Source organism: Marinobacter koreensis (genome assembly GCF_023156285.1).
In the GTDB taxonomy this organism is placed as follows: domain Bacteria; phylum Pseudomonadota; class Gammaproteobacteria; order Pseudomonadales; family Oleiphilaceae; genus Marinobacter; species Marinobacter koreensis.
In genome coordinates, this window is sequence record NZ_JAKZAJ010000005.1 from 227010 (window position 1) to 341105 (window position 114096).

Annotated in this window: 104 protein-coding genes (2 of these 104 running past the window's edge); 76 read left to right on the forward strand and 28 right to left on the reverse strand. The window is 58.1% G+C overall.

Annotated elements, in window-relative coordinates; genetic code table 11:
- The 8 genes from MLD04_RS14880 to pdxJ all read left to right on the forward strand — a co-directional run.
- Positions 1–1343, forward strand: the final stretch of a protein-coding gene (locus tag MLD04_RS14880) for a bifunctional diguanylate cyclase/phosphodiesterase (protein ID WP_248160066.1). It extends 1384 nt beyond the left edge of the window; only the last 1343 of its 2727 coding nucleotides appear in the window; its start codon lies beyond the left edge, outside the window; the stop codon is at positions 1341–1343.
- A 105-nt stretch (positions 1344–1448) separates the two neighbouring features.
- Positions 1449–3251, forward strand: coding sequence for a translation elongation factor 4 (gene lepA, locus MLD04_RS14885; RefSeq protein WP_248160074.1), 1803 nt, complete (start codon positions 1449–1451; stop codon positions 3249–3251).
- Positions 3252–3265: 14 nt separating this feature from the next.
- Positions 3266–4081, forward strand: coding sequence for a signal peptidase I (gene lepB, locus MLD04_RS14890; RefSeq protein WP_248160076.1), 816 nt, complete (start codon positions 3266–3268; stop codon positions 4079–4081).
- Positions 4082–4108: 27 nt separating this feature from the next.
- Positions 4109–4498 carry a DUF4845 domain-containing protein gene (locus MLD04_RS14895; RefSeq protein ID WP_248160077.1) on the forward strand — a complete coding sequence of 130 codons (390 nt, stop codon included), beginning with the start codon at positions 4109–4111 and terminating at the stop codon, positions 4496–4498.
- The gene (rnc, locus tag MLD04_RS14900) at positions 4495–5184 is read left to right on the forward strand and encodes a ribonuclease III (RefSeq protein WP_008937429.1); all 690 of its coding nucleotides are present in this window, start codon (positions 4495–4497) and stop codon (positions 5182–5184) included. Before MLD04_RS14895 ends, rnc begins: the two co-directional genes overlap by 4 nt.
- Entirely contained in the window at positions 5184–6101 is a 918-nt protein-coding gene (gene era / locus MLD04_RS14905; RefSeq protein ID WP_248160079.1) for a GTPase Era, read from the forward strand. The genes rnc and era overlap by 1 nt, the downstream gene beginning before the upstream one ends.
- Before the next feature lie 9 nt (positions 6102–6110).
- Complete coding sequence (gene recO / locus MLD04_RS14910) at positions 6111–6839, forward strand: DNA repair protein RecO (RefSeq protein ID WP_248160081.1); 729 nt, start codon at positions 6111–6113, stop codon at positions 6837–6839.
- On the forward strand, positions 6829–7563 hold the full coding sequence (pdxJ, locus tag MLD04_RS14915) for a pyridoxine 5'-phosphate synthase (RefSeq protein ID WP_248160083.1): 735 nt from the start codon (positions 6829–6831) through the stop codon (positions 7561–7563). Before recO ends, pdxJ begins: the two co-directional genes overlap by 11 nt.
- 16 nt (positions 7564–7579) lie before the next feature.
- Here the strand turns inward: pdxJ and MLD04_RS14920 are convergent, their stop codons facing one another.
- A complete protein-coding gene (locus MLD04_RS14920; RefSeq protein WP_248160085.1) occupies positions 7580–10453 on the reverse strand; it encodes an ATP-binding protein in 2874 nt (957 codons plus the stop codon).
- Between the two features lie 220 nt (positions 10454–10673).
- On the opposite strand from MLD04_RS14920, the gene cysM reads away from it, so the two are divergent.
- The 5 genes from cysM to MLD04_RS14945 all read left to right on the forward strand — a co-directional run bounded on the left by cysM (position 10674) and on the right by MLD04_RS14945 (position 16584).
- Positions 10674–11567: a cysteine synthase CysM gene (cysM, locus tag MLD04_RS14925; RefSeq protein WP_248160087.1), complete on the forward strand. Its 894-nt coding sequence runs from the start codon at positions 10674–10676 to the stop codon at positions 11565–11567.
- A gap of 24 nt (positions 11568–11591) precedes the next feature.
- Positions 11592–12941, forward strand: coding sequence for a 23S rRNA (uracil(1939)-C(5))-methyltransferase RlmD (gene rlmD, locus MLD04_RS14930; protein ID WP_248160112.1), 1350 nt, complete (start codon positions 11592–11594; stop codon positions 12939–12941).
- Between the two features lie 58 nt (positions 12942–12999).
- Positions 13000–15237 carry a GTP diphosphokinase gene (relA, locus tag MLD04_RS14935; protein WP_248160114.1) on the forward strand — a complete coding sequence of 746 codons (2238 nt, stop codon included), beginning with the start codon at positions 13000–13002 and terminating at the stop codon, positions 15235–15237.
- On the forward strand, positions 15234–16103 hold the full coding sequence (gene mazG / locus MLD04_RS14940; RefSeq protein ID WP_248160116.1) for a nucleoside triphosphate pyrophosphohydrolase: 870 nt from the start codon (positions 15234–15236) through the stop codon (positions 16101–16103). Before relA ends, mazG begins: the two co-directional genes overlap by 4 nt.
- Positions 16104–16239: 136 nt before the next feature.
- Entirely contained in the window at positions 16240–16584 is a 345-nt protein-coding gene (locus tag MLD04_RS14945; RefSeq protein WP_248160118.1) for a pilin assembly protein, read from the forward strand.
- Between the two features lie 69 nt (positions 16585–16653).
- On the opposite strand, the gene MLD04_RS14950 is transcribed toward MLD04_RS14945, so the two are convergent.
- Positions 16654–16887 carry a hypothetical protein gene (locus MLD04_RS14950; protein WP_008937439.1) on the reverse strand — a complete coding sequence of 78 codons (234 nt, stop codon included), beginning with the start codon at positions 16885–16887 and terminating at the stop codon, positions 16654–16656.
- 103 nt (positions 16888–16990) lie between these two features.
- Between MLD04_RS14950 and ppc the strand changes: the two genes are divergently transcribed.
- From ppc to MLD04_RS14980, 6 genes are all read left to right on the forward strand, one after another.
- The gene (gene ppc / locus MLD04_RS14955; RefSeq protein ID WP_248160127.1) at positions 16991–19636 is read left to right on the forward strand and encodes a phosphoenolpyruvate carboxylase; all 2646 of its coding nucleotides are present in this window, start codon (positions 16991–16993) and stop codon (positions 19634–19636) included.
- Positions 19637–19684: 48 nt separating this feature from the next.
- Entirely contained in the window at positions 19685–21055 is a 1371-nt protein-coding gene (locus tag MLD04_RS14960; RefSeq protein WP_248160129.1) for an HDOD domain-containing protein, read from the forward strand.
- 204 nt (positions 21056–21259) lie between these two features.
- Positions 21260–21913 carry an adenylate kinase gene (adk, locus tag MLD04_RS14965; protein ID WP_008937442.1) on the forward strand — a complete coding sequence of 218 codons (654 nt, stop codon included), beginning with the start codon at positions 21260–21262 and terminating at the stop codon, positions 21911–21913.
- Between the two features lie 28 nt (positions 21914–21941).
- Entirely contained in the window at positions 21942–22640 is a 699-nt protein-coding gene (gene tsaB / locus MLD04_RS14970) for a tRNA (adenosine(37)-N6)-threonylcarbamoyltransferase complex dimerization subunit type 1 TsaB (protein ID WP_248160144.1), read from the forward strand.
- Between the two features lie 89 nt (positions 22641–22729).
- Positions 22730–23098: a hypothetical protein gene (locus MLD04_RS14975; RefSeq protein WP_008937444.1), complete on the forward strand. Its 369-nt coding sequence runs from the start codon at positions 22730–22732 to the stop codon at positions 23096–23098.
- A complete protein-coding gene (locus MLD04_RS14980; protein WP_248160147.1) occupies positions 23098–23922 on the forward strand; it encodes a class I SAM-dependent methyltransferase in 825 nt (274 codons plus the stop codon). The genes MLD04_RS14975 and MLD04_RS14980 overlap by 1 nt, the downstream gene beginning before the upstream one ends.
- Before the next feature lie 5 nt (positions 23923–23927).
- Here MLD04_RS14980 and plsB read toward each other — a convergent pair whose 3' ends face one another.
- A complete protein-coding gene (gene plsB, locus MLD04_RS14985; RefSeq protein WP_248160149.1) occupies positions 23928–26399 on the reverse strand; it encodes a glycerol-3-phosphate 1-O-acyltransferase PlsB in 2472 nt (823 codons plus the stop codon).
- A gap of 141 nt (positions 26400–26540) precedes the next feature.
- Between plsB and nudC the strand changes: the two genes are divergently transcribed.
- Together nudC and murI are read left to right on the forward strand one after the other, a co-directional pair.
- Positions 26541–27359, forward strand: coding sequence for an NAD(+) diphosphatase (gene nudC / locus MLD04_RS14990; protein WP_248160151.1), 819 nt, complete (start codon positions 26541–26543; stop codon positions 27357–27359).
- A 5-nt stretch (positions 27360–27364) separates the two neighbouring features.
- Positions 27365–28207, forward strand: coding sequence for a glutamate racemase (gene murI, locus MLD04_RS14995; RefSeq protein ID WP_248160159.1), 843 nt, complete (start codon positions 27365–27367; stop codon positions 28205–28207).
- On the opposite strand, the gene MLD04_RS15000 is transcribed toward murI, so the two are convergent.
- The 4 genes from MLD04_RS15000 to MLD04_RS15015 form a co-directional block, all read right to left on the reverse strand.
- A complete protein-coding gene (locus MLD04_RS15000; protein WP_248160161.1) occupies positions 28185–29192 on the reverse strand; it encodes a DUF2156 domain-containing protein in 1008 nt (335 codons plus the stop codon). The genes murI and MLD04_RS15000 overlap by 23 nt on opposite strands.
- A gap of 42 nt (positions 29193–29234) precedes the next feature.
- A complete protein-coding gene (locus tag MLD04_RS15005) occupies positions 29235–29888 on the reverse strand; it encodes a class I SAM-dependent methyltransferase (protein WP_008937450.1) in 654 nt (217 codons plus the stop codon).
- A 247-nt stretch (positions 29889–30135) separates the two neighbouring features.
- Positions 30136–32310 carry an EAL domain-containing response regulator gene (locus MLD04_RS15010; RefSeq protein ID WP_248160163.1) on the reverse strand — a complete coding sequence of 725 codons (2175 nt, stop codon included), beginning with the start codon at positions 32308–32310 and terminating at the stop codon, positions 30136–30138.
- 24 nt (positions 32311–32334) lie between these two features.
- Complete coding sequence (locus tag MLD04_RS15015; RefSeq protein ID WP_248160171.1) at positions 32335–34314, reverse strand: HDOD domain-containing protein; 1980 nt, start codon at positions 34312–34314, stop codon at positions 32335–32337.
- Positions 34315–34512: 198 nt separating this feature from the next.
- On the opposite strand from MLD04_RS15015, the gene MLD04_RS15020 reads away from it, so the two are divergent.
- From MLD04_RS15020 to MLD04_RS15085, 14 genes are all read left to right on the forward strand, one after another.
- Complete coding sequence (locus MLD04_RS15020; RefSeq protein WP_008937453.1) at positions 34513–35820, forward strand: AAA family ATPase; 1308 nt, start codon at positions 34513–34515, stop codon at positions 35818–35820.
- Between the two features lie 179 nt (positions 35821–35999).
- Positions 36000–37538, forward strand: coding sequence for a fatty acyl-CoA reductase (locus tag MLD04_RS15025; protein WP_248160178.1), 1539 nt, complete (start codon positions 36000–36002; stop codon positions 37536–37538).
- A 285-nt stretch (positions 37539–37823) separates the two neighbouring features.
- Positions 37824–39773: an acetate--CoA ligase gene (gene acs / locus MLD04_RS15030; RefSeq protein WP_248160180.1), complete on the forward strand. Its 1950-nt coding sequence runs from the start codon at positions 37824–37826 to the stop codon at positions 39771–39773.
- A gap of 40 nt (positions 39774–39813) precedes the next feature.
- A complete protein-coding gene (locus MLD04_RS15035) occupies positions 39814–40479 on the forward strand; it encodes a response regulator transcription factor (RefSeq protein ID WP_008937456.1) in 666 nt (221 codons plus the stop codon).
- Between the two features lie 176 nt (positions 40480–40655).
- Complete coding sequence (locus MLD04_RS15040; RefSeq protein ID WP_248160182.1) at positions 40656–43496, forward strand: SNF2-related protein; 2841 nt, start codon at positions 40656–40658, stop codon at positions 43494–43496.
- Positions 43497–43514: 18 nt separating this feature from the next.
- Entirely contained in the window at positions 43515–44765 is a 1251-nt protein-coding gene (locus tag MLD04_RS15045; RefSeq protein ID WP_248160183.1) for an ATP-binding protein, read from the forward strand.
- Positions 44762–46174, forward strand: coding sequence for a DUF6880 family protein (locus tag MLD04_RS15050; RefSeq protein WP_248160185.1), 1413 nt, complete (start codon positions 44762–44764; stop codon positions 46172–46174). The genes MLD04_RS15045 and MLD04_RS15050 overlap by 4 nt, the downstream gene beginning before the upstream one ends.
- Before the next feature lie 60 nt (positions 46175–46234).
- Positions 46235–48337, forward strand: coding sequence for a site-specific DNA-methyltransferase (locus MLD04_RS15055; RefSeq protein WP_248160187.1), 2103 nt, complete (start codon positions 46235–46237; stop codon positions 48335–48337).
- Between the two features lie 11 nt (positions 48338–48348).
- On the forward strand, positions 48349–51312 hold the full coding sequence (locus MLD04_RS15060; RefSeq protein ID WP_248160189.1) for a restriction endonuclease: 2964 nt from the start codon (positions 48349–48351) through the stop codon (positions 51310–51312).
- Positions 51313–51328: 16 nt separating this feature from the next.
- Complete coding sequence (locus MLD04_RS15065; protein WP_248160190.1) at positions 51329–52789, forward strand: DUF3375 domain-containing protein; 1461 nt, start codon at positions 51329–51331, stop codon at positions 52787–52789.
- A gap of 8 nt (positions 52790–52797) precedes the next feature.
- The gene (locus tag MLD04_RS15070) at positions 52798–53628 is read left to right on the forward strand and encodes a DUF4194 domain-containing protein (protein WP_248160192.1); all 831 of its coding nucleotides are present in this window, start codon (positions 52798–52800) and stop codon (positions 53626–53628) included.
- A gap of 3 nt (positions 53629–53631) precedes the next feature.
- The gene (locus MLD04_RS15075; RefSeq protein WP_248160195.1) at positions 53632–57009 is read left to right on the forward strand and encodes an ATP-binding protein; all 3378 of its coding nucleotides are present in this window, start codon (positions 53632–53634) and stop codon (positions 57007–57009) included.
- On the forward strand, positions 57002–58225 hold the full coding sequence (locus MLD04_RS15080) for a Wadjet anti-phage system protein JetD domain-containing protein (RefSeq protein WP_248160197.1): 1224 nt from the start codon (positions 57002–57004) through the stop codon (positions 58223–58225). Before MLD04_RS15075 ends, MLD04_RS15080 begins: the two co-directional genes overlap by 8 nt.
- Before the next feature lie 266 nt (positions 58226–58491).
- Positions 58492–59577 (forward strand): fatty acid desaturase family protein, encoded by a 1086-nt coding sequence (locus MLD04_RS15085; RefSeq protein ID WP_248160200.1) that lies wholly within the window; start codon positions 58492–58494, stop codon positions 59575–59577.
- A gap of 17 nt (positions 59578–59594) precedes the next feature.
- Here MLD04_RS15085 and MLD04_RS15090 read toward each other — a convergent pair whose 3' ends face one another.
- The gene (locus MLD04_RS15090) at positions 59595–60575 is read right to left on the reverse strand and encodes a D-2-hydroxyacid dehydrogenase (RefSeq protein WP_248160202.1); all 981 of its coding nucleotides are present in this window, start codon (positions 60573–60575) and stop codon (positions 59595–59597) included.
- 243 nt (positions 60576–60818) lie between these two features.
- Between MLD04_RS15090 and MLD04_RS15095 the strand changes: the two genes are divergently transcribed.
- The 3 genes from MLD04_RS15095 to MLD04_RS15105 all read left to right on the forward strand — a co-directional run bounded on the left by MLD04_RS15095 (position 60819) and on the right by MLD04_RS15105 (position 62910).
- Positions 60819–62045 carry a pyridoxal phosphate-dependent aminotransferase gene (locus tag MLD04_RS15095; RefSeq protein ID WP_248160205.1) on the forward strand — a complete coding sequence of 409 codons (1227 nt, stop codon included), beginning with the start codon at positions 60819–60821 and terminating at the stop codon, positions 62043–62045.
- A 5-nt stretch (positions 62046–62050) separates the two neighbouring features.
- A complete protein-coding gene (locus tag MLD04_RS15100) occupies positions 62051–62245 on the forward strand; it encodes a CPXCG motif-containing cysteine-rich protein (RefSeq protein ID WP_248160207.1) in 195 nt (64 codons plus the stop codon).
- 92 nt (positions 62246–62337) lie between these two features.
- A complete protein-coding gene (locus MLD04_RS15105) occupies positions 62338–62910 on the forward strand; it encodes a YceB family lipoprotein (protein ID WP_008937461.1) in 573 nt (190 codons plus the stop codon).
- A 50-nt stretch (positions 62911–62960) separates the two neighbouring features.
- On the opposite strand, the gene MLD04_RS15110 is transcribed toward MLD04_RS15105, so the two are convergent.
- On the reverse strand, positions 62961–64115 hold the full coding sequence (locus MLD04_RS15110) for an isocitrate/isopropylmalate dehydrogenase family protein (RefSeq protein ID WP_248160208.1): 1155 nt from the start codon (positions 64113–64115) through the stop codon (positions 62961–62963).
- A gap of 192 nt (positions 64116–64307) precedes the next feature.
- On the opposite strand from MLD04_RS15110, the gene MLD04_RS15115 reads away from it, so the two are divergent.
- Positions 64308–65072, forward strand: coding sequence for an EAL domain-containing protein (locus MLD04_RS15115; RefSeq protein ID WP_248160210.1), 765 nt, complete (start codon positions 64308–64310; stop codon positions 65070–65072).
- Positions 65073–65105: 33 nt separating this feature from the next.
- Positions 65106–65462, forward strand: a complete 357-nt coding sequence (locus MLD04_RS15120) for a hypothetical protein (RefSeq protein WP_248160218.1) — start codon at positions 65106–65108, stop codon at positions 65460–65462.
- On the opposite strand, the gene MLD04_RS15125 is transcribed toward MLD04_RS15120, so the two are convergent.
- Positions 65459–66352: a LysR family transcriptional regulator gene (locus MLD04_RS15125; RefSeq protein ID WP_248160220.1), complete on the reverse strand. Its 894-nt coding sequence runs from the start codon at positions 66350–66352 to the stop codon at positions 65459–65461. The two genes, MLD04_RS15120 and MLD04_RS15125, sit on opposite strands and share 4 nt — an antisense overlap.
- 143 nt (positions 66353–66495) lie before the next feature.
- On the opposite strand from MLD04_RS15125, the gene MLD04_RS15130 reads away from it, so the two are divergent.
- The 6 genes from MLD04_RS15130 (at position 66496) to MLD04_RS15155 (ending at position 73076) form a co-directional block, all read left to right on the forward strand.
- Positions 66496–67707, forward strand: a complete 1212-nt coding sequence (locus MLD04_RS15130) for an acyl-CoA dehydrogenase family protein (protein ID WP_008937466.1) — start codon at positions 66496–66498, stop codon at positions 67705–67707.
- A gap of 373 nt (positions 67708–68080) precedes the next feature.
- Positions 68081–68902, forward strand: a complete 822-nt coding sequence (locus MLD04_RS15135) for an SDR family oxidoreductase (protein ID WP_008937467.1) — start codon at positions 68081–68083, stop codon at positions 68900–68902.
- A 30-nt stretch (positions 68903–68932) separates the two neighbouring features.
- On the forward strand, positions 68933–69997 hold the full coding sequence (locus MLD04_RS15140; RefSeq protein WP_248160222.1) for a phosphotransferase family protein: 1065 nt from the start codon (positions 68933–68935) through the stop codon (positions 69995–69997).
- Entirely contained in the window at positions 69997–70686 is a 690-nt protein-coding gene (locus MLD04_RS15145; protein WP_248160225.1) for a histidine phosphatase family protein, read from the forward strand. The genes MLD04_RS15140 and MLD04_RS15145 overlap by 1 nt, the downstream gene beginning before the upstream one ends.
- A gap of 17 nt (positions 70687–70703) precedes the next feature.
- Positions 70704–71474, forward strand: a complete 771-nt coding sequence (locus MLD04_RS15150; RefSeq protein ID WP_248160227.1) for an SDR family oxidoreductase — start codon at positions 70704–70706, stop codon at positions 71472–71474.
- 201 nt (positions 71475–71675) lie between these two features.
- Complete coding sequence (locus tag MLD04_RS15155; protein WP_248160235.1) at positions 71676–73076, forward strand: DUF4397 domain-containing protein; 1401 nt, start codon at positions 71676–71678, stop codon at positions 73074–73076.
- Between the two features lie 46 nt (positions 73077–73122).
- Here the strand turns inward: MLD04_RS15155 and dacB are convergent, their stop codons facing one another.
- On the reverse strand, positions 73123–74691 hold the full coding sequence (gene dacB / locus MLD04_RS15160) for a D-alanyl-D-alanine carboxypeptidase/D-alanyl-D-alanine endopeptidase (protein WP_379883498.1): 1569 nt from the start codon (positions 74689–74691) through the stop codon (positions 73123–73125).
- A gap of 307 nt (positions 74692–74998) precedes the next feature.
- On the opposite strand from dacB, the gene MLD04_RS15165 reads away from it, so the two are divergent.
- Genes MLD04_RS15165 through MLD04_RS15180 form a run of 4 tightly spaced genes read left to right on the forward strand, consistent with a single transcriptional unit; the run spans position 74999 to position 77955 of the window.
- Positions 74999–75478, forward strand: coding sequence for a sterol desaturase family protein (locus tag MLD04_RS15165; protein WP_248160239.1), 480 nt, complete (start codon positions 74999–75001; stop codon positions 75476–75478).
- Positions 75479–75510: 32 nt separating this feature from the next.
- Positions 75511–76281, forward strand: a complete 771-nt coding sequence (locus MLD04_RS15170) for a glutathione S-transferase N-terminal domain-containing protein (protein WP_248160247.1) — start codon at positions 75511–75513, stop codon at positions 76279–76281.
- A gap of 37 nt (positions 76282–76318) precedes the next feature.
- Positions 76319–77251 carry an aldo/keto reductase gene (locus tag MLD04_RS15175; protein WP_248160249.1) on the forward strand — a complete coding sequence of 311 codons (933 nt, stop codon included), beginning with the start codon at positions 76319–76321 and terminating at the stop codon, positions 77249–77251.
- A gap of 41 nt (positions 77252–77292) precedes the next feature.
- The gene (locus MLD04_RS15180; RefSeq protein ID WP_248160251.1) at positions 77293–77955 is read left to right on the forward strand and encodes a hypothetical protein; all 663 of its coding nucleotides are present in this window, start codon (positions 77293–77295) and stop codon (positions 77953–77955) included.
- Here the strand turns inward: MLD04_RS15180 and dkgB are convergent.
- On the reverse strand, positions 77885–78694 hold the full coding sequence (gene dkgB / locus MLD04_RS15185) for a 2,5-didehydrogluconate reductase DkgB (RefSeq protein ID WP_248160253.1): 810 nt from the start codon (positions 78692–78694) through the stop codon (positions 77885–77887). The two genes, MLD04_RS15180 and dkgB, sit on opposite strands and share 71 nt — an antisense overlap.
- A 125-nt stretch (positions 78695–78819) precedes the next feature.
- Here dkgB and MLD04_RS15190 point away from each other — a divergent pair, with 125 nt between their 5' ends.
- A complete protein-coding gene (locus MLD04_RS15190; protein ID WP_248160255.1) occupies positions 78820–79233 on the forward strand; it encodes a GFA family protein in 414 nt (137 codons plus the stop codon).
- Positions 79234–79235: 2 nt separating this feature from the next.
- Here the strand turns inward: MLD04_RS15190 and MLD04_RS15195 are convergent, their stop codons facing one another.
- Positions 79236–80351: a PQQ-dependent sugar dehydrogenase gene (locus MLD04_RS15195; RefSeq protein ID WP_248160354.1), complete on the reverse strand. Its 1116-nt coding sequence runs from the start codon at positions 80349–80351 to the stop codon at positions 79236–79238.
- Positions 80352–80470: 119 nt separating this feature from the next.
- Positions 80471–80929: a YaiI/YqxD family protein gene (locus MLD04_RS15200; protein ID WP_248160257.1), complete on the reverse strand. Its 459-nt coding sequence runs from the start codon at positions 80927–80929 to the stop codon at positions 80471–80473.
- A 178-nt stretch (positions 80930–81107) separates the two neighbouring features.
- Between MLD04_RS15200 and MLD04_RS15205 the strand changes: the two genes are divergently transcribed.
- The 3 genes from MLD04_RS15205 (at position 81108) to MLD04_RS15215 (ending at position 82644) form a co-directional block, all read left to right on the forward strand.
- Complete coding sequence (locus tag MLD04_RS15205; RefSeq protein ID WP_248160259.1) at positions 81108–81689, forward strand: histidine phosphatase family protein; 582 nt, start codon at positions 81108–81110, stop codon at positions 81687–81689.
- A 62-nt stretch (positions 81690–81751) separates the two neighbouring features.
- Positions 81752–82090 carry a zinc ribbon domain-containing protein YjdM gene (locus MLD04_RS15210; protein WP_248160268.1) on the forward strand — a complete coding sequence of 113 codons (339 nt, stop codon included), beginning with the start codon at positions 81752–81754 and terminating at the stop codon, positions 82088–82090.
- 38 nt (positions 82091–82128) lie between these two features.
- Complete coding sequence (locus MLD04_RS15215; RefSeq protein WP_248160270.1) at positions 82129–82644, forward strand: phosphate-starvation-inducible PsiE family protein; 516 nt, start codon at positions 82129–82131, stop codon at positions 82642–82644.
- Here MLD04_RS15215 and MLD04_RS15220 read toward each other — a convergent pair.
- Entirely contained in the window at positions 82626–83600 is a 975-nt protein-coding gene (locus MLD04_RS15220; RefSeq protein ID WP_248160272.1) for a DMT family transporter, read from the reverse strand. The genes MLD04_RS15215 and MLD04_RS15220 overlap by 19 nt on opposite strands.
- Before the next feature lie 126 nt (positions 83601–83726).
- Here MLD04_RS15220 and MLD04_RS15225 point away from each other — a divergent pair, with 126 nt between their 5' ends.
- The 3 genes from MLD04_RS15225 to MLD04_RS15235 all read left to right on the forward strand — a co-directional run bounded on the left by MLD04_RS15225 (position 83727) and on the right by MLD04_RS15235 (position 85764).
- Positions 83727–84623 (forward strand): LysR family transcriptional regulator, encoded by an 897-nt coding sequence (locus MLD04_RS15225; RefSeq protein ID WP_248160274.1) that lies wholly within the window; start codon positions 83727–83729, stop codon positions 84621–84623.
- Positions 84624–84749: 126 nt separating this feature from the next.
- On the forward strand, positions 84750–85376 hold the full coding sequence (locus MLD04_RS15230; RefSeq protein WP_248160276.1) for an NAD(P)H-dependent oxidoreductase: 627 nt from the start codon (positions 84750–84752) through the stop codon (positions 85374–85376).
- Positions 85377–85530: 154 nt separating this feature from the next.
- A complete protein-coding gene (locus tag MLD04_RS15235; protein WP_248160278.1) occupies positions 85531–85764 on the forward strand; it encodes a hypothetical protein in 234 nt (77 codons plus the stop codon).
- On the opposite strand, the gene MLD04_RS15240 is transcribed toward MLD04_RS15235, so the two are convergent.
- Positions 85761–86582 (reverse strand): M90 family metallopeptidase, encoded by an 822-nt coding sequence (locus tag MLD04_RS15240; RefSeq protein ID WP_248160279.1) that lies wholly within the window; start codon positions 86580–86582, stop codon positions 85761–85763. The genes MLD04_RS15235 and MLD04_RS15240 overlap by 4 nt on opposite strands.
- Before the next feature lie 123 nt (positions 86583–86705).
- Between MLD04_RS15240 and MLD04_RS15245 the strand changes: the two genes are divergently transcribed.
- Positions 86706–87161, forward strand: coding sequence for a CopD family protein (locus MLD04_RS15245; protein ID WP_248160281.1), 456 nt, complete (start codon positions 86706–86708; stop codon positions 87159–87161).
- Between the two features lie 36 nt (positions 87162–87197).
- A complete protein-coding gene (locus MLD04_RS15250) occupies positions 87198–88064 on the forward strand; it encodes a DUF6544 family protein (protein WP_248160283.1) in 867 nt (288 codons plus the stop codon).
- Here the strand turns inward: MLD04_RS15250 and norR are convergent.
- On the reverse strand, positions 88036–89598 hold the full coding sequence (gene norR, locus MLD04_RS15255; RefSeq protein WP_248160290.1) for a nitric oxide reductase transcriptional regulator NorR: 1563 nt from the start codon (positions 89596–89598) through the stop codon (positions 88036–88038). The genes MLD04_RS15250 and norR overlap by 29 nt on opposite strands.
- 151 nt (positions 89599–89749) lie before the next feature.
- Here norR and hmpA point away from each other — a divergent pair, with 151 nt between their 5' ends.
- A complete protein-coding gene (hmpA, locus tag MLD04_RS15260; protein WP_248160292.1) occupies positions 89750–90925 on the forward strand; it encodes an NO-inducible flavohemoprotein in 1176 nt (391 codons plus the stop codon).
- Between the two features lie 54 nt (positions 90926–90979).
- Here the strand turns inward: hmpA and MLD04_RS15265 are convergent, their stop codons facing one another.
- Together MLD04_RS15265 and MLD04_RS15270 are read right to left on the reverse strand one after the other, a co-directional pair.
- The gene (locus MLD04_RS15265; protein WP_248160294.1) at positions 90980–91399 is read right to left on the reverse strand and encodes a universal stress protein; all 420 of its coding nucleotides are present in this window, start codon (positions 91397–91399) and stop codon (positions 90980–90982) included.
- A gap of 123 nt (positions 91400–91522) precedes the next feature.
- A complete protein-coding gene (locus MLD04_RS15270; protein WP_248160296.1) occupies positions 91523–95221 on the reverse strand; it encodes a DUF1631 family protein in 3699 nt (1232 codons plus the stop codon).
- A gap of 121 nt (positions 95222–95342) precedes the next feature.
- Here MLD04_RS15270 and MLD04_RS15275 point away from each other — a divergent pair, with 121 nt between their 5' ends.
- Complete coding sequence (locus MLD04_RS15275; RefSeq protein WP_248160298.1) at positions 95343–95672, forward strand: antibiotic biosynthesis monooxygenase family protein; 330 nt, start codon at positions 95343–95345, stop codon at positions 95670–95672.
- On the opposite strand, the gene MLD04_RS15280 is transcribed toward MLD04_RS15275, so the two are convergent.
- A complete protein-coding gene (locus MLD04_RS15280) occupies positions 95599–96603 on the reverse strand; it encodes a ribonuclease Z (RefSeq protein WP_248160300.1) in 1005 nt (334 codons plus the stop codon). The genes MLD04_RS15275 and MLD04_RS15280 overlap by 74 nt on opposite strands.
- A 59-nt stretch (positions 96604–96662) precedes the next feature.
- Here MLD04_RS15280 and MLD04_RS15285 point away from each other — a divergent pair, with 59 nt between their 5' ends.
- Positions 96663–97517, forward strand: coding sequence for a crotonase/enoyl-CoA hydratase family protein (locus MLD04_RS15285; protein WP_248160301.1), 855 nt, complete (start codon positions 96663–96665; stop codon positions 97515–97517).
- Positions 97518–97520: 3 nt separating this feature from the next.
- Complete coding sequence (locus tag MLD04_RS15290) at positions 97521–98117, forward strand: CPBP family intramembrane glutamic endopeptidase (protein WP_248160303.1); 597 nt, start codon at positions 97521–97523, stop codon at positions 98115–98117.
- A 5-nt stretch (positions 98118–98122) separates the two neighbouring features.
- Here MLD04_RS15290 and MLD04_RS15295 read toward each other — a convergent pair whose 3' ends face one another.
- The gene (locus MLD04_RS15295) at positions 98123–98527 is read right to left on the reverse strand and encodes a DUF2721 domain-containing protein (protein WP_248160305.1); all 405 of its coding nucleotides are present in this window, start codon (positions 98525–98527) and stop codon (positions 98123–98125) included.
- 61 nt (positions 98528–98588) lie between these two features.
- Positions 98589–99467, reverse strand: a complete 879-nt coding sequence (locus tag MLD04_RS15300; protein WP_248160307.1) for a LysR family transcriptional regulator ArgP — start codon at positions 99465–99467, stop codon at positions 98589–98591.
- 88 nt (positions 99468–99555) lie between these two features.
- Between MLD04_RS15300 and MLD04_RS15305 the strand changes: the two genes are divergently transcribed.
- The gene (locus MLD04_RS15305; RefSeq protein ID WP_248160309.1) at positions 99556–100161 is read left to right on the forward strand and encodes a LysE/ArgO family amino acid transporter; all 606 of its coding nucleotides are present in this window, start codon (positions 99556–99558) and stop codon (positions 100159–100161) included.
- Positions 100162–100173: 12 nt separating this feature from the next.
- On the opposite strand, the gene MLD04_RS15310 is transcribed toward MLD04_RS15305, so the two are convergent.
- From MLD04_RS15310 to MLD04_RS15325, 4 genes are all read right to left on the reverse strand, one after another.
- On the reverse strand, positions 100174–100554 hold the full coding sequence (locus MLD04_RS15310) for a ribbon-helix-helix domain-containing protein (RefSeq protein WP_248160311.1): 381 nt from the start codon (positions 100552–100554) through the stop codon (positions 100174–100176).
- 41 nt (positions 100555–100595) lie between these two features.
- A complete protein-coding gene (locus MLD04_RS15315; protein ID WP_008937505.1) occupies positions 100596–101165 on the reverse strand; it encodes a DJ-1/PfpI family protein in 570 nt (189 codons plus the stop codon).
- A gap of 99 nt (positions 101166–101264) precedes the next feature.
- The gene (locus MLD04_RS15320) at positions 101265–101936 is read right to left on the reverse strand and encodes an SOS response-associated peptidase (RefSeq protein ID WP_008937506.1); all 672 of its coding nucleotides are present in this window, start codon (positions 101934–101936) and stop codon (positions 101265–101267) included.
- Positions 101894–103012: an alpha/beta hydrolase gene (locus MLD04_RS15325; RefSeq protein ID WP_248160355.1), complete on the reverse strand. Its 1119-nt coding sequence runs from the start codon at positions 103010–103012 to the stop codon at positions 101894–101896. Before MLD04_RS15325 ends, MLD04_RS15320 begins: the two co-directional genes overlap by 43 nt.
- A 94-nt stretch (positions 103013–103106) precedes the next feature.
- Here MLD04_RS15325 and MLD04_RS15330 point away from each other — a divergent pair, with 94 nt between their 5' ends.
- The 10 genes from MLD04_RS15330 to MLD04_RS15375 all read left to right on the forward strand — a co-directional run bounded on the left by MLD04_RS15330 (position 103107) and on the right by MLD04_RS15375 (position 110627).
- Positions 103107–103424 (forward strand): putative signal transducing protein, encoded by a 318-nt coding sequence (locus MLD04_RS15330; RefSeq protein ID WP_008937508.1) that lies wholly within the window; start codon positions 103107–103109, stop codon positions 103422–103424.
- Between the two features lie 42 nt (positions 103425–103466).
- Positions 103467–104138: an SDR family oxidoreductase gene (locus tag MLD04_RS15335; RefSeq protein ID WP_248160319.1), complete on the forward strand. Its 672-nt coding sequence runs from the start codon at positions 103467–103469 to the stop codon at positions 104136–104138.
- The gene (locus MLD04_RS15340) at positions 104135–104893 is read left to right on the forward strand and encodes an SDR family oxidoreductase (RefSeq protein WP_248160356.1); all 759 of its coding nucleotides are present in this window, start codon (positions 104135–104137) and stop codon (positions 104891–104893) included. Before MLD04_RS15335 ends, MLD04_RS15340 begins: the two co-directional genes overlap by 4 nt.
- A gap of 5 nt (positions 104894–104898) precedes the next feature.
- Complete coding sequence (thpR, locus tag MLD04_RS15345) at positions 104899–105465, forward strand: RNA 2',3'-cyclic phosphodiesterase (protein ID WP_248160320.1); 567 nt, start codon at positions 104899–104901, stop codon at positions 105463–105465.
- A 45-nt stretch (positions 105466–105510) separates the two neighbouring features.
- The gene (locus tag MLD04_RS15350) at positions 105511–107079 is read left to right on the forward strand and encodes a carbon-nitrogen hydrolase family protein (RefSeq protein ID WP_248160321.1); all 1569 of its coding nucleotides are present in this window, start codon (positions 105511–105513) and stop codon (positions 107077–107079) included.
- Between the two features lie 96 nt (positions 107080–107175).
- The gene (locus MLD04_RS15355; protein ID WP_248160322.1) at positions 107176–107568 is read left to right on the forward strand and encodes a hypothetical protein; all 393 of its coding nucleotides are present in this window, start codon (positions 107176–107178) and stop codon (positions 107566–107568) included.
- 17 nt (positions 107569–107585) lie between these two features.
- The gene (locus MLD04_RS15360) at positions 107586–108194 is read left to right on the forward strand and encodes an ABC transporter ATP-binding protein (protein WP_248160323.1); all 609 of its coding nucleotides are present in this window, start codon (positions 107586–107588) and stop codon (positions 108192–108194) included.
- Positions 108181–108984, forward strand: coding sequence for an ABC transporter permease (locus tag MLD04_RS15365; RefSeq protein ID WP_248160324.1), 804 nt, complete (start codon positions 108181–108183; stop codon positions 108982–108984). Before MLD04_RS15360 ends, MLD04_RS15365 begins: the two co-directional genes overlap by 14 nt.
- Positions 108985–108990: 6 nt before the next feature.
- The gene (locus tag MLD04_RS15370) at positions 108991–109986 is read left to right on the forward strand and encodes a CobW family GTP-binding protein (RefSeq protein WP_379883494.1); all 996 of its coding nucleotides are present in this window, start codon (positions 108991–108993) and stop codon (positions 109984–109986) included.
- Positions 109986–110627 carry a class I SAM-dependent methyltransferase gene (locus MLD04_RS15375; RefSeq protein WP_248160325.1) on the forward strand — a complete coding sequence of 214 codons (642 nt, stop codon included), beginning with the start codon at positions 109986–109988 and terminating at the stop codon, positions 110625–110627. Before MLD04_RS15370 ends, MLD04_RS15375 begins: the two co-directional genes overlap by 1 nt.
- 22 nt (positions 110628–110649) lie before the next feature.
- Here the strand turns inward: MLD04_RS15375 and MLD04_RS15380 are convergent, their stop codons facing one another.
- A complete protein-coding gene (locus MLD04_RS15380) occupies positions 110650–111636 on the reverse strand; it encodes a PA2778 family cysteine peptidase (RefSeq protein WP_248160326.1) in 987 nt (328 codons plus the stop codon).
- 12 nt (positions 111637–111648) lie between these two features.
- Positions 111649–112050: a PA2779 family protein gene (locus MLD04_RS15385; protein ID WP_008937519.1), complete on the reverse strand. Its 402-nt coding sequence runs from the start codon at positions 112048–112050 to the stop codon at positions 111649–111651.
- Positions 112051–112274: 224 nt separating this feature from the next.
- Here MLD04_RS15385 and MLD04_RS15390 point away from each other — a divergent pair, with 224 nt between their 5' ends.
- Positions 112275–113921: a serine/threonine-protein kinase gene (locus MLD04_RS15390; protein WP_248160327.1), complete on the forward strand. Its 1647-nt coding sequence runs from the start codon at positions 112275–112277 to the stop codon at positions 113919–113921.
- Positions 113918–114096, forward strand: partial view of a PP2C family protein-serine/threonine phosphatase gene (locus tag MLD04_RS15395; RefSeq protein WP_248160328.1) — the start only. 580 nt of this gene lie beyond the right edge of the window; the window shows 179 of its 759 coding nt (coding positions 1–179); its start codon is at positions 113918–113920; the stop codon falls past the right edge of the window. The genes MLD04_RS15390 and MLD04_RS15395 overlap by 4 nt, the downstream gene beginning before the upstream one ends.

Below are 114096 nucleotides of genomic sequence, written 5' to 3' on the forward strand. Positions count from 1 at the left end.
TGACCCAGCTCAAGGCCGCCCAGTCCGAACTGCATCGTCTTGCCTTTTACGATCCGTTGACCGGTCTGGCCAACCGCCAGCTGTTCCGTGACCGTCTCAATCACGTCGTTCGTCGGGCCCGACGCAGTGGCGAATCGGCGGCCCTGATGTTTCTGGATCTTGACGGCTTCAAACGGATCAACGACACCCTGGGGCACGATGCCGGAGACGCACTGCTGAGACAGGTTGCCCAGTGGCTGGAAGGGTGTGTGCGTGAAGAGGATTCGGTGGCCCGGCTGGGGGGCGATGAATTCGTGGTCCTGCTGTCGCGGATCAGTGGGCCCGACGCTGCTGGCAAGGTTGCGGAAACCATTCTGAATCGTCTTTGTCAGCGGATTCGGCTGAACGACCACGAAGTCGGCGTGACAGTCAGCATCGGCATTACCATGGTGCCTCACGACAGTGAGGACTCTGGCGCCCTGATGAAATATGCGGACCTTGCCATGTATCGCGCCAAGGAAGTGGGCCGAAACACCTACCAGTTCTTCACGCCGGCCATGAACATCAAGGCCGCCCGTCGCCTTTTGCAGCAGGAAGAGCTGTCTACCGCGTTGGCCGATGACCGGTTCGTCCTTCACTACCAGCCCAAGATCGATCTCTCCACCGAGCGGGTGATTGGCGTCGAGGCGTTCCTGCGATGGCATCATCCCGAAAAGGGGCTGGTCTCTGCCCAGCAGTTCATTGGTCTTGCCGAAGAAACGGGGCTGATTGTGCGCCTTGGCGAGGTGGCTCTCCGGCAGGCCTGTATTCAGGTCCAGGCCCTGGAGCGGGCCGGCTTTGAGTCCCTGAAAATGGCTGTTAACCTGTCTGTTCGGCAGCTGATCGATCCGGGATTTCTGGATATGATCCGGCAGGTCATCACCGAAACCGGTGTCTCTCCGGAACGGCTGGAACTGGAAATGCCGGCCGAACTCCTGAACGAAGATCCCAGGATGCTCCGGGAACTTCTGGTTTCCCTGAACGATCTGGGCGTCTGTCTGATCCTCGATGACTTCGGGACCGGCGCCTGTTCCCTGGTGGCTTTGCAACAGTTGCCACTGGACGTGATCAAGATTGATCATGGCTTTATCCGGGACATTCCCTACAACGTCAGTGCGACCGACGTGGCCTCCGCGGTGATTGCCCTGGCCCGGAAACTTCACCTGACCGTGGTGGCGGAAGGAGTCGAAACTCCCCAGCAGCTCCATTTCCTGAAATCCGCCGGTTGCGCCCAGTGTCAGGGCAATCTGTTCAGCTACCCGTTGGATGAGGATGCGCTGATCGGCTTCCTGATTCGTCAGTATGAGCGACCGCTGATCTCCTGATCATGGCAATGGCGGTCGGTAACCGGTAAAATCACGCCGTTCCCGGATCCCGGTAGCGGCCCCTCCGGGCTCAATCCTTCGTCAATTTATGAGTAATCATCGTCTGTGACTGAACTGAGCCGAATCCGTAACTTTTCCATTATTGCCCACATCGACCATGGTAAATCCACGCTGGCAGATCGATTCATTCAGCTCTGCGGCGGACTTACCGATCGGGAGATGGCCGAGCAGGTCCTGGATTCCATGGACCTCGAGCGGGAACGCGGGATTACCATCAAGGCCCAGAGCGTCACGCTCAATTACAAGGCCCGGGATGGTGAAGTTTACAAACTGAACTTCATCGATACTCCCGGTCACGTCGATTTTTCCTACGAGGTATCGCGCTCGCTGTATGCCTGCGAGGGCGCTCTCCTTGTGGTTGATGCCGGGCAGGGCGTTGAAGCCCAGTCGGTCGCCAACTGCTACACCGCCATCGAACAGGGGCTGGAGGTGGTTCCTGTCCTGAACAAGATGGACCTGCCGCAGGCGGAGCCTGATCGGGTAGCGGCGGAAATCGAGGACATCATCGGGATCGAGGCATCGGATGCCGTCCGCTGCAGCGCCAAGAGTGGTATGGGGGTCGAGGATGTTCTCGAGGATCTGATCCGCAAGATTCCGCCGCCCAAGGGAGACCGCAGCGCTCCGTTGCAGGCGCTGATCATCGACTCCTGGTTCGACAACTATCTTGGCGTCGTATCGCTGGTGCGAGTGATGGAAGGAACGCTTCGCAAAGGTGACAAGATCGTCATGAAGTCGACCGGCAAGGTATGGAACGCTGACAAGGTCGGGATCTTCAACCCCAAGCCGAAAGACACCGATGTTCTCGAGTCGGGTGATGTCGGGTTTGTGGTGGCCGGTATCAAGGACATCCACGGCGCACCGGTGGGCGACACCATTGTGCACCAGAAGTTTGCCGAACAGACACCGATGCTGCCGGGGTTCAAGAAAGTGAAACCGCAGGTCTATGCCGGTCTGTTCCCGGTGAGCGCCGATGACTATGACGATTTCCGGGATGCCCTTGAGAAGCTGACGCTGAATGATGCGTCGCTGTTCTTTGAGCCGGAGAATTCCGACGCCCTTGGTTTCGGTTTCCGGTGCGGTTTCCTGGGCATGTTGCATATGGAGATCATCCAGGAGCGTCTGGAGCGAGAGTACGACCTGGACCTGATCACCACAGCACCGACGGTAATCTACGAGGTGGTGACCAAACAGGGTGAGACCCTGTCGGTGGACAACCCGTCGAGGCTTCCGGATATTGGGTCCATCGAGGAGATGCGCGAGCCCATTGTGGAAGCGAACATTCTGGTGCCCCAGGAACATCTTGGTAACGTGATTGCCCTGTGCGAAGAGAAGCGTGGCGTGCAGAAAAACATGCACTTCATGTCCACCCAGGTTCAGCTCACCTACGAGTTGCCGATGGCCGAAGTGGTGATGGATTTCTTCGATCGGGTCAAATCCGCGAGCCGCGGTTTTGCGTCACTGGACTACCATTTCGTGCGTTTCCAGCCGGCGAACCTGGTACGGCTGGACGTGTTGATCAATGGTGACAGGGTCGATGCCCTGGCGCTGATCGTTCATAAGGAACAGGCGCACTACAAGGGTCGCCAGCTGATCGACAAGATGAAAGAGCTGATTCCCCGGCAAATGTTCGATATCGCGATTCAGGCCGCGATTGGTAATCAGGTTGTGGCCCGGGTCACCGTGAAGGCGCTTCGCAAGAACGTCACGGCAAAGTGTTACGGCGGCGATGTCAGCCGTAAGAAAAAACTCCTGCAGAAGCAGAAGGAAGGTAAAAAGCGCATGAAGCAGCTCGGAAATGTCGAAGTGCCTCAGGAAGCGTTTCTTGCCGTGTTACAAGTTGATAAATAACAGAAGGCTTCCGGATGGATATTGATTTTCCCCTGGTTCTGGTAGTTCTGACCTTTGCGACAGGTCTGATATGGCTGGCGGACAGGCTGTTCCTCCGGGAGCGTCGACTGGCAGCGGCAAGGGCGGAAAGCGGCCAGACTGCCAATGTGTCTGCCGATACGGCGGGCGCCGAGGAGGTAGAGGAACCGAAGGAACCCTACCTGGTCGATCTCAGCCGCTCCTTTTTCCCGGTATTGCTGATCGTGTTGGTGCTGCGCTCATTCCTGGTGGAGCCTTTCCAGATTCCGTCAGGCTCCATGTTGCCGACGCTGGAGGTGGGTGATTTCATCCTGGTCAACAAATACGCGTATGGCCTTCGTTTGCCGGTTATCGGCACCAAGATCATCCCGGTGGGTGAGCCCCAGCGCGGCGATATCATGGTCTTCCATTACCCCAAAGATGGCGAAACCAACTACATCAAGCGGGTGATTGGTCTTCCAGGAGATCATATCCGGTACAAGGACAAGCAGTTGTACATTAACGGGAAAAAGATCGAGCACACCTCCGTGGCGAGGTTGCCGCCGGTGGAGCTGTTGCGGGAGGATCTTGACGGTGTCGAACACGATATCTTCCACAGCCTGGGATGGACTGGCGACCGGGGTGAGGGTGAGTGGACGGTTCCCGAAGGCCAGTATTTCATGATGGGCGACAACCGTGACAACAGTAACGACAGTCGATACTGGGGATTCGTCCCGGAAGACATGATTGTTGGTAAGGCCTTTGCCATCTGGATGCACTGGAAATCATTCACCACGCTGCCATCCTTTGATCGAGTGGGCGGCATCGAGTAACTCGGACTATCCTGGAGTTAAATGATAATGACGAAAAACAATCTCTCCGCACTGGGGCGTCAGGGCGGTGCCTCGGCAATCACGGTTCTGGTTATGGTGCTGTTCTTTGGCAGCCTTCTGACCCTCGTAATCAAGCTCGGCCCGGTGTATCTGGACGACCTGACCATTCAGGAAGCTCTGGAAAGCCTCGACGGTACCGAGGGGCTGTCGAACATGGGGCCGGCACAGGTCAGAACCCTGATCAACAAGCGCCTGAGCGTGAACAGTATTCGGGGATTCGACGCCAAACAGATCTCGGTTGAGAAGAATGGAGAGTTTGTCGTTATCAAGGTCGATTACGAAGTCCGGAACAACATATTCAGCAACGTGGATACCGTGGTCCACTTCAAACACGAATACGAGATGAAGGGCAAGTGAGTTCTCAACCCGATCTGGATCAATTACAGCGGCGTATCGGTTACCAGTTCAAATCACCGGAACGCCTGCTGCTGGCACTGACCCACCGGAGTTTCGGCAACCAGAATAACGAGCGACTGGAGTTTCTGGGAGACTCCATCGTCAACATGGTGATTGCCGAGTACCTCTACCTGAACTTCGAGAAGGCACGGGAAGGCCAGCTCAGCCGGCTGAGGGCCCGTATGGTCAAAGGGGTGACGCTGGCGGAAATCGGACGGGAGTTCGATCTCGGACGGTACCTGCGGCTGGGATCGGGAGAACTCAAAAGCGGCGGCTTCCGGCGAGAGTCGATTCTGGCCGATGCCGTGGAGTCGATCATCGGTGCCATCTATCTCGACAGTGATTTCCACACCTGCCGTGCTCAGGTCCTGCGCTGGTTTGAACAACGTCTGAAGAACCTGGATTTACAGGATACCCAGAAAGATCCGAAAACCCGGCTTCAGGAATACCTTCAGTCCCGACAATTTCCCCTGCCGCGCTACGATGTGATCTCCGTAGACGGTGAGGCCCACAATCAAACATTCCATGTTTCCTGCGCGTTACCGTCCCTGGATCGCAAGACCACCGGTACCGGAAGCAGTCGTCGTATTGCCGAACAGCAGGCGGCACGCAATGCGCTCAAGGAACTGGGTGTGGAGAATTCCTGATGAATGACATTACCCGCCCGGAAAACCCGGACAGTCGATGCGGCTTCGTTGCGATTGTCGGTCGCCCGAATGTGGGCAAGTCGACGTTGCTCAACCACATCCTTGGCCAGAAGCTCAGCATTACCTCGAGGAAGCCCCAGACAACCCGCCATCAGGTTCTGGGCATCAAGACCGACGGTCCGGTCCAGGCGATCTATGTGGATACGCCGGGGATGCATGAGGATGAACCACGGGCGCTGAACCGCTACATGAACAAGGCGGCGTCTTCGGCGCTGATTGACGTCGATGTGGTGGTTTTTGTGGTCGACCAGATGGCCTGGACCACCGCCGATGAACTGGTTCTGGATAAACTTTCCCGCCTTAAGTGTCCGGTGATCCTGGCGGTGAACAAGGTCGACAAGATCGATAACCGGGATGCGCTTCTGCCGCATCTCGATATGCTCTCGAAGAAGCGGGACTTTGCCGAGATCATTCCTCTGTCGGCACTCCGGGAAACCAATCTGGAACCGCTGGAACAGGCCGTCGGGCGTTATCTGCCGCAGAGCGTTCACTTTTATCCGGACGATCAGATCACCGATCGCAGCGAGCGGTTCATGGCTTCCGAAATTGTCCGGGAAAAGATCACCCGACAACTGGGCGCAGAGCTGCCGTATTCGGTCGCGGTTGAAATCGAGGAGTTCAAGCAGGAAGGCAAGACGCTGCATATCTCGGCGCTGATTCTGGTTGAACGGGAAGGCCAGAAGAAAATCATTATCGGCGACAAGGGCGAGCGCATGCGGCGGATAGGCCAGGAAGCCCGGACCGATATGGAGCGCCTGTTCGATAACAAGGTCATGCTCAAGCTCTGGGTCAAGGTCAAACGGGGTTGGGCCGATAGTGATCGAGCGCTCAAGAGCCTTGGTATGAGTGATTTCTGAGGCGTGACCATGAGGGAGCCTGAACAGCAGGAGCCCGCCTACGTCCTCCATCGCCGCGCCTGGCGGGAAACCAGCCTTCTGGTGGATGTTTTCACCCTGAATCGGGGCCGCATGACACTGATTGCCCGCGGCGCGAACAGTGCCAAAAGCCCGCTGAAGGCGCAGCTTCAACCGTTTCAGCCACTGCTGGTGGACTGGACCGGCCGGGGAGATCTGAAAACCCTGACCCAGGTTGACGTTCGCCCGGGCCCCGAGCTCCGGCGGACCCAGGCTCTATACAGCGGCCTTTACCTGAACGAACTCCTGCAGAAAGTCCTGCCGCCGGCAGATCCGCACCCCGCGTTGTTTGCCGCGTATATCGATGCAATTGCCCGTTTGTCAGACGGCGGAGCCATCGAGCCCGTCCTCAGGGAGTTCGAGCAAACCTTTGCCAGTGCGCTTGGCTATGATTTTGCCTGGGATCAGACGACGGACACCCGTGCACCGGTCGAGCCTGGCAAAACCTATTGTTATGATCCGGAACAGGGTATTGTCTGCGAGCCCTGTTCCACCGTCCGGTTGCAAGGCCTTCCCGGCGAGACATTGCTCGCCATTGGGGCAGGTGACCTTGAGACACCGGAGGCCCGGCGAGTGGCCAAAAAGGTCATGCGGGTTCTGATGGACTACCTGCTTCAGGGCAAACCGCTGAACAGTCGGGCCCTATTCATGCATCTTCGGGGAGAAAACCATGAATCCTAGAGTACTGCTTGGGGTCAATATTGACCATGTCGCCACCCTTCGCCAGGCGCGCGGAACCCGTTACCCGGATCCGGTGCAGGCCGCCATCCTGGCAGAAGAAGCGGGTGCTGACGGCATCACGATTCATCCCCGGGAAGACCGGCGCCATATTCAGGATCGGGATGTGCTGCTGCTGAGAGAAGTCCTGCAGACCAAGATGAATCTGGAAATGGCGGTTACCGACGCCATGCTGGCTTTTGCCGAGCAGGTTCGTCCCGAGTGCGTGTGCCTGGTACCGGAAAAACGGGAAGAGCTCACGACCGAAGGCGGACTCGATGTCGACGGTCAGGAAACGCGGATTGCCAAGGCCTGTGAACGACTGAGAGCGATCGGGGCGGAGGTATCCCTGTTCATTGATCCGGATCCGGTCCAGATTGATGCGGCGGTGCGTTGTGGGGCGCCGGTGGTTGAATTGCATACTGGCGAGTATGCCGAAGCGAGAACCCCGGAGCAGGAAGACGCTGCCTTCGATACGTTGCTCAAGGCCGTGGCACATGCCCGGAAGAAAGGGCTGGTGGTCAATGCCGGGCATGGATTGCATTATCACAACACCGAACGCGTTGCGGCCATCGAAGGCATCAACGAACTGAATATCGGCCATGCCATTATTGCGCGTGCCGTCTTCACGGGGTTGAAGGAGGCTGTGTCCGATATGAAAGCGATTCTGGAGCGGGCGCGACGCTGACGTCCCCAGGTCCGCCTCAGGAGGTGGTTTCCTCCGGGTGCGGTTGCCCACGGAAGAGCTGTTGCCAGTCGGTCTGTTCGCTCCAGATCTGCAGGCGCTCGATGGCAGAGACGAGCTGGTTCTTGTGGGCCTCAATGTCAGCCGAGCCGCGTTTCAGTGCGGTTTCCAGCTGATTGGCCGCGCCCCTGAGCTCGGGTACGCCACAGTACCGGGTGGCGCCGTGGAGTTTGTGAACACACTCCAGGAGTTCCTCCATCTGCTTGTCGTCCCAGAGCGCCTCGATCCTCTCCAGATCGGTAGGGAGCTGCTCCAGCAACATGCTGAACAGCTCTTCGGCAAGATCGGTTTTTCCCGCCGCTAGCTGAATACTTTCTTCAACACTGACGCAATCCTTTTGCATCTTTCGGGTAGACGGACGTAAAACCCGCCTGGTATCCCTGACCTCGGCAATCCGCTCTCCGGCCCCGGTTTCTCCCGGCTCGTAGCCGGTATATTCTCGGATGATTGCCGTCAGTTGACTGCTGCTGATCGGTTTTGCCATGTAGCCGTCAAAACCCTGCTGGGCCAGCCGGTCCTGCTCGTCGGCAAGAGCGTGAGCAGTCAGGGCGATAATGTGGGTCCGGTGGTTGCCGGAGTCCAGCTCGCGGATACGGGCAGTCGTCTCTACGCCATCCATGCCAGGCATCTGAAGATCCATGAAAACCAGGTCAAAGGGAGCCTGGCGGGCTTTGCTCAGGGCCTCGAAGCCGTTGCAGGCGCCTTCCGCATCAATCTGGTAGTCACGCAGAAGTGTCATGATCAGCTTGAGATTGGCCTCGTTGTCGTCGACCGCCAGAACTCTCGGAACATTGTGTCGGAGCGCCTGGATGGTCGAGGGTTCCGGTCTGCCTGCAGCGCGTCCGCCCGCGTGAATGCCGTGGACGAGGAGCAGTAGCTCGTCGTAAAGAGGGGCACGGCAGACCGGCTTGGTCAGGTGACCACTGGCCTGGCCGGACATTGTTGCATCGTGGGTTTCCAGTGTGGGTGTGAGCAACAGGGTTCGGCAGTCCCGGTCGACTTCCAGGGTTCGGATAAGGTTTCCGTATTGGCTGGAGCTGAGCAGGTGGCGTGTGATGCCGATGATTGCAACGGCGTAGCCAGCCTGGCTTTTCTGGGCCTCTTCAATCTGCTCCTGCATGGTCGCCGGCGAGGAGGCCCGGTCGACTTCCATGCCCCAGTCCCGCAGCATGTGTTCTACGGCCAGCCCCGTTGTTTTCTGTTGCTCAAGGTAAATGACCCGTTCACCCCGGAGCGCATCCCGTGGCGTAACGGCCTCGTTACTGGTCGACAGCTCGGAGTTGAGTGTGAACCAGAACGTGGACCCTTTGCCCAGTTCGCTTTCAAGGCCAATCTTGCCACCCATTTCCTCGACCAGTCGCTTGGAAATCGCCAGTCCAAGCCCGGTTCCACCATACTGTCGGGCCGTCGAGGCATCCGCCTGGCTGAAGGCGTTGAACAGGGATTGCTGCTGCGCCCGTGACAGGCCGACACCGGAATCGGTGATGCTGATGCGAAGGGTGACGTGATTGTTCTCGGTGTCCTCCTCCTCGAGACTGACGCGCAGGACAACCTCGCCGGTCTGGGTAAATTTGATGGCATTGTTGACCAGATTGGTGATCACCTGCTTGACCCTGAGAGGGTCGCCCATCACGTTGTCGGGGACATCGTTGTAAACCAGAGGGGCCAGGTCCAGATTCTTGGCATGTGCCGCTGGTGCCAGCATCACCATGACTTCCTCGATGATATCGCGGAGCTGGAATGGCACCCGGTCGAGAATGAGTTTGCCGGCCTCGATCTTGGAGAAATCGAGAATGTCGTTGATGATCGTCAGGAGAATCTCCGACGATTTCCGGATGGTGTTCAGGTGATCACGCTGCTGCCTTGGCAGCGGGCTCTTCAGGAGCAGTTCGGTGAAGCCGATGATGCCGTTGAGAGGTGTGCGGATTTCATGGGACATATTGGCCAGGAACTCAGACTTGATCCGGCTTGCCTCCAGTGCCTCTTTGCGCGCGAAATCCAGCTCGATATTCTGGATCTCGATGGTTTCCAGCGTTTCACGCAGGTCTTCCGTGGCCTGATCAATGTTCTGCTGCATCTCGGCCTGGGCTTTGCTCAGCTCGGAGGCCATGTCGTTCAGGCCCGATTCCAGCTGCTCGAATTCAGGCCCGGCGCCCGTATAGACCCGGGTATCGAGTTTGCCTTCCTTGAGTTTCGCCACCGCTTCGTTGAGTTCGAAGACGGGATCGGTGAATGCCCGGCTCAGGCGCAACGCGATGGCGAGACTGACCAGAACGCCGCCAAGCACGAGCAGCAGCGATATCAGCATCGCCTTGTAGGTCTCCTTTTCCGTCCGGACATGGGACATTTCCACGGAGACCCAGCCCAGGGGATCTTTCTGATTGGCCATGGACTGGCGGATATCCGGGTCCAGCATGGTTTCGATCATGAGATCCTGCAGGTAGACCGGGGTGATGAAGCGGGTGCTGGTGCCGTCGGTGATCCGGGTGGCCTTGCCCGAAGGCAGGTCAGCGCCATCGGGAGACTCGGAGCTGCCGGGGCCGGTATGCAGGAGGCGTTTGTTGTCGCTGCCGTAAAAGGTAATAGAGCGAACATCCTGCTCTTCCAGCAGGGCGTTGGAGAGACTGCTGAGCAGGCCGCGGTTCGCAGTGAACAGGCCATATTCCGAGGCTGAGGCCAGCTGACGGGACAGCGACTCACCGCGATCACGGAGCAGGTGTTCAATATTGTTGACCCAGCTGTAGGTGAAGAACAGACCGAGCACGACGGTTGTCAGAAGGGTGGGGACCAGGGTCACCACCAGAACTTTCTTGCGAATGCCCCAGCGCCGCATACCATTTTCCTGAAAATTGCCTGGCCCGCGACTGATCGCGGGAAAACTTCCCTGTCAGAATAGTTGATCCGGAACGCGTCGGCTGTGGTACCTGTCCCAGCGGGTCCGGAAATTTCAGCGTTTATAGCCCGCGGTCATGGATATAGCGAGAAGCCGTATTGGGATGACAGGACCATAACGCGTATGATTCGGACCCAAAAGTGTACCACAGGGTTTTGTTATGAATTTTCCCACCATTGAAGATTATGTTGGTCATACGCCGCTGGTCCGCCTGCAACGCCTGCCGGGAAACACCAGCAATGTGATTCTGGCCAAGCTGGAAGGCAACAACCCGGCGGGGTCGGTCAAGGATCGCCCTGCCATCAGCATGATCCAGGAAGCGGAAAAGCGTGGGGATATCAAACCGGGCGACACCCTGATTGAGGCGACCAGCGGCAATACCGGTATTGCACTGGCGATGGCCGCTGCCATCAAGGGGTATCGGATGGTCCTGATCATGCCGGAAAACATGAGTGAGGAACGTCGGGCCTCGATGCGCGCCTACGGTGCAGAAATCGTCACTGTGACCCGGGAAGAAGGCATGGAAGCGGCGCGGGACCTCGCTCAGACGATGGAGGCCGAGGGCAAGGGCAAGGTTCTGGACCAGTTCAGCAACCCGGATAACCCGTTGGCCCATTACCGGACGACTGGCCCGGAGATCTGGGAGCAAACCGATGGGCGTGTGACCCACTTTGTCAGTTCCATGGGGACGACCGGCACGATCATGGGTGTTTCCCGGTACCTGAAGGAACGCAATCCCGACATCCGGATCATAGGTCTTCAACCGAAAGAGGGCGCCTCGATTCCGGGTATCCGTCGGTGGCCTGAGGCCTATCTGCCGAAGATTTTCGATGCCACTCGTGTGGATCAGGTGCTCGATATTGGCCAGGAAGAGGCCGAGGACACCATGCGGGCGCTGGCCGCTCGCGAAGGCATTTTTTGTGGCGTGTCTTCCGGTGGGTCCATTGCAGCGGCACTGAAACTGTCCGAACAGGTTGAAAACGCAGTGATCGTGGCCATTATTTGTGATCGCGGCGACCGCTATCTGTCCACCGGTGTATTTCCCGGCGCCTGAATCCCGTCATCGAGAGATTGCAGTATGAGTAGAAGACGCAGGAAGGTCCTGCCGAAAGAGCCCGTTCGTTGTGTCATTGAGACCCTGAGCCACGATGGACGCGGTATCGCCCGTAGTGACGGCAAGACCCAGTTCGTGGACGGCGCTCTGCCCGGTGAGACGGTCATGGCGAAAATGGTGTCCACCCGTAGCCGGTTCGACGAGCTTCGTGCGCTGGAGGTGCTGGAATCTGCACCGGAACGGCAAACGCCGCCCTGTGAATTTGCGGATCTGTGCGGTGGCTGCAGTCTGCAACACATGAGCGCAGACGCCCAGATAGGGTTCAAGGAAAATACCCTGAGAGAGCATTTTGCCCATTTCGGGGGCATTGAACCCGAAGAGTGGGTGCCACCGATGCGTTCGGAAGCCAGTGTCGGTTATCGCCGCAAGGCCCGGCTGGGCGTTCGTTACGTCAAGGCTCGCGAGTCGGTACTGGTCGGGTTCCGTGAAAAGCGTAACAGTTTCCTGACGGACATCGATCACTGCGTGGTGATGGATCCCCGGATCGGGGAACGAATACTGCCACTGCGGGAACTCCTCCACGGCATGGATGCGTTCGATCGTATCGCCCAGGTAGAAGTGGCTTGCGGGGATGACGTCGCCGCCATGGTGTTCCGGAACATGGATGATCTCAGTGATCGGGATCGCCAGGCCCTGATCGACTTTGGCAAGGCCCACGAATTGCATATCTACCTGCAGCCGAAAGGGCCGGATACCGTTCACCGGATCTGGCCGGAGTCATCAGGTCCTTCGGATGAGCGCCTGCACTATCGGCTGGAAGAATTCGACCTCACCATGGCATTTCATCCGATGGACTTTACCCAGGTCAATGCGGGAATCAATCGCAGCATGGTACACCGGGCCGTGGAATGGCTGGATGTTCAGCCCGGGGAAAGAGTGCTGGATCTGTTTTGCGGCCTGGGTAATTTCACGCTGCCCCTGGCGCGCTGCAGTGCCCAGGTGGTCGGAGTGGAAGGCGATGACGCCATGGTTGTCCGGGGCCGGGAAAACGCGCGTGCAAATGGTCTGGAGAATGTGACTTTCCATGGTGCAGATCTCCATGGCGATTTTACCGGGCAGAGCTGGGCGCGTGAGGGTTTTGACAAGGTGTTGATTGATCCGCCCCGATCCGGTGCGGAACAGATCTGTGAGCATCTGACGGCCTTCGGGGCCAGCCGGATTGTCTATGTGTCCTGCAACCCGGCGACCCTGGCGCGGGATGCGGGTGTACTGGTGCGCAATGGTTATCGTCTGGTACGCGCCGGTGTGATGGACATGTTCCCTCATACCACGCATGTAGAGTCCATTGCCCTGTTTGAGCGGATCGAGCGCTGAACGGGGATCGGCGCGGCCAGGGATGGTCGCGGTAAAGAACGGGAACCAGAAGACCGCTATGGTAAAAGTTCGCGAAGATTATGCTGTAACCGGGGACGGCGAGGTCGACATCGAAAAGTGTGTCAGCCATATCGCCTCCCAAACCCATCTTGAAGACATTGATCAATTTCGCCGGGCCTGCGAAAAGGCTGCCGAGATTGATCTCCAGGCGTTCCGGGAGGACCGCCTGTGGGCCCCCGGTTCTAGCAGTTTCCGGATTGGTCTGGAAATGGCCCAGGTACTGGCCGAGCTGCATCTGGATCAGGCCAGTCTGGTGGCTGCGATGCTCTATCGAGCCGTCCGGGAAGAGCGTGTCCCTCTGGAAGACATCCGCAAGGAATTCGGCGATGAGGTCGCGGGCCTGATCAATGGTGTCCAGCAGATGGCTGCGATCTCGTCTATCCATCACCCGCTCAAGGGCAATGTACTGGGTCAGAGTGAGGGCCAGCTGGATAACGTCCGCAAGATGCTGGTGACCATGATCGACGACGTTCGCGTAGCCCTGATCAAGCTGGCAGAACGGACCTGCGCTATCCGGGCGGTCAAGAACGCGCCGGAAGAGAAGCGCATGAGGGTGGCCCGGGAAGTCTTCGATATCTATGCACCGCTTGCCCACCGGTTGGGAATCGGGCATATCAAGTGGGAACTCGAGGATCTGTCGTTCCGCTACCTGCACGAATCCGCCTACAAGAAAATCGCCAAGCTGCTGGATGAAAAGCGCCTCGACCGCGAAGGCTATATCAAACGTGTGATCGATACGCTCCAGAAGGAGTTGTCCGAAGCGGGCATTGCTGGTGATCTTTCCGGCCGGGCGAAGCATATCTACAGCATCTGGCGGAAAATGCGGCGGAAAGGCATCGACTTCTCACAGGTCTACGATGTCAGGGCGGTCCGCATTCTGGTACCGGAGGTCAGGGACTGCTATGCCGCATTGGGGATTGTCCACACGCTCTGGCGTCATATTCCCAACGAGTTTGATGATTACATCGCCAACCCCAAGGAAAACGGTTACCAGTCCCTTCATACTGCCGTGATCGGGCCGGAAGGCAAGGTCATGGAAGTCCAGATCCGTACCCACAAGATGCATGAGGAAGCGGAGCTGGGTGTGTGTGCCCACTGGTTGTACAAGGGAACCGACAAGCACAACAAATCGACCGGTTACGATGCCAAGATCAACTGGCTTCGCCAGGTGCTGGACTGGCAGGAAGAGCTGGGAGATTTGTCCGGGCTGGCAGACCATCTCAAATCCGACGTGGCCTCTGACCGGGTCTACGTCTTCACGCCGGAAGGGCATGTCGTAGACCTGCCTCAGGGCGCTACCCCGGTGGATTTCGCCTATCGGGTACACACTGAAATTGGGCATGCCTGCCGGGGCGCGCGGGTCAACAGCCGCATTGTGCCGCTGACGTATCCCCTGAAGACTGGCGACCAGGTATTTATCCTCACGTCCAACAATCAGGCACCCAGCCGTGACTGGCTGAATCCGAGCCTGGGCTACATACAGACGTCGCGGGCCCGGGCCAAGGTCACCCACTGGTTCAAGCAACAGGACCGCGGCCGGAACGTCATCGATGGCCGGGCGATTCTCGAGGACGAGTTCAGGCGGTTGTCGTTGTACGAGGTGGACCTGGAAGAGCTGGCCCGCCGGGTCAATTACCACGGTTCGGAAGACATGTTTGCGGCAGTTGGTGCAGGAGACCTGCGCCCGACCCACGTCGCCAATGTGGCCCAGCAGATGCTGGAACCGAAGACCGAACAGCTCGACCTGAAACTGACCAGCCATCGCAAGAAACCCTACGACACCGAGTCGGATATCCAGATACTCGGGGTGGGCAAGCTCAAGACCCAGGTCGCGAAGTGCTGCAAGCCTCTGCCGGGGGATCCCATTGGCGGTTACATTACTGTCGGCCGCGGTGTCACCGTGCACCGGTTGGATTGCCTGACGTTTCTGAATCTTCGCGAGTTCGAACCGAACCGTATCATCGAGGTGAGCTGGGGCGGCGCGCCTGCGGCCGTCTATCCCGTGGACATCGAAATCGAGGCGTATGACCGCTCCGGGCTTCTGCGGGATATCACGCAGGTTCTATCCGCGTCGAAAAGCGATGTCCTTTCCCTCAACACGCTCAGTAATCGGAATGAGAACACGGCGACCATGAATGTCACCGTGGAAATTTCCAGCCTGGAGCAGCTCGCCCGGTTGCTGGCACAGATCCGGAATCTGCCGAATATCATTGACGTGAGGCGCAAACGCGGATGAGTTACTCGATCGACGACCTGAAGGTTCTGATGGCCCGCCTTCGCGAGCCGGAGAGCGGCTGCCCCTGGGATACGAAGCAGACCTACGCCACCATTGTGCCCCATACGATCGAGGAGGCCTACGAGGTTGCCGATGCCATTGACCGAGAGGACTATCCACACCTGAAGGACGAACTGGGTGACCTGCTGTTCCAGGTCATCTTCTATTCGCAGATGGGTCGTGAGGATGGCCATTTTGATTTTGACGGGGTGGTCGATCATCTGGTTCGGAAGCTGATCCGCCGGCATCCTCACGTCTTCCCGGAGGGCACTCTGGACAGTCGTATTGATCCGGACAACCGGCCTGATGAAGCCTGGATCAAGGAGAGCTGGGAACGCATCAAGGCCGAGGAGCGGGCTGAGAAAGAGCAGGGCGACAGTGGCCAGCGAGCCGAACGGCCCGCGAGCCGCCTCGATGGTATTGCACGCACCCTGCCTGCCATGGCCCGCGCTGAAAAACTGCAGCGACGGGCGGCCCTCCATGGTTTTGACTGGCCGGATATCGCGCCGGTGTTCGACAAACTCCACGAGGAAATCGACGAATTGAAAGAGGCCTGGCAGGCCGCCCAGGAGGGACACGGCGATGCCGATGATGTCGAGGACGAACTGGGCGACCTGCTGTTTGTCTGCGTCAACCTGGCACGTTTCATGAAGGTAAATCCGGAGCAGGCCCTCAAACGCACCAACCACAAATTCGACGCCCGCTTCCGGGCCATCGAATCGGTACTGGAGCAAGAGGGCCGAAACATGGACGAAGAGTCCCTGGAGGCGCTGGATGCCGTGTGGCAAGCGGTGAAAGGGGTGGAAAAGGCGGACCGCGAAAAATGAGACCTGCCCTGCGGTAAGTACAATCCGTTACCAATTTTCCGGCCCCCGAAGAGGAGGCTTCGTCTACACTTCCGGTATCGGACGCACTGCGGTTGTGCGCCGGACGCCATCAAGAAGATGCAGGAGTGAAGGCACTATGAAAATCAAAGATCTGGTCAATTACTGGGACAAGCATGCGCGGGGACGTCTGACCCGTGATGCCTATTTCATGGCGCTGTCTGACCAGCATCACAAACGACTGGAAAAGCTGGCGGCACTGTATCCGATGAAATCGCCGCAGGATCTCATGCGCGACCTTATTTCGGCCGCCCTCGACGAGCTCGAAACCAGTTTCCCGTATGTGCAGGGCACGAAAGTGGTAGCGTACGACGAGGATGGGTTTGAGATTTACGAAGATCAGGGACTCACTCCCCGTTTCGTCAGCCTGAGTCAGAAGCACATCCAGCGTCTGAAGGCGCGCCAGATCGAATCGGTCGCCTGACCCCTTCCTTACTCCTGATTCTGCACCGGTGTGGCCATCCGCCACGCCGGTTGTCAGGCTCAGAGCATATTACTTCTCTTTGTTCTCCAGCCGGTCCTTGATCGGGCTCTGACGAACCAGATCGTCCAGGGCGGCACCGATCATGTCATTCAGAATATCCGCTTCCGAACGGTCGGGATAGAGTTCCGCCAACGCCGCAACCCGGGCCGCGTCTTCCAGCGGCAAGCGCAGATTGTAGTCGTGGGTACGCTCTACGGCTTCTTTCTTCTGCTCCCAGTGTTTGGGCAAATCGGTGACCTTCATGAATACTCCTCGCTGCCATGGGCGGTTACGCCGATAGACTTCTTCAACTGATTCTTAGTATCGTAAGTTTACTTCGCCTCCGTCAATTCAAAAGGACGTTAATGTGACTGAGCTACATCCCGATCTGCGCGAAAACGTACGTATGCTGGGCGAGCTGCTGGGGCAGAATATCCAGCATTATCCCGGCCAGGACTGTTACGATCTGATCGAGGAGATCCGGGCCGCTGCCAAGTCCGATCGCCGTCAGGAAAGCGGTTCGGGGCAACGACTGGTCAGCCTGCTCGGGAAGCTCTCCGACGACGAACTCCTCCCGGTAACGCGTGCCTTCAACCAGTTTCTCAATCTGGCCAACCTGGCCGAGCAGTACCACGGTATCCGTCGGAAGCGGGGACACCAGTCTGATCTGATGGTGGAGTCGTTCTCCGAAGTTTTCGACCGCCTGAAGACGGGCAAGGTGACTCCCGAAGAGCTGCATCGCCGGGTTGCTGAACTTCGCATTGAATTCGTGTTGACGGCCCACCCGACGGAGGTGACCCGCCGGACGCTGATCATGAAGTACGATGAAATGTCGGACTGTCTGGCGCAACTGGACCACGACGACCTCATGCCAGCGGAACGGGACGAGATCGTCGAGCGGCTGTCGCGTCTGATTGCCGAAGCCTGGCGCACCGACGAGATTCGTCATGAGCGACCGACGGCAGTGGATGAGGCCAAGTGGGGCTTTGCCGTCATCGAGAACAGTCTCTGGCAGGCCCTTCCCGATTTCCTGCGAAGCCTGGATCTGTCGTTGTCGGAAGCGACGGGGAAAGGTTTGCCGCTACAGGCCTCACCGGTCCGTATTGCCTCCTGGATGGGCGGCGATCGCGACGGCAACCCGAATGTCACCCACGACGTGACCCGCAAGGTGTTCCTGCTCGGGCGCTGGATGGCCGCGGACCTCTTCCTGCGGGATATCCAGTCACTGCGGGCAGAGTTGTCGATGTGGCAGGCGAATGAGGAGCTTCGGGCCAGAGTGGGCGAGTCCCGGGAACCCTATCGACAGGTGCTGGCGGAACTCCGCGACCGACTGATACGTACCCGTGACTGGGCGGAGGCCAGCGTCAATGGCGAGCCGGCGGACGCTTCCGGGATTCTTTTCGAGAATGGCGATCTGACCGAACCACTCGAACTTTGCTATCGCTCGCTGATGGACTGTGGCCTCGAGACCATCGCCAATGGTCCGCTGCTGGATACCATCCGTCGCGCCCACACCTTCGGATTGCCACTGATTCGTCTGGATATCCGCCAGGAGGCGTCGAGACATGCCGAAGCGGTGGCGGAAATGGTGGATTACCTCGGAATGGGAGATTACCTGAGCTGGTCCGAGAAGGAACGGCAGGCCTTTCTGGTCCGGGAGCTCCAGGGGCGGCGACCACTGGTGCCGCGTAACTGGGAACCGTCGGACCCGGTGCGGGAGGTTCTGGCCACCTGTGAAGTGGTGGCGGGGCAGACGCCGGAAGCCCTGGGATCCTATGTCATCTCGATGGCGAGTACGCCATCGGATGTTCTCAACGTGATTCTGTTGCTGCGCGAGGCGGGGATGAAATTCCCCATGCGTGTGGTGCCTTTGTTCGAGACACTGGACGATCTGACCGGGGCGCCCGATGCGATGGCGGCTCTTTATGAAGTGGAGTGGTATCGCGAGTACTGCCAGGGGCGCCAGGAAGTAATGATCGGTTACTCGGATTCCTCCAAGGATGCCGGCCAGTTGATGGCGGCCTGGGCCCAGTATCAGGCCCAGGAAAAGCTGACGCATGTTGCCAATCAATACGGCGTTCACCTGACCCTGTTCCATGGCCGCGGCGGAACGGTTGGCCGCGGTGGTGGGCCCGCCAACCGGGCGATCCTTTCTCAGCCTCCGGGATCGGTGAACGGCAGTTTCCGGATTACCGAACAGGGTGAGATGATCCGGTTCAAGTTCGGATTGCCCCGATTGGCGGTGCAGAGTCTTACGCTCTATACCACGGCGGTGATTGAGGCGACGCTGGCACCACCTCCACAGCCGAATGACAGCTGGCGGGAAACCATGGACTGGCTGACCGAACGGTCACTCAAGGCCTATCGGGACGTGGTGCGTGATAATCCCGATTTCGTCCCCTATTTCCGCCAGGTGACGCCCGAACAGGCGCTTGGCAAGCTCGCTCTGGGGAGCCGGCCCGCCCGACGCAAACCCTCGGGCGGTGTGGAGAGCCTGCGGGCCATACCGTGGATTTTTGCCTGGACCCAGATGCGACTGATGCTGCCCAGCTGGCTTGGCAGTGACGTTGCGCTGGAGGACGCCGCGCGGGATAACCGCCTCCCGCTGATGCGTGAAATGATGCAGGGCTGGCCTTTCTTCCGCACCTATGTGGATATGCTCGAGATGGTTCTCGCCAAATCGGATCTGAGAATTGCCTCTTATTATGAGAAAATCCTTCTGGACGATGACCGTTTGCGAACCCTGGGAGAGAGCCTGAGGGAGAGACTTCAGGGCTGTATCCAGCGTCTCCTGGAGCTGAAAGAGCAAAAAGAATTGTTGGAGCAGGAACCGGTATTCGCCCATTCGATGCGGGTTCGCAATCCGTACACCGACCCTTTGCACTATCTTCAGGCGGAATTGCTCAAGCGAGACCGGGAGAGTGAGGGTAAAGGCGAGGTTCCGGAGATGGTCGAGCGTGCTCTGAAGGTAACCATGGCTGGCATTGCCGCCGGTATGCGAAACACTGGCTGACGGATTTATCGGCGTCTCGGACGCTCATTGAGGAAAAGGAGTATCAATTTGGCACTGGCGGCACGACTGGCGAATTTTTTCCAGAAAAAGGGCATCGATTACCGGGAATTGCCCATTGATCAGGTCCTCAACCTGGATGCCGCAGTGATGGCCTCCGGTCGTCCGCAGAATGAGTTCGTTCAGGCCACGCTGCTCATCGACATTGAGGGGGTCATGATGGCCATCCACCGGTTCGACAGCGCGCTTGATCTGGATGCAGTCCGGCAGTTGACCGGGCGGCGCCTCCAGCCACTGACAGCACGTCAGACCACGAGACTGTTTTCAGACTGCGACCCCGGGTTCGCTCCGCCGATCGGTTCGGCCTACGGGCTGAAGATGCTGATCGATGAGGATGTCCTGAACCTTGATCGTGCGGTATTCACCGCCGGCACGGACAACTCACTTGTCGAAGTGGACGGCCGAAGTCTTCGCCTGGCCCTTGCGGGCGCTCGCAAGGCCCAGCTTGTGATCCGGGGGCAGGGTAATGGCGACCGCAAGGCGCTCAGCCTCGACGAAGTGGCTGATAAGCTCCAGAAGTTATACCGTTTGCCTCCGATGCCGGCGCTGGCGCTGAGAATCCTGCGTCTGACCGCCAATACCGAGGCGACGGCCCGGGAGCTGGCCGAACTGATCGAATTCGATCCGAGCCTGACGGCCCAGATCATGCGCTACGCCCGCTCGGCATTGTTCAATTACCCGGGGCAGGTCAATTCAGTTCAGGAAGCGGTTACCCGTGTACTGGGTTTTGACAGGGTCGCTCATATCGCTCTGGGCATTGCGTCCGTGCGCGCCTTTGAGGTCCCGCGGCAGGGCATGCTGGGGATGGATGCATTCTGGCGTCATTCCCTTTACTGCGCGTTTGTCTGCCAGAGTCTCGCTGTCCGGTGCGATCTGGACAAAGGGCTCGCGTATCTGTGTGGCCTGTTGCACAACTTCGGCCTTCTGCTGGTCGGTCATCTGTTTCCGGCCGAGTTCGACGAACTCAATCAGTTACGTGAGGCCAATCCGGAGGCCAGTATGCATTCGCTGGAGCAACAGGTCTTCGGCCGGGCTGACAGTCAGGAGATTCTTGCGGTCGGCCATGGTGCGATTGGCGGAATCCTCCATCGACTCTGGCAGCTTCCGGATCCGGTCATCAAGTCCGCCGGAATGCACCAGCACCCCGGCTATCACGGTGAGCACGAACGTTACGTGCTGGTCGTGCAACTGGCCAATGCCCTTCTCAAACCCCGTGGGATCGGTGATGAATTCAACCCGGACGACGTTCCGTCCCTGCTTGAGGCGCTTGGATTCGATGCCGGAATCCTGGACGGGCTTGAACAGGAAGTTGACCGGGTCGCTCCTGAGCTGGACGCCCTCGCAACCTCTCTTTCCGCCTGACGCCCATCCTGCTGCGACGCCCTCGGGCCGTTCCGTTCTTGCTCCATGATACGGAGGTCGACTTTCTATGGGGCGACTGAGTTCGTATAATGCGGCCTCGTCGCGTTTCCCCGGCAACCGCCCAGGGCGTGAGAGGCTGTCGCAAAGGCACGGGTTTTTGCCGCAGCTTTTCAAATGATAAAGAAGACAATGGGAGCACAACGTATGCGAATCATCATGTTAGGCGCGCCGGGCGCGGGCAAGGGGACTCAGGCCCAGTTCATCACCGAACGGTTTGATATTCCCCAGATCTCCACCGGTGACATGTTGCGGGCCGCGGTGAAATCCGGTTCCGAACTGGGTAACCAGGTGAAAGAAGTCATGGCGTCCGGTGGTCTGGTGTCAGACGACATCATCATTGCCCTGATCGAGGAGCGTATCCAGCAGCCTGACTGTAAGAACGGTTTCCTGCTCGACGGCTTCCCGCGCACCATTCCCCAGGCTGAAGCACTGAAAGACCAGGGCATCGCCATCGATTATGTCGTCGAGATCGCGGTCGATGACGAGGAGATCGTCAGCCGCCTGTCTGGTCGTCGCGTGCATGAGGGCAGTGGCCGGATCTACCACGTCAAATACGATCCTCCCAAGGTTGAAGGCAAGGACGATGAAACCGGCGAGCCTCTGGTTCAGCGCGAAGACGACCAGGAAGAGACGGTTCGCAAGCGCCTGAAAATTTACCATGAGCAGACCGCTCCCCTGGTCGGTTTTTACCAGCAGTGGGCGGAGAAAGATGCCGCTGCGGCGCCCAAGTATGTTCGCGTCGAGGGTGTTGGCAGTCTGGACAGCATCCGGGACGAAATTCTGTCCCGTCTGAAGTAATCGGATACGGCGATCGGGCTGGGCTCTTGTGAAACTTCTCGCACTGGATACCTCATCGGAGGGCTGCTCTGCAGCCCTGTTGGTTGACGGAGAATTGACCGAGCGTTTCGAGGTTGCGTCCCGTGGGCACACCCGTCTGCTCATGCCAATGGTGCGGTCGTTACTGTCCGGGCAAGGCCTGGCGCCAGTCGATCTGGACGCTCTGGCATTTGCCTGTGGTCCGGGCTCCTTCACCGGGCTGCGGATTGCCACCGGCGTGGTCCAGGGGATGGCCTGGGGTCTCGAGCTACCGGTGGTTCCGGTCTCTTCCCTGGAAGCGGTGGCATTTGGCGCCATTGAGGCATTTGATGCCCGGGAAGGCGACGCGATTGCGGTGGCGTTCGATGCGCGTATGGGGGAAGTGTACTGGGGCTGTTACGAGATCCGGCGAGGCTTCCCGAGACTTATGGGTAAAGAACGCGTCTGCCCCCCGTCGGCGGTTCGCCTTGAAGGTGATTCCGGGCGGTGGCTGGGTGCCGGACCGGGCTGGCAATTCCGCAGTGATATGCCCTCCGATGTGACGGAGCAGATGGCGATGGTCGAACCGGATTTGCTGCTCCGGGCGAGTTGGGTGGCCCGTCTGGCCGAAAGCGCCCTGGCGGATGGCCGAACCGTACCGGCCAGTCAGGCCCAGCCCGTTTACATCCGGGACGAGGTAGCCTGGAAAAAACTTCCCGGCCGGGCCTGAGTACCCGGGTTGGTCAACACGCTTTCAATCCTGCCCGCTTTCTTTCATACTCGGCTAATCTTTGATCATTCGTTGAGCGGTGTCTTTCAATGATTGGCGGTATCAGCCCCGGTAATCAATCTCTCTACCAGAACGGTAACAATAGCCCCGTCCGGGAACGGACCGAGGGTGCCCGTGCACCGGCGGCCTCGCCGGATGCCAACTCGCAAGCCGTTCGTCAGAACCTGGCCGACAACGGGCGACGGTCCACGTCAGAACCCACGGCTCCGGGCAGTGATAATCTGGCCCGTCGGGTAGAGGCCCGGCGGGCTGCCGAAGACACTCGTCTGGAGCGCTTTCAGGCCAACGAACTGCCACTTCCAACCGCGAAGGCTCTCTCCACATTTGCCGGTGTCGCTGCAGCTGGCCAGGATTCGGGTGCTGCGAGCTCACTCGCCGGCATTGATATTATCGTCTGATGACCTCCGGATCCGTATCTTCGCACCGGACGATTCCGTCCCTGATCGTCGGTCGCAGCCCCCTTGGTGATGCCCTGAAAGCCCGGGGTTTAAGTGAACGTCTTGGCATCCCGGATCGTGGCGTACTTCGACCGAAGGATGTTACCGACGTCCCCCTTGTTCTTTACCTGGATGAGGCGGGCGTCTGTCTGCAGGTGACGGGTAAAGGGGCGCCAGGGCCGGTCCGTGCCGAGTTTGTGTCGGGCAAAATGGGGTATCGACGGGAACACGGTGGCGGTGCAGGGCAGTTGGTTGCCCGCGCGGTTGGTTTGCAGAAAAGCCGCGCCCGCCCGGCGGTGCTGGATGCCACGGCGGGCCTTGGCCAGGATGCTTTCGTGTTGGCCGGGCTTGGCTGTGACGTCACTCTGTTCGAACGCAATCCGGTTATTCACGCCCTGTTGGAGGATGGCCTGGATCGCGCCCGGCTGAATACCGATTGCGCGCCCATCGTTGCGCGGATGCATCTGGCGGAAGGGAGCAGTAGCGACTGGATGCGGCAGAGGGAACCCGGGTCCGTGGACATCGTCTATCTGGACCCCATGTTCCCGCACCGAGACAAGTCGGCCCGCGTCAAAAAAGAAATGGAAGTCTTTCGCCAGGTGGTGGGCGAGGATCCGGATGCTGAAGAATTGTTGTCGGCTGCCCTCGCGGTTGCCACTTATCGAGTCGTAGTGAAGCGCCCGCGCAAGGCTCCGCCCATTCCGGGACCGGAGCCCAGTACCCGGATTGAAGGCAAGAGCAGCCGTTACGACATTTACGCCATCAAGGCCCTTCCTGACGCCTGAGCCGTTCAGGCGCCCATCATGGTGACCTGCTGGATGGCCTGGCGCTTTTCCACGCTCAGGACCAGTCTTGCGTCCTCAGCCACCTCTTCCAGCCCCTCACCGTAGCTGATCAGGCCGTTTTCGTCGGTGGTGATAACACCGTTCTTCTGCATGTTCGCGATGAAATTGCGGAACAGGCTCTTGTCGAAAAATTCCGGGGCATTCAGCCCGAACAGGATCGACATACGCTCTGCCAGCAGTGTGCTCTGCTCTTCCAGTTCGCTCGCGCTGATCTTGCCCGAGCCGTATTTTCTCAGTATCCCTAGGGCAATGTGATAGCGCTCCAGCGTCTGGATGATGAAGCGGGACAGGATGCGCAGGCGGAGCATGGCTTCGGTCCCTTCCTCCGGTCGGCCAATCCGGTCGTCTTCCAGGATTGTCAGGAGACCAAGGTCGACCAATACATCGATCCACTGGTTAATGATCCCGTCAATTTCCTCCATGGAGTATTTCAGGAACAGCTCCGATTGCAGGTAGGGATAAGCGACACTGGTCAGGAACACGATCTTGTCCCGGCGCAGCGAATCCTTGTTCTCGAACAGGCTCGCGATCAGTGAGGGCAGGGCAAACAGATGCTGGATGTTGTTCCGGTAGTAGGTCATCAGGATGGCATTGCTGCCCTCCAGGGCAATGATGTCCCCCAGCTTCTGCGGCTGGCGAGTGATCAGTCCCATGGATTCACAGTAGGCAATCCAGTCTTTGCCCGAGCCCTCCGGAAGGGTCACTGTCTCGGCGTAGGGGAAGGTGGTGAGCAGCCGGGCGTACTGGTCCATCAGTCGGATCAATTGCCCTTCGTCCATGGCGAGGCGCTCTGTACCCAGAAGCACCGTGGCGGTCATGCCGATCGGATTCACGGCCACGGAGGCGTTGATGTTGGCTGCGACCCGCTGCGCGAGCACGTCCACCGCATCTGTGAGCCAGGCGGGCCGGTATTCCGCGTCGTACGCCTCATCACGCCAGCTGTCATGAACGGTGTCCAGGACCTGGGCCAGCGGGATTGCATCGCCGAAGTTGACAGCCACCCGACCGAATGAATTGGTCAGCTTGCGAACGGTCTTGGCCAGTCCGAACACGCTCTCTTTCTGTTTCTTCTTGCCCCGGAGCTCGCCCAGGTAGGAGCGACCTTCCATGACTTTCTCATAGCCGAAATAAACCGGCACAAAAACGATGGGTTTGCGATGATCACGAAGGAAACTCCGGACCGTCATCGACAGCATTCCCGGCCGGGGTTGCAGCATGCGTCCGGTGCGGCTGCGCCCACCTTCTATGAAGTATTCCACTGAATAGCCCCGGGAAAACATCACGTGCATGTATTCGTTGAAGACGGTCGCATAGAGGGGGTTGTCCCGGAACGAGCGACGCATGAAAAACGCGCCGCCGCGTCGCAGGATCGGCCCGACGATCGGCATGTTCAGGTTGATGCCTGCGGCAATGTGTGGCGGCATCAGTCCGTTCTTGTAGAGCACGTAGGACAACAGCAGATAGTCGATGTGCGAACGGTGACAGGGCACATAGACCACCGCGTTATCCTGCGCGACCTCCTTCACTTCCTGGATGTTGTTCACCGCGATACCGTTGTAGATCCGGTTCCAGAGCCAGGAGAGCACCACTTCCAGAAAACGGATGGTCACGATGGACATGCTGGCGGCGATTTCGTCCGCGTATTTATAGGCTTTGCCGCGTACCTTCTCGGGCGGAATGTCGTCTTTTGCCGCGGTTTCCCGGATGGCTTCTTTCACCGCCTGGGTCCTGACCAGCCCCTCCACCAATGTTCGCCGGTGGGACAGATCCGGGCCGAGCACCGCCTGCCGAACGCGGCGGAAATGGGTTCGCAACAGGCGAGCCAGCTTCCGGTTGGCTCGCTCCTCGCTGTGCCGGTACTCATCAATGACCTGCTTCAGGGACAGCGGCTGGTTGAACTGAACGTAGGTATTCCGTCCATGCACCATGATGATCAGAAACTTCTGCAGGCGCCCGGCCACAGACCAGGTGTCGGATAACAGCAGCTTCACCAGGGATTTTTCCTTGTCCGGGGACCGCCCCCAGAACAGGGATACCGGCACGATCTGCACATCCTGTTCCGGATGCTCCAGTCCATAGCGCACGAGGGCCTGGAATTCGTTGGTGGGAACCGGTGTCTGCCGGCCGCCGCTGAACAGACCGCCAATCCGGCGATAGAGAAAAAAGAACGAATGAGCGGGACCGTTCTTGACCGGCAGTGCTTCGCTGGCACCGGGCAAATGGGCTCGAATTACCTCCTGCTCCAAAACCAGGCGGCTGGAGAGGGAACTGTACTGGAGCACGTAGCAGACCGGCTTTTCCGGATCGAGGCCCAGGGTCTCGGCGCTGTTACCACTGACATCCGTCCGGACCCACAAGAACAGAATCTTGCGAAAAATGGTCAGGATCAGGCTGCGAAAGCCCTGGTAAAGTCGCATAAGGTGTCGCTCCGGTGACTGAAAACAGGCGCTAAGTTTACTTGGTTGGGCTTTGGGCGGAAAGTCGCCGGATCATTCTTGGCACTCCCTGCAATGTGGTACATTGCCGTTCTGTTTCAACGAAAAAGACGTTCACCGCCGATGAGCACTTCAGACTGGAATCCGGGCTGGACCACCGAACCGCCCGACCACACTGCGCGTTTTCTGCTGGTTTCCGGCTCGGATATCGTCAAGCCCCGGAATGGCTGGCTCCATGCCGGAGAACAGACCCGACTTCAGGACCTGTCTACCGGCCCGGTATCGCTGGGAACGTCGGGCGAGCGACCGCTTTATGTAGCAGAGATTTCAGAGTTGCCGCCGGAGGCTGAGCCGGTCAGTCTGAGGGAAGCCCTGCTGGCGGGCGAGGAGGCTCCAGCTGCCCTTTTGAGTACCGGGCTCCAGGTGCTTCAGTGGTGGCGGGATCACCGCTACTGTGGGCGTTGCGGTCAGGAAACCGGGCTTCACGCACGGGAGCGGGCAAAATGGTGTGACGCCTGCGGTATCCCATGGTACCCGAGAATTGCACCCTGTGTGATCGTTGTGATCCGCAAGCAGGATCGATTCCTGCTGGCGAAGAACGCGCGGGTGAAGCGACACTTCTACAGCCTGATTGCGGGATTCGTGGAAGCGGGAGAAACCCTTGAAGAAGCGGTCGCCAGGGAGGTGTTGGAGGAGACAGGCCTGACGGTGAACAACATCCGGTATCAGGGATCCCAGCCCTGGCCTTTTCCTCATCAGCTCATGGTCGGTTTCTTTGCGGATTACGTCGATGGCAGCTTGGTGCTTCAGGAGGACGAGCTGTCGGACGCAGGCTGGTTTGCGCCCGGTGATACGCCGCCCATACCGCCGGAGACCACCATTGCCGGCCGCCTGATTCAGGCAATGGAGCGCGAAATCGCTGGTGACGTGAGCGGCGGGTGACGTCCATGTCCAGAATCCTGGTATTTGACTCCGGCGTGGGTGGGTTGAGCGTTGCCGACTGTATCCACCGCGAGCTCCCCGCAGCCCGGCTCGTCTATCTGGCCGACACGGCCGGTTTCCCCTATGGCAGCCAGCCCGAGGCCGTGGTTATCGAGCGTTGCACATCGCTGATTCTCAAGGCCCTGGCCGAGACGCCCTGCGATGTCGTGGTGGTGGCCTGCAATACCGCGAGTACGGTGGTGTTGCCTCGTCTGCGGGAGTTGGTGCGGGTGCCGGTGGTGGGTGTTGTGCCCGCAATCAAGCCTGCCTCAAAATTGACCGTCAATGGCCGAGTGGGCGTGCTGGCAACACCGGCGACCATTCGACGACTCTATCTGGCCCGCCTGATCGACAGTTTTGCACCGCACTGTCAGGTGGAGCTGCTAGGCCATCCCGGTCTGGTCCGCTGGGCAGAGGATCTGGTGCGAGGCCAGCCGGTGCCTCGGGATGAACTCGCGGAGGCCATTGAGCCTCTGCTTCTGACCGGTGTTGATACGGTGGTTCTGGGCTGCACTCACTATCCGCTTCTGCGTTCGGACCTGGAGGCTGTGATGCCCGGGGTTCGATACTGGGTGGACTCGGGGGACGCCATTGCCCGACGGGTTCACTATCTGCTGAAAGAATCGGGGATAGAAACCGGACCGGGTTCCCCCGGTTCCGATGAGCCACCGGTCTCACGCGTGTTGCTTTCCGGCGCGTTGCCCGACGGTTTGCTGACTTTCATGGCGTCGATCGACCTGGTTGCAAGCCAGGCCGATCAACATTGGGGGGGACTGGCAGACCCGGTCAGAGCAGCCGGGTCAGCTTGAACATGGCGAGGAATTCCAGCGCGGGAATGGCCCGCCGGTGGCAGCAGTAGGTCTTGAAGGCCTCGCCACGGAACCGGGACTTGGTGAATTCCAGCCCCTTGAAGTTATAAAGAAAGTTGCCTTTCTCGTAGATCAGGTGGAGAAGGCGTTTCAGCAGGCCGCTTTCCTGATGTTCTGTTGTTCGATCCAGCGACAGTGGAATGAGTCCAAGATCGAGATAGGGCACGCCTTCGGCCTTGAACACGTCCATGGCGTGGGCCATGAGCGTGTAGAAGATGCCCTGACGGAACTCGGCATTGGCCCTGGAAATATTCGGAACATAACTGATGATCTCATTGTTCCGGTAGATCGGGTCGAAGTAGATGAAACCCACCGCCTTGCCGTTTTCATAGGCATAGAAATGGCGCTCGTTCTCCCGATACTCCATCTCCATGGGCCGGATCAGAAAGCGGATCTCATTGCTCTTGCATTTTCTCGTCCGGATCCAGGCCTCGGAGATCTCCCGGGTGTGGTCATCGCTGAAGCGCTCCTTGACGGTAATCCCTTTTTTCTCGGCCTGGTTCAGTGCGGTCCGGAGGATCTGTTTTTTCTTGCCCGAGAGATTCCATTTTCCCAGATCGATCCGCGACTCACTGCCAAACTGCGTGCCGTACATGCCGAACCTGAGATGCAGGAAATCCACCACTGAACGGGATACCTGGATATAACTGGCGTTGGGGAAGCGCTGGTGGAACCGTTCAAGCATGACGGCAAAGTTCTCGGGGGCACACACCGGATCTGAAAGCACAAAGGTGCCGCCCCATTTGCGCATGTAGGCGATGTAACCGATGCCGGGCAAATCGAAATATTGCATGCCCGGCTGCAGGGTGGAGAAGGACTGCGAGTGGGTTCCGTGCTTTTTAAGGAACGCGACGCGCTCGGCAAAGCTGAAGTTGCCGCTCTCCAGGACCCTGAGGCTGTCCAGTGCAAGAATCTGATCCGTCATATCTATGCTCCCGGTTTCTTTTTGTTGGCGGAGAACGCTGGGTTAGGCCTGCTTGCGCCCGAGGATGGACCAATAGCAATCCATGTTGAGCAGCTTGAAGTGCTTCTTGTCGGTCACCTTCAGTCCCAGACGCTGCATGTGTTCGGGGTAGTTATAGATCTTGTGGAATGCGTTATTGGCGAACAGCCAGAACACGAAGACCGCCATGTACCAGTACAGTTTCTTGAACAGGCGGGAGAGCAGGTTGCCCGTCGGGTAGCAGAAATCGCCGACGACAACTCGGGCGTCGGCCTTGCCGAGGCGGATCAGGTGTTCCAGGACCCGGACCATCATGTCCTCGTCGAAGACGTTCAGGAAAAAGTTGGCAATGACCATGTCGTACTGCTCGAACTCGTCGACTTTCATGATGTCGCTGTGAATACGGCGGATGGTCAGGTGGGGAGCTTCCTTCTCCTGAGCTTCCCCAAATTTCCGCAGCATGGTTTCTGACAGATCGACGACAGTCACGTCGGCGCCCAGTTCGGCCGCACGGATGGCATCACGACCGTGTCCGACGCCGGCGAACAGGATTCGGTCACCGGGTTGCACTGTCTCCACATCCAGCATTGCGGTCTTGCACCGGTGAATGTTCTTTCCGCTGTAGAGGTTGCTCAGGAGGTCGTAGACCGGGCCAATGTATTTGTACTTGTCGCGCATGATCACTGCTGCCTGTTCCTAGTCCTTTGTTGCCGAACCCTTGTTGTCGTTCTGAGCTGCCTCTGATCGATGAGAGCAGGGACGGCCGGTTGGGTTTCGACGCCTTGTGGTTAGGAGATTAAGAGACAGGTGGGGGGAATTATGTGCAGTACTGCGCATTTCCGGATACACAGCGTAACGTAACGCTACACTTTGCAAACCGGGTCATGCTTTTAATTCTGACTGTCAGACAATCGAAAATGGAGTATCAGAAGGACACGGCTTCTGCGTTTGGATTGCAGAGTGTCTGACTGATTTCGTTGGCCGGCCGTGCGGGTCCGTAGAAAAAGCCCTGCACCTGGTGGCAGCCGAGGCTTCGCAGGTATTCCAGCTGCTCGTCGGTTTCCACGCCCTCAGCCACGATCTCCAGCTTCAGTCCGTGGGCCATCGCCACAATGGCGTTAACGATACAGGCGCCGTCCTCTCCGCCTCGGATGGCCTTGACGAAGGACTGGTCCACCTTGAGGGTGTGGATAGGCAGCCGGTGCAGGTAGTTCAGGGAGGAATATCCAGTGCCGAAATCGTCAATGGCGATGCGTACACCGAGGGTGGCAAGTTCACGCAGCTTCTGGCTGATCTGCTCCAGGTCGTTCATGATCACGTTTTCCGTGATCTCGATTTCGAGGTTCTTCGCCGGGAAGCCGTGTGCCGTGACCCGTTGCATCAGGGTTTCCACGAAGCGGGGATGCTCCACCTGGACCGGGGAAAGGTTGACGGCCAGCCGCAGATCCGGATTGCCATCGCGTATCCATTGGCCGACATCCTTGCAGGCCTGATCCATGACATGCTCACTGACCTGGCTGATCAGCCGGGTTTCTTCTGCCAGAGGCAGGAAATCCCGTGGATAGAGAAGACCGCGCTCCGGGTGCTGCCAGCGTACCAGCGCTTCGAGTCCGACAACCCGGTTGGTGGTCGAGCAGACCTGGGGCTGGTAGAACACCTTCAGTTCATTGCGTTCCAGGGCCAGTCGCAGATCCCGCTCGAGGTTGAGCCTGTGAACGCTGTCAATGCTCATGCTTTCGGAGAAGAAACGGTAACCGTCCTTGCCACGTGCCTTGACATGGTACATCGCGATGTCGGCATTCTGGATCAGCTGATCCATGCTTTCACCCGCTTCCGGGTAAATGGCAATGCCAATGCTGACACCCACGAAGACTTCGTGTTCACCCAGTTGGAACGGCGCGCGCAGAGCCTTGATCAGCTTCTTGGATATCTGCCGGGCGTCATCGTGGCTGTGGATCGAGGGCAGCAACAGCGTGAATTCATCCCCACCAAACCGGGAAAGGGTATCGCCTTTGCGTATGCATTTTTCGAGACGCTGGGTGACCGCCTGCAGCAGGCGATCGCCCATCGCATGGCCGAGGGTGTCGTTGATGACCTTGAAGCGGTCAAGGTCCAGAAACATGACGGCGAGTTTCTGGTGGTTTCGGCGAGCATGGGTGATCGCCAGTTCCAGCCGGTCCTTGAACAGGGCCCGGTTTGGGAGCCTCGTCAGCAGGTCGTGGTAGGCCTGGAAGTTGATAAAGGCTTCCGCTTCTTTCCGCTCGGTTACGTCTCTGGCAGTACCGTAATAGCGCGCAGCCTTGCCATTCGTTCGTCCCCGGGTGTCCTGGCTTTGAGGCCAGGTCTGGGGATCGATTGGGAACGCGGTGATTTCAAAGTGCCGGGTCGCTCGACGGCTGCCACGGGTTTTCAGGCGGACTTCCAGTGTTCGCGGGTTGTCTGCCGTAATATTCGGGCCTTTCAGGGCATAGGTACCCCTTGCTACGTCCCGATCGTCCAGTATGTGCCGGAAATGATGCCCGCACAGTTCCGAGGGCTGGTAGCCAAGAAGGGCCTCCACTTTGCTGTTGACGAAACAGAAGTGGCCATCCTCGTCGAGCATGAAGACAATGTCCGGAGAGCTGTTGACGATATATCGGTGCAGGGCCTCGGACTTTTCGAGGCGCATCTGTACGTGTTCGTGGGCCTTCAGCAGTGACTGTTTGCCAATCACACTGCTGACGGTCGTCAGGAGTTCATCCGGATCAAAGGGCTTCCGGATATAGTCCAGTGCCCCTCGCCGCAATGCCCGGCTGACGGCGGCAAAGGAACTTTCGCCACTGACAACGATGGTACCGCAATCCGGCTGTTTGTCGCTGAGGTAGGCCATCACGTCGAAGCCGTCCACTTCCGGCATTCGAAGGTCCAGCAGGGCGAGATCAAAAGACATCTGATCGATGATTGAGCAGGCGTGCCGCCCGCCGGCCGCTTCGGTCACTTCGTAGCCCTCGCCACGGAGCAGGGTGGCCAGGCTGTTGAGCAGGCGAGGTTCGTCATCGACAACGAGTAACCTTGCCGGAAATCCGTGACTGCTTGTAAGACCAGTATGTTCAGGTGTCATCGGTCTGCGTCCATTGTTTCGTCGTCAGCCTTCTTCGTTCTTATTGTCACTCGCGGCCGGGAACAGTATTCGGAACGTCGTGCCATCCGCCCCTGTCCGACAAGCGATGATGCCCTCCATGTCATCAACGAGTTGCTTCACAATGCTCAGGCCCAAACCGCTGTGGCCCTCTCCCTTTGTGGTTTTTACCGGTGAAAACAGTTGTTTCCCCACTGCTTCCGGGATGCCGGGACCGGTATCCGAAATTTCCAGCTCTACCCAGGTACGATGATTCTGCCATACCGGGGCCGAGGTGCCGATTGTCACCTTGCCCCCTGATTCCGGCAAGGCTTCCACGGCGTTGCGGACCAGATTGATGACGACCTGCCTCACCGCCGAAGCATGCCCGGCAATCTGTGTCGCGTTTCTGGCCAGCCGTAGCTCCAGTTGTCGATCCTCCAAGCTGAACAGCGTATCACCCAGAATCCGGTCCAGACTCTCGATTTCACTGTTCAGTGAGACGGGTTCGGCCGAGTCTTGAAGGGATCCGGACTGGCTCATCTGAACCAACAGATCACCGGCGCGATCCAGCTCTTCCCGAATGATATCCAGCTCCTGCTGAACGTCCGAGTCGGCGAGGCGGTTGCGAAGCTGGTGTATGTACTGGCGAATGATGGTCAGCGGATTGCTGACCTCGTGTACCTGTTTACGAAGTTGGTCGCGATGAATCTGATCCCGCAGGGTCTCCTCCAGCGTTGGACCGGTCAGGGAGAGTCGGCTCTCCAGCGTCTGGCCGACCTGTCGGGTAAACAGCCGGGCAAGCTCCAAAGTGGTCGCCTGATGCGATTCGTCAGTGCCAAGTGCGAAAATGCCCGGACACTCTTTGCCGGCGTTGACGGGGATGGCCAGCAACGAAGGCGCGTGCAGAAGGGACATGAGCTGGCGGTCCAGCACCGTAGGCGTACGCCCCTCCAGACTGACAGGCTCGCCCAGATGAAACGCCTCGGTCAGAACGCTGCCGCCGGGCTTGGCGGAGATGGCCAGTTCAGGCAGTTCGCCGATGGTACCGGATAACAGCACCAGCAGCTCTTCCGAATGACCAAAACAGAGTGCCGGGCAGCCTGTTACCAGAGTCAGGCTGTTGACCGTTTCGGCGAGCACGTCGTCTGGCTCGGCGCTGAGATCGGCCATACTGAGGGCCTGGCTGGCGATTGCTTCGCGCAAAATGGTCTGTTTAAGCTTGAGCGTTGCACTGTCACCGTTGTAACTTGCATCCGTGGGAATGCCGAGCGAAGCTGCAACTCCGGAGACTTCGTGACCAATGCGCCGGCTGATTTCGCGGGTCAGTTCTTCGTTCAGTCCCAGAATGGTACTGGCGGCGGATACCCCGCTGGCATCGGAGAGCGCCAGCCGGGTCGAGAGACTGATAATCTTTACAAGGTGGCCGGCGTCACGCAGTTCCGAGGGTAGCGCCTGCTGATAGCGCATGGCGTCGGCGGCCATTGGGCCCAGCCCCCAGGCGGTCGCAAGATCGGCAGCGATGTCCGCCTGGTGGGTAAAATAATGCTGCTTGGCTTCAGCAGTGGGCGTTTTGATGGCAATCAGCTCGCCGATGTTGTGGATCATTCCCAGCAGAAAGGCTTCATCAGGGTCTGGGTAGCTGGTGAGTGTCGCGAGGGCCCGTGCCGTAAGTGCCGTTGTCAGGGAGTGGCGCCAGAAATCCCGAAGCTGTTGCCACTCATCGGCACCGAGCTCGAAGAGCAGTTGCCGCAGGGCTGCGGTCAGGACCAGTGTGTGGAAGCGGCGGGTTCCCAATCGGAGCAGCGCCTGGTCAACGGAGCGAATGTGAGTGGCGGGCCCGTAAAGCGCGGAGTTTGCGAGTGCAAGGATGCGGGCAACGAGTGCCGTATCTGAAGAAACAATATCGCTGATGGTTCGATAATTGGCGTCGTCATGGCAGGCCTCAAGCGCCCGCAGGGTAACCTCCGGGAGACTCGGTAGCTGTAGATCGGTTGCTATATTCATAGACCCGCCAAACCCTGAACGTCGAATCCTGACGCTTTGTTCATTCTTATAGTCCAATGGAGCTTAGACAATAATCGCAGATTATTAAACGGTTATTGATGCTTTTTTAAGCAGTGTATTATCTGTTCTGTGATATGTGTAGAATTTTTACAGGTTAAGCTTATATGCTTCGTTTATCCAGGGATGTGACCTGCTCAGATGACACTCGGTAAGCACAATTCGCACCAGACCCGCACCATCGTGATCACCGGTGGCAAAGGCGGAGTCGGCAAAACATCGGTGGCTTTGAATCTTGCGCTGACACTGGCGCGTCAGGGTAAACGTGTTTTGTTACTGGATGGCGACACCGATCTGGCCAACGTCAGTATCATGATCGGCCTGTACCCGAGGCAAACGCTCGCGAATGTGATCACCGGTGAATGTCGCCTGGAAGACACCCTGCTGGAAGCGGATCACGGTCTGCATATTGTGCCGGGCGCGTCCGGGGTCCAGGAGTGCCTGGATATGACCCCCCAGGACAGCATGCGTCTGCTTCGTGGGCTGGGGCAGCTCGAAAAGCGTTACGATTATGTCATAACAGACACTCCGGCAGGGTTGCAGGCAGCGTCGTTACATATGATTGCGGCCGCAGAACTGGCCTGCGTGGTGGTGACGCCGGATCCGGCGTCACTCACCGATGCGTTTTCTCTGATCAAGGTGCTCAAGAGGCGCGGCTACCGGCGGCGACCAAGCATCCTGGTGAATATGGCCCAGGGGGCAAGCCAGGCCCGATCGGTATTCCAGCGTCTGGATTCTGCGGCCCAGAGACACCTCGGGGACGGGCTTCATTATCTCGGAGCGGTCTGGCGCGATGAAACGCTCAGGCAGTCCGTACTCAACCAGCATCCGGTTGCATTGCTTCCGGCCTCCGATCCCTCGTGCCGACAATTCCATACCCTCGTGGACATGCTCGATGTGAGGCTGGCCCAGTTGCCGCCCAGAAAGGCCGGCCTGGCCGCCTACTGGCATTCGGTCAGTCGGCGCCAGAGCGCCGGGAAAACGGGTGAAAAAGCGGCTGAGGCCCCTTCGGCGGCGCCGGTGCCTGCCCGCGATCGGTGTCAAAAGGCGATTACTGAACTCGAATCGGCGTTGAACGAATCAGCCGGCGATCCGATGCTTCGTTATGACGCATTCAACCGCCTGTTTGCACTGCTGGGGCGCACGCTCGACGCCGATGCCATCGAAATCATCCAGACCGGTCTGGCGGCGATGCCCTGGGAAACACTTGAGCCTGAGCGGCGTCTTCAGCTGGCTGAGCATTTGCGACATCTTGCCGAGCAGGTGGTACCGCGGGCCGATCGCAGCCTGCGTCCGGTAGACAGCGTGGCTAATGATGAGCCGGTTTACGATCGGGTCAGTTTTGGCGAGCAGGACCGTCTGGTGAGAGTCCTGAAAGAGCAGCCTGCTGACATTTCCCTGGATCAGCTGCTGCGCTCGCTCTCCCTCAAGGATCGGAACGGCTCCTGAGAGTCGAAGGGTTAATTTTCTGTATTTGCAGTTTTGTATCGTAATTTTGCAGTGTGTCACCACTCTGTCACGAGAATTGTGCAAGTATTGAGCACATCCAAGTTCATCGTGGCCCGCAATATGCAATGTCTCTGGTGACACCCGGATGCCCCCGGTTCTGACAGAGAAGGAGTTCTCCCATGGCAACATCGCAAGATACCCCCGCCGCACCAGCTTCTCAGGTGCTTGAAACACTTCGCGGCAAACAGGTCCTGGTGACCGGGACGACCGGCTTCCTTGGCAAAGTTGTGCTTGAGAAGCTGATGCGCGCAGTGCCGGACATTGGCGGTATTCATCTGCTGATACGCGGGAACAAGCGGCATCCGGACGCCCGCACGCGTTTCATGAACGAAATCGTAACCTCATCCGTGTTCGAGCGTATGCGGGAGGAGGACCTCGAGGGTTTCGAAGCGTTTGTTGAGGAGAAAGTGCATTGTGTCACCGGTGAAGTGACCGAGCCGGCATTCGGTCTGACCGAAAAGGCATTTGGCGCCCTGGCGGGTCAGCTCGATGCTGTCGTTAACTCAGCGGCGAGTGTCAACTTCCGGGAAGAGCTGGACAAGGCCCTGGCCATTAACACCCTGTGTCTCGATAACATCGCTGAGCTGGCGCGTCAGAATGACCGGTTGGCGGTTGTCCAGGTCTCCACCTGCTATGTAAACGGGATGAACTCCGGCCAGGTATCGGAATCGATCATCAAGCCGGCCGGTGAATCGATACCTCGGAATGCGGAAGGCTTTTACGAAACCTCGGACCTGATCCGATTGTTGCAGGACAAGATTGCCGATGTTCGGGCCCGATACTCCGGCAAGGTTCTGGAGAAAAAGCTGGTAGAGCTCGGTATTCGGGAGGCCAACCGCTATGGGTGGAGCGATACCTACACGTTCACCAAGTGGTTGGGCGAGCAGCTTCTGATGGAGGCCTTGAGCGGTCGTGCACTGACGATTCTGCGTCCTTCCATCATTGAAAGCGCCCTTGAGGAGCCGGCGCCCGGCTGGATCGAGGGCGTAAAGGTGGCGGATGCCATCATTCTCGCCTATGCGCGCGAGAAAGTGACCATCTTCCCGGGCAAGCGCTCGGGAATCATCGATGTCATTCCTGTCGATCTGGTTGCCAACTCGATCATTCTGTCGGTTTCTGAAGCGCTCCGTGAGGCGCCGGCACACCGGATCTATCAATGCTGCAGCGGGAGTTCCAACCCTGTCTCGCTCGGGGAGTTCATTGATCATCTGCTGGCCGAGGCGAAAGCCAATTACGCCAGCTATGATCAGCTGTTCTACCGTCAGCCGAGCAAACCGTTCGTGGCCGTCAACCGGAAGCTCTTTGATGCGTTGGTAAGTGGTGTCCGGATTCCCCTGAGTGTCACTGATCGTGTGCTTAAAATGCTCGGGCACAGCCGGGAACTGAAGATGCTCAGAAATCTCGACACCACCCGGTCACTGGCAACCATCTTCGGCTTTTACACGGCGCCGGACTACATTTTCCGGAACGATGGGCTTATGGCTCTTTCTGCCCGCATGGGTGAACTGGATCAGATGCTTTTCCCGGTGGACGCCCGGCAGGTTGACTGGTCTACCTACCTGCGCAAGATCCACCTTGCGGGTCTGAACCGGTACGCTCTGAAGGAGCGAAAACTCCATAGCCTCCGTGGTCGTCGGGCGCAGAAAAAAGCCGCCTGAATCCTTCCGGGCTGGCCCTTGTGGCCAGCCCCTTCCTCCTTGCGAATCCCCGTGTCCAAACTATGCTTGTTTAAGCGTTAGTTGTCTGATTTTTACGTCTGTTTCTTGCAGTTTGTCGTCTGTTTGCGGTCAAAAGTGCTGGCACATTAGGACGTTAGTCTAATTCAATGAGTGGTGACACACGTGTTGAACTACCACTATCCGTCGTCAGGGCCGGAGAGGCCCGATCGCTCTGTTTCCAAATACCGACAATGACAACAGACTCTAACTGAAAAGGGGAGCACAATGACGCATAAGCAGGTATATCCGGTAGCACCGGACGTCGCCAAACGGGCACTGGTCACTCGGGAACAATACGAGGAAATGTACCGGCAATCCGTGGATGACCCGGATACCTTCTGGGGTGAGCACGGCAAGCGGATTGACTGGATCAAGCCGTTCACCAAGGTCAAGAACACGACGTACGACTACAACAATCTTTCCATCAAGTGGTTCGAAGATGGTGTGCTGAACGCTTCAGCCAACTGTCTTGATCGTCACCTGAAGGATCGCGGTGACCAGACCGCAATCATCTTCGAAGGTGACGAGCCCTCGGAATCCCGGACTGTCACCTATCGCGAGCTCTACGAAGAAACCTGTAAGTTCGCCAACGTCCTGAAGGGATTGGGTGTCAAAAAGGGTGATGTCGTCACCATCTACATGCCGATGATCGTTGAGACCGCCGTTGCCATGCTGGCGTGTGCGCGGATCGGCGCGATCCATTCGGTTGTGTTCGGTGGCTTTTCTCCGGAAGCGCTGGCCGCGAGGATCGTCAACGGCAAATCACGTTATGTGGTTACGGCGGATGAGGGTGTTCGTGGTGGTCGCACCATTCCCCTCAAGAAGAACGTGGATTCAGCGCTCAAGCACGAAGACTCCGCCAACGTCGACAAGGTTGTGGTGGTTACCCGCACAGGTAATGACCAGGTACCCTGGAACGACGGCCGGGACGAGCGTTACGAAGATCTGATGAAGTCTGCCTCTGCCGAGTGCGAACCCGAGCCGATGAACGCGGAAGATCCGCTGTTCATGCTGTACACCTCCGGCTCTACCGGTACTCCCAAAGGTGTGCTTCACACCACCGGTGGGTATATGGTCTATACCTCGATGACCCACCAGTACGTGTTTGATTATCATGATGGCGATGTCTACTGGTGTACCGCCGACTTCGGCTGGGTAACGGGCCACAGCTACATCCTTTACGGTCCGCTGGCCAATGGTGCGGTCACGCTGCTGTTCGAAGGTGTGCCCAACTATCCGGACAGCTCCCGCATGGGACAGGTTGTCGATAAGCATAACGTGAACATTCTGTATACTGCGCCGACCGCCATCCGCGCCCTGATGGCTCAGGGTGACCACGTTATGGACGGCACTACCCGTGAGAGCCTGCGGGTTCTTGGCTCCGTGGGTGAGCCCATCAACCCGGAAGCATGGGAGTGGTACCACCGGGTGATCGGCAACAGCAAGTGTCCCATTGTGGACACCTGGTGGCAGACCGAGACCGGTGGCATCCTGATTTCTCCGTTGCCCGGTGCGGTGGACTTGAAGCCGGGTTCGGCCACTCTGCCGTTCTTCGGTGTCCAGCCGGCGCTGGTGGATAACGATGGCAACATCCTGGAAGGCAAGACCGAGGGTAACCTGGTTATCCTGGACAGCTGGCCTGGCCAGATGCGCACCATCTACGGCGACCATGAGCGTTTCGCGCAGACCTACTTCAGCACTTACAAGGGCATGTACTTTACCGGCGACGGGGCCCGTCGGGACGAGGACGGCTATTACTGGATTACCGGCCGGGTCGACGACGTACTGAACGTGTCCGGCCACCGTCTGGGTACGGCCGAGGTCGAGAGTGCCCTGGTCGCGCACGACAAGGTGGCTGAAGCCGCGGTTGTGGGTTATCCGCACGATATCAAGGGGCAGGGCATCTATGTCTATGTCACCCTGGTACAGGGCGAGGAGCCCAGTGATGAGCTCAAGAAAGAGTTGGTTCAGTGGGTCCGTAAGGAGATTGGCCCGATTGCCTCGCCGGACGTGATCCAGTGGGCGCCTGGACTGCCGAAGACCCGTTCTGGCAAGATTATGCGCCGGATTTTGCGTAAGATTGCTGCCAACGAGCACGATCAGCTGGGAGATACGTCCACTCTGGCTGATCCGGGAGTTGTCGATGAGCTGATCAGCAGTCGGGTGTTCAAGTAACGCCGGCTGGTCAGCCAGTAACCTGTGAGGAATCTGTTGAATGACACAAACAATTATCGTCGCTGATGATCACCCGCTGTTTCGTGCAGCATTGAAGCAGGCGGTCAGTCAGGCGGTGCCGGATGCTGAAACGGTCGAAGTTGACAGCATCAAATCACTGCAAGCGGCGGTGGAGTCCCATCCGGATGCAGATCTGGTTCTCCTGGATCTCAATATGCCGGGTGCCCACGGCTTCTCCGGGCTCGTGTTCATGCGCGGGCAATATCCCGGGCTGCCCGTTGTGGTTGTGTCAGGTTCCGAGGAATTGCAGGTGATGCGTCGCTCGATCGACTACGGCGCATCCGGCTTTATTCCCAAGTCGGCGCCACTGCCCACCATTACCGAGGCTATTCAGGCAGTCCTGGAAGGGGATGTCTGGCTGCCGGATGGGGTGGCTGAGAAGATCGAGCGAATGCAATCCGAAGCGACGGATTTCTCTGAACGGCTGGCGTCCCTGACGCCGCAGCAGTTCCGGGTGCTCGGCATGCTGGCCGAGGGGCTTCTGAACAAACAGATCGCCTATGATCTGGACGTGTCGGAAGCAACCATCAAGGCGCACATCACAGCCGTGTTCCGAAAGCTTGGAGTTCGCAATCGGACCCAGGCGGTGATTGCGATTCAGCAGATGGAGATTGACCCGTCGGATCAGTCGTTGTCTGGTAGCTGATTGAAGTTGGGGTCAGATGAAAATTTCATCTGACCCCGGGTTTGATCTGAAAACGGGAGCCTGAGGGCTCCCGTTTTTGTTCGGGAATCTGCGGCTTATTGATTACAGGGTGATAAACCTTGAGAGTAAGTAGGGTGGGAACTATATTGGCGTTCTGTTTATAAGGAAAACCGGAGATGTTCACCCCTCACCAAAGCACCTACTTTGCTCACTGGTTGACCCAATCCGGCAAAATCGAGAACCAGGTCTCCCGGGCCATGGCTTCTGCCCGTGTGGATATGAACCCGCACCAAATCGACGCTGCCTGTTTTGCCCTGAAATCGCCTCTGGAGCAGGGTGTGCTCCTGGCTGACGAAGTGGGTCTCGGTAAGACCATTGAAGCCAGTTTGGTGATGGCGCAGAAGTGGGCAGAAAACAAACGAAACATTCTCCTCGTCGTGCCAGCCTCATTACGGAAGCAGTGGAGCCAGGAACTCAGAGACAAGTTTGAACTGCCGTCAATCATCATTGATGGCAAAGTCGCCACAAGCCTCAAAAAAGAGGGACAGACAAATCCCTTCGATCAGGACGAACAGATTGTTATCTGTTCGTATGAGTACGCGGCTCGCCAGCGGGATTATGTGCGATTGGTTAGCTGGAATCTTGTTGTCTTCGACGAAGCCCACAAATTACGGAACCTCTATCAGACCAACAGCAGCAAACGGGCAAAAGCGCTCGTCGAGGCCACGGAACTCGCTGACAGCCGCGTGCTGTTATCCGCGACACCGATTCAGAACAACCTGATGGAACTGTATGGCCTGAGCCAGGCTATTGATCCCCATTTCTTTGGTGATGAAAAATCCTTTCGCGCTCTATACGTGAACCGACAAAGGGATCAGAAGTCGCTGGAGGATCTGAAACGCCGGATTCGTCCTCTATGCCACAGGACTCTGCGGCGACAGGTGCAAGAAGAAGGCGGTATCAACTTTACCAACCGCTACTCCATCACCCAGGACTTCACGCCGTTGCCTGAAGAATGGGAGCTGTACCGGAGGCTCTCTCATTACCTCCAACGCCCGGATAATGAGGCGATCAACCCGCGTGCTCGCCATTTGGTGAGTATGGGCTTACGTAAAATTCTGGCGTCTTCTTCCTTTGCCGTTGCCGATACCCTTAAAGGTATGATCGATCGTCTTGAACAACAACAGCGGCTTGATGAGGAGAGTCTTTCTGATATTGAGGAAATTGACGATTGGGCAGAGTCCGAAAACGAAGACGGTAATGGCGAGGGTGGCAACGTCGAGTCTCCTGCATCGTCTAGCAAGCTGAGCCAGGAAATCGCCCAACTTGCTGAGTTTCGGGACCTCGCCCAGAGCATCACCAGCAACGCCAAGGGGCTGGCTCTGCTAACGGTGCTGGAAAAAGCCCTCACCATGACGGAACGCCTTGGCGGACAACGTAAAGCGGTGGTTTTTACCGAGTCGTGCAGAACCCAGCAATACCTTCACGATCTTTTGGAAAGTCGTGGCTATGCTGGGCGAACCGTATTGCTGAATGGCTCCAACAACGACGCTCGCTCCAAAGCCATCTACCGGGCGTGGCTGGAAGAGCACAGGGGTTCTGCTCGAATAAGCGGTTCGAAACCCGCCGATATGAAAGCCGCGTTGGTGGACCGGTTCCGCAGTGACAAAGCCGACATTCTGATTTCCACAGAGGCCGGAGGCGAAGGTATCAACCTGCAGTTCTGCTCCGTGCTGATCAACTATGACCTGCCCTGGAACCCTCAGAAGGTAGAGCAGCGCATCGGTAGGGTCCATCGTTATGGGCAGAAGAACGATGTGGTGGTGGTCAATTTTGTAAACCGCAAGAATCCGGCTGATCGCAGGGTGTTCCAGCTTCTGGACGAGAAGCTGAAGCTGTTTGAAGGCGTGTTTGGTGCCTCGGATGAAGTGCTCGGTGCGATCGAAGGTAGCATCGATATCGAGCGTCGTATTTACGAAATCTACCAGAAGTGCCGAACCGATCAGGAAATCGAGTACGAGTTCGATCAACTGCAGACATCACTCGAGGAGACCCTTTCCGCAAGGGAGACAGCGGCCCGGGAAGCATTGCTGAACAATTTCGACCGGGATGTAGTGTCAGCCCTTAAGACTCGCCGCGATCAAAGCAACGATTTCCTGCAGGAATTCGAGCAGGTCCTTCTGGATCTTGCTCGAGCCGAACTGCCAGAGGCAAAGTTCAACGCCAATCATTTCTACCTTGATGGCCAGCGATATGATTTGAGTTGGCCTCTTGCAGAACAGAATGACTCCGAATTTTTCCGTTTACAGGCCACCGAGCATTATCTGGCTTGGGACCTGGTGCGCAGGGCCAAGGCCCGTGATCCGGAGCCCGCGCATTTAGTGTTCCATTATGATCAGCTTCACGGTCAGTATGCTGCTCTCAAAGAATACATCGGTAAGTCGGGCGTTCTCATCGCGTTTGAAATACGGTTCACCTACAACAAGGGAAGAACACGGAACACCCGCCTGGTGGTGCTGGCCCAAACGGATGACGGCCAGAAACTGACTTTGGAGAATGCCGATCATATGATGTGCGTGCCGGCCACCAGCGAACCCCTGACAGATGCCATTCCGGCGGAACTCTTCAAAAGCTGGCAATCGCAGGTGGTAGAAGAAACCGAAGCCGAAACCGAAGCAGAACTGGATCAGTACCTGGAACAGGAATCCGAAAAGCTTGAACGTTGGGCGCAGGATCGCCGCAAAGCGCTTATGGCCACTGTTGAGGAGCTGGACGAACAGATCCGCGCCTATAAAAAAGAAGCGCGACAACTGGCTTCCACGGCGGAAAAGATTCAGGCGAAGAAGGAACTTCGCAAACTGGAGCGCAAGCGGGACGACGCTTTGGCAGAATACCATCACTCCAAAAAAGCCATTGAGCAAGAGGAAGACCGCCTGTTGGATGAAGTGAGCGAAAAGCTGGAACTGACGTTCGAGATCAAAGAGCTGTTTACCGCCCGCTGGACACTCACCCACTAATACAGGCCAGAGAACATCATGGACAGAGAAAAACTGGTTAAAGATCTGCTGTACCAGATTCGCCTGGGGGAAGACTCCGGCTATGAGTTCAAACGTGTTGAAATCCGGGGCACCAAGATCAAAGGCCCGGACCAGAAAGACCTGGCGGACGAAATGGCCGCTTTCGCCAACCAGAAAGGCGGCTATCTGATTTTGGGTGTCGATGACAAAACCCGGGAAATCACCGGTATCCCCGCTGACATGCTCGAGGCGGTACAACAAAGGGTAAAGGACGCCGCCACCGACAATGTAGAACCGCCGTTGCCCATCGCCACCCGACTGCTTGAGCTGCCCGACGAACACGGCGACATGAAAAACGTACTGCACGTGGATATCGAGAAAAGCCTGTTCGTTCACAGTAGCAACGGCCGCTATTTCCACCGTGTAGCCGAGTCCAAACATCCCATGAAACAGGAATATCTGGCACGGCTGATGATGCAACGCAGCCAGTCCCGGCTGATCTGGCTGGACGAACGCCCCGTGCCCGGTACCCGTTACGAAGACTTGGACCCGAGCCTGTACCGCAAATTCCTGCGCGAGGAAAGCCAGCCGGAACGAACCCAGCTGCGCAAACTCCGTATGCTGGTAGATGATGATGAGGGTAACGAAAAACTGAGTGTTTCCGGCGTTCTGTTAGGCACACCAAGCCCGGTCAACTGGCTCCCCAACGCTTACATCCAGGCCGTCTGTTACGCAGGCGAGGACCGCGATGCGGACCAACAAGTTGACGCCATGGATCTCACCGGGCCTCTGGACCAGCAGATCAGCGGCGCCCTGGCCTTCGTTGAGAAAAACCAGCGGGTGGCCGCTCGCAAGCTGCTGGGCCGGGAGGACATCCCCCAGTACAGCCTGACCGCGATCTTTGAAGCACTGGTCAACGCGGTCGCTCACCGGGATTACGACATCTATGGTGCCCACATCCGCTTACACATGTTTGCGGGCCGGCTGGTGCTGTGTTCCCCGGGGGCTCTGGTCAACACCATGGAAGTGGACGAACTCATGGCTCGGCAGGCCTCCCGCAACCAACTCATCACCAGCCTGCTGGCTCGCTGCCCCTATGAACACCCCACCATTAACCGCTCCCGGATGATGGACAAGCGGGGAGAAGGCGTGCCGGTTATTCTCAACGAATCCGAAAAGCTTTCTGGCAAACGGCCGGAATACAGGATGGTCGGGGAGGAGCTTCAGCTTACGATTTATGCAGCGAAGAAGGGGCCATACCGCCCATGACGCTGGGAGATCGAGCCGCCAGACTGTCAAAGTCAGACCTGATCCGGCTACTCAGCGCCATATACGGGGTGGAGACCCATGTCGATGACATCATTGACCGGTATCTGGCCGCCGGTGAGGGGCCCGGCAGCGAGGCCACCGCACTGGCGGAAACACTGTCAGCCCAGTTGCAACAGATTGCTGACGAAGACGAATTTTATGGCTACCGGGGCAGCTATGATTTCAGCGAGCGTCTGTCTTCAATATTGTCTGCCATCGACAATTTGTTACGCCCGCAAGATCCGCAGGCTGCACTGAAGCTGACCGAGACCTTTCTTGATCTGGCGGATGAAGCGTTCCAGCGCGTGGACGATTCCGACGGCTACGTGGGTGGTATTTTCAGGGACGCCACCAGGCAGTGGCTGGCCATCGCGGTCGAGTTGCGCCACCAACAACCGAATGCTGAAAACTGGCCGCAAAAAGTACGGACGTTTTTTGATAACAATGATTACGGCGTTCTCGATGACATTATCACCAACAGCACTCCGTTACTGACCGAACAGGAGCTTCGCGGATTGGCTGCTCACTTTGAGGGGAATGCGAAGGCCGCGTTGGCATCACCCAAAGAACCGGGCCGCTATAATTTCGAAGCGGCCCATGCCTGTATCGGCATCAAATCCGTGGCTGAAGCTTTGCAAGACATGGCCTTGTATGAGCAGGCAACATTGCTCACCAGCCCGCAGCCGAATACCCTGCAACTGGCCAGCATCGTCGAGTTTGCGCTGGCCATCGGCGATTTGGGCCGGGCAGGGTACTGGCTGGAGCAGCCCCAGTGGCAAGGCGACCAGAGCCGTTATCGGGCCCTGCGCCACCTTTGGCTCAAGCGCAAAGGCGACACCGAGCTGCTAAAAAGCGAGCTTTGGGACGATTTCACCCAGCGCCCTCATCGATACACCTTGGAGCCGCTGTGGCTGATGGCCAGCGATTCGGAGAAACTCCAACTCCAGCAGCAGGTCGAGAACCTCTCAAGCGATGACGTGGACTCCGAAGAGCGGGTCGCCATGTTGTTGCTGGTGGGTAGCCTGGAACGGGCGGAAGCTGCCTTGCTGGAACAACCGGATCATTTTGCCTCGGTGCATTACGGCACCCTGCTGAACTGGGTAAGGATGTTTGCTGAAGAGCACCTGCCTCTGGCGCAAGTCGTGTGCTACCGTGCGCTGCTGAGCGACCTGCTGGAGCGCGGTTACACCCGTGCATATCGCCACGGAGCCGGCTATTTCCATAAATTATTGGCGCTGGACAAGGCGATTGACGATTACCTCGGGCTGGCGGATGCCCTGGCCTTTATCCGCAGCCTGCAAGCCCGGCACTGGCGCAAGCGCTCCTTCTGGGAGTTGGCGGATTATCCCAACAAACCGCCGAAAGACTGATACCAGCGTTGCCACCGTAAGCACGCCAATTTTCGCAATGATCAAGGACACCGCAGTACCATGACCAACCCAGATACGCCTTCCACCGACACCCAGATGAACGGCAAGTCCCTGGACATTGCCGAGCAGCGTCGCAAGGAGCTCGAGCAACTGTTCCCGGGCATCTTCACCGAAACCCGCAACGACCAGGGGGAGCTGAAGGTGACCATTGATCTGGAGCGCCTGAAAGCGGAACTGGGTGAGTTCACCGACCTCTTCGACAGTCGCCGGGAACGTTACGGCATGGACTGGCCCGGCAAGCGGGACTGCCTGCGGCTGATCCAGCAGCCCTCCACCGCCACCCTCAAACCCTGCCGGGAGGAGTCGGTGGAGTTCGACACCACCGAAAACCTGTTTATCGAGGGCGACAACCTGGAAGTGCTCAAGCTGCTGCAGAAGAGCTACTACGGCAAGGTCAAGATGATCTACATCGACCCGCCCTACAACACCGGCAAGGAATTCATCTACCCGGACAACTTCAGCGAAAGCCTGGACACCTACCTGCAATACGCCGGCCTGAAAGACAGCGAAGGCCGCACCTTTTCCACCAACACCGCCAACGAAGGCCGCTTTCACACCAAGTGGCTGAACATGATGTACCCCCGCCTGTATCTGGCCCGCAACCTGCTGCGGGAGGATGGGGTGATCTTTATTTCCATCGACGACAATGAGGTGGAAAACCTGCGGCGGATGTGTGATGAGATTTTTGGGGAGGAGAATCGAATAGCGTGTCTTGTTTGGGAGAAGGGAAGAAAAAATGACGCGAAATTGTTCTCTACAGGTCATGAATACATGCTCGTTTACGCAAAGAGCGCTAGCGTTCTCAAAGAACAAAACATTATCTGGCGAGAAGAAAAGCCCGGAGCAAAGGAAATTTGGGAGCAATATTTGTTATTGCGGGAGCAGCATGGTGGAAATGATGCGGCTATCGAAAGCGACTTGCAGGCTTGGTTTGCCGAATTACCTAAGTCTCATCCTTCAAAAAAATGGAGTCGGTATAAGCGAATAGACAAAAACGGGCCCTGGCGGGACAGGGATATATCCTGGCCGGGTGGTGGAGGGCCTGAGTACGATGTTATCCATCCGGTGACTAAGAAGCCTTGTGTAGTCCCAGAAGCTGGCTGGAGATTCGCTAATCCTGATGAAATGAAACGGCAAATTGAAGCAGGGCTCGTTGAGTTTCGAGAAGACCATACGAAACCCCCGTTTCGTAAAACCCACCTCAAGCCAATTGCGGAAGAGCTAGATGATAACTCTGAAGATTCTGACGATGATGATGGGCTGGCAACACAAGTACGAGGCAGCTGTATCTACAAACAGAGTCAAGTGGCTGTCAAATACTTAAAAGGGCTAATGGGGGCAAAGCTATTCAACAATCCCAAAGACCATGTTGAAATCAAGCGCCTCATTGAGTATGTGTGCGGTGATGAAGGCATAATTCTGGACTTTTTCTCTGGATCTGGCACAACGGGGGAATCCGTAGCTGAGCTTGCAATGAGGGATTGCTTAGATCTCAAGTATATCTTAGTTCAGTTGCCTGAACCGAACTCTGAAAAGGAGAAAACCGGAAAGGCCGCGCTTAAAGCTGGATACGCTACGATTTCGGATATATCCAAGGATAGGTTACGCAAAGTTTACTCTGGACTTGAAGCTACAGGTGAATACCGAGAGCAAAATGAATACAAATGGGGCTTCAAAGTCCTAAAACTCAACCAAAGCAACTTCAAACTCTGGCAAGCCCCGGCCAAAGACATTTCCGACGAAGAACTCCTCCAGCAAATGGAGCTCAATGTTGACCACATTGATCCCAACGCCAGCCAGGAAGACCTGCTCTATGAGCTGCTGATCAAGGCCGGCGTGATGCCCACTGAGAGAGTGGAGCAAATTGAGCTCGCGGGCCACACCGTATTTTCTGTAGCTGAGGGTATTCTTCTGGTGCATCTGGGGGATGATATTGATCAAGCACTTATCGATGCCGTGCTAAATCATGCCCCCGGCCAGTTTATCTGCCTGGACAAAGCCTTCCACGGCAACGACCAACTCAAGACCAATGCCGTGAAAACCTTCGAGGCCTTTAACCAGGGCAAGGAAAAAATCGACCAGATCGATTTCAAAACGGTGTAAGGGGCGTTGGCATGAAACTGAAGTTCAACCCCAACCTGGACTACCAGCAGGACGCCATCGAATCCACTCTGTCTGTGTTCGAGGGCTTGTCCACCGCTGGTGAACCCTATCGCAAGCTGGGCATCGCCAACACCCTGGCACTGGACCCGGACAAACTGCTGGATAACCTGCACCGGGTGCAGGAGCAGAATTTTATCGAGAAATCCCGGCATTTGTTCGAGGCTGGAGACGACTATCCGTTTCCCAACTTCTCGGTGGAGATGGAAACCGGTACCGGTAAAACCTACGTTTACCTGCGCAGCATTTTCGAGCTGCACAAACGGCTGGGGCTGCGCAAGTTCATCATTGTGGTGCCGTCGGTGGCCATACGGGAAGGCGTGCTGTCGTCTCTGGCCATGATGAAGGAGCATTTCCGCAGCCTGTATAACAACGCGCCTTTTGATCACTACGTCTACAGCGCCAAGGATCTGTCCAAGGTTCGCCAGTTCGCCACGGCCAACACCCTGCAGATTATGGTGATCAATATCCAGGCATTTCAACGGGATGCCGGGGATGTGGACAGCTACGACAGCCTGACGCCGGAACAGATCAAGAAGCTCTCGGTGATTCACCGGGAACAGGACCGGATGTCGGGCGTCAAACCCATCGAGTTTATCCAGGATGTGCGGCCGGCGCTGATCATCGACGAACCGCAATCCGTGGATAACACCGCCAAGGCCCGCCGGGCGGTGAACCACCTGAAGCCGCTGTTTGCCCTGCGCTATTCCGCCACTCACCGCAATCCCTACAACGTGGTGTACCAGCTTGGCCCGGTGAAGGCTTACGACATGAAGCTGGTGAAGCAGATCTCTGTGGCGTCTATCCAGTCCCAGAGCAATGTGAACCAGACCTACCTGAAGCTGAGCCAGATTGGCTACAGCGGCAAAGCCAAGACGCCCTCGGCCTCGGTGGTGCTTTTTGAGGACACGCCCAACGGCACCAAGGAAAAGACCGTCAAGCTCAAGCAAGGCACGGACCTGTCTGACCACACCAACCGCCCAGGTTATCAGGGCTATGTGGTGGATGAGATTTACGCGGAGCCCGGTGCGGAATACGTGCGCTTCGCCAATAACGTGATTCTGGAGCCGGAGCAGGAGCAAGACGGCATCCACGACGATGTGCTCAAAGAGCAGATCCGCCAGACGGTGGAAGAGCACTTCAAGAAAGAGCGGAACCTGCAGAAGCAGGGGCTGGACGTGAAGGTGCTGTCGCTGTTCTTTATCGACAAGGTGGCCAACTACCGCTATTACGACGAACACGGGCACACCCGGAATGGCAAAATTGCCCGCTGGTTCGAAGAGGCCTACGAAGAACTCGCCGCAAGCCCGCTGTTCGGCGACTTGCCCAAACGCAACGTGGCGCAGGTCCATAATGGCTATTTCGCCGAGGTCAAAAAGCGCGGCAAGGTGGTGGACCTGAAGGACACCAGCGGCACCACCGCCAGCGATGCCGAAGTCTACGAACTGATCATGAAAGACAAGGAACGGCTGCTGGACGACGCCGAACCGCTGCGCTTTATCTTCAGCCATTCAGCCCTGAAAGAAGGCTGGGACAACCCCAATGTGTTCCAGATTTGCACGTTGCGGGAATTCGGCAGCGAGAAAGAGCGCCGTCAGACCCTGGGTCGGGGGCTTCGCCTTTGTGTGGATGCCCATGGCAACCGGGTTTACGACCCACAGGTGAACCGCCTGACCGTGGTGGCCAGCGAATCCTTCGAGGACTATGCCAAAAACCTGCAAACGGAAATGGAGAAGGACATCGGCGGTGGCTTCAAGTTTGGCCGGGTACCGGCCATCGCGTTTGCGCCGCTGGCAATCAACGACACCGAAACCCTGGGCCAGGAAAAATCCCGCCATCTTTGGCAGGCCTTGAAGGCAGAGGGCTATCTGGATGCCAAGGGCGACCTCACCGCCCGATTCCAGCCGGATGATATGTACTTCCAGTTGCAGGTGCCACAGGAATACCAACCGCTGGAGAACGAGATCATCGACCGCCTGCGCAGCTTTATGTTCGCAGGCCGGGTGCAGGATGCCCGCAAGCGCACAATGGTTACCTATAACAAGCGGGTGGAGCTGAACCCGGACTTCAAGGCGCTGTGGGACAAGATCAGCCAGAAAACCCGGTATTCCATCCGGTTTGATACCCAGCAACTGATCGATCTGGCCAGCCACAAGCTCCAGAGTATGCCGGTGATCAAGCCGGTGACGCTCACCATTGACCATACCCAGGCCAAACTGACGGATGCCGGCTTTGGCAGTGACCGGCAGATCTCCACTACTAAAGAACGTTATGTCAGCTCCCACGAAGTCCTGCCTGACCTGATTGGCGCTTTACAGGAGCGGACGCAGCTGACCCGGGGCACGCTTCTGACGATCATCCGGAACTGCAAACGCCTGAGTGAATTCAAGGCCAATCCCCAAGGGTTTATTACGGAAGCAGCGCGTCAAATCGATAAAGCGCTGGATGAATTGCTGGTGGATGGTATCCGCTATGAAAAGCTGGCTGGCGACCACTACAAGATGGAGTTGTTCAATGAGCCGGAACTGGAAGCCTATCTGGACCGCTCCTACCAGGTCCAATATGGGAACCAGGGTGATCAGGTGCAGACGCCGTATGATTACATCGAGTGCGATTCCCATATCGAACGGATGACAGCTCAGGCGCTCGACGGTGCGGAGAACATCAAGTTCTTCTGCAAGTTACCCCGCTGGTTCACCATCCCCACCCCGGTAGGTGATTACAATCCGGATTGGGCGGTAGTGATGGAAGAGGATCGAAAGGTGTATCTGATTCGTGAGACCAAAACCACCCACGACAGCGACAAACGCCGGCTGGAGGAGAATCTGAAGATTCTATGTGGCGAAGCGCATTTCGAGGCGTTGGGGGATGTAGACTACAAAGTGGCAACGACGGTGGCTGAGGTGACGGCCGTTTAGTTAAAAGGAATGCCCAATGAGCTTTCAGGGATTGCAGGCAAAATACAACCGCCTTCATGGTGAAAATGCAGCATGGAAGCTGCTGCGCGCGGATAATGCCCCATACATTCTCGCCTTCATCTCGGATTTGTTTGCGGAGGAAAGTGAAGTCCCCTTCGGGCGTGCACGTATCCGTCTCGATGCAGAAATTGATCGTCTGCGCGAACTCGGTATCTGGCAAACTGAGACTGCAGCCAATACTTACCTGAACCAGTGGATTGCTTCGGGATGGTTGCGTGAGCTGGACGACAGTCTTACCAAGACAGATGCCAGCGAAACCGCCCTGCGCTTCTGCCGATCCCTTGATGAACGAACCGCAGGCACCACCGCGTCCCATCTGAGAATTGTGCAGGAAGCCGTCCGGGATCTTGCCGTCGCCATCAGCCCGAATGTTGACGAGCGCATCACGCTGCTGGAACACAAGAAAGCAGAACTTGAGCGGGAAATCACCGACCTCAGAGCGGGGATCGTTAAGGAGCTCAGTGAACAGCAGCAACGGGAACGCATCCGCGAGGTGTATCAGCTTGCCTCGGTACTGACCGGTGATTTCCGCCGCGTGGAAGACGAAATCCGGCAGTTGGACAAAGCGTTGCGGATCCAGTTGATTGAAGGGGGGGCCACCCGGGGTGAGGTGTTGCTTTCGGTTATGGAAAAGGAAGCGCTATTGTCCTCGACCGATGCGGGCAGTGCTTTCGAAGGTTTCTTCCAGTTGTTGTGCGACCAGAATCGGCAAACCGAATTGCGCGACCAGCTTAACGGTATTCTGAATCAACCCATTGCACAGCAGCTATCTCAGTCCCAGCAGCAGTTTCTCGCCCATCTGATGAGGGAATTGGGCCGTGAGAGCGATCGTGTCTTCCAGGTGCGCCGGAGAACCGAAGAAAGTCTGAGGGCATACGTCGAGAGCGGTGCGGCCAGTGAAAATCGTGCGGTTGACCAGCTTCTGTCGAGGCTGGAGAAGGTTGCGGTTGCCTTGCGGGATGGGGGCACGAATTTGAGAACGGAAACCACGTTATCCCTGCCCGTTGGACCGCTTGAACTAACCTCTCCCGAAACCATGCGCCTCCGTAGCCCGGATGAGAAGCTCGATACCCGTGGTGTGAAAGCTCGGGAAAATGCACGAGAACCCAGCAAACACATCCTCGACAGCCTTGAAACGGTGCGGGTTCGGGAAGTCGCTGAAAAAACCTTTCGAGCTCTGGCCGCGAACGGACCTATGACCATCGCGGGTCTTTTGAGACATCACCCCGTAAACGCAGGACTTGAGGAACTCGTCGCCTACGTGAGGGTGGCAAAGTCCGTCAAAGCTGCGCAATTGGAAGATATGGAACGGGTTGAGCTTGCAGACAAGAGCGGAGCACGGTTTCGCGCGACTGTGCCGACCTTTGTACTGAGCGCAGAATTGTTTCCCCCGAACCTGAATGAGCTGTTGCTGTAGGAGCTGATATGACTGATAACAACGATAATTCTGCGAGCACGAGCTTTTTTGACAAAGTGCGCGGCCAACGGGACGCACCTGCCCGTTCTGAGTATTCTCCGGACCTGGAAAACGATGCCTTTGAGGAAGTAGAGGCTATTGACGCGCTGGAAGATGACTTCGCGAATTCTTCAGAGTTGCCTCATGAAGCGAGGCGGGTGTTGGTCTATCTGATGCGGCAGGGTGCGGTCATTGGAACCCAGAAACCCGGGGTGTTTGCGACCCTGTGCAGGTATGAGTCACAGATTCGTCGCCACCTGGCTGAGGTGTATCTGCGGCTGGTTCTGGACGAGAAGGCTGGAGTTGCGTTTGTCGGCCTGAATGAGACTGAAACCGATGAGGATGATAATCCGATCGACGGCGAGTCGGTTTCACTGATTTCAAAACGCACATTGTCGCTCTATGACACACTTTTGCTTTTAGTGCTCCGTCGTCATTATCAGGAGCGGGAATCGGCCGGTGAGCAGAAGATTGCTGTAGATCTTGAACGGCTGGAGTCCTATCTGACCCCTTTTTTACCGTTGACCAATCATGCCAAAGCAGATCGTAAGAAACTCAACGGGGCGGTTCAGAAGCTTATTCAGAAAAAAATACTCGCCGCCGCGCGAGGTGCAGAGGATCGTTATGAGATTACGCCCATCATTCGTTATGTGGTGGATGCTGCATTTCTTGAGTCAATGTTAGATGAGTACCTTCGAATGGCTGAAGAGGCAAATGTTGAGATTGATGTGCCGCGCCAACCTGATCCGATATCGGATCAGCCTCAATCACGCCAGGATGATTTGCTGGGAGGGCTTTAAGGTATGACCAGCATGGAGCGGTATGGCGATACGTTTTTCCAGCAAGGGCAGATTCGCCTGGCGGAGCTGAGTGTCTTCAACTGGGGCTCTTTTGAAGGTTTGCACACGGCAAGGATCGATCCGGAAGGTACGTTGATTACAGGCGACAACGGTTCCGGTAAATCGACGTTTGTGGACGGCCTGATGGCCCTGTTACTTCCCGCTGGACGGGCGACTTTTAATGTCGCAGCAGCGCAAGGCGACCGAACGGATCGCTCTTTACTTTCTTACATGCGGGGTAGTTTCGGGGCGGCACACGAAGGCTCGGGTACCAGGGTCAAAAGCAAACGGGAAAAATCCGTTGTCACCGGATTGAGGGCACTCTATCGCGCTGATGATGGCTCGGAGATCACGCTGGCAGCATTGTTCTGGACGGCTCAGGCTTCTAATTCTCTGGGGGAAGTCCGGCGTGTTTATGTGGTCGCCAGGCGCAATCTTGAGTTAAAGGAGATGCTGGATGCGTTTGGCGAGGGAAGTGCCACCGCATTGAAGCAATGGTTGCGTAATGACCCGCTTATCACCTGCTGTGACGATCGGTTTTCGGATTACCAGGAGCTGTACCGAAAGCTCTTGTTTATGGAAAACAAGAATGCCTCGGCTCTGTTGTCACGGGCCCTCGGGCTCAAAAAGATTGATGACCTGACCAAACTAATACGCGAGTTGGTTCTGGAACCAAGCACCATCCGGGAGGATACCAAAAAAGTTGTTGAGGAGTTTGGCGATCTGGTGGCAACACACGACAGACTGGTGGATACGCGGGCACAGGTAGAGCACTTGAGTCCGTTGCCAGGTCTGTCACAAGTAATCCGGCAGGCAGAGCAGGCGTTGCAGGGGCTTCGTCTGGAAAAAGAGCACTTGGGCATCTACTTCGGAGAGGTGCTGGCGAAGCTGTGGTCGGTGCGGGTAGACGAACTTGAGGCCGAAATCAAAAGGCTTCGTGACACACATGAGGAGCTGACTCGTAACGAGCGAGACGCAGAGGCCCTGGTTGAGCGCCGTTATGGGGAATATCTGCAGCATGGCGGTGATAAGGTCGAGTCTCTTAAAAAAGACATCGGCCAGTCATCGGACAAGCTTGCCGAAGTGAGCCAGAAGGCCTCCGCCTACCAGCGGGATATGCGAGAACTTGGGCTTTCTGATTCGTTATCGGAAGAGGCCTTCTGTGACAATAAAAAGGCAGTGGCAACGCTCCTCGACACGATCGCTCAGACAACCAAAGCCAGCCAGGATCATTTTGCAGATACCAGCGCTGAGTTTGGTAAATCGCAAGAGGCGATCACGACTCTTGAATCAGACATCCGGGAAATCGAAGCACGGCCGGATTCCAATATCGATCATCCCTTTCAACGCCTCCGTGAAGAATTGGTGCAATCGCTGGGCTTGCCGGCAGACGGGTTGGTTTTCGTCGGTGAGTTAATTGATGTGCTGGAAGACGAACGTTCTTGGCAGGGTGCCATCGAGCGAGCGCTGGGCGGATTGCGGACAACGCTTTTGGTCCCGGGCGAAAGCTACTCCATGGTGACTCGCTGGCTTAACGCCCGGCATACCGGCCTTCACGTCCGGGCCCAAGTTGTGCACGACAACTCGGGTAACCGGAGACCTCCAGAGTTCAAAGAAAACGGTTTTCTGAAAAAACTGGACTGGCGCCAACACCCATACCGAGACTGGCTCAAACATCATCTGAGTAAGTTTGATCTCGCCTGCGTGGATACCACCGAGGATCTGGATGTAACGCCGTTTTCAATGACCCGCGGAGGGTTGATCCATAAGGAACAAGGGCGGTTCGAGAAGAAAGACCAGTTCAGGATTGATGATCGCCGCCGTTGGCAACTGGGTTTTTCCAATAAGAGTCGTCTGGCCATTTTACGTCATGATCGAAGTCAGTTGGAGCAGCAGGTCAAACAGCTTGATAGGGCTGTTGCTGAGGCCAGGCAGGCGATGGATGAGGTTGGCGGACGCAAAGCAGTCCTGGAACGTGTCGATGCGGTTCGCTGGGAAGAAATCGATGCGCCCTACTGGAACGGCAAACTAGAGCAGTTGAAGGCGGATCTGCAAGCGATTGAGGCTTCGCAAGCGGATTTGGCCGAGGCGAAACGCCGGTGGGAAGACGCCAAGCTGGCAAGGCAGAATATTCAGCACGAAGTGAGTGAAATAAATAATGAATTGGGAAGAGTCGACAGCCGGTTGGAGGTTTCACGAGAAGAGCTGGAGCGAGCTCGTGAAGCCGCATCTCCCGGTCTGACGGATGAGTGTCGGAGATTGCTGGATCAACGTGTGGGGCCGATCACGCTAGACCAGACTCAGCGACAGGGCGACGTTGAGAAAGAGCTGGATTCACTGGTCGATAAGGAGCATACCCGGCACAGTAACGCCGCGAACAGGGCCAACAGTATTATGGGGGCCTTTCGGGGCAAGGATCAGTGGTCGCCCGTTGTTGTCGATTGGCCGACAGGCCTGGATGCTTTGGATGACTTTCTCGAATACCTGAATCAATTGGAGACCGAGGGCCTTCCTGTTTTGGTGGATCAGTTCCGGGAACGTCTGAACAAGCATGCCACCCAGTCACTGGCAAACATCAACAACAAACTGAGTGCCGAACGTGAGGATATTCTGGAGCGTATCAGTATCATCAATGACGTTCTTCGCCGAACCGAATTTCGTGTAGGTAGTTATCTGAAGTTAGGTACACGCAAGGAAAGATATCCTCATGTTCTGGATTTTGAGCGTAAGCTTCGCAATGTTCTGGGCCAGGTAACCAGTGACGACCACGAGAGTCGGTTCAATGCGCTGTCAGATGTGGTTTCCGTCCTTGATAAGGCCAGTTCATCGGGAACGTCAGGTTCGCTGGAGAGCTTGCGCTTGCTGGACCCGCGCTACCAGATGACGTTTTTCGCGGAGGAAGTGGACGCCACTACGCTGGAAATTCGCGACGTACTCAATTCCTCCAGCGGGAAATCCGGCGGCGAAAAAGAGTCTTTTGCCGGAATGGTTGTGGCGGCAAGCCTGGCCTATGTCCTGACTCCAGATGGGTATGACCGGCCTGTTTACAGCACGGTGTTTCTTGACGAAGCATTCTCGAACACCGCTGAGTCCGTGAGCCGTCGCGTGCTGAAGGTTTTCAAGGAGCTTCATATCCATGTCAATCTGATCACTCCCTACAAGAATCTTAACCTGGCCCGAGAGTCTGCCCGTTCACTGTTAATCGCTGAACGCGATGCTGAAAATCATGAGAGCCAACTTTGCGAGCTGACCTGGGAGGAGATTGATCAAAAGCTTGCAGAGGCAAAGCGTTTGTCGATCGTGAGTGATGCGGAGTCATTGGGAATTGGTGTTGATGAGTGATCGTGGTTGGGGGCTGATGCCTGAAGAGGTCATCGAACGCCTCCGTGAGAGAGAGTGGGGCAACCGCCGAACATTAAAGGCGCGGCTTAAAGAGGAAAAGCCATTCCCGGTTAGTATTAGCCTCAAGCCGCCACGCGGAAAAGAAGCAGTTTCAGACCTGAAACGATTTCATCGTTTTGTTTCTGCATGGAGGGCTTTCCCGGAACAGAGCTGCGTTCATTGGGAAAACCGGAGTTTCCGGCAGCTCTCTTCCCAGAATATTCCTGTTCGTTTTCTGGTCAGCGACATTGAGCTTCTGGCTGGATTGCTCGGAAAGGCAGAGCGAGCAGCATTGGCTGACTGGGAAGAAAGGATCTCGCGCATTCTTGCGGAACCATTCGCGCGGGGTGACGGTGTTCAGCACGAGCTCTTTGTTGCGCTGGTAGAAAACCTGGAAGTCCTGGAGACGTTTTCCGACGATGATCTGACGCTATTCGTCCGATTGATTCCGCAACTGCGTCCCGGCCTGGGAGGTGGTACGTACCTTCGTGCGTTGCCAGTTGTTCACGTGGATACCAAGTTTATTGAGCAGAACTACCAACTTATTGAGCGCTTGACCGACGTTGTGTATTTCGGAGATGTCAGCGCTTCTGGCGGCCTTATGGAATGGCTGAATTGCAGGGAAAACCCTAAAGGCTGGCTCTTTGTTCGCCCTTTGTGTGGCGAGAGCCGGTCTGCACTCGGCGGTCTTCCGATTCTGCAGATGGATACGGATACCTTGCTGAACTTCGAGCTTCCTGCCAGAAACATTCTGGTTGTAGAGAATGTCCAATCCGGTTTGGCTTTGCCGTCTCTAGAGAACACCATCGCGGTTTTTGGCGGTGGAAAGAACGTTTCATGGCTATCTGCGTCCTGGCTTGAGTCGAAGAGGGTGGCCTATTGGGGGGATATAGATTCCGAGGGTTTCCGAATTCTGGGTGATGCGCGAAGCCGCTGTCTTACGGTTCGATCCATTATGATGGATGAGGCAACCGTTAACGCATTCAATAATCGAATGGTGGGCGAGCCAGAATCTGCGAGATTACGCCCGAGGTGCCTGGAAAGGCAAGAGGCCGTTCTCTTACAAAAGCTGAGGGAGGGGCATTTCGGAAAACGTCGTCTTGAGCAAGAGAGGCTTTCTTCCAATTACATTGCGCGTGCTTTAACCGATTGGGCCGTTGAAATTTTCCCTGGTTAGCGTTCACATTCGGTTCTTCTGTATTGCTCCCGCCCACCCGCTTTCTTTCGCTTTATTCCAGCTGGTCCCCGGTTGATTGGTGTTAGGAGTCGTGTGCCTTTTTTGAGTTCTCCCTGATCGAGGAAGAGCATGTGTACCGATAAAAAATTTTCAGATTGTTGAAAAGTAAGCTTTCTTTGTTTATTCGAGTGGTTTACGCTATTTTCAGCGTACAAGTGTACGCAAAATAGGTGAGTTGAGATCTGTCGGTTAAGCAAAGGTGAGAAATGAACGCAATCGCAAGGCCGGACTCGGCAAGCGACCCGGTATTTGGTAAACCGGACGAACGGGAACTCAGGGATCGTATGAAGCGGGATTTGCCTGCGGATACGTTCAAGGCGCAGACCTGGCGTGTGGTCTGGTTTCTTCCCATGCAGTTGATTATCTGGGGAGGCATCGCGGCCATTCTGGTTCTGGATTTGCCCTGGTATGCGAATATGGGGCTGGCGCTGTTAGTTGGGCATACCCTCGGTTGCCAGGGATTACTGGCTCACGAAGTGCTGCACGGCGCACTCGGCATGAGCCGTCGATGGCAGAACCTGTTTGGTTGGCTGGGATTCGGTCCGTTTCTCGTGCCGCCCGAGTTCTGGCGGAAGTGGCACAACGTGGTACACCACGGCAACACCAATGCCGGGGACGTGGATCCTGACAGCTTCGGGACATTGCGTCGCTACCGGACGGATCCGAAGCAGAAGAAATTCACCCGGCTCGCGCCGGGAGGTGGCACCTGGTTCAGCTATCTGTTCCTGACCTATTCGTTTACTTTCCACGCACAGCTGGTGCTGTGGTTTCAGGCGAGGCGCCGGAAACAGTTCAAAGGGTTTGATCGCAGGAAGGCTATCCGTCAGTCGGTTATCTGTCTTGGCCTGTGGGTGGCCCTGGCGGTGATTTCAGGCCCGCTGGCCGTGTTCACGGTGCTCGTTCCGTTCATGGCAGCCAATGCGCTGGCGCAGGCCTATATCCTGACCAATCACTTTCTCCGGCCTCAGACACCAACCAACAATCCCCTGGACAATTCCATGAGTCTGCGAACGCTTCCGGTTCTGGACCGGCTGCATTTCCGCTTCAGCCATCATGTGGAGCATCACTTCTTTCCCAAGATGCCTTCGACCATGGCGCCCCGGGTGAGGCAGTGGCTGGAAACCCACGAAGGGGACCGTTACATGGCGATGCCTCACGGCAGGGCGCTCGCCATGCTCTATTCCACGCCCAGGGTCTACAAGACGCCAACACAACTGGTGGATCCCAACAATCCGCAGCGGGTTTTTGACCTCCTGCCACTGCAGGCTGAGTACGCTGCTTCCAATCGGTGAGCCCTTGCCGGCAGCGACTAGCTGCCGGCGTAGCCCAGCTTCTTGTTCACCAGGTTGAACAGGTCCCGACCGGAGTGCCAGAGGTCGAAGTTCTCGAGGAACTGATCGGTCAGGGCCCGTTTCCAGCCGATGAAATCACCGGCCATGTGCGCGGTCATGATCACGTTGTCCCTGTCCCAGAGCGGATGATCTTCCGGCAGTGGCTCTTCCTCGAACACATCAAGGGCGGCGCCGGCAATTTCTTTCGCATCGAGGGCGGCGATCAGGTCGTCGGTTTTGACGATGGGGCCGCGGCCGATATTAATCAGGCGCGCGCTGGTTCGCATGGCCTTGAAGGCCCGCTGGTCGAACAGGCCCTCGGTCTGCGGGGTCAAGGGGGCGGCGATGACGACGTAATCGAAGTGTTCCAGTTGCTGGAACAGCTGGTCGTTGCCATGAACCGCCACGAAATCCGGGTCATCGTGCCGGGGCGTCCTGGCGATGCCGTGGGGATGGAGCCCGATAGCGCTGGTCAGGCGGGCAATCTGACGGCCGATGGAGCCGGCGCCGACCACCAGCACCTGTTTTCCTTCCGCGCGCTCGGTGTCCCTGTGTTTCCATTCGTGCCGCTCCTGCAGTCGGACGGAATTAGGAAAGTCCTTGGCGAACATCAGGATGGTACAGAGTACATACTCGGCGATGGTCCGGTCGAAGATGCCGCGCGCATTGGTGACGACCACATCACTGTCGATCAGTGCCGGAAACATAAGTGCATCCACCCCTGCGCTGGTGGCATGAATCCACTGCAACCGATCGGCAGCCGGCCAGGCAGCCTCGAACGCCTCGGTCCGAAAGTCGGTCACCATCATTACGTCGGTTCCGGGCAGTGTCTGCCGAAGCGTTTCTTCGTCGCACGCAAACCGGACTTCCGCCCTTGCCCTGACTGCATCCATGCCGGGGGGTTCCTGTTCGCCGGGTGCAGTCAAAACCGTGATCACTGGTTGGTTCTGCTGAGTCATTGGGCCTCCGCCTGGTTATCCGTGAGTGAAGCGCGTCCTGATGGATGCAACATTTATGTTTACCAGTCTGGTTGCCGCCGGTGAGTCGGTCAACCTGGGCAAATTTCGGGCCCGCCATGGCGGGGATTGAGGCCGTACTTCTACCTACCAGATGTTTGGGGTGTTTTGCCTTGTATGGCCTGTTGTTCCTGACTAACCTGCATGAGTAGACATTTTTTCATATCCCGTTGCCAGGAGGTGGTTATGGCAGAAGCGCCCAACAGAGAAACCGGTCAGGCCAAGCCGCGCAAGGTGAAGTATCGTAAGGCAAAGGCCAGTTTTAACCCTGCCATGCAGGCGATTCCGGTTTCGGGAATCCGTCGACTCGTGAATATGGCGTCGTCGATGAAAGACGTCATCCACCTGTCCATTGGTCAACCGGATCTGCCAACGCCCAAGCACATCATCGACGCTTACGTGGATGCTTTGAATGCGGGGCAGACGGGATACACGATGGATGCGGGTCTGCCGGAACTGTTGGTTGCTCTGCGGGACTATTACGGGCGCCGCTACAACCGAAAGCTCACCCGTGACAACATCCTCATCACCAGTGGTGCCACCGAGGCGATGTATCTGGCGCTGTCTGCCACTGCGGCGCCCGGCAGGCAGTTCATCGTGACCGACCCCTCTTTCCTTCTTTATGCGCCGCTGATACGGATGAACGGCGGCGAAGTGAAATACGTGCCCACTCGTGCGGAGAACAACCACCAGCTGGATCCGGACGAGGTAATCCAGGCCATGGGGTCCCGTACTTTCGCGCTGGTTCTTAACAATCCCAATAACCCTACCGGGGCTGTGTATCCGCGAAGCACCGTCGAAACGATCCTGTCCGAGTGCGCCTATCGCGGGATTCAGGTCTACGCCGATGAAGTCTACGACCATCTGATCTTTGACGACGATGACTTCGCCAGCGTCCTGAACTGTTCCATGGACCTGGACAACATCATGTGCATCAGCAGCTTCTCCAAGACCTACAGCATGGCCGGTCTCCGTGTCGGATGGGTGATTTCAAGCCAGGCGGCGATCAAATCCCTTCGCCGTTACCATATGTTCACCACGTCCGTTGCCAATACGCCCGCGCAGTTTGCCGGTGTTGCGGCGCTGACCGGCGACCAGCAGTGCGTCACCGACATGGTGGATATCTATCGCGAGCGTCGGGACAAGACGGTCGAGTTGATCGAACAGACGCCCTACATGACCGGGTACAAGCCGGGCGGTGCGTTTTTCGCGTTCCCGGACCTGCCGCCCCATGTGGATGGGTCGGATCTGGCGTTGCGGATGCTCAAGGAGACAGGGGTCTGCGTGGTTCCCGGAGATGCCTTCGGTGAAGCCTGCACCAATGCGCTGCGCATCAGCTTTTCCACAACCTGTGAAAAGCTCGATCAGGCATTCGACCGGATTATCCCCTGGATGGCCAAACAACAGTTCTGAGGTGCATGGTGTCGGCGCTGGAATCCGTACTTGTCCAATGTCCCTACTGCTGGGAAACCCTGGATATCAGTGTCGACCCTTCCGTTGCGGATCAGGAGTATGTCGAGGACTGTCAGGTGTGTTGTCAACCGATCGTGATTCACGTGACCTTTGATGAGACACTGACTCCCCATGTGGAAGCCCGGGCTGAAAACGAGTGATTTCGGGCCTTCTCTCAGTCTTTTAATCTCAACGCAGTTGCCCCGGCCATGGCAGAGGCGCAGGATATAGGCATCCCAGGAAGGAGCTTCTGATGAAAATCCAATGCCGGCCAGTGTTCTGGCTGATGATCACGGCCGTGGCGTTGCTGGCCTCCGGTTGTGCCAGCATGTCACCTTATTCGATCTCCGAAGCGGAGTTGGAGCAGCATCTCAAGGGCGTTGTGGCCGACTATGACCGGGAGCAACTGCAAAGCGGTTCTCCGCTGAGCCTGAGCCTTGATGACGCCGATATCACCCTTGGCCCGGACGGGCGCAACGTGGCGGTGATCGACGTGCGAGGCCAGATTGCACTCAATGCCCTCATGGCGAAACTGCCAGTGGATATTGCCCTGAAAGTGGAGGGCGCTCCCTATTACGACAGCAAGGAAAAGGCGATCTATATCCGTCGGCTCCAGTTGTTGGAGAGCAGTATCGATTCGCCGTTCTTCAAGGGTGATCTGGCGCCAGTCACCGACACGGTTATGAGGGTTGTGGCGCAGATGCTCGAAACCATGCCGGTCTATCGTCTTGACGAGACCAAGCTGGCGCAACGAATGTTCGGTATGGTCCCGATGGATGTTCGTGTGGCTCCCGGGCGGCTGGAATTTGTCATGGCGGACAAGTAACGGCGAAGCCGTTCAAGGATTAAAAAAGGCGGCCTCTCAGGCCGCCTTTGTCAGTCTCCCAGACGTTTACAGATGGCATCGCCAATCTCGCGGGTCCCCCGCTGAGTGCCGGCATTTTCCGCAAGATCCGCGGCCACGGCATTGAATAACTCCTTGGCGGCAGAGGCGAGGGTCGGATCTTTACGACTCAGCCAGTCCAGCATCCGCGCGGTGGTGAACAGCATGGCGGTCGGGTCAGCAAGACCCTGGCCGGCGATGTCCGGAGCGCTGCCATGGGTTGGTTCGAACATGGACGGCATATCCGGATCGGTCGGGTTCAGATTGCACGAAGGTGCCACCCCCATTCCACCTGAAAGCACCGCGGCCAGATCGGTGAGAATGTCGCCCTGGAGGTTGCTGGCCACCACGACATCGAACGCCCAGGGACTCTGGACGAATTTCATGCACGCTGCATCCACGAGTTCATGATGGGTGGCCACATCCGGATACTCTTCCGCGATTTCCTCGAAGACCTCGGTATACATATCGCCCCAGTAGCGCAGGGCGTTGCGCTTGGTAATGACACAGACCTGGCTCTCCCGGGTGCTGCCGTCCAGGGTCCGGAAACTGCGTGTGTTACCTTCCTTGGCCCGTTGTTCCGCCCGGCGGCGGGCCTGCTCGAAACCGTAACGAATGATGCGATCCGTTGCCTTGCGGGTAAAAACCTCCATTTGTGTTGCCACTTCATCGGGGGTTCCTTTCCGCAGTCGACCGCCCTGACTGACATACTCGCCTTCGCTGTTTTCGCGGATCACCAGCATGTCGATGTCTTTGGCGCGTTCATCCGCCAGATACTGCCGGGCGCCGGGAAGGAGTCGGGCCGGGCGCTCACACACCCACTGGTCGAAGTTCTTGCGCATGTCGAGCAGCGGTGCCAGCGAGATGCTGTCCGGTAACAGGTAGCGGCCAGGGTCGTCCACCGGTCCCGGATCGCCCAGCGCACCGAGCAGGATGGCATCGTACTGCTGCAATTGCTCAAGCGCGTCTGCCGGCCAGGATTCACCATGCTCCTCATGCCAGGCGTGAGAGGGCCACGGGAAGCGTTTCCATTCCAGTGCCAGTCCGTGCTTTGATCGCAGAACTTCAAGGCAACGCACAGACTCCGCCACCACTTCCGGGCCGATACCGTCGCCGGGGGTCACGGCAATGCGGGTTGGTTGCACCATTCCGGAGACTCCTTTTTAGATTGGGTGCGTATAAACAACAAAATCAGTGTAGTCACGTGGCGCGGGGTTGCCACCGTTTGACATCGTTTGACGCATACGTGGTTTTACCAAGGAGGGGGCTGCCGTTATAGTGGGGTAAAAATGAATGCCAGATGCCATAATTTCGTCTCGCGAGAGACTGCTGGAGTTGAAGTGAACCAACCTGCTGTATTGTTTGACGAATCCCACTGTGATCAATGTGCCTGCGGGGAAGGGTTGGATTTTTCCTTCAGCTTTGCCTTCCAGCCGATCGTCGATGCGGTCAACAAAACCGTGTTTGCCCATGAGGCGCTGGTTCGTGGGCCTGAAGGCGAGGGGGCCATGTCGGTTCTTTCCCGGGTCAACGAGAAAAACCGGTATTCCTTCGATCAGATCTGCCGGGTGAAGGCCGTCAAGCTGGCATCGCGGCTCGGGATGGAGTCGATGCTGAGTATCAACTTCATGCCCAATGCGGTCTATCAGGCCGAGTATTGCATCCGGACGACGCTGGCCGCCGCCAAGACCTACAATTTTGATACCCGTAAAATCATCTTTGAACTCACAGAGAATGAGAATCTGTCCTCCGTCGAACACCTCGTGTCGATTATCGAGGCCTATCAGGAGATGGGTTTCAGCACTGCCATTGACGACTTTGGTGCGGGCTATTCCCGCTATAACATCATGATGGCCAGTCCTCCGGACTTGCTGAAACTTGATATGGGACTTGTCCGCAATGTCCACGAAGAGCCGAATAAGCAGGCGGTAGTCGCCGGCATCATCAGCATGATGGAACGGCTGGGCGGTCGAATCATCGCCGAGGGCGTGGAAACCAAGGAAGAGTATTTCTGGCTGCGCTCACAGGGAATCGATCTCTATCAGGGGTTCCTGTTCGCCAAACCGGGCTTTGAAACACTGCCCGACGTGAACTTTCCAGACTGAATGACCTAACCATCACCAATTTCGGGGCCTCACGTGTTATACCGGATTATTACAGTCATCGGAGCACTGGTCTTTGTGGTGGCGCTGTTCGCGCTGATCTGGTTTTTCTGTCGGAAATTCCTGGAACACCACGGCGTGACGGATCAGGTGTCTGACCGGGCCACGGTTCTGGCCACATGGACGTTTGCGGGTGTGAGCGTGGGCCTTATATTCGTCGTGGTCGGCGCATTTGTGCTTGGCCCCTGGGCGTTCTACCGCACGCTCCGGGGGCATGGCGTGAATATTTCCGACGCCGCCGCCATCTGGTGGGGCTTCGGGATCGTACTCGCCTCCCTGAGCCTAACTGCCGCCGGCTTCTTCGGTTTTCTGGTTGCTGTCGGAGCCTACTAGCTCACCGCCTTGAGCTGATCCCGGAACCACACCAGCGCCGGTTCCTTCTCATAGGGTTTGTGCCAGTAGAGATGCACATCCAGTGCAGGCAGGTCTGCAGGTGGGTCCATGATCTCGATACCAGACCGTTCCGCAATAATACGGGCATAGGTTTCCGGCATGGTCAGCAGCAGGTTGGTGTCCTCGACCACCCTGCACGCCGCGAAGTAATGCTGACACCGGAGGCGGATGTTGCGGCGAACCCCCAGCCGGGACAGCTCGAAATCCTCGATGCCCGGTCCTTCCGTGCGCGACGACACCAATACGTGCTTTGCTGCCAGATAATCCGCCATGTTGAGGCCATTCCGGATCAGGGGGTGCTCCCGTCTTGCCAGAACCACCAGGCGATCCCGGCGCAGGAGTTCATGACTGGTCTGGTTACTGACCGGCAGCAGCACATCGACCGCAAAATCGAGCTTGCCGGCCGCCAGTTGGGTTTCCATATCCCGACGGGGAATGCGCTGGGAGACAATTTCGAGTTCGGGATAGCCGTCCAGTCTTTCCATCAGGCGTGGCAGGAACGTCGATTCGAGGACATCTCGCAAACCCAGGGAATAGGTTTTCCGGTGAGTGGCAGGATCAAAGGCATGAAACTGATTCACGGCGCTTTGTATCTGCGTCAGCCCCGGCCGCATCGATTCCAGGAACCGGCGTGCCAGGGGCGTGGGCACCATCTGATTGCCCTGCCGGGTGAACAGCGGGTCGTTAAAGTGTTCCCGGAGCCTGGAGAGCGAGTGGCTCACGGCCGGTTGGGTGAGATGCAATGCCTTTGCCGCACGGGTCAGACTGCCCTCCCGGTAAATGGTGTCGAACACGTGCAGAAGATTCAGGTCCAGGCGATTCAGAGCCATAATCGAGATCCGTTTACCAAATAAGCCGACGTAATGATAAAGGATAAGAATAATTCAGTCGCGTAATAGTTTGCTCAACCCTAGACTGAAATCATCGCGCGAACGAACGCGCTGGTGATTTCCGAGTGAACGAGGATCAGTCAATGGATTTCAACATTTCCGACAAGGGTCAGGATTACCTCAACCGTGTTAAGCAGTTCATGAAGGAGGAGATTTATCCTGTCGAAGAGCAGTACCACAAAGAACTGGCTGCTCAGGACGACCGATGGGTAGTACTGCCGATCATCCGGGAACTGAAAGAAAAGGCGAAGGCCCAGGGCCTCTGGAACATGTTCTTTCCCGACGACAAGTACGGATGCGGCCTGCTCAACTCCGACTATGCCCTGATTGCTGAAGAAACCGGTCGCAGTTTCATTGCCCCGGAAATCTTCAACTGCAATGCCCCGGACACCGGCAATATGGAAGTGTTGATCCACTATGGCTCAGAGGAGCAGAAGGCAGAATGGCTTCCCCGACTGCTCAGTGGTGAGATCCGCTCGGCTTTCTGCATGACCGAACCGGGCGTTGCGTCCTCCGACGCGACGAACATGGAAGCGACGGCTGTCGTTGACGGTGACGAAGTGGTCCTGAACGGGCGCAAATGGTGGAGCACCGGCATCGGTCATCCCGATTGCAAGGTCGGTATCTTCATGGGCCTGACAGATCCGGATGCCCACAAACATCGCCGCCATTCCATGGTGTTGGTGCCGCTGGACAGCCCGGGTGTGAAAATCGAACGGATGCTGCCGGTATTTGGTGCCTACGATGAGCCGTACGGTCACGGTGAGGTGGTCTTCGATAATGTCCGGCTCCCCAAGAGTGCGTTCATCGCAGGCCCTGGCCGAGGGTTTGAAATTGCCCAGGGACGCCTGGGCCCGGGACGTGTTCACCACTGCATGCGAGCCATTGGCGCCGCCGAGCGTACCCTGGAGTTGCTGATCAATCGTGCAACCACGCGGGAAGCGTTTGGTCGTCCTATCGCCAAGCTGGGCGGCAACCCGGACATCATCGCCAATGCCCGGATGGCCATTGAGCAGGCGCGGCTTCTGACTCTCAAGTGTGCCTGGGCGCTGGATACCAAAGGCATTATGGGGGCCTTGCAGGAGGTGTCGATGATCAAGGCGGTGGTGCCGTCGATGTTGCAGAAGATCGTCGATGATGCAATCCAGATCCACGGCGGCGCCGGTGTCAGCGATGATGACTTCGCACTGACCCAGTTGTTTGCCTATGCTCGGGTGTTGCGACTGGCGGATGGACCGGACGAAGTTCATCGGGCTATGGTGGCTCGGCTGGAGCTTCGGAAGTATAAATCCTGAGCCGAGTTACAGGCAGGTAGTCTGGTGCCGGGGAGTAGGTGGGATACAGGATCTGAAACACGCTCCTTCGGCACGTCCGTGTGACGCTTGGGCTCCGCCATCCATGGCTCCGCACAGTTTCATATCCTGTATCCCACCTACTCCCTCAAGCGCAGGATGTGAAGCCCACCGTGCTTGAGGTCAGCTTTGAAGCATACTGGAATGTTGGGGAGCCGCTGGCGGGTAACCCTTCCAAAACTGTGCGGAGCCATGGATGGCGGAGCTCAAGCGCCCATGGATGGCCGTAAGGAGCGGGTTTTGGAAGGGTTACCCGCCAGCGGCTCATGCTCCAAACGAAAATGACAAACTCCAAACTTAATGGAGAGGAACAACGATGACACAGAGAATTTTTATCACGGGCGGCGCCTCTGGCCTCGGCCGGGCCATTGCATTGCGTTACGCCAAAGAGGGCGCGCGGGTCTGTATCGGGGATATCAGCCCGGAGCAGGGCGTTGCTGTTGAACAGGAGATCAACAACGCCGGTGGTGAAGGCTATTTTGTCGAATGCGACGTACGCCGTCTGACCGACTTCGAGAAGGTCCGGGACGACCTGGCCCAGAAGTGGGGCGGTGTGGACGTGGTTGTGAACAACGCTGGCGTGGCGTCGGCAGGCTCCATCGAAGATACCACCATGGCCGACTGGGAATGGATTCTGGATATTAACGTGCTGGGCGTCGTGCGTGGCTGTAAGGCCTTTACGCCACTGTTCAAGCAGCAGGGCGCCGGTGCCTTCGTGAACATTGCTTCCATGGCCGGCCTGATGCTGGCACCGTTGATGGACAGCTACAACGTATCCAAGGCAGGTGTGATTGCGCTGTCCGAAACCATCAGCCAGGAACTCAGGGACTCCGGCATCCACGTCAGCTGCGTATGCCCAGCCTTCTTCCAGACCAACCTGACAAGTACCATGCGGTCGGATATTCCCGGTATCCAGCAGAACGTCAACAAACTCATGAAACGTTCCAGCATCACCGCTGACGACGTTGCCGAGGACATTTTCCGCAGCGTGAAAGACAAGAGCTTCTGGGTACTGCCGCACGCCAAAGAACGACGCATGTGGGTTCTCAAACGCCATGCACCCTGGGCGTTTGACTGGCTGATGCATCAGGAAAGCAAGCGCTGGATGAGCAAGATGGGTGGCAAGGCCAACGCCTGACTGGCCCTGACAGACCACAGGAGAGAGTGAATGACACAGATCGATCAGGCCGTGGACATCCGCGAAGGTGAGGAGCTGGATGTTGCTGCGGTAGACCGTTTCATGAAACAGGCCATTCCCGACCTTGAGGGTTCGCCTTCTATCAAGCAGTACCCGGGCGGGGCTTCCAACCTGACGTATCAGGTGGATTACGGGGAGCGCTCCTACGTTCTCCGGCGACCGCCCTTCGGCAAGATTGCCAAGTCTGCCCACGACATGTTGCGCGAAGCCCGCGTGATGCAGGCACTGAAGCCGGTCTATCCCTATGTGCCGAACATCGTTGCCACCTGTGATGACCATGACGTCCTGGGCTGCGATTTCTACGTCATGGAGCGCCTCAAAGGCATCATTCTTCGACAGGACTTCCCCAGGGATTTCGAGCTGAGCGAGGCGGACACCCGCAAGCTCTGTCTGAACGTGATCGACAAGCTGGTGGACCTGCATCGGGTGGATGCGCCCGCAGCGGGACTCGACAAGCTCGGCAAGGGCGCGGGCTACGTGCAGCGCCAGATCGGTGGCTGGAGCGACCGCTTCCGGAAAGCACGTACCGACGATGTCGGCGATTTCGAGGAAGTCATGGGATGGCTCCATGACAAGATGCCGGACGACATTGCCCAGGTTGTCATCCATAACGATTTCCGCTTCGACAATGTGGTCCTGAACCCGGACAACCCGTTTGAGGTGATAGGTGTCCTGGACTGGGAAATGGCCACTATCGGTGATCCGCTGATGGATCTGGGCAACAGTCTTGCGTACTGGATTGAAGCCGACGATGAGGGGCCGTTCCAGATGCTTCGGCGCCAGCCTACTCATCGTCCCGGCATGCTGACCCGGAGGGAAGTGGTCGACTATTACATGGAACGATCGGGCTTCCGGGCGGATAACTTCGATTTCTATGAAATCTATGGCCTGTTCCGACTTGCGGTCATCGTTCAGCAAATCTACTACCGCTACTACCACGGCCAGACCCAGGACAAACGGTTTGCGGCCTTTGGCCATGCAGCCAATTACCTGGAGAAGCGGTGCCAGCGGCTGATCAGTGAGAGCACTCTGTAATGGCGACGGTGTATCTCGTCCGGCACGGACAGGCCAGCTTTGGCAAGGACAATTACGATCAGCTGTCACCAAGAGGCTGGGAGCAGGGGCAGGTGCTGGGGCGCTGGTTGGCGGGCAAAGTGGAGCCGTCAGCCGTGTTTGGCGGCAATATGGAGCGTCATCGGGAGACCGTCGAGGCCATTGCGTCGGGGTTCGGTCAGAGCCTCCCGGACATGCAGGTGGTGGAAGGACTGAACGAATTTGACCACATGCAGGTCGTTGAACGCCTGAAACCCGAGTGGGCGGACCGCCAGGTCATGGCCCGCGATATGGCTGCATTCCCGAAACCCGCACGGGCGTTCCAGCAGGTGTTCGAGAAAGCGATGGCGCGCTGGATCGGTGGTGACTATGACAGCGACTATTCGGAAACCTGGAATGCGTTCCAGCATCGTGTCGTCGCGGCGCTGGAGGAACTGATTCACTACGCCGAGGGCGGCGATGTTCTGGTTTCGACCTCTGGAGGGCCCATCGCTGTTATCGCCCAGCATGTACTTGGGCTGTCTGATGAAAAGGCGCTGGCGGTGAACAATGTCATCGCCAACACCAGCGTCTCGCGTCTGCTGTACTCCGGCAGCCGTCGAAGCCTTGCCGTATTCAATAATTACAGCCACCTGGAAGCGGAAGATCCCGCCCTGGTGACATTTCGATAGAAGCTTGAGAGGAATCCATGACGACCAAGAACCTGTTTGATCTTTCCGGAAAAGTGGCTCTGGTAACGGGCGCAAGCCGTGGTATTGGTGAAAGCATCGCACGTACGCTGGCCCATTACGGTGCCCACGTTATTGTCAGCAGCCGCAAGATCGACGGTTGCGAAAAAGTGGCATCCGGAATTCGGGACGAGGGCGGCAGTGCAGAGGCCTACGCCTGCCATATCGGCGAGATGGACCAGATTGAAGCGATCTGGGAGCACATTGGAAAGGAGCACGGCAAGCTGGACATCCTGGTCAACAACGCCGCGGCGAACCCGTATTTCGGGCCGATCGAGGATACCGATGTGGCCGCCTACCAGAAGACCGTCGATGTGAATATTCGCGGCTACTTTTTCATGTGTGCCCGTGGTGCCCAGATAATGAAGAAGAACGGCGGTGGGTCCATTGTTAACGTGGCCTCAGTCAACGGTGTCAATCCCGGCCATTTCCAGGGCATCTACTCCGTGACCAAGGCGGCGGTTATCTCCATGACCAAGTCCTTCGCCATGGAGTTGGGCCAGCAGAATGTGCGCGTGAACGCCTTGCTGCCCGGGTTGACCGACACCAAATTCGCGAGCGCCCTCACCACCAACGATGCGATCAAGAAGCAGGCGATGGCCCACATCCCGATGAAGCGGGTGGCGGATCCGGACGAGATGGCCGGGACGGTGCTTTACCTCGTCTCGAACGCGTCCAGTTACACCACCGGGGCCTGTATCAATGTGGACGGCGGTTATCTGACGGTCTGATCGGCCGGTAGATCCCTGAAAGCACCCTCCCAAAGCCCTGTGGCTTTGTCTCCCGGCGCGTCACTTGTGGTGGCGCGCCAGCCTCAATCCATCTCTTCCAGTCATCCGTAGATAGTCTTGTGCATAGTTCAGGGTTCGAATATATGCACCATGAAACCAAATAGCCTGATCTACAACCTCTGCTATCGAGGATGAATGACAATGAAGACTAACTTTATTTTGCCTATTGTGGCGGCCAGTAGTGTGTTGTTGGCTGGTTGTTTTGGTGGTGACAGCAGTTCGAAGACAAGCGTTCGTGTCGTCCATGCGTCTTCGGATGCGCCGGCGGTGAACGTTCGGGTCGACGGTGACACGGTCGTTTCCGGGGCGGACTACAAGCAGGCAGCGGTTTTGAAACCGGATGCCGGAACGACGTCTATCGCGGTTGACGGAATTCTTCCGGGGGGAGCGACAACCACGGTGATCGATACCGACGCCTCACTGCGATTTGATACGAAGTACGACGTGATTGCTGTCGGCAAGGTCGGAGACCAGACGATAGAACCTCTGATCCTGACAGACGATGGTGCCCGTGACAGCGAAGACAGCGTGCGTTTGCGCGTTGCCCACCTGTCGCCTGACGCCCAGGATACCGTCGGAGGCCCGGTGGAGGTCTATCTGACCGCGGCCGGCGATCCGCTTCCGGCCGAGGCCTCATTCAGTTTCTCGTTCAAGGAAAGCGTCGGCCCCATTGAAGTACCTGCCGGTGATTATCAGGTTCGGGTCGCGATTCCCGGAAACCCGCCGACCGTGGTATTCGACAGTGGTACGTTGTCCCTGTCTGCGGGCAGTGATTTGCTCATCGGAGCGGTTGATAACACCGTGTTCGGGTCTGCTCCGATCAGTCTGCTGGTCGTTAACGGCAGTAACACAACGGAAGTTCTCGACGTGGACACCAATGCCGGCGTGCGAGCGGTTCACAATTCTGCCAGTCCGACACCGGCAGTGGATATCTACCTGAATGAGGATCCCGACGGCACTCCCGCCGCCACCAATGTCGCGTTCGGCGAGACTGTGCCGGCTGCTGCAACCACGGGCGCCTATGTCCCCCTGACCAGCGGCGACAACCGGATTGTTGTAACCGCCACCACGGTAACCAGCTCCTCGGTGATCGATGCCACCCTGGCTTTTGCGAACGGTGATATCAGAACGGTGGTTGCTGCCGGCACGTTGGCTGACGGAATCGACGCATTGGTATTCAGTGATAAAAACCGGCGGGTTGCGACGGAGGCCCGCCTGCGGGTTATCCATGGCGCAGTGGAGGCACCCAGCGTCGATGTGTTCCTGGTCCCCACGGCGTCAGGCGGTGCGGGGGCGACCCTGATTGGAAATTCGGCGCCGGTATTGGACAACTTCGCCTATGGAACCGACTCTGGTTACCTGGGCGTCGCTGAAGGCGACTATGTGGTCTTTATCACGTCGGACGATGGTGCGACTGAACTCTACAAGTCGCCGAATCTTAGCCTGGACGCAGGTGGTGTCTATACCGCGGTTGCCCGTAAGAACGACGCCGGGGGCAGTGTTGCGACAGTCACCCTTCTGGATGACTTTGTCGCGCCATAACGGGGAATGGACCCGAAGGAGAGAGCCCCGGCAATGCCGGGGCTTTTTATTGAATGGCCGTATTGACGTTGTCTGAACTTGCCTGGGAAATCGCTGTGCCCGTCGGTGGGCGGTAATGGAGTGAGTAGAGCACACGATCCAGAACGGCCTGACCGTTCCAGGCCGGATCGTTATTGACCATGCCTACGATGGCCCAGGTGGTGTTGTTCTCATCCCGGGCAAAGCCGGCAATGGAACGTACATTTTCCAGAAAGCCTGTCTTTATGCGGCCTTCGCCAACCAGACCGGTATTTCGCAGGCGCCGAGCCATGGTGCCGTCCATAGCGATAATGGGCATGGACGTCATGAGGTCGGCTGCGTAGGGGCTGTTCCAGGCATGCTGGAGGATCTGAACCTCCTGGCGGGCCGTGATGCGGCCATGGCGACTCAGGCCGGCCCCGTTATCGATGACCAGACCCTGGGTCTTGATGCCTTTATCCTCCAGCCAGTCGTGAATCACCCGGATGCCGGCGACGCGATCGTCCTGTTCGTCGTCCTTCCGGTTCTCCGCCCCGATGGTCAGCAGCATCTGCCTTGCCATGACGTTGCTGCTCCACTTGTTGATGTCACGTACCATCGTCACCAGATCCGGGGAACTGGTTTTGAGAATCAGACGGGCGTCCTCTGGCGTCATTCCTGTCATGCTGGCGCCGGTAATGGTGACGCCGGTATCCGCCAGAACCGAACGGATCAGCGAGGCGGTGTACTGCTCGTGGGGCAGCAGTGACAGATAGGTGGTCGTCCGGCATCCGCTGGGCAAACTGCCGGTCACACGCACCGTGACCTGCATGTTATCGCCGAACACCGGAGTCCAGTCGAATTGGTGGCGTCCGGGGCAAGGACCTTCCGGAGCAGAGGTGACGCGGTTGTCGATGCGAACATCCTCAAGCTTGGGAGTGCTCCACGCCTGAGTGCCCCGTTCATCCGCCCGCACCTGAAAGTGCAGAAGATTCAGGTTGGTGAGATAGGCCGAGGGCTCAACCAGGAACGGTGCATAGGGGTTGTCGCCGTTGTCATCGAACTGGGGGCCATTGTCACTCAGGCGGAAGTAGCTGCCATCAAGCACCAGGTGGCCGTCGATTTTGGTGATGCCCATATCGTGCAGTTCGTGGAGCGTGGACCATAGCCGCTCAATCGTCAGCTTGGGATCACCACCGAAGCGGACATACAGATTACCGGTCAGGGTATCGCCAACCATCTTGCCATCGGTCAGGAAATCGGTATCCCATCGGTGTGTCGGGCCCAGGATTTCGAGCGCGGCGTAGGTTGTAACCAGCTTCATGATGGAGCCGGGGCTCCTGGGTTCGTCAGCGTTCACGTACTGCTCGATGCCCGGGCCATTCAACGGAACGGCAGCGACACTCAGTGCCTCGTCACTGTGGAGGGATTTGGTCGCGTAGTCCCGTACTTCCTTGCTCCATAAGCGAGTGGGAATGGCATCGCTTCCCGGTGCCGCCAGGGCCGTGGTTGCGAATGCGGCAACCAGGGCGGCAGTGCCCGTTGACCGGATAAAACGGCGAATCGATTGCGGCACACGTGTTTGCCCGTATCTGCGTCGCGGAAGCCTGGAATCCATGATGCCCGTCCTTTGCGTTCTTATCCTTCAACAATAGCTGATACCGACGAAATCTACTATGCAGAAAAGCTCTACATGACGTTAAAAAATGCCAGTAGGGTCGTTGTTTGTATTGGGTTTTTGTGACAGCTTGTAAGTGGTCTTTGGAAAACAGTGGGTTAGGTGGGGTAAGCCGGGGTGGTTAATGTCAATGGCCCGATGTGCAAATCTGACGACGCTTGCGCCGGCATTTGAGTCATGGAATTCCGAACGGAATCGTCGTCTCCTGTAGAGGTCTCCACGTCGAGAACAAAAACAGGAGGACACCATGATCGGTATTCCCATAGGCCTGCTGACTGCCAACGCAGTGGAATGGGTCTTTCACAAGCATATACTCCACAACCGGGGTCGTAATCGGGACAGTTTCTGGTCGTTCCACTGGCACGATCACCACCGCAACGTCCGAAAGAATGGCTTTGTCGACGAAGACTACCGGAATCCGCCGCTGACCTGGAACGCACAGACCAAGGAGGTGGCCGCGTTGGTTGCCGGCGCTGCCGCTGTGACGCCGCTGTTACCGGTGGCCCCCTTTTTCGTGGGCACCCTGTATTACAGTGCCTGGAATTATTACCGGGTACACAAGCGGTCCCACCTGGATCCCGACTGGGCCCGGGAAAACCTGCCGTGGCACTACGATCATCATATGGGGCCGAACCCCAACGCCAACTGGTGCGTAACCCGGCCCTGGTTTGACCAGATCATGGGGACCCGGGAGCCAATGAATGATCGGACGTTGTTGGCACAATAGACATGATTCGATCCAACCAACAAGGAAACCCTATGCTGAATGCGTTAAGGCACAACCTGAATGTGCTTGAGTCGGTTGCAACGTCCTCTTTTGCCGCGTGGCGCGGTTGCCTGGTGGTCTCGGCGGCAGAACAGCCGGAAAAGCCAATCATCCTGTATGACATGGAAGCCTGCCCCTATTGCCGCAGGGTGCGGGAAGTGCTGACGGCATTGCATCTGGATGTCGAGATCCGTCCATGCCCCAAGGATGGTCGGGTTTACCGGCCCGAAGCCGAGTCGATTGGAGGGAAGCAGCAGTTTCCGCTGTTGGTGGACGAGAATACCGGAACGGTCCTTTATGAGTCCGGCGATATCGTCGAGTACCTTTTCCGTCAGTATGCCCACCGGCCTGTGCCGGGCTATTACGCCGGCAAGGTATGGCAGCCGGCCCTGAGCTCCCTTGGCTCTGCCGCCAGTGAGCTACGCGGCCTGCACGCCACACCCGGGAAACGGCCTGCACAGGGATTGCATTTGTGGAGTTTCGAGGGGAGCCCCTTCTCACGGCTGGTGCGGGAAAAGCTCTGCGAACTGGAGATTCCTTATACCCTGCACAACATCGGCAAGGAACACTGGACTGAAATCGGGCCTGCAAAACAGCGCATCAAGCCCGGGCAATACAGGCCGATACCGGGCGGTAAGCGGGATGCCTTCTTTGAGCAGCACGGCCGGGTCCAGGTTCCCTATCTGGAAGACCCCAACACCGGCACGTCCATGTTTGAATCTGCACGTATATTGAAGTATCTGGAGGAACAATACGGCAGCTGATGCTGTCATTAACCGCAGGCGCGCGGGAGGAAGCACAATGGCTGGGGTGTCAAGGCGAAGATTCCTGATTGGAGCCGGCCTGGGCAGCCTGGCGCTGGCGTCTTCCCCATTGCTGGCAGGGAAGATGGCGACTCCCGGCGACGCGCCTCAGCTCCGCCCGATTCCTTCGACGGGCGAACCTCTCCCCGCCATCGGCATGGGCACCTGGATAACCTTCAATGTTGGCAGTGACCAGCGGCTGATCGAGCAGCGCACTCGCGTTCTGGAGACGTTCCTGGAACTTGGAGGCGCGGTCATTGACTGCTCGCCCATGTATGGCAGTTCGGCAGATGTTGTCGGTGCCGCTCTGGAAACACTCGATGCGCACGACCGGGTCTTCGCCGCTTCCAAGATATGGACGGGCGACGGTTCAAAGACCCGCGAGCAGGCGGCGAGCTCTGCGGGGCGCTGGGGAATTCCGCGATTTGATCTGCTACAGGTCCATAATCTGCTTTCCTGGCAGGACCATCTGGCTACGCTGAAAGACATGAAGGCCAGAGGCGAGGTCCGTTATCTGGGGATCACCACCTCACACGGTCGGCGGCATGACGAACTCGCCCGGGTGATCGAGACGGAAGACCTCGACTTTGTTCAGCTCACCTACAACGTCCTGGATCGTGAAGCCGATAAGCGCCTGTTGCCGCTGGCCCAGGAGCGGGGCGTTGCGGTCATCGTGAACCGGCCATTCCAGGGCGGCTCCCTGTTTCGACGTTTCCAGACCGAGCCTTTGCCTGGCTGGGCTGCCGAGGCCGGTATAGGAACCTGGGCGGCGTTCTTCCTGAAATTCATCATCTCTCATCCGGCCGTGACCTGCGCGATACCGGCGACGACGCGAATAGAGCATATGCGGGAAAACATGGGCGCCATGTATGGCCCGCTTCCGGACGCCGGCCAGCGCAGGAGGATGGCCGAGTATGTGAGGCAGCTGTGAGTGGGGCGAGCTGGCTGAGCTACTCACTCCAGGACTTTGTCATGTTCGGCCCTGAGGTATTGCTCAGGCTGTTCATCCGGATCAACGAAGCGGTCTGGCCGTGGCAGTCATTGTGGTTGGTGGCCGGGCTATTGCTGCCGTGGCTGGGCTGTAAAGTCGCCGAATGGCCAAGACGGCTGGCCATGGCGCTGGCGGGCCTGGCCTGGATTGGCTGCGGTTATCTGTTCATGGTGCGCTATTACGGCCCTGTGAACACGCCTGCGACCTGGTTTGGCTGGGCCTTTGTGATCGAGGGATTGCTGCTGTTGATGCTCCGGGGAAGGGCGCTTCCCATTCCGCTGGGTTTACCGCTGGCGGTGGCCGGATGGTTGGTCATCCTGGTGTTGCCCTGGCTGGCTGTGCTGCAATCGGGGGACGTCAGGGCGCTGGCGCTGTTCGGCATGGCGCCAGGAGTAACGGTTGCGGCTACGGTGCTGCTGTTTGCCCGTCAACCGTTACTGCTGCGCTGGTTTCTGTTGCTGGTGCCTCTTGCCTGGAGCCTGTTCAGTGCCCTCACATACTGGTCTCTGGGCACCTACTGGCTCCTGGGTTTTCCATTGGCGACGCTGTTTCTTCTCGTCGTAGCGTTGCGAGTCAGTCCCAGTCCGGTGCAAAGCCGGGGTCTGCAATCCGTTCGCCCCGATCCAGAGCGTCGATTGCCTTGATGTCTTCGCCGCTCAACTCGATCTCCAGTGCGTCCAGATTTGCCTTCTGGTGGGCCGGACGAGTGGACGACGGTATTGGCACAATACCCCGCGAGGCAACCCAGGCAATGGCAATCTGGGCGGGGGTGGCATTGTGGTTCTCCGCAATGCGTTGCAGGGTTTCGTCTTCCATGACCTTGCCGACCGCCAGGGGCATGTAGCCGGTCACCGTGATGCCCAGTTTCCGGGCGTGGTCCACAACCTTCCGGTTGGCGAGGAACGGGTGAACCTCCACCTGGTTGGTGAAGATGCTGGCGTCACCGAGTATGCGTTTTGCCTCGTCCATCTGGGCGCAAGTGAAGTTCGAGATGCCGATGTGCTCCGCGAGCCCTTCCCGCTGGGCGTCTTTCAACGCGCCCAGGTATTCTTCCATGGGCACTTCATCGCCTGGCGAAGGCCAGTGAATCAGAGCCAGGTCCACATGATCGGTTTTTAGGCGGTCAAGACTGCCCTGGAGGCTGTTGATCAGATCGCTGGCATGGAGCTTGTCGTGCCAGATCTTGGTGGTCAGAAAAATCTCCCGGCGCGGAATGCCGCTGGATGTGATGCCATCACCGACGGCGGCCTCGTTGTCGTACATCTGTGCGGTATCAATATGGCGATAGCCCAGCGACAGGGCACTCTTGACGGCATCGCGGGCATCATTGCCCTTGAGCCGGAACGTGCCCATACCGATTTTCGGAAGCGTGGTGAACGACATGCTCTCCTCCTGCAATCAATGTGTAGATAAGAACGTGATGGTGTGGCACTGGTTCTTCAAGGGCCCCGCCGGTATCATCGCGCCTGAATGATTATGATGAATCCAGAAATTCGGGGCTGAAACCCATGCTGACCGGCCAGTGCCTCTGTGGCGATGTCTCCTTTGAATACGATGGTCCGCTGGGACCGATTGCTCTGTGTCACTGCAGCCAGTGTCGACGGGCACATGGCAGCGCCTTTTCCGCCAGTGCGCCGGTCCAGCGCATCCGTCTCCGGTTTCTCTCTGGCGAGGAACGGATCACCGAATTCGAATCACGTCCCGGCAAATACCGTGCATTCTGCTCCCGCTGTGGCAGCCAACTCTATAGCCGGGTGGACGCGATCCCGGGCATTCTCCGGTTACGGGTCGGTGTGATTAACGAGCCGCTGGGTAAAGCGCCGGCGCAACATGCCTTCGTCGGGTCCAAGTCGGACTGGTTCGAGATCACCGATAGCATACCCCAATACGAGAAGACGGACAGAACCAACGATCCGCACTGAAATCAGCCCTCCGGCAGGATGCGATATACCTTGCCGTCGGGTGAATCGGTCAGTAGCCAGAGTCCACCGTCCGGCCCCATTCGCACGTCCCGGATGCGCTCCCCGAGTTCTGTCAGCAGGTCTTCCTCTTCGGTGACACGGCCTTGCGCCAACTCGAGCCTGACCAGCTTGCGCGCTTTGAGCGCTCCCACGAACAGATCCCCCTGCCATTGCGGAAACGACGTTCCGGTATAGAACGCCATGCCCGAGGGTGCAATGGAAGGTACCCAGTAATGCAGTGGCTGGGCCATGCCTTCCTTGTGGGTATAGGGCGTGATGGGTACGCCGGAATAGTCGATGCCGTAGGTGATTTCAGGCCAGCCATAGTTGGTGCCGGCACGGAGTATGTTGATCTCGTCGCCACCCCTCGGACCATGTTCGTGGGTCCAGATGTCGCCTGTGGCCGGGTGAATCGTCATACCCTGGATATTGCGGTTGCCATAGGTAAACAGAGTCGGCCTGGCGTCGTCGCGAGCCAGGAATGGATTCCCGGGCGCGGGTTGGCCGTTAATGGTTATTCGGTGGACACCGCCGGCGTCGTCAGCGAGGTCCTGGGCCCGGTCACGGGTTCCCCGGTCGCCAACCGCGATGTATAGAAGGCCCTTCCGATCAAACGCCATCCTCCCGGCAAAGTGGTGGGAAGTGCCTGCGCGGGGCAGGGCTTCGAAAATGACCGTTACGTTGGTCAGGCCACGATCACCGAGCCTGGCACGGGCTACCCATGTGGTCATGCCTTCCCCCGATCGGTGGGCGTAACTCAGAAACAGGGTCTGATTGTTGGCGAACTCCGGGTGCAACACGATGTCCAGCAGACCTCCCTGGCCTGAGACCACCAGATCCGGCAGGCCCGTCAGCGGTGCCGGATCCAGCACACCATCGCGAATCCGCCGAAGCCGGCCCGCTCGTTCCGTGACCAGTATGTCGCCATTGGGCAGAAAGGCCAGGCTCCAGGGGTGAGCGAGACCTGTCGCCACGGTTTCAAGCTGAAAATCCGCCTCGTCCGACGAAAACGACTGATCGGCTTGCGCCCCGAAAGATATGAGCAGGGCACCGCTGTACATTGCCAGCTTTCGAAACATATTCATGGAAACCTCCCGCCGGGGATCTACCCCGATAATCAGCATAGCAGCCGGAAGCTCTCATGGTTGTGTCGCGCTGATGCGCGAGGACGATTTTCGATCAGTGCCGGATCCCCGGGTCACCGGCCGGGCCGGGTGTTTCGCTGTAGCCAGCGGTCGAGCTGGTCGGCGAACTCCTTTCGATCTCCCTGGCTGAAGGGGGCCGGCCCACCGGTGACCTGCCCCGCGCTGCGCATTTCTTCCATGAAGTTGCGCATTGCCAGACGCTGGCGAATATTTTCTTTTGTGAAGGCCTGGCCCCGGGGGTTGAAGACGTCGGCGCCTTTTTCAATGGCTTCGGCGGCCAGTGGAATGTCCTGGGTAATCACAAGATCACCTTTGCTCATCTGGTCCATGATTTCGTTGTCGGCGACATCGAAACCGTGGGGGACCTGCCAGCGGCTGATGTAGGGGCTGGGTGGGAGGTTAATGGCGTGGTTGGCGATGAAGGTGGTCTGGATTTGCCAGCGGGTGGCGGCGCGGCAGAGGATTTCCCGGATGGGGACGGGGCAGGCATCGGCGTCGACCCAGATAGGCATTTGGTGTTCCTTCAGTTTTGATTTCAGCTACCTAGAGTTTAACCGTTCTCCGATTGAGCCTGTTAGTCGTCAGCCGCGTATTTCTCTGTAGCCTGCGATGGTCGGAGCAGGGAGGCTCACCCCAGAGCCGCCTTAAACCTCAAGATAACTCCGCAACTGAAGGAGGGGGCACATTATAATGATCAGGAAACTGGTTCTTGGCCTTACTCTCAGCATTATTGGCGTCGCGATTGCCGTGAAGGTCGCGGCCAGCGATGGTAATGCTGTCGCCTGGCAGGCACTGCGGGACGGCGAGGCCATACTCATCCTCCGGCATGCTCTGGCTCCCGGAACCGGCGATCCCGCCAATTTCACATTGAATGACTGCAGCACCCAACGAAACCTGAACGAAACCGGTCGGGAGCAGGCGCGGTCCTGGAAGCCGTTCCTGGCAGAACACGGAATTGAAGAGGCGCGGGTGTATACCAGCCAGTGGTGCCGCACGCGGGATACGGCCTCGGAGATGGATGTGGGGGCGGTTTCGGACATGCCGTCGCTGAATTCCTTTTTCCAGAATCGTGGCGACCGATTGGCCCAGACTCGGGAGACGGTTGAGCAGGTGAACGCTTTGGGTCCGGGGTTGCCGGTGGTTCTGGTGTCGCATCAGGTGAATATCACCGCGTTGGCCGGTATCTATCCATCGTCGAATGAAGGCGTGATCCTGGCCTTGCCGTTGTCGGATGAGCCGTCGGTGCTGGCGCGGATCACGCCGGGGCCCTGATGGAACCGGTGGGTCGGGATTCTGGTATAATCCCGTTTCCATCTAATTAACAGGAAATGATAATGTCGCAGCTTCCTCCCTGCCCCGAGTGCAATTCCGAGTACACCTATGAAGACGGTGTGCAGTTGATCTGTCCTGAATGCGGGCACGAGTGGTCCGAGGCCGAACAGACAGAGGCCGAGGCGGGCAAGGTGATTCGCGATGCCAATGGCAATGAACTGCAGGACGGTGATTCGGTCACTGTCATCAAGGACCTGAAGGTAAAGGGCTCCAGCTCGGTGGTGAAGGTTGGCACCAAGGTAAAGAACATTCGCCTGGTCGAGGGTGATCACGACATTGATTGCAAGATCGATGGGATTGGTGCTATGAAGCTGAAATCGGAGTTCGTCAAAAAGGCCTGATCCGGCCGCCAGGATCGGCAGCTCAATGGGAGGAGCCAATGCCAGAGAAGAATGACAGCGAGCCAGCGGCTTCAGGTTCTTCGGAGGATAAGCATGAGTTGCACCAGGAGTTGCCGATTGATTTCCCGGATCCGTTTTTCCGGGGACTGCATCACGTCATCCGCTTTGCCATTCGGGTTCTCGCGGTTCTGATGGTGGCGGTCATTCTCTGGGGCGTGGGGGATGTCATCTATATCATCTATGAACGCCTCCTGACGCCACCTCATTTCCTGCTGAACATCAACGATATTTTCTACACTTTCGGCGCGTTTATGGCGGTGCTGATTGCTGTGGAGATTTTCATCAATATCCGCCTGTACCTGGGTACGAATATTTTTCCGGTCCAGCTGGTGGTTGCCACCGCGCTGATGGCTATCGCGCGGAAGGTCATTGTTCTCGACTTCAACACGCTCACTCCCATGTATCTGATCGGGATCGCGGCCACCACGCTGGCCCTGGGCGTCAGTTATTGGTTGCTCAGGCAACGGGGCGGCACTCAGGAATGGGAGGACTGACGGCCTTTCTCCGCGGGATTAGGGCGGGACAACGAGCCAGTGTCTGCTTCGGCACGGATCGGGGCTTTGTTGGCGAGGCGTAAGCCAGCAAAGACGACCAGAACGCCTAGCCAGATGGTTGCAGCGTAATCTTCCCGGAACCAGACAACGCCGATAATCAGGCCGAATATCGCGGCCACGCTGCCGAGCTGGCTGAAGAAAACAGGCGTGGCCCGTTTCTGTATTTCAAAGGCGCAGAGATAGGCCAACGCGGTCACTCCCCCCTGTAGAACAACCACTTTCCACAGATCCCGGTCAAATTCCGCCGACAGAAGTGGCGTTTGAGCGCTTTTTGCATACACGCCCAGTATCACCGCACAGGTGAGCAGAGTTCCGGCGGCGAGTGTTATCGGTGAGGTGTGTGCCGGCCACGCCACGGAACGGTAGACGTTGCCAATCGACAGCGCTAACGGTATCAGCAGACCGAGCGCATACCAGTAGACCGGTGATTCGCTCATTCCTGAATGGCGCTGAATGATGATCCACGCACAGGCAAGGACCGCAATGGTCAAACCTGTCAGCCTCCGCCAATTGTTCTTTTCCAGTCCTATCGCAATTGACATCACGAACGTGAATATCGGTGGAAGGGCATACATGATGCCGGTGAAGCCGGTGCCCAACCTGTTCACCAGATAGAAGGCGATGACATTCGGTAGGGCAATTCCGGTGAGGCCGCTGATCAGAAAATAGATGACCAGTGGTTTATGGACCATCGGCCGGAGTGAGTGGCTTCGGCCAAGCAGGAGCAACCCGGCAATCAGTGTCTGCCAGAACGCGTAGGTGATCGGAGGCATGCCCTGTGCTGTGGCGGTCTTTGAAAGTGCCAGCATCAGCGCGATCAGGAATCCGTTGGCCAGTAGCAGGCACCATAGCGTGGTGCCGGGAGATAGGACGAGTCCGGGGGGAAATCGGGTCATGGGCATTGGCCTCCGATGCATCGGTTACAAAGGGTCTGCGTAAAAGTGTGCATGAGGCGACAGAATTGATAATTGAATGGGATCGAACAATACTGATTCCGAATTGGAATGAATCAGGAGAGGACGTTGGCTACCGACAAGCTGGTTGCCATGAGGATCTTTCGGCGAGTCGCAGAGCTGGGGAGTTTTACCCGGGCTGCGGACGATCTTGAGATTACCGCTGCGACCGTCAGCAAACACATCGCATTTCTGGAGCGAGACATTGAAACCCGGTTGATCAACCGGACCACGCGACGAATGAATCTGACCGATGCAGGTGTGGCGTTTCTGGAGCGTACCCAGTCACTGCTGGATGGTCTGGAAGAGGCAGAGCTGGAGGCAAGAGGGCTTCAGGCGGAGTTGCGGGGCACGATCCGGATCAACGTGCCCGTGTCCTTTGGCCTGACCCACATAACCCGGGCGATTGATGGGTTTTTGCAAAAACACCCGAAAATCCGGATCGACGTTCAGTTCAATGATCGCATGGTTGACCTGGTGGAGCAGGGTGTCGATATTGCAATACGGGTGCGTAGCCAGCTCGCGGACTCAAGCCTGCGTGCCAGGCCGCTTCGCAAGTCCCGAAACGTTGTCTGTGCATCTCCGGACTACCTGGCCGATGCCCCGGAGATTGCGACACCGGGTGATCTCGCCCGGCATAATTGTTTGGTGTTCGCGCTCCATGACCGGCCCAACGTTTGGGAACTGGGCGACGAAACAGTGACAGTGAGCGGCAATTACCGGACGGACAGCAGTCTGGCCATCCGCCAAAGTCTGTTGAGTGGTCTTGGTGTGGGGTTGTTACCACGATTCCTCGTGCAAGAGGATATCGATGGCGGGGTACTGGTGCCCTTGCTCAGCGATTACCCGCCCCGAAGCTATACCATCTTTGCATTGTTCCCGCCTGGGCGGATGCAGTCGAGTAAAGTCAGGATGCTGGTGGAACACCTGGATGAGCATCTGGGGAACAGACCGTATTGGGAGTAAGCGGCCGTCGTTGAATGACTACGATCACTGATTATTTCTGAAACCGAAAAAGTATCCTTCTGTACTGGCTGTTTTATCGTGTTGTCGGGTCTCATAGATTGGTATCTCCACCATGGGAGATCGTTTATGAACCTACACGCAGCTCTGGACTGGCGATATGCGGTCCGTGAATTTTCATCCGAAAAGCTCGATTGGCAAACCGTTGATACACTGATTGATGCAACGCGCAAGAGTGCATCTTCCTATGGACTGCAGCCCTATCGACTGATCGTGATTGAATCGGAATCCGTGCGGCAACATCTGTTGCCCCATTCGTATGGTCAGCAGAAAGTGCTGGATTGTTCTCATCTGGTGGTTCTGGCCGCCGAAACGGAGATAGGGAACGCCACGGTCGATCGCTATGTCGACCGATTCCAGCGGGTCAGAGGGGTGCCCTATGACGATATCGCCGGTTATGCCGGGCACATGAAGGAGGCCCTGGCCGGTAAGACGAGCCGCGAGAAGCGGGAATGGGCGCATCAGCAGGCGTATATTGCGCTCGGCACGCTGCTGACGGCGGCGGCTGTGCTCCGGATAGACAGCTGCCCGATGACTGGTTTCGATCGCCTTGCCTATGACGACGTCCTGGGACTGGCCGAGCTGGGGCTTGAGACTTCCGCTATTGTGGCTCTGGGGCATCGCAGCCCGCAGGATGTCAGCGCTGGGCTGGCAAAGGTGCGTTTTGATGACGCGGATATGGTCATTCGGTTGTAGCAGGAAGACAGGTTGAGTCTCAACTGAAAGTCAGGGACAAAGAGGTCCACAACAATGAAAGTATGTATCGTCGGCGCCGCTGGGAAACTGGGTAAGTATATGGTTCAAGCGCACGGGCCTTCATCCTCCGCTGGACTTGGGAGCGCCTGACCCTGTGAAAGATGACCATCTTGATGCATGGCTCGAAGCCATTCCCGATGTCCGGGACGGTCTGACTCGTACAGAGCGGATCATTCTTCACGTGTTGAATGAAACCCAGAAAGAGCTCAAGGGCCGGAACGTGCCGACCGTCATGCTCTACGGCCGGGTGCTGGAATACGTGAACATCAGTGAAGAGGATCTGCATCTCTATCTGGACCGGCTGGGGGTCAAAGGCGACGGCCGTTAGCGGGCGTGGAGCGGATCAAGCCGGTAGTAGTCTTTCAGTGCCTCGTACACCTCTGCCTGTTCCCTGTGCAGATGTTCCGGTTGCTGGAAAAAGGCTTCGGTGAGCACCGCGAAAAACTCGGCCGGTTCCGTGGCGCCATAGGGGTCGAGCCAGGGTTTGTGGTGGTGCTCAATGGTGTTCTGAAGGTTCTCATAGGCCCGGCTCATGGTCTGTTGCCAATGCCGTGCCTGTTCCCCGCTCAGTGGCGGTGCGCCATCAGCTGATCCGTCCAGATAGTCCAGCTGGTGGGCGAACTCGTGGAGGATCACGTTGTGAGGGCTATGGTGGTTGTTAGCCGCCTGTTCGCACTGACTCCATGCCAGCACCACCTGTCCATGGCTTGATGCCTCTCCGGCCCGGATTTCCTCGCTTTCGTGAACAATCATGCCATGCTCCCAGGCATGCCGGACCCGGTACACATCCGGATACATCAGAATGCTCCGGATATCATCGTAATAGGAGAAAGGGCGCGTCAGGATGAGCAGGCAGGCGTGGCCGGCGACCGTCAGACGAACCCGTTCGTCCACCTCGAAACCGTCACAGCCGTAGAAGTCCTTTTCCGAGAGGAACAGCTGGACCCGTTGTTCAAAGGGGGCACGTTGTTCCGGCCGAAGCCGGCTGTAATAGGGCACCTGCTCTTTGAGGAGTGTGCGCCAGCGTTCGGGGAATGCCTGCTCGAGTTCCCGGTTGCGGCGCCAGTTGCGGTAGAAAAACAGGTAGAACACGGATGCCGCGATCAGGACGATGGAAAAGAGAGCAAAGGTCAGGGCTGAAGACATAACGTTCCTGTTCACACACGGCGGTTTGTGGAATGATCATACCGGAATCCACGATCTCCGACAGGAACGGGTGTGCCGTCTGCCGGATCAAACTTGTTGAAAAAAAACATTGGGAGTTGCCTCATGAGCCTTGCCATCGCATTGCACGTTCTGTCCGCCGTGATCTGGGTGGGCGGTATGTTTTACGCTTACATGGCCATGCGACCGGCGGTGGTGGAAGTGATCGATGCGTCCCAGAGAGGGGTGCTCTGGTGCCACACCCTGTCCCGGTTCTTCAAATGGGTCTGGCTGGCCATTGTTCTGTTGCTGGCGACCGGTTACTGGATGATCTTCAATGTTTTCGGCGGCATGGCTGGCGCCGGCTGGCACATTCACGCCATGCAGGGGCTGGGCATTGTCATGATGCTGCTGTTCTTCCATGTCTATTTTGCGCCTTTTAACCGCTTGAAAAAGGCCGTGGCCAATCAGGATCCTCAGGAAGGTGGTCGCCAGGTTGCCCAGATCCGTAAGCTGGTGGCGGTTAACCTGGTGCTTGGCCTGATCGTTGTTGTGATTGGTGCCGCAGGTCGCTATCTCTAACGATTTCGACGCCTGGGCTCCGGGACAGGGAGTGTCATGCTCCAGCTTATTCTTCTCTGCCTTTTTCTCTTTGCTCTGAGCCTGTTCGGTGGGCTTGGGGTATTGCGGTATTCCGAGAGACGGGCCGAAGAACGAGCCGTCGACGACATGGCACAAACACAACCCCGGGAACCGGCTTACTTTGATCCGGCCCTGGTTGATCATCTGCCCGAGCCCGCTCGACGCTTTTTCCATTATGCGATCAAACCGGGGGCGCGTCTTTTCACCGTAGCTCGCCTGACCATGACGGGAAAGTTCGGGATGGGCAGCCGGGATAAGCCCGATTATCTGCCGATGTCTGCCAGGCAGGTTCTCGCGATGCCCACCGGTTTTGTCTGGGCCATGCGGGCCCGACGTGGCTTGATGACGATTTCCGGTTCAGACAGTGATCGTTGGACCCGTTTCTGGCTGATGGGCTTTATCCCGGTTGCGCGAATGGGTGGAACGCACGATCACGCCTTGTCGGCATTCGGTCGTTACGTGGCGGAGGCTGTGTTCTGGACGCCGGCCGCCGTGCTACCCGGACCGAACGTCCGGTGGGAGCTGGTGGATGTCGACACGGCGCGGGTGACGGTGCGACACCAGGGACTTTCCCAGTCAGTGGATGTCACCGTGGCTCCGGACGGTCAACCCGTTCAGGTTCGGCTTGATCGCTGGAGCAATGCCAATCCGGATCGGGAGTACCGCTGGCAGCCGTTTGGCGGCTACCTTTCGGCCTTCAGGGAAGTAGAAGGATTCCGGCTCCCCCACCATGTTGAAGCGGGTAACTTTTTCGGCACCGACCGATACTTCCCGTTTTTTGTGGTGGATGTGGGGCAAATCCGTTTCCAGCCACTCACTGACGGGCAATCCCCAACCGTTTGATCAGCCGGCTGAAATTTCCCCGGTCGACACCCAGGGACCGTGCGGTGGCGGCCTGGTTGCCCTCGTTTCGGTCCAGTGCCTCGCGAATCATCCTGATCTGGAACTGATCCGTCGCTTCCCTCAGGGATAGATTGCCAATAACCGGACCCTGGCTGGCGGCGGGTGGCGATGCTTGAGGTGGAAGCCCGTCACTTGCCCCGAGATCCAGCGTGCTGTGGGTGATCGTCAGGACCGCCGAATCATCCAGGGAGGTTGCTGCGGCTCGTGTCCGGAGAACCGATCGGCTGATCAGGTGCTCCAGCTCCCTGACATTGCCCGGCCAGTCGTAGGCCATGAGCGCCTGCTGCGCCGTTGCTGATAGCCGGATGCCCTGGAGGCCGAACCGACGCCGGTTCTGTTCCAGGAAATGCCCGGCCAGGATCAGCACATCCCGTTCCCGATCCCGCAGGGGAGGGACATCGATCGGATAAACCCCGAGCCTGTGGTAAAGGTCTGCCCGGAACCGCCCGTTGGCCACCGCCTTTTTCAGATCCCGGTTGGTGGCGGCAATAATGCGAACGTCCAGCTGGAGGAACGCATCGCTGCCAACCCTCTGGATTTCTCCGCTCTGTAGCGCCCGCAGAAGTTTCGGTTGTGCAGACATCGGCAGTTCGCCGATCTCATCCAGAAACAGCGTCCCACCATGGGCCAGTTCGAATTTACCGGCCCGGTCCGAGGTTGCGTCCGAAAAGGCGCCTTTGGCGTGGCCGAAAAGCTCGCTTTCCACCAGATTTTCGGGCAATGCGGCGCAGTTGACGTAAACAATCGGCTTCGCATGTCGCCGGGAGCGATGATGAATCTGGCGTGCCACCAGTTCCTTTCCCACTCCGGTTTCACCGGTAATCAGGACGGTCAGATCGGAATCGGCAACCACCCGCGTCTCCCGGCGAACGGTTTCGATGGCGGCGCTGCGGCCCAGCATCTCGTGGTTCACCTGTTCCGCTACCAGCGTTCTGGCGACCATCTGCTCCCGTTCCGCCCGGGCCTTCAGAGTATCAATCAGGTTGGCGATCCGGATGGTTGCCTCCGCCAGCCGCATGAAGGTTCGCAGGCGAATGGGATCAAGGTCGTTGAAGGTATCGGGTTGCAGTGCATCCAGGGTCATAACACCCCAGGGTACGTCATCGAGGTACAGGGAGAGCCCGAGACAGTCGTGCACATGGATGGCGCCTTCAACGTTTTCCACCAGACCGTCGTAAGGATCGGGTAGGTCGGAATCCGCCGGAAAGCGGACAGGCTCCCGACTGAGCAGAATGCGGGCCAGCCGGGGATGGTCCTCCACCTCGAAGCGACGTCCGAGGGTGTCGTCGCTGAGTCCGGACACCGCCATAGGCCTGAGCTGCTGTCCGTCCAGGCGGAGCAGAGCCGCGGCATCACAGGGAAACGCCCCTCTCAGCGCCTGTAAAAGGCGAGCGTAGCGTTGTCTTGGGGGCATATCACGGGACAGGTCGGCAAGAATGCCAAGGACCATCTCGGTAAAGGAATGTGCTGTCATAAGGACATCAAGATTGTGGAAATGACACGGTTCAGGGTGTTGTTACCGTAACATCTTCACTTTCAAAAATAACTTAAATCAAGGACTTGGAAATGGCATAGATCATGCCTTCCCGGTGGCGCATTGTTTTTATCACTCAAAGGAGACGCGAATGCTGTCACCCGAAAGCCGGTCCATTATTGATGCCACCCTTCCCGCCGTGGAGGCCCACGCCAACGACATTACCGATGTATTTTATCCGTTGATGTTCGAGCGCTACCCTGAGGTAAGGGCCTACTTCAACCAGACTCATCAGGCGGAAGGGACCCAGCGCCGGGCGCTGGCGAATGCGGTCGTTGCGTATGCCCGTAACCTGGACCGCCTTGAAGCGCTTGGCGATGCGGTATCCCTGATCGTCAACAAACACGTGTCCCTGAACATTCAGCCGGAGCACTATCCCATCGTTGGCGAGTGTTTGCTGGCGGCCGTGAAACAGGTCCTGGGCGATGCCGCCACCGAGGAGGTGCTGGCAGCCTGGGGCGAGGCTTACCAGCAGCTGGCGGATATTCTGATCTCGGCCGAGGAGGGGCGCTATCAGGAGAATGAAGCCAAACAGGGCGGCTGGCGTGGCGAGCGAACGTTCGTGCTTGCCCGCAAGATTGCCGAGAGCGAGGAAATTGTCTCCTTCTATTTTGAACCGGAGGATGGTGGCCCTGTGGCGGATTTCCAGCCGGGCCAGTACATCGGTCTGGTGCTCGATATCGACGGCCAGCAGGTGCGTCGAAACTACTCACTGTCGAATCGTCCGGGGCGCCCTTACTACCGGATCAGTGTGAAGCGGGAGCCTGACGGTGTGGCGTCCAATTTCCTGCATGATCGTCTGAACGAGGGGGACCGGGTTCAGATGACCGCGCCTGCCGGCGATTTCGTATTGAAAGACAGCGAGCGGCCACTGGTTCTGCTCAGCGGGGGAGTGGGCATCACCCCGACTCTGGCCATGCTGGAGCCGGCGCTGGAAGGCGGTCGCGAAGTGCACTTCCTGCACGGTGCCCGAAACAGCAAGGTTCAGGCTTTCCGGGACAGGCTCGCCGAGCTGGAAAAGGCTCACGAAAACCTGCGGGTGACCGTCTGCTACAGCGATCCACTGCCGGACGATGCGGGCCAGACAACCGGCTTCTTCGACAGGGATCGCCTGGCCAGTCTGCTGCCGGAGGACCGTAATGTGGACGTGTATTTTCTGGGGCCCAAGCCGTTCATGCAGGCTTGTTTCCAGAATCTGAACGAGCTGGCGATTCCTCCCCGGCAGATCCACTATGAGTTCTTCGGGCCGCTGCAGTCCCTGAACTGATTGAGTGACCCGCCTGGCACACCTGCCGTGTGTCAGGCGTGGGGCAGGGGCGGTTTAACGCACGACAAATACCGACACATCGCTGTGCTTGACGATGTTGGCGCCGTTCGAACGCAGCAGGTGGAGCCAGTCGCCGATGCCCGGCGGGTGAGAGGCCATGATCACCAGGTCAGCACCGGTGTCCTTGATCGCGTCCAGAAGCTTGTCATCCAGCTCGACCGCGGTATCCGCCGAATGCAGTACCTTGGCCTCGGTTTTGATGCCGTGGGCCTTGCCTTGCTCCTGGGCAAACTCGTCCATTTTAGACGCCAGCTCTTGTGGGTTGTGTGCCGCAGCGCCGGGTGGTGTGTTGGTGACGGTCACGTAGCAAAGTGTGGCGCCGTAATGCTTGGCCATATCAATGGCGGTATCGAGCGCCTTGGGCATTTTGTCCAGGTGTGACAAATCCACGGGTACCAGAATCTTTTGGTACATGATTCGCTACCTCCCTGATTGGTTGAGGACATGAATATGTCGCATATACCCTGAGCGTGGCATTGGAAGGCCACTTCTGCCAAGGTTTTATGCCGTTGCGTTGATCTCGAACAATCTGTGGACTCAGCAAGTCGTTGGTTTTGGCGTCAGGTTCCTGAGCGGTCGTGGTTTCGCAATCCCGAAGCCCTGGGCATAGTCCACCTGGATCTCCCGCAGCGTGTCCATGATTTCCATATCTTCCACGTACTCGGCAATGGTCTCGATATCCAGGAAGTGCCCCAGTTCGTTGATGGAGCGAACGAGCGCGTAGTTGGTGAGATTTGAGGCGATGTCCCGAATGAAGGTGCCGTCGATCTTGATGTAGTCCACCGGCAGTTTGTGCAGATAGGCATAGGAGGAAAGGCCGGTGCCAAAATCATCCAGGGCAAACCGGCAGTTCAGGCGCTTCAGTTCACGCATGAAATCCGCCGCGAAGTGAAGATTGGCGACGGCCGCGGTTTCGGTGACCTCAAAGCAGAGTTTGCCAGCCAGGTCCGGATTGGCTTTCAGGCTGGACTCCAGGCCCAGCATGAAGGTGTCGTTGCTCAGGGAGTTTCCGGACAGGTTAACGTTCAGCGTGTCGATGCCTTCCAGTGTGTCCGGATTCTGTCGCATCCAGGCGAGCACCTCGTTGACCACCCAGAGATCCACCTTGGTGCTCCGGTGAAACTGCTCCGCCGCCTCAATGTAGCCCTGAGGTGATATTTCAACACCGTTGCTGTCCCTCAGGCCAAGCAGCAGTTCGTACTTTCGGCCCTCCGCCGGATCGTTATACACCGGAACGATGGGTTGCGCCCGGAGATAGAGATTGCCCTCCTGCAGCGAACGGTCGATCTCGGATACCCATCGGGTCATGGTTTTATCTGCTGCTGGTGTGCTGTGTCTGACGACTTCAATCCGGTTGCCGCCCGGATGCTTGGCAGATTTAACGGTGAGGCTGCCCTGATTGAGCAGGTCGCCGGCGTCAAGGTTGTCGCCGCCGATGGGCAGCAGGGCGATGGATACCGTTGCATTGAACCGGTTGTCGTTATGGTCGAAGTCGAACTGCTCAAAATCCCGCCGGATGGATTCTGCCAGGTCGAGACTGGCGTCCAGGGACAGGTCCTCGAGGAGCAGGGCAAACTCGTTGCCGCCAATACGGCCAACGGCTGACTGGCCGCTGGTGTTGCGGCTGCGTTCTATGAGGTATTTGCCGGTTCTCCTGAGCGTTTTGTCCCCGGCACTGGCTCCGTAGGAAGCATTGATGACGCTGAATTCGTCTATGTCGACGATCATCAGGGCGTGTGAGGCATCGTTGTTCCGGGCATTGAGCAGGAGCTGCAAGCGCTTTTCGAAATCATGACGGTGCAGGCAGCCGGTGAGCGCATCGTGGATGACCTGGGCGTTCAGTTTCTTGTAGACGTCTTCAACAATGTGAAAGAGGCGTTGTTCCACGTATGAAGGCGGCTGTTCGTCAATCAGCCAGGCTTCACCGGCCGCCAGCTTTGCAGCGAATTCGGGAAGGTCATAACCGGTCTCGGTCATCCCCTTCGGGGAGAGGAAAACGAATCTCAGTGCGTCCTCATTGCTCCATATCAGGCGCATCCGGCGCGGCTCGCCGCCATCGGACGTCAGCTCGACCCAGTCGCCGACCTTTAATCCCCGCGCTCTCTGAGCCCAGCGAGTGTCTTGTGCAGTCTGCGGCATGATGTCCAGTGGCACCGTATCACTGCCGCCGTAATGGTCCAGCCGGACCAGTGTCACCGGTTCCGTACCGGATAACTGTTTTTCCAGATCCGCCAGAATACTCTGGGTGCCGGTCGTCATGCCCCCGGTTGCCAGTTCCCGTTCAATGTATCGGAGCATGACGCCGCTCTCGAGGTCCTGGGCCACAGTGTGGTCCCCGGACTGCGTCTCGGTGGGGGCAAGCCAGTCCTGAAGCTGTTCGACGGTCTCCAGCAGGGCCTGGAAGTGCTGGCTGTCGCGGCCATCGCGAAGTGCGGAAAGGACCATGACCTGTTCCCAGCCTGAGCCAAGAAGGTTCAGCAGTACCTCCGGCACCTGCCCTCCGCCGAGCGTCTCGTTCAGTCGGCGCTGCACGTCTTGCCGGGTTTTACGGAGGCGCTCCTTGCCGTCGAGGGTTTGTGCCAGACGTTCCGAATTGCGCAGAAATGACTGGTTCTGCTGGTGAACCAGCCCTTTGAGCCGGGACTCTGCTTTCTGGAACGTCGGCGACTCCGGGTCGCTCACATCGGTCAGATCTTCAAGAATACTGACCAGTGTGCTTTCCAGCCGTTTGGCGGTGCCGCGGTCCGTCAGACAGAGTTCCGAGAGTGCATTCAGCATTTCACGGGCTGGATGCTGCTCATCATCCAGCAGGTCAGTGCTGGACAGCAGGGACTCGAAGATCGGAACCTGCAATCGTGTGAGCTGTTCACGGACTGATGGTGCCAGCTCGTTGTGGTCTCTGATCGGGTCAAACAGTGTATCGACAATCCTGGCTTTGCTGCGGGTTGCGTGATCCAGATGGCCCTTCAGGTCGGGGTCGTCGCTGACCAACTCTTCCAGAACATTGCTCAGGCCGCTGTCCGGCTCCATAAGCCGCTGGGTCAGTTGCTGTCGTCTGGCCCGGATGGTTTTCTGGAAGGCCAGCGGATTGACCGATGCAGAGCCCCGCGGCCGTTCCGGATCGTGAGTCATTTCCAGCAGTTCAAGAACATTGCTACCGGAGCCGATGCCGTTGGCAGGCCTTGCATGTTGCTCCGGAGAGGACGGCGCCTTCTCCGGTGCCTGCGATGGCGGGGGCGCTTTTTGCTCGTTCCTTGATTCACGGAGTGACCAGTTTGGTGGCATCTGGTCGAGCGATAGAAACCGGAACCCGGCCCGGTTGAGGTCTCCAATGAGAGAGGTCATCGCGGCCGGCCACAGGTCCGCCAGAGCATCCTCAAACGCTGCATACAGAAGTCTGCGGCCGTCTCCGCCGAGGCGCAGCCTGTCGATGGTGTATTGAAGGCACTGACAGAGAGCCAGGGGCGACAGTGGATTGGTCCGGTCGTCGAGATCGACGCCGAACACCTGGCCCAGCAATTGATGGAGAGCGAACAGCTCATTCTGGTAAGCCTTGTCAAAGCGCCTGGCCACCATTTGCAGATCCAGCCAGTCCTCGAATACGTGCTGCTGTATCAGCTCGAGTTGATGGCTTTCCTCGCCATCCGGAGTACTTGTCTCGAGCACCAGGGTGTTGGCCCGGAACCGACCGACAAAATCCTCGGCGATCCGAGGCTGCCGGCTCTGCAGAATGAAACGCATATCCTTGAGACGGGTGATTTCGCGAAGCTCGGCCGCTGCCTCCTGCTCGGTTTCGATGGCTGCGAGGGCAGTTTCCACGAATTCCGGAATCAGTCTCCCCAGAAGCCGGTCGCAGTGCTTTCGGTAGAGGGATCGGGTGGCCTTTATCGTTGAGGCGTCATTCAGTCGGGGAACCCCTGTCCCGGTTGTGACGGTCTGCTCCGCGATGTCGGTGTCGGATTCGTGCTGGAACCGGAAAGACGGGCCGGACAACGCTTTGATGCGACCCCGGAGTCGAACAGCACGGCCTTCCACTGCATCCTCGGGAAACAGGTACAGGTGTGCGTTGGTTTCACGGTGCGTTGAAAGATGGTCGGCGACGGCCGGAGAACGCAGGTTCTCGACGACGCATTCCAGCGTTGAAGATGCTAGGGTCAACGAATGCAGCGTACAGCCGGTTGGTATCAGTCCGGGCGTGACGAGAAGGGCATCCTGATGTCTGGTGTCGTGTTGCAAACCGGTTTACCGCCTTCCTGAGCAGCTGAAATTTGGACTCTTTGAATCTAGTTTCAGTCTTTTAATTTGACAAAAAAGCGGCGGATTGTACACCTATAAAGGCGACATATGTGAGGTGTCTATGAAATTCATTTTTGAAGTTCGGATCAAGGAAGGATATACCGCGGAAGACTATGCCGAGGCTTGGGTGCGCGCCAGCGAGCTGATTCAACAGGCCCCGGGAGCACGGGGAACCGAGCTCCACCGGAAAATTGGAGAGCCGGGTGTACTCATCGCAATTGCCTCCTGGGAGAGCAAGGCGGCGCGGGACGCCATGGAAGCGCATAAGGACCCCAGGATCACGGAAATCATCCGCAGCGCGGCGCCGTTCGTGGAGATCACTCCGCTCGGGGAGTTCGAGGATCCTGAGTGGGTGGTGATGCCACCGCCTCAAGGGTCAGATCGCGATTGAGCCGGTAGGTGGCGAGATCCCGGGCAAGGATCAGCTGGCCGCGGTAACGCTCTCTGGCTTCCAATTCAATCTCGTCGATATTGGGGTAGGCACCCCGGCTTAACTGGTAGCGGGAACTGAAATGGGTCAGTACAAGGTGGGCGAGCCCGGCATTCTCTGCAAACCGGGCAACGCTTGCGGCGGAGCTGTGCTGGGGCCAGGGTCCCACCTTGTCCGCAATGGCCTGGGTATAGGTGGCTTCGTGAATCAGGACCTGAGCGTCGGTACAGAGCGTTTTCAACAGATCCGGTGTGTCGTTGTCGCCGCCCACGACAATCTTCCTCGCGGGTCGAGTGACCGTGGTGTAGGTGTCACTGCGAACCACCCGTCCATCCTCGAGGAGGGCATCCCGTCCCCTCTGTAACTCGCCCCAGATCGGTCCCGGTTCAATGCCATCGGCTTCCAGTCTGTCGGTCAGCAGTTGCCGCTCCCGATTTTTCTCGGTAAACGCGAAAGCCCGGCACGAGACGCGGTGGGAGAGCGCCGTGGCACTGACAGCGATGGCCTCGTCTTCCCATTGGAACTCCGGAGCTTCTGAGTCGATGTATTTGAGCTCGTAACTCAGACTCGAGTCACTGTTGGCCAGGGCCGTTTCCACGAAGTCCCTGACCGGCCTTGGGGCAACCAGGAACAGCGGTTCGGAACGGCCCAGCATGGAGGCGCTGGTGAGCAGCCCCGGCAGACCAAACGTGTGATCGCCATGGCAGTGGGTGATGAAAATGGCCTGAAGCTTCATCACCGAATGGCGGGTATGCAGCAGCCTGTGCTGAGTGCCCTCGCCGCAATCAATGAGATACCAGTGCCGGGGCTTGCCGTGCATCAGTGCCAGTCCGGTCACATTCCGGGCTTTTGTCGGGGTGCCGGCGGAGGTTCCGAGGAAGGTGAATTCCATGAGCTGCCTTTTCGGGGTAACGTATGGGCACTCGTTAAAACGAACCAAGGAGTCGTGTCTTGTCTGAGCTAGCCCACTACGAGAGTTTCAATGTTGAGGTAAAGGACTACATCGCCCATGTGCAGTTTAGCCGGCCTGAAGCCCTGAACACCATGAATAAGGCGTTCTGGCTGGAGCTGCCCCGGTGCATGCAGGACATTGAGGCGAACACTGATGCGAGGGTGATCGTCATCTCCTCCACTGGCAAGCATTTTTCCGCCGGCATGGATCTGGGCGTCTTCACCGATCCGAAATCCGTTCCCATGAGCGGCGATCCCGGGCGCATGGCCGAGAACCTGCGTCGTGTCGTACTCCAGCTTCAGGATACGCTGACCTCCCTGGAGCGGGTCCGTTTGCCGGTACTCGCAGCGGTTCACGGCGGCTGCATTGGTGGTGCGCTGGATCTGGTATGTGCCGCCGACAGCCGTTACTGCACCAGCGATGCCTACTTCACCATCAAGGAAACCGAGCTGGGTATGACCGCGGATGTGGGTACCCTGCAGCGTCTTCCGAAACTCATGCCCGAAGGCGTCGTGAGGGAGCTGGCCTACACCGGCCGTAAGTTCGGGGCGGATGAGGCTCATCGGCTCGGATTCGTCAATTCCGTCTATGACAGTCAGGAAGCGATGATTGAGGGCGTGATGGCCATTGCCGCGCAGATCGCCGCCAACTCGCCGCTGGCGGTCACCGGCTGCAAGGAAATGATCCACTTCTCCCGGGATCATTCGGTGGAGGACAGCCTCAAGTACATGGCCACCTGGCAGTCCGGTATGTTCCGTCCGACCGACATGATGAAGAGCTTCCAGGCGAAGGCGCAAAAGCAGACACCGGAGTACGATGACCTGTTTCCGGTAAAACACCTGTTCAGCCAGTAAGGTATGCGCCGAAGACGCAGTTCATCCATCTCGACCCGGGCCGCCCTGGTGTTTCAGGGCGGTATCGGTGTCGTGGGCCTGATCGCCATATGGCTGTTTGATATTCCCGTTCAGTGGCAGGGTCTTGGCGGTCTGGAGGTGCTTCTGTATGGCGGGCTCGGCGCCGTCGCCACCTACCTGGCGTTGCTGTTAATCACCCAGATACCCGGGTTGTTTCCCGACAACCTGGATCGTCAGATGCAGGGGCTGTACAACTTTGCCCGCAGTTTTCCCTGGCCGGTCCTGGTCGCCCTGTCCGTGCTGGCCGGTGTCGGCGAGGAACTGCTGTTCCGGGGGGCGGCCCAGGGATGGCTGGTCCAGCACACCGGCCCCTGGACCGCTGTCATTGCAGCGTCCGTGCTGTTTGGCCTGGTGCACTACGTGTCGTTCACCTACTTCCTGGTTGCGACCGGCCTCGGCCTCGTGCTGGGGACCGGGTACCAGCTCTCAGGCAGTCTCGGGCTGGTCATGCTCTGGCACGCCCTTTACGACATGCTCGCCCTGTACTGCCTGCTCCGTTTTCCCCACTGGTTTGGCGTCAAGGTGCCGGGTCGGCGCTGACCCCCTCAGTCCGGCCTGGCTTCCTTTCTCGCCTCGAAGTTGGACAGCTCCACGTTGATGGCGTTTGTGGAAATCTGGATTTCATACAGGGAGTAGAGCAGAGACAGGGACAACAGGACCAGGCTGATGCCGAATGCCACAATGCCAGGCATTTCAAATCCGAGGAACAGCAGGAACATGGACATAGTGCACAGGAAAAAACTGAGCACGCCGAAGGCCTGCATGCGCTTGGTCAGAACGATGCGCTTGCGCAGCATCCCGATCTGACGCGCAATTACGGAGTGGTCTTCCTCCGAGTCCATTTGCTTGAGTTGCCGGATCAGCTGGGCCAGTACCAGAAACCGGTTGGTGTAGGCCAGCAAGAGCAGGGAAATTGCGGGGAACAGAAGTGCGGGGGTGGTCAGGTCCAAAAGATCGTCCTTTCAGATGTGTTGTGGCGTTGTGGTTTTCGGTGGCCGGGGAGAAACCGTATCAGGATGGCACGAGACCGTTTCCGGAGACCAATGCCCGGGTCAGGCGCTCCATAGCCCCTCCGCCATGGCGCCAGAAATGCCAGTATAGCTGGACCTCCAGATGCTTACCGGGGGCGATGCTTGTGAGGGTGCCTGCTTTTAGCTGAGTCTTAACCTGAATTTCCGGGATCATTCCGTAGCCCATGCCGGCCGTTGCCAGTTTGACAAACCCCTCGGAGGATGGGCAAAGATGATGGGGAAAGGTGCCAAGGAAACCGCATTGGGCCAGAAAACGATGCTGGAGCTGGTCATTGGGACCGAAAACAATGGCTGGTGCCTCCTGCAGGGCTTGTTCGCTTAAACCATCTGGAAAGAATCGCGCGACGTACCTGGGCGTTGCCAGCGGCAGATAGGTCATTGAACCGATCGGCACGCAACGGGCTCCGGCAACCGCCTGGGGGCTGCTGCACAGGCAGGCGGCGACATCACCCTCACGCATCCTTCGCAGGCCGATGTCCTGGTCCTCAATCACCAGGTCCAGCAGCAATCCCTCTTCCCAGCAGAATTCACCGATGGCATCCGCCCACCAGGTCGCCAGGCTGTCCGCGTTCAGGGCAATACGCAGCCTGGCGGAGGGTTGGTCGAGGGTCGGCAGAGATCTGGCCAGATCCCGCTCCAGTAACTGCACCTGCTGCACGTGGTTGAGCAGCCGTTGCCCGGCGGGCGTGGCCTTCAGGGCCGGGCTGCGAACGAGTACTGGTTGCCCGAGCCGGATCTCCAGTGTCCGGATTCTCTGGGAAATGGCGGACTGGCTGAGCCCCAGGGAATCCCCGGCACGCTCGAAACCTCCGCACTCGACCACGGTCGCCAATGCCTCGAGCAGCTTGTAATCGATCATAAGTAAATCTGATGCAATATAACGAGTATGAATTTCAAGTATAGCGGCGCCCGGGTATGCTTGCGTCAGTTTTTTAAGGAGAGTGAGCGTGCTTGAAAGCTATCTGACCGGACTGGTGGTGTGCGGTGGCATTATTGTCGCGATCGGAGCCCAGAACGCCTATGTACTGAGCCAGGCCATTCGCCGGGAACACCACTGGTGGTCTGCCGGTTTGTGCATGGCCTCCGATGTAATCCTTTTTACCCTGGGCATGTTCGGGGTCAGTGCCGCGCTGATGGCCATGCCCCAGGCGCTCGCACTCTTGCGGTGGCTGGGGGTGGCTTTCCTTGGTTGGCTGGCGCTTCAGGCCCTGGTCAGGGCCGGTCGTGGCCGGGCCGCTCTGGAGGCCGGTGAGGTCACCCGCCGGAGCCTGAAAGGTGTGCTGTTTACGACACTGGCCGTCACCCTTCTCAATCCACAGGTGTACCTGGACACTCTGCTGCTGATTCCAGCCGTGGGGGCTCAACAGAAAGATGCACCCAGTTTTGTCGCGGGGGCCAGCAGCGCTTCGATTCTCTGGTTTGGTGCACTCGCCTGGGGGGGATCGGCCCTGGCCCCGATACTGTCACGGCCGATGGCCTGGCGAGTCATTGATGCCCTGATTGGCGTTATCATGGCAGTGATCGCCATTCAGCTTGCGGTTGGAGGGCTCTGAGCGGGGCCTCGGCTAGTGTGTCGACTTGCCGGTCCTGGCCATTGGCAGTCCACCATCCGGCGTTTTCTCCAGAATCCGTTCGGCGTCCAGGGCGGCAATGGGCACACGGGTATCGCGGGGGATGTCTCCACTGAGCTGAAGCGCCAGGTACCGCATGGCACAGACTCTCAGGAACGAGGTGAAGTTGCCGAGATCGTGCCCGGCATCGATGGATTCGTGGTAAAGCCGGGTGATCATTTGCGGAAGGTTCATGCCATCCCGGTGTGCCAGCTCTTCCAGTACCTGCCAGAACGCGTTTTCCATCCGGACGCTGGTCACCATGCCATCGATCCGTAAGGAATGAGTCTTGCTGTTCCACAGGTCCGGGCTGGCACTGATGAAGAGCTTGCACACGGGAGATCCCTCCTTACGCCAGGTGTGCTGGCACTGGCCGATCAGCGATCGAGCAGTTTGAAGAACTGGGAAAGCCAGGCCGGATGGGCAGGCCATGCCGGCGCCGTTACCAGATTACCATCGGTGACCGCCTGATCAACATCGATTCCGGCAAAGCGGCCGCCTGCCAGTTCCACCTCTGGCTGGCAGGCCGGATAGGCCGAGCATTTGCGGTCTTTGAGTACATTTGCCGCCGCGAGGATCTGCGCGCCGTGACAAATCGCGGCCACCGGTTTATCGGTCTCGAAGAAATGACGCACCATGCTCTGGACCTGCTCGTTCAGGCGCAGGTATTCCGGAGCGCGGCCACCCGGAATCAGCAGGGCATCGTAGTCCGCCGGATCCGTCGACGCGAAATCGGCATTCAGCGCGAAGCGATGGCCCGGCTTTTCGGTGTAGGTCTGGTCGCCCTCGAAATCGTGGATGGCGGTCGCCACCGTATCTCCGGCCTTTTTGTCCGGGCATACGGCATGGACGGTATGGCCAACGGCCTGCAGGGCCTGGAACGGGACCATGGTTTCATAGTCTTCGGTGAAGTCACCGGTGATCATCAGGATTTTCTTGCCACTCATGCTGTTCTCCCTGTCGTTATCGGAACACGCTTTTGGAAGTGCTTCGTCCAGACTCAAGAAGGTAGCAGCACCGGGCAAAGGGTGGGTAGTAAAGGGTTACTACCCGGCTCGGCGAAGGATCTCGGGGCTATCATGGCGCGGATTGTTTACGTCGGTCGAAACCGGAAATGCTTCAAGTTGTGCCGCGGGTAACCGCTGTGTTGCCCTCCGGATGTCCTCCCGGTCGGTCAGCTCCGGGTTCAGCCACTGTTTGAGGCTGCCCGGGTCCAGCACCACCGGTTGCCGTTCATGGATGTGTCTGAGATCGCCATGGGCTGGCTCGGTGATGATGGCGCAGGTGCTGGTCTCATCGCCCTCTCTTGGCGTCCACAGACCGGCAAAAAAGATCAGCGCATTCTGCTCGGGATCCTTCGGTGTCACGTAGTAGGGCGTTTTCCCATCCCGGGTTACCTGCCACTCGAACCAGCCGTTGGCGGGGATCAGGCAGCGGTGATGGGAGAACGCCTCCCGGAAGTACCGGGAACGTGCGACGGTTTCCGCACGGGCATTGATGGGAGCGGGCGCTTTGTCTCCGGCCCAGGCAGGTCGGAATCCCCAGTGGGAGTGGGCCATCACCGGCGAACCATTCAGGCTCATCCGGATCATGGCGATACCGCCGCCTGGCGTAATGTTGTAGCGGGCCTCGAAGTGACCATCCACCTCCATACCCTCCGGAAAATACCGGGCGATCAGGCTGTCGGGCGGGGTGTAGAAGCTGAATCGTCCACACATGGGGCTGTCTGCTCGGTTCTATGGGACTCCAGGTCTTCGAGAAACGCCTGGATATCCTCAAAGGCGTCGGTGGCTTCCGGGAGAAGGTCGGTAAAAATATGCCAGACATGGACCATGCCCGGCCAGGTATGGAGTGTCACTTTCGAGCCTTCTGAAGCGGCTTTGGCGGCATACCGCCGGGCATTATCCAGCAGCATCTCGGACGCGCTCACGTGTATCAGCGTGGGCGGGAGATTCGCGAGGCTGCCCCGCAACGGCGAGGCGACCGGATTGGTGGGCGACACCCGGAAGGCGGCCAGCGTGCCCCACCAGATAACGGGCAAGGGAACTTTGGCCAGCCCGCCAAACACCGGCCCAAGCAGCGGATCCGTCTGGATGTTGTCCCGGTTGCTCGGCGCTGTCAGGGTCAGGTCGGTCGATGGGGACAGGGCCACGGCAGCGTCCGCCTGCCGGATACCATTGTCGCGGACCCACGCAAGCAGTCCCAGGGTGTGGCTGCCGCCGGCAGAGTCGCCGGCCACTACGACAAAGTCGGCTCGTTCGTGGCCATCGGGACCGTTGTCGAGCATCCAGGTGTAGGCTTTCCGACAGTCCCGGACGCCATCCATATAACGGTGCTCCGGCATCAGGCGGTAGTCCACGGCGAACACGGCGGCATTGGCCAGACGCGAGAATGCATCGGTGATGGCCCGGTGACTCCGGGGGCTCCCGGCGGCCCAGGCACCGCCATGGATGTAGAGCACCCGGCGGCGTGAATCCACGCCCGGCGCCAGGACCCATTCGCCGCGGGGCTCGTCGTTGTGCCGGAATTCCGAAGCCAGTGTAATGCCTTCGCTGAGCCCATCCATATGGCGGCGCAAAGCCATCAGCCTGGCCTTGCCTTTAAGGCCTCGCGAGGCCTCGCCCAGCTCTCGAAGGCGACCGAGTACCTGTTGGTGTCCGTCGTTGGGTGTGGCTTCGCGAACCGGGTAATCGGTACTGTCCAGGTGGGACAGATCCTCGGTACGAAACAGCAGAGCCGTAGCGGCGATCACCATGAGCACGAGTGCCAGCAGCAGGACAGCAATCCAGAGCATCATTCTTCCGTATCCAGTTTTAGGGGCTATGCTGAAATCATAACCGCGTCGCTTCACAAGCGCTGCCCCTGAATGTCACAGAAGGAGTGGAGCTTTGCAAATTGCTTACCGGGCCAGGGATATCACCGAGGCCCACATCGTGGCGGGTTTTCTTGAGGCCCATGGCATCGAGACACACGTTGGTGGCCACTATCTGCAGGGCGCCCTGGGTGAGATTGGCACGGCCGGTTTCAGCAACGTCCACGTCGCCGATGATGATTTCTACCGCGCCCGGGAACTGGTCCTTGAATATGAGGGGGATCGCCCCACAAGTAGAATCACAACAGCCAGGGAGGACAAGCCGGACCGTTACGCCCGCTGGTTCCTGTTGGCACTCATCGTGATTGTCTGGCTCCTGATCCGCATGGATTGAAACTGCGAACGCATCAACCTGAATCTGAAAACGGAGGGAAGCATGTCCATATCCGGTGTGGTAGTTGTGACCGGTGCAAACCGGGGCGTGGGGCTGGAATTGGCCCGTCATTACGCCCGCGAGGGGTGCGAGGTGGTTGGCGTTTGCCGGCAGTCCTCTGAGGAACTTGATGAGATAGCGGCCCAGGTGATTGAAGGCGTGGATGTCACCACCGACTCCGGCATCGAGACGCTGCTTGCCGGATTGTCCGGAAAAACCGTCGGGTTGCTGATCAACAATGCCGGTCTCCTGCAGGACGAAGAGCTGGGGTCGATTGACTTCGATTCGATCCGCACGCAGATGGAAATCAACGCCTACGCACCGCTGCGGGTGGCCGAGGCACTCGTTCCCCAGATGGGGGAGGGCGGCAAGATCGCCAACATCACCAGTCGGATGGGTTCCATTGCCGATAACAACTCCGGCGGTCGCTACGGTTACCGGGCGTCGAAAGCCGCGCTGAATGCCTTTGGCCGATCCCTGGCCATGGATCTCAGACCACGGGGCATCGCCGTGGCCCAGCTTCATCCCGGCTACGTGAAGACCCGCATGGTCAATTTCGGAGGCCTGATCACGCCCGAGGAATCGGCCAAAGGGCTGGCCGCACGCATTGAAAACCTTTCCCTGGAAAATACCGGTTCCTTCTGGCACAGCAACGGCGAGGCGTTACCGTGGTGAACGAATCCGGGGAACTGATACTGATTACCGGCGGCGCCCGCGGCATTGGCCGCGGGCTGGTGAAGCATTTTGCCGACCGGGACCGGTTCGTGGTGTTCTGCGACACAGACCGGGAGCAGGGCGAGGCGTTGCAGGAAGCCTGCGGCGAGAACGTCAGGTACGTCTACGCGGATGTGTCTCAGGAGGAAGACGTCAGGGCCCTGCTGCGGGCCACCCTTGCCTGGAAAGGCCGCCTGAACGGCGTGATCAATAACGCTGGCATTGCCGACCCGGAAACAGGGCCCATCGAATCGCTGTCGCTGGCGGACTGGCAACGGCGACTGGATGTGAATCTCACCGGCCCGTTCCTGGTCACCAAACACGCTGTGCCCCATCTGCGTCAGAGCCGGGGCAGCATCGTCAACATGGCGTCGACGCGAGCGCTTCAGTCGGAACCGGATACCGAAGCCTATGCGGCCACCAAGGGCGGTATTGTGGCCCTGACACACGCGCTGGCGATGAGTCTGGGGCCGGACATCCGGGTGAACAGCATCAGTCCGGGGTGGATTGATACCCGGGCCTGGCAGGGGGAGTCGGAGCCTGTCTCGCCGCTATCGGCCGCCGATCACCAACAACATCCCGCTGGTCGTGTCGGGGAACCCCGTGACATTGCCGGGCTGGCGGAATTTCTGCTGTCGGACGCGGCCGCCTTCATTACCGGCCAGAATATCGTGGCGGATGGTGGTATGACCCGAAAAATGATCTATCAGGACTGACGCTCGTGCGCCGGGTGTTTTTTGGTCTTGAGGTGCCGTTTTCGGTCAAACAGCGGCTTCTGGCTGTGCAAACGGATATTAATGGAGCGCGCTGGCAGGGCCGGCACCAGCTGCACCTCACACTGGCGTTTATCGGCAGTGTGGATGACGCGGGCCTCGAGACTCTTCGTCGAGCCGCCTGCAGGGTAACGGCACCCGCCTTCGAACTGAGAGTTCAGGGGCTGGGAGTGTTCGGAAAGCCGGACCATCCCCGTAACCTCTGGGCGGGGATTAGCCCAGAGCATCCGGTGATCGAACTCCACGAACGGCTGACTGACAGCCTGTCCGGGGCGGGATTCGCCCAGGAGAAGCGCCGATTCCGGCCGCACATTACCGTGTCGCGTTTTCGAAGGAATGCCGGCTCGGTCGCCTCCCTGCTCGACGCCCACGGAAGCACCGGTTTTGGTGCCATGGCAGTGACCGAATTCGTGCTCTACGAGAGTACGCCGGGCGCCGGTGGGTCAGTATATACCGTGCTTGATCGCTTTCCCCTCACGCCCTCGCTTGACGAAACCGATCCCTCCGGCCAATGATGATCGCATACCGGTGCGCCTGCCGGAGCCTGTCTTGAGGTTCGTATGTGTCCACCTTTTTCCGATCCGGATCAACGCCTGTTCGTCCGCAATGCCACCCTTGCCGATATTCCGGGCATCATTGACCTGAGCCGGCGGGTTTATGAAGGGACCGGCATGTATGGCTACACCAAAGGTCCGCTCACCGGGCAGATCAACACCTTCCCGGAAGGGCAGTTCGTCGCGATGCTTGGCGATACGGTGGTGGGTTACTGCGCCACGTTCCGGATCGGTGGTGAGGTTGCCCTGTTACGTCACGATTGGACGTCCATCACCGGCAATGGCTATGCCTCCCGGCACGATCCGGAGGGGGACTGGCTCTATGGGATGGAAGTGTGTGTGGATCCCGAATGCCGGGGCTACCGTATTGGTGAGCGCCTGTATAACGAGCGCAAGCAGTTGTGCCAGCATTTGAACCTGCAAGGGGTGGTGTTTGCCGGGCGTCTGCCGACCCTGCGCCAGCGGCTTAAGAAGTTCGGCTCCATCGAAGCCTACGTGGAAGCGATCAAGGCCAAGGAACAGAGGGATCCGGTCCTGTCGTTCCAGTTGCACCAGGGGTTCGAGGTCCACGATATCATTCCCCATTACCTGGATGCGGATCACGACTCCATGGGGTACGGCATTCATCTTGTCTGGCGCAATCCGAAAGTCCCCCAGAACGGCGATGCCGGCAAACGCAAGCGTTACGGCCAGCGAATTCCGGATACGGTGCGTATCGGGACCGTTCAGTACCAGCAGCGGCCGGTGGCATCGTTTGATGAGTTTGCCGAAATCGTCCGGTATTTCGTGGACGTGGTGGCGACCTACAAGGGCGACTTCGTGGTGTTTCCGGAACTGTTTACGCTCCAGTTGCTGTCCATCGAAGCCCGGAAGGGCAGCCCGGCAGAGACGTTTGCGGCGGTGGCCCACTATGCCGACCGGTACCGGGAGCTGATGCGGGACCTGGCATTACGCCACAATATCAACATTGTCGCGGGCTCTACGCCGGTCCGTGAGGACGATGGCACCATCCGCAACATGGCCCACGTCTTTCTCCGCGATGGTCAGGTGTTCACCCAGCCAAAAATCCATCCCACACCTAATGAAGCCTACTGGTGGAACGTTCGGGGCGGCAACCGGGTCAATGCCATCGATACCGACTGCGGCCCCATTGGCGTTCTGATCTGTTATGACGCGGAATTCCCGGAGCTGGCCCGGCACCTGGTTGATCAGGGTGTCAGTATTCTGTTTGTGCCTTTCTGCACGGATGAGCGCCAGAGTTACCTGAGGGTCCGTTATTGCTGCCAGGCCCGGGCGGTGGAGAACCAGATCTATGTGGTGCTCTCCGGCAACGTGGGTAACCTGCCCAACGTGCCCAACATGGAAATCCAGTACGGCCAGAGCTGTATCCTCACACCCTGTGATTTTCCCTTTGCCCGCGATGGCATCGCCGCCGATACGGAAGCGAACGTCGAAACCGTGGCGTTCGCCGACCTCAGGCCGGAAACCCTGATCACCGCAAGGAACAGTGGAACGGTGAAAAACCTGCAGGACCGCCGGCACGATCTCTATTCCGTCAACTGGCGCGGGGAGTGAGGCCTGACTGGTACTTGAACCCTGTCTCTGCCATATTGTTGCCGATCTCCAGTTTTCGGCCGGTGGGCTATTAAAAACAATGAATTAAGAGGGTTCATGGAAAAGACTCGAATGACGATTGTCGCGGTGACAGGCATCGCGCTGTTTTTCCTCGCCAATTATCTCTGCCGCTTCCTGCTGGGATTCACCGGCTTTGTGGCGACGCTGATCATTGCGGCTGCCATTGCTGCCTACATGGGGTTTTCCGTGATCCGGGTACTGCAGCGGATGCCGTCGCCGGCCGAGAAATCCCGTTTGCTCTGGCTCTATGGTGGCTTTCTGGGGGCGTTGTTTCTCGCATTCACGGTCTGGCTGTTCATGGGAGAAGGATACGACAGCATGGTGCTCGCCACCCTTTTCCTGCATTACCTGCCATATCCGGTTTTCGCCCATCTGTTTCTGTCTGAGGGTGTTCTGGAACGCTTTCCGGGGCGAAAAAACAGGGACTGAGCTGCGAGGAAAACGTTTTGAGCAGGCTTCGACTGGCACACGTCGCCATTGGCAACCTTCGGGATGTCTCCCTTGAGGTGGCCGATGGCGAGATCGTTTGCCTCTCCGGTGCCTCGGGCAGTGGTAAGAGTCGTTTGCTCAGGGCAGTAGCCGATATCGAACCTCACGAGGGCGATGTCTTTATCGGTCAGGATGAACAGTCCAGCATGCCCGGCCATGTATGGCGCAGACGGGTCATGCTGGTGCCTGCAGACAGCCAGTGGTGGTTCGACGAGGTCGGCGCTCACTTCCCGTCCGAGGCCCGTGAAACCGTTCCGGAGTGCCTGGGCCTCGGCCTGGATGTGATGAACTGGCCGGTCAGCCGGTTGTCATCCGGTGAGCGTCAGCGCCTGGCACTCTGGCGTGCTCTGGCGATGGCGCCAGAGGCCCTGTTGCTGGACGAGCCAACTGCCAACCTGGATGACGCCATGACCCGTGCGATGGAAGACTGGTTGCTGGAGGAAACGCGAAAGCGGTCACTGGCGGTACTCTGGGTCGCGCACGATCATTCACAGATCGGACGGGTAGCAGCACGTCATTATCGTATCCATCGATCCCTGCTGGAGCCGGCCAATGGAAGTGATTGACCTGGCTGGCTGGAAGCTGGCGCTTGCGGCGCTGCTGGTCCTTGCGCTGGCGGGTGTGAGCCTGTCGGCGCGGTTGGGGATAACCCGCAGTCTGCTGGTGGCCAGTGCCCGCACCGGTATACAGTTGACGCTGATTGGCCTCGTGCTGGAAGCCTTGTTCGCCTCCGGTCAACTGTACTGGATTGCTTTGCTGGCCACCGTCATGCTGCTGGTCGCCGGCCGGGAGGTCATGGCCCGACAGCAGCGACGACTTCGGGGGCCCTGGGCGTTCGGGCTGGGCACCGGTGCCATGTTCGTGTCCTCGTTTTCGGTGACGATCCTGGCCCTGACCGTGGTCATCGGCCCGTCACCCTGGTACGAACCGCAGTATTCCATTCCCCTGCTGGGGATGATGCTGGGCAATACCATGACCGGGGTGGCCCTGAGCCTGGACCGACTGAATGATGCCGTATGGCGACAGCGGGCGGTGATCGAAAACCGGTTGATGCTCGGGCAGAACTGGCGAGAGGCGGTCGGGGACATCCGCCGGGATGCCATGCGTAGTGGTATGATGCCTTCCATTAACGCCATGGCTGCTGCCGGTATTGTCAGCCTGCCCGGGATGATGACCGGCCAGATCCTGGCAGGTTCGCCGCCCGCCGTTGCCGTGAAATACCAGATTCTGGTCATGCTGATTATTACGGCCGGCACCGGATTTGGCGCCCTTATGGCGGTGTCCTGGGGCAGTCGGCGTCTGTTTGACGAGCGCGAGCGGCTAAGGCTGGAGCGCCTGGTGAAGACGAGCAGCTGAGGCTCCATGATGTCCCAACCCTCCCGAGCAATTCCCACCAACCTGATCCTGGGCTTCCTGGGCGTCGGCAAGACCACCGCGATCCTCGATCTGCTCCGGCAAAAGCCCGAGGGCGAGACCTGGGCGGTACTGGTCAACGAGTTTGGTGAAGTCGGTATCGATGGTGCCCTGCTCCAGAACCAGGGCGCTGTTATCAGGGAGGTGCCCGGCGGCTGCATGTGCTGTGTTGCAGGGCTGCCGATGCAGGTGGGGCTGAATCAGCTGATCCGTGCCGCCCGGCCCGACAGATTGTTGATCGAGCCGACCGGACTGGGGCATCCCGCGCGCATTCTCCAGACACTCACGGAAGATACCTACCGGGACACGCTGGCTATCGGACCGGTCATCACGCTGGTGGATCCGCGAAAGCTTGAGGATCCGCGCGCTCTGGACAATGTCCAGTTCCGGGATCAGATCGCCGCCGCCGATATCCTGGTGGCCAATAAAACGGATCTGTGTACGGACGAGCAGGTTCGTCACTTCGACGAATGGGCTGAAGCCCAGGGGCAGAGTGACAGACCGGTCTTTCATACCAGCCAAGGGAAACTCTCCCCGGACTGGCTGAACGGTCAGAGTCGGTTCCTTGCCGTGAGTAACCCCGGCGCCCACCACGATCATGGATCGGAACCGGCCAGGGAGCCCTCGCCAGACATCAACGAGGAACCCTGGCAGTGCGTGACCAGTCGGGGGCAGGGCCATGCCAGCATTGGCTGGCGGATTCACCCGGAATTGATGTTCAGTGAAAGTGCCCTGTTGTCCCTGGCCATGGACGACCGAGTGGTCCGTTTCAAGGCGGTCGTTCACACCATCGAGGGCTGGCGTGCCATGAACGTGGTTGAAGGCTCCATGACGGTGGTGCCGGCTGAGCCGGGAGAACTTACCCGTATCGAACTGATTGCGCCCGGTCGGCTTGACGTGGCGGAGTTGGACGCCCGGTTGCGCGCAGCTGCAGGGTTGGATTGATGCCGCTTTTATGTCCGGTGTGTGAGCAGGGGCAACTGACGCCGTTTTGTGAGGTCGGTGCGCACGCCTACCTCCGATGCAGCGTCTGTGAGGCGACCGTGATGGCGCCAGAGTCTCGGCTGTCGCCGGAGCAGGAGAAACAGGTTTACCAGCTCCACGACAACGACGTGGAGGATCCGGGCTACCGGCGCTTTCTGTCAAAGCTCTTCGAGCCACTGGTCGAGCGGTTACCGGTTGGAGCTGCGGGACTGGATTTTGGTTGCGGGCCCGGCCCGGCACTGGCACGGATGCTGGCTGCTGAAGGGTTTTCGATGGCGCTCTTCGATCCTTTTTTCTATGACGATGAGTCGGTACTTGAGAGCACTTACGATTTCGTTACCTGCACCGAGGTGGTCGAACATCTGCATCAACCTGCCAGGGTATTCCGGCAGCTAGAGGGACTCCTTAAGCCCGGTGGCTGGCTGGGTGTCATGACCTGTTTCCAGACCGACGATGACCGTTTCGCAAACTGGCATTATCGCCGGGATCCGACCCACGTGGTGTTCTATCGGGAGCGCACGTTCGCCTGGCTGGCCGAACGATTTGGCTGGCAGATGGAAGTGCCGAGAAAGGACGTGGTGCTGTTTCGAAAGCCCCGTTGAAGGACCTCGCCGTTATAGCGCTTTAACGTGGCGGTGTCGGGCAGGCGGGCAGGGTGGGGCAGTTGTCGGATGTCCCGGATGATTCTCCGTCGAGCCCTGTGTCGTCGAATGTGTTGGGCGCCAGTGCCTGGGCGCAGTCCAGAGCGTCTTTTGCGCCGCTGGGACAGTTGGCCTTGTCGAGGGCGAATGCCAGGTTATTCCAGCCTTCCGGGCGTTTCGGGAAGTGCTGGACTGCCTGGGAGAAGCCGGAAACCGCGCCGGTCCAGTCTCCTTCGCTGAAACGCAGGTTTCCCAGAGCCATCCAGGCGGCAAATTCGTCGGGCCAGGTGTCGGTGGCGAGCACGTAAGCTTTGTCCGCAGCAGCGATGTGGCCGGTCGCCTCAAGGTCGTGTGCCGCTCTCAGGTAGGACAGGGGCTTTGCAGTAGCGGGCAGGGTGTCCGGCGGCAGTATGACAACCGCCCAGCCATCCGCCCGTTGCCAGGTGGCGGAAAACGTCTCGTACGCCATCGCATAGTGCTTCCGGGTATCGGTATTGAGGATCACGGTCTTGTCATGGCTGTTGAACCCGACGACCACCGCAAAATGCCATTGTGGCCACCAGTCGAAAAGCAGGTTCTGCATCACAAGAACCGGGTGCCCCTGGGTAACTTCGGCAAATACCGCTTTCAGGTCGTTGTCGATCGGATAGACCACCATGTCGTGGGCGCGGGCCGTCGCGACCATCTCCACCTGCAGAGATCCGGTCCGTTCCGGAATGTAGACCAGATCCTTGAGTTGCTCCGGGGTGGTATCCAGCCCCTGGGCATTCAGCATCATGGCCAGGGAGGCGGGACCGCACTGGTATTTTTCCTGTGGGTAAAAGGGGACGTCGCCGAGCAGCTCGAAGGACGGCTGCTGGTCACCCGTTGAAGGCTGGAGATCGGGCCAGGGTGGCGCTGTGGCGCAACCAGCAAGCAGGACCACCGTGAATAACGCGGTGATCCTGCAAGCGAGCTTCAGGTAGTGCATTGATACCTGTGATCAGCGGACACAGTGTACGAACGAGAACACGTTGGTCGCACAGAGCATATCGGTAATGATAAAGACCAGCAGGAACAGAACGATGATGCCAACGACGCCTTCACCCGCTGGCGCTTCGGCGAGTTGCTGATTGAAATCCGCCAGTTCCGCAGGCGTCAGGTTCTGGATGCGTTCCGCAACGCGGTCCTTGCTGACGCCCATCTGGGCGAGCTTGTCCTGCACTTCCTGCTTGTCCAGCATGCTCATCAGCTGCTGGCGGTCGACACTGGCCTGCTGCTGTTGAATGATCTCGGCAGTCCCGACCATCCGGGCCTGGGCGCTTGTCGAGAAAGTAGTGGCAAAGGCCAGCATGACAGCCATCACCATGGAAACCTGCTTCAGATAACTGCGGATCTTGGACATTTCAGGCTCCTTCCTTCATTTTTTCGATGAGTGACAAGGTCTTACTATAGCACGTCATTTTCCGTGGCCGGGTTCCATCCGATTTCCGGGGATTCATGCGCTGTTTTCAGCGTGACTCTGATCTCACGTGAACAAACCCTTACAAAAAACGCCTCTTTTCATATATCGGTTTGCGGTCAGCCTTTCTAAACTTGTCAGATCAATTGTTTACGTTGAAGTTACCTGTGAATCCGTCATCCAGTCTGATATCCAGTATTTTCAGTCTTCGTTCACTCGTGGTGGCTATTGCCGCAGTCTTCGCCGTGGCCGGCGATCAGATACCGATGGTCAGCTGGCTGGACCGGCTGCTGCTCAATGTGCTCGGCTCCAGCGAGGGGGCGGAATGGGGCGCGATTGCCCTCGACCAATGGCAGTCGGTCCTGGCAGAGCGAGGTCTCGCCCAGCCGGCCTGGGGCCACCTCTCGGTTCAGGGCGGGCTTGTCTTCGCTGCCGCCTATCTGGTGTTCGCCGTGCCCGCGATGGGGGCAGCGGTGGCGCTTCCGGTGACGCTCCTTCTGGGCGGTGGCCTGGTGGTGTTGCAGGCGGCAATGATGTTTTACCACAGTCTCTGGTTGCCGTTGGGCGAGATCAACACCCTGCTGGCTGTGGGCTACGTTGTGATGCTGTTCTGGCTTCAGCCCCACCGTCGGATTCGCGCACTCACCGACAATGTCCTTGATGCGCGCTTGAAGCTCGGACAACTCTTGCTGAACCAGGGGCAGACCGACGAGGCGCTGGCAACCCTGAGGTGGTGTCCCGAGAGTGAAGAGACCCTTGAGCTGCGTTACCAGATAGCGCTGCAACAGGAACGTAAGCGCCAGTATGACAAGGCCCTGCAAACCTACCTCGAAATCAACGACCGGAAGCGCAAGTTCCGCGATGTGCCGGACCGCCTGGAGGCGCTACAAAAAGTTGCGGGGGAAGCCACGGTGGTTCACACCGGCGGGTTTGAGGCCACGCGGACCCTGGTGATGCCGGATCAGGCAGTAAGTCGGCCGACACTGGGCCGGTATGAAATCGTCCGGGAACTGGGCAGGGGGGCCATGGGGGTCGTTTACCTGGGCACAGATCCGAAAATTTCCCGCACGGTTGCCATCAAGACCCTGAGTTACCATAGCTTTGACGGCAAGGAGTTGCAGGAACTCAAGGGGCGGTTCTTCCGCGAGGCCGAGGCGGCAGGGCGCCTGAACCATCCCGCGATCGTGACCGTCTATGATGTCGGCGAGGAAGCCGACCTTGCCTATATTGCCATGGATTACGCCGAGGGCCGGCCGCTGAGTGACTTTGGCCGGGCCGGGCGGCTGCTTCCCCTGGGAACGGTCCTGGAGGTAATGGCGAGGGTCGCCGATGCGCTGGCGTATGCCCATGAGCAGAAGATCGTTCACCGCGATATCAAACCGGGCAACATCATCTACAACCCGGACACTGGCGGGATCAAGATCACTGATTTCGGCATTGCCAAGATCACCGATGATTCGGTGACCCGAACGGGCAGTGTCATGGGAAGTCCTCTTTACATGTCGCCGGAGCAGCTGAAGGGCCAGAAGGTAACCGGTGCTTCGGATATCTACAGTCTCGGGGTCACGCTGTTCAAGCTGGTTACCGGGGAAACGCCCTACCAGGGCGATACCCTGGCCAACCTGACGTACCAGATTCTGAACAAGCGGCCGCGCAGTGCCCGATCCATCAACGCCGACCTTTCGAACGGTGTGGTGCGTCTGATCAACAAGTCGATTCAGCGTGAGCCGGACAAGCGGTTCGGATCGGCCTCGGAAATGGCCGAGGCCCTGCGGCGTCTGGCCGCCCGGGAAGACAGGGAGGTTGCATCATGATCGAGCTGGATATCGCCGGGCTGTCCCATACCGGGCGCGTGCGTCGCACAAACCAGGACCGGATTGCCTGGGAGTCCAGTTCGTCCGGCGAACAGGCATTGCTGGTGCTGGCGGATGGTATGGGCGGGCACCAGGGCGGCGAAGTCGCCAGCAATCTCGCCGTGAATGCCGCTAT

What these genes read in the sequence shown, in the direction of transcription:
- lepB (WP_248160076.1), top strand. Translation starts at nt 3,266, where the DNA reads ATGGATATTGATTTTCCCCTGGTTCTGGTAGTTCTGACCTTTGCGACA.
- MLD04_RS14895 (WP_248160077.1), top strand. Translation starts at nt 4,109, where the DNA reads ATGACGAAAAACAATCTCTCCGCACTGGGGCGTCAGGGCGGTGCCTCG.
- era (WP_248160079.1), top strand. Translation starts at nt 5,184, where the DNA reads ATGAATGACATTACCCGCCCGGAAAACCCGGACAGTCGATGCGGCTTC.
- recO (WP_248160081.1), top strand. Translation starts at nt 6,111, where the DNA reads ATGAGGGAGCCTGAACAGCAGGAGCCCGCCTACGTCCTCCATCGCCGC.
- pdxJ (WP_248160083.1), top strand. Translation starts at nt 6,829, where the DNA reads ATGAATCCTAGAGTACTGCTTGGGGTCAATATTGACCATGTCGCCACC.
- MLD04_RS14920 (WP_248160085.1), bottom strand. Translation starts at nt 10,453, where the DNA reads ATGCGGCGCTGGGGCATTCGCAAGAAAGTTCTGGTGGTGACCCTGGTC.
- cysM (WP_248160087.1), top strand. Translation starts at nt 10,674, where the DNA reads ATGAATTTTCCCACCATTGAAGATTATGTTGGTCATACGCCGCTGGTC.
- rlmD (WP_248160112.1), top strand. Translation starts at nt 11,592, where the DNA reads ATGAGTAGAAGACGCAGGAAGGTCCTGCCGAAAGAGCCCGTTCGTTGT.
- relA (WP_248160114.1), top strand. Translation starts at nt 13,000, where the DNA reads ATGGTAAAAGTTCGCGAAGATTATGCTGTAACCGGGGACGGCGAGGTC.
- mazG (WP_248160116.1), top strand. Translation starts at nt 15,234, where the DNA reads ATGAGTTACTCGATCGACGACCTGAAGGTTCTGATGGCCCGCCTTCGC.
- MLD04_RS14945 (WP_248160118.1), top strand. Translation starts at nt 16,240, where the DNA reads ATGAAAATCAAAGATCTGGTCAATTACTGGGACAAGCATGCGCGGGGA.
- MLD04_RS14950 (WP_008937439.1), bottom strand. Translation starts at nt 16,887, where the DNA reads ATGAAGGTCACCGATTTGCCCAAACACTGGGAGCAGAAGAAAGAAGCC.
- adk (WP_008937442.1), top strand. Translation starts at nt 21,260, where the DNA reads ATGCGAATCATCATGTTAGGCGCGCCGGGCGCGGGCAAGGGGACTCAG.
- MLD04_RS14975 (WP_008937444.1), top strand. Translation starts at nt 22,730, where the DNA reads ATGATTGGCGGTATCAGCCCCGGTAATCAATCTCTCTACCAGAACGGT.
- MLD04_RS14980 (WP_248160147.1), top strand. Translation starts at nt 23,098, where the DNA reads ATGACCTCCGGATCCGTATCTTCGCACCGGACGATTCCGTCCCTGATC.
- plsB (WP_248160149.1), bottom strand. Translation starts at nt 26,399, where the DNA reads ATGCGACTTTACCAGGGCTTTCGCAGCCTGATCCTGACCATTTTTCGC.
- nudC (WP_248160151.1), top strand. Translation starts at nt 26,541, where the DNA reads ATGAGCACTTCAGACTGGAATCCGGGCTGGACCACCGAACCGCCCGAC.
- murI (WP_248160159.1), top strand. Translation starts at nt 27,365, where the DNA reads ATGTCCAGAATCCTGGTATTTGACTCCGGCGTGGGTGGGTTGAGCGTT.
- MLD04_RS15000 (WP_248160161.1), bottom strand. Translation starts at nt 29,192, where the DNA reads ATGACGGATCAGATTCTTGCACTGGACAGCCTCAGGGTCCTGGAGAGC.
- MLD04_RS15005 (WP_008937450.1), bottom strand. Translation starts at nt 29,888, where the DNA reads ATGCGCGACAAGTACAAATACATTGGCCCGGTCTACGACCTCCTGAGC.
- MLD04_RS15010 (WP_248160163.1), bottom strand. Translation starts at nt 32,310, where the DNA reads ATGACACCTGAACATACTGGTCTTACAAGCAGTCACGGATTTCCGGCA.
- MLD04_RS15015 (WP_248160171.1), bottom strand. Translation starts at nt 34,314, where the DNA reads ATGAATATAGCAACCGATCTACAGCTACCGAGTCTCCCGGAGGTTACC.
- MLD04_RS15020 (WP_008937453.1), top strand. Translation starts at nt 34,513, where the DNA reads ATGACACTCGGTAAGCACAATTCGCACCAGACCCGCACCATCGTGATC.
- MLD04_RS15025 (WP_248160178.1), top strand. Translation starts at nt 36,000, where the DNA reads ATGGCAACATCGCAAGATACCCCCGCCGCACCAGCTTCTCAGGTGCTT.
- acs (WP_248160180.1), top strand. Translation starts at nt 37,824, where the DNA reads ATGACGCATAAGCAGGTATATCCGGTAGCACCGGACGTCGCCAAACGG.
- MLD04_RS15035 (WP_008937456.1), top strand. Translation starts at nt 39,814, where the DNA reads ATGACACAAACAATTATCGTCGCTGATGATCACCCGCTGTTTCGTGCA.
- MLD04_RS15040 (WP_248160182.1), top strand. Translation starts at nt 40,656, where the DNA reads ATGTTCACCCCTCACCAAAGCACCTACTTTGCTCACTGGTTGACCCAA.
- MLD04_RS15045 (WP_248160183.1), top strand. Translation starts at nt 43,515, where the DNA reads ATGGACAGAGAAAAACTGGTTAAAGATCTGCTGTACCAGATTCGCCTG.
- MLD04_RS15050 (WP_248160185.1), top strand. Translation starts at nt 44,762, where the DNA reads ATGACGCTGGGAGATCGAGCCGCCAGACTGTCAAAGTCAGACCTGATC.
- MLD04_RS15055 (WP_248160187.1), top strand. Translation starts at nt 46,235, where the DNA reads ATGACCAACCCAGATACGCCTTCCACCGACACCCAGATGAACGGCAAG.
- MLD04_RS15060 (WP_248160189.1), top strand. Translation starts at nt 48,349, where the DNA reads ATGAAACTGAAGTTCAACCCCAACCTGGACTACCAGCAGGACGCCATC.
- MLD04_RS15065 (WP_248160190.1), top strand. Translation starts at nt 51,329, where the DNA reads ATGAGCTTTCAGGGATTGCAGGCAAAATACAACCGCCTTCATGGTGAA.
- MLD04_RS15070 (WP_248160192.1), top strand. Translation starts at nt 52,798, where the DNA reads ATGACTGATAACAACGATAATTCTGCGAGCACGAGCTTTTTTGACAAA.
- MLD04_RS15075 (WP_248160195.1), top strand. Translation starts at nt 53,632, where the DNA reads ATGACCAGCATGGAGCGGTATGGCGATACGTTTTTCCAGCAAGGGCAG.
- MLD04_RS15080 (WP_248160197.1), top strand. Translation starts at nt 57,002, where the DNA reads ATGAGTGATCGTGGTTGGGGGCTGATGCCTGAAGAGGTCATCGAACGC.
- MLD04_RS15085 (WP_248160200.1), top strand. Translation starts at nt 58,492, where the DNA reads ATGAACGCAATCGCAAGGCCGGACTCGGCAAGCGACCCGGTATTTGGT.
- MLD04_RS15090 (WP_248160202.1), bottom strand. Translation starts at nt 60,575, where the DNA reads ATGACTCAGCAGAACCAACCAGTGATCACGGTTTTGACTGCACCCGGC.
- MLD04_RS15095 (WP_248160205.1), top strand. Translation starts at nt 60,819, where the DNA reads ATGGCAGAAGCGCCCAACAGAGAAACCGGTCAGGCCAAGCCGCGCAAG.
- MLD04_RS15100 (WP_248160207.1), top strand. Translation starts at nt 62,051, where the DNA reads ATGGTGTCGGCGCTGGAATCCGTACTTGTCCAATGTCCCTACTGCTGG.
- MLD04_RS15105 (WP_008937461.1), top strand. Translation starts at nt 62,338, where the DNA reads ATGAAAATCCAATGCCGGCCAGTGTTCTGGCTGATGATCACGGCCGTG.
- MLD04_RS15110 (WP_248160208.1), bottom strand. Translation starts at nt 64,115, where the DNA reads ATGGTGCAACCAACCCGCATTGCCGTGACCCCCGGCGACGGTATCGGC.
- MLD04_RS15125 (WP_248160220.1), bottom strand. Translation starts at nt 66,352, where the DNA reads ATGGCTCTGAATCGCCTGGACCTGAATCTTCTGCACGTGTTCGACACC.
- MLD04_RS15130 (WP_008937466.1), top strand. Translation starts at nt 66,496, where the DNA reads ATGGATTTCAACATTTCCGACAAGGGTCAGGATTACCTCAACCGTGTT.
- MLD04_RS15135 (WP_008937467.1), top strand. Translation starts at nt 68,081, where the DNA reads ATGACACAGAGAATTTTTATCACGGGCGGCGCCTCTGGCCTCGGCCGG.
- MLD04_RS15140 (WP_248160222.1), top strand. Translation starts at nt 68,933, where the DNA reads ATGACACAGATCGATCAGGCCGTGGACATCCGCGAAGGTGAGGAGCTG.
- MLD04_RS15145 (WP_248160225.1), top strand. Translation starts at nt 69,997, where the DNA reads ATGGCGACGGTGTATCTCGTCCGGCACGGACAGGCCAGCTTTGGCAAG.
- MLD04_RS15150 (WP_248160227.1), top strand. Translation starts at nt 70,704, where the DNA reads ATGACGACCAAGAACCTGTTTGATCTTTCCGGAAAAGTGGCTCTGGTA.
- MLD04_RS15155 (WP_248160235.1), top strand. Translation starts at nt 71,676, where the DNA reads ATGAAGACTAACTTTATTTTGCCTATTGTGGCGGCCAGTAGTGTGTTG.
- dacB (WP_379883498.1), bottom strand. Translation starts at nt 74,691, where the DNA reads ATGGATTCCAGGCTTCCGCGACGCAGATACGGGCAAACACGTGTGCCG.
- MLD04_RS15165 (WP_248160239.1), top strand. Translation starts at nt 74,999, where the DNA reads ATGATCGGTATTCCCATAGGCCTGCTGACTGCCAACGCAGTGGAATGG.
- MLD04_RS15170 (WP_248160247.1), top strand. Translation starts at nt 75,511, where the DNA reads ATGCTGAATGCGTTAAGGCACAACCTGAATGTGCTTGAGTCGGTTGCA.
- MLD04_RS15175 (WP_248160249.1), top strand. Translation starts at nt 76,319, where the DNA reads ATGGCTGGGGTGTCAAGGCGAAGATTCCTGATTGGAGCCGGCCTGGGC.
- MLD04_RS15180 (WP_248160251.1), top strand. Translation starts at nt 77,293, where the DNA reads ATGTTCGGCCCTGAGGTATTGCTCAGGCTGTTCATCCGGATCAACGAA.
- dkgB (WP_248160253.1), bottom strand. Translation starts at nt 78,694, where the DNA reads ATGTCGTTCACCACGCTTCCGAAAATCGGTATGGGCACGTTCCGGCTC.
- MLD04_RS15190 (WP_248160255.1), top strand. Translation starts at nt 78,820, where the DNA reads ATGCTGACCGGCCAGTGCCTCTGTGGCGATGTCTCCTTTGAATACGAT.
- MLD04_RS15195 (WP_248160354.1), bottom strand. Translation starts at nt 80,351, where the DNA reads ATGTTTCGAAAGCTGGCAATGTACAGCGGTGCCCTGCTCATATCTTTC.
- MLD04_RS15200 (WP_248160257.1), bottom strand. Translation starts at nt 80,929, where the DNA reads ATGCCTATCTGGGTCGACGCCGATGCCTGCCCCGTCCCCATCCGGGAA.
- MLD04_RS15205 (WP_248160259.1), top strand. Translation starts at nt 81,108, where the DNA reads ATGATCAGGAAACTGGTTCTTGGCCTTACTCTCAGCATTATTGGCGTC.
- MLD04_RS15210 (WP_248160268.1), top strand. Translation starts at nt 81,752, where the DNA reads ATGTCGCAGCTTCCTCCCTGCCCCGAGTGCAATTCCGAGTACACCTAT.
- MLD04_RS15215 (WP_248160270.1), top strand. Translation starts at nt 82,129, where the DNA reads ATGCCAGAGAAGAATGACAGCGAGCCAGCGGCTTCAGGTTCTTCGGAG.
- MLD04_RS15220 (WP_248160272.1), bottom strand. Translation starts at nt 83,600, where the DNA reads ATGACCCGATTTCCCCCCGGACTCGTCCTATCTCCCGGCACCACGCTA.
- MLD04_RS15230 (WP_248160276.1), top strand. Translation starts at nt 84,750, where the DNA reads ATGAACCTACACGCAGCTCTGGACTGGCGATATGCGGTCCGTGAATTT.
- MLD04_RS15240 (WP_248160279.1), bottom strand. Translation starts at nt 86,582, where the DNA reads ATGTCTTCAGCCCTGACCTTTGCTCTCTTTTCCATCGTCCTGATCGCG.
- MLD04_RS15245 (WP_248160281.1), top strand. Translation starts at nt 86,706, where the DNA reads ATGAGCCTTGCCATCGCATTGCACGTTCTGTCCGCCGTGATCTGGGTG.
- MLD04_RS15250 (WP_248160283.1), top strand. Translation starts at nt 87,198, where the DNA reads ATGCTCCAGCTTATTCTTCTCTGCCTTTTTCTCTTTGCTCTGAGCCTG.
- norR (WP_248160290.1), bottom strand. Translation starts at nt 89,598, where the DNA reads ATGACAGCACATTCCTTTACCGAGATGGTCCTTGGCATTCTTGCCGAC.
- hmpA (WP_248160292.1), top strand. Translation starts at nt 89,750, where the DNA reads ATGCTGTCACCCGAAAGCCGGTCCATTATTGATGCCACCCTTCCCGCC.
- MLD04_RS15265 (WP_248160294.1), bottom strand. Translation starts at nt 91,399, where the DNA reads ATGTACCAAAAGATTCTGGTACCCGTGGATTTGTCACACCTGGACAAA.
- MLD04_RS15275 (WP_248160298.1), top strand. Translation starts at nt 95,343, where the DNA reads ATGAAATTCATTTTTGAAGTTCGGATCAAGGAAGGATATACCGCGGAA.
- MLD04_RS15280 (WP_248160300.1), bottom strand. Translation starts at nt 96,603, where the DNA reads ATGGAATTCACCTTCCTCGGAACCTCCGCCGGCACCCCGACAAAAGCC.
- MLD04_RS15290 (WP_248160303.1), top strand. Translation starts at nt 97,521, where the DNA reads ATGCGCCGAAGACGCAGTTCATCCATCTCGACCCGGGCCGCCCTGGTG.
- MLD04_RS15300 (WP_248160307.1), bottom strand. Translation starts at nt 99,467, where the DNA reads ATGATCGATTACAAGCTGCTCGAGGCATTGGCGACCGTGGTCGAGTGC.
- MLD04_RS15315 (WP_008937505.1), bottom strand. Translation starts at nt 101,165, where the DNA reads ATGAGTGGCAAGAAAATCCTGATGATCACCGGTGACTTCACCGAAGAC.
- MLD04_RS15320 (WP_008937506.1), bottom strand. Translation starts at nt 101,936, where the DNA reads ATGTGTGGACGATTCAGCTTCTACACCCCGCCCGACAGCCTGATCGCC.
- MLD04_RS15325 (WP_248160355.1), bottom strand. Translation starts at nt 103,012, where the DNA reads ATGCTCTGGATTGCTGTCCTGCTGCTGGCACTCGTGCTCATGGTGATC.
- MLD04_RS15335 (WP_248160319.1), top strand. Translation starts at nt 103,467, where the DNA reads ATGTCCATATCCGGTGTGGTAGTTGTGACCGGTGCAAACCGGGGCGTG.
- MLD04_RS15350 (WP_248160321.1), top strand. Translation starts at nt 105,511, where the DNA reads ATGTGTCCACCTTTTTCCGATCCGGATCAACGCCTGTTCGTCCGCAAT.
- MLD04_RS15355 (WP_248160322.1), top strand. Translation starts at nt 107,176, where the DNA reads ATGGAAAAGACTCGAATGACGATTGTCGCGGTGACAGGCATCGCGCTG.
- MLD04_RS15365 (WP_248160324.1), top strand. Translation starts at nt 108,181, where the DNA reads ATGGAAGTGATTGACCTGGCTGGCTGGAAGCTGGCGCTTGCGGCGCTG.
- MLD04_RS15370 (WP_379883494.1), top strand. Translation starts at nt 108,991, where the DNA reads ATGATGTCCCAACCCTCCCGAGCAATTCCCACCAACCTGATCCTGGGC.
- MLD04_RS15375 (WP_248160325.1), top strand. Translation starts at nt 109,986, where the DNA reads ATGCCGCTTTTATGTCCGGTGTGTGAGCAGGGGCAACTGACGCCGTTT.
- MLD04_RS15380 (WP_248160326.1), bottom strand. Translation starts at nt 111,636, where the DNA reads ATGCACTACCTGAAGCTCGCTTGCAGGATCACCGCGTTATTCACGGTG.
- MLD04_RS15385 (WP_008937519.1), bottom strand. Translation starts at nt 112,050, where the DNA reads ATGTCCAAGATCCGCAGTTATCTGAAGCAGGTTTCCATGGTGATGGCT.